We start from the raw sequence: 115,343 nt of genomic DNA, 5'->3' as shown, positions 1-115,343 counted from the left end.
TATCACGTACGGATCCGAAAACTTGATCCTTATTTGAATGTTGATCCAGGAACAATGTCGCCTTATCAACATGGTGAAGTATTTGTTACTGATGACGGTACAGAAGCAGATCTTGATCTTGGCCATTATGAGCGTTTTACTGGCTGTTCTACGAATAGCCAAGATAATATTACGACGGGGCGTATTTATCGCAATATCATTGAACGAGAACGGCGTGGTGATTATTTAGGAGCAACTGTTCAGGTTATTCCACATGTTACAGATGAAATTAAGAAATTCATTACTACGGGTAATGAAGAGTTTGATTTTATCTTGTGTGAAATAGGTGGAACCGTTGGTGATATTGAGGCTATGCCTTTTCTTGAAGCAATTCGTCAGCTGCATAATGAATTGCCAAAGCAAAGCGCTATTTATGTGCATCTTACATTAATGCCTTATATTTCTTCTTCAGGAGAATTAAAGACAAAGCCGACACAACACTCTGTTAAAGAGTTACGAGCAATTGGTATTGCTCCTGACATTCTTTTAGTGCGTACAGATCGACCTATTCCAGAAGCAGAACGGCACAAGTTATCTCTTTTTTGTAATGTTCGTCCAAGTGCGGTTATTCAGGCATTAGACGTTTCAACGATTTATGATGTGCCTATGGCATATCATAAAGAAGGCTTAGATTTGCAAGTTCTTTCTACTTTTGGAATTGATTGTGCTCCTGAACCAAAAATGGATTGTTGGGAAGATATTACATATCGGATTCATCATCCTGAAGGAGAAGTTACAATTGCAATCGTTGGAAAATATATTGGTTTGAAAGATGCTTATAAATCTCTTATCGAGGCGATTGTGCATGGTGGGGCAGCAAATAAAGTAAGGGTTAATGTTGAGTGGATTGAAGCAGAGCTTTTTGAAAAAGAAGATCCTACATCTTATTTAAAAAAAGTTCATGGGATTTTAGTTCCTGGAGCTTTTGGCGCACGTGGTGCAGAGGGTAAAATCGAAGCGATTCGATTCGCACGAGAGAATAAGATTCCCTTTTTAGGTATTTGTTTGGGTATGCAATTAGCCTGTATTGAGGTTGCACGCAATGTCGCAAATATTAAAAATGCTTCATCAAGTGAATTTTGCAAAACAAAAGATGCAGTTGTGGGTTTAATGACCGAATGGTTCAAGGGAGATGTTTTTGAAAAGCGCACTGCATTTGGAAATCTTGGTGGTACAATGCGTCTTGGTTCTTTTGTGGCTGAATTAAAAAAAGGTAGCCATATTTCAAAAATTTATGGCACTACAAAGATTTACGAGCGGCATCGTCACCGTTATGAGGTGAATATTCATTATAAAGATCGACTAGAGCAATGTGGATTAATTTTTTCTGGTATGTCGTTAGATGGCATGTTGCCAGAAACAGTAGAATATCTAGATCATCCATGGTTTATAGGTGTGCAATATCATCCAGAATTAAAATCGCGTCCATTTGATCCTCATCCACTTTTTTCTTCTTTTATTAAAGCTACTATAAAGCAAAGTAAGTTAGGATAGTTTATAAATTTATTTGCCTACTTTTGAGGAATGAAATGTTTAAATCAGACATCACCGTTAAAGTTGGAAATGTTATTTTTTCAAATGAAGCACCGCTTTCTTTAATTGCAGGTCCTTGTCAAATGGAGAGTCGAGATCATGCTTTTGAAATGGCGGGGCGGATTAAAACAATTACTGATCAGTTTGGTATTGGCTTTGTTTATAAATCTAGTTACGATAAAGCCAATAGAACATCTTTAAGTGCGACACGTGGCATTGGTCTTGAGAAAGCAATAGCTATTTTTTCTGATCTTAAAAAGGAATTTGGATGTCCAGTTCTGACTGATGTGCATACAGAAGAGCAATGTATGGCAGTTGCTTCAGTTGTAGATGTTTTGCAAATACCAGCTTTTTTATGTCGTCAAACAGATCTTTTAGTTTCAGCAGCTAGAACGGGACGTGTTATTAATATTAAAAAGGGACAATTTTTAGCTCCTTGGGATATGGAAAATGTCTTAGAAAAGGTGACTAAAAGTGGTAATCCTAACGTTATGCTTTGTGAGCGAGGTACTTCATTTGGTTATAATCGTCTAGTTTCTGATATGCGTTCATTGCCAATTATGCGTTCATTTGGTGTTCCTGTTATTTTTGATGCTACGCATTCTGTGCAGGAGCCAGGTGGTAGAGGGAGTTCATCTGGTGGGCAACGTCAGTTTGTTGAAGTATTAGCACGTGCTGCCGTTTCTATTGGAGTAGCCGGTATTTTTTTGGAAACACATCAAGATCCAGATAATGCACCGTCTGATGGTTTAAATATGATCAAAATTGATAATTTATACAGGTTACTTGAAATTTTGATAGATTTTGATTGTTTAGCAAAAAGAACAAATTAAATATTGAGCATGGGAAGTATTTTAGCACTATGGTATTTGTGGATAAAGTTAATAAAGGTTTTCGTTGAATGAGGGGTTTCGTATGACTGTAATTGTAGGTATTATTGGGCGTGAGGTTCTTGATAGTCGCGGTAATCCAACTGTAGAAGTTGATGTTCATTTAGAAGATGGAGCTTTTGGTCGTGCTATTGTTCCTTCAGGAGCATCGAGGGGTGCACATGAAGCTGTAGAACTTCGTGATGGTGGTCTACGTTATCAAGGTAAAGGTGTTGAAAATGCTGTTGCTGCAGTTAATGGTGAAATTTTTGAGGCCCTTATCGGACAAGATGCAAGAAACCAAAGAGCAATTGATCAAACAATGATTGCTTTAGATGGAACACCTAATAAAGCTCGTCTTGGTGCTAATGCTATTCTTGGTGTTTCATTGGCAGTTGCAAAAGCCGCAGCAGAATCATTAAACTTACCCTTGTATCGTTATATTGGTGGTACGCAAGCGCATGTTCTTCCCACTCCAATGATGAATATTATGAATGGGGGTGTTCATGCTGATAATCCAATCGATTTTCAAGAATTTATGATTATTCCAATTGGCGCTCCTACACTGAAGGAAGCAGTTCGTTATGGTGCTGAAGTTTTTCATATGTTAAAAAAACATTTGCAAAATGCAGGCTATAATACCAATGTTGGTGATGAAGGTGGCTTCGCGCCACATCTTAGGAATGCTAGTCAAGTCATTGACTTTATTGTAGATTCTATAATATCATGTGGATATAAACCGGGTGAACAAATTGCTATTGGTTTAGATTGTGCTTCAACAGAGTTTTATAAAGATGGTTCATATTTTTACATAGGTGAGAGTAAATATCGTAATACACAAGAACAGGTAAAATATTTGACTCAACTTGTTGATACTTATCCTATTATTACAATTGAAGATGGGATGGCTGAAGATGACTGGGAGGGTTGGAAGTTGCTGACCGATTCGATTGGTAAAAAATGTCAGCTGGTTGGTGATGATCTGTTTGTTACAAATTCAGCACGTTTACGCAATGGTATCAAAATGGGTGCGGCTAATTCTATTCTTATTAAAGTGAATCAGATTGGTACTCTAAGTGAGACTCTTGATGCTATAGAAATAGCCCATAAAGCAGGCTATCGTGCTATTATTTCTCATCGTTCGGGTGAGACAGAGGATTCTCTGATTGCGGATCTTGCAGTTGCGACTAACTGTGGACAAATTAAGACAGGTTCATTGGCGCGTTCGGATAGATTGGCGAAATATAATCAACTTATTCGTATTGAAGAAATGCTAGGAACACAGGCTCGTTATGCAGGTAATTTTTATCATTAATGGTTTTTAGCAGAAAGATAGAAAAACATTGTATTTTAAATATAATTTACACTGATAAATTTAAGTATTTATGCATAGCGTTTTAATGTAGCGATTTTCTTTGGGGAGTAAGAATGAGGGGTATAGTTATTAGCCAAGAACAGGACGTTTATCTTATATCAGGTGATGATGGTAAGCGTTATCAATTTGCAATTTGCGATTGGTTAGGAAAAAATCCACCACAAATTGGTGACTATCTTGATTTTGTATGTGAAGATGAAGTTGTTAAGTCTGTATTTCCGATCTTAAAAAAGGAAACAAAGCAATTAAAATTGATGCTCGCACTTATTTGTTGGTTTACTGGTATGTTTGGTACTCATCGCTTTATAGTTGGTAAAGTTGGGACTGGTATTGTAATGCTTGTTCTTTCTTTATCAGTCGTAGGGTTAATAGTTACTGCGGTTTGGGCAATTCTTGATTTTGTCTTTATTTTAGCAGGAAGCTTTACTGACAAAAACGGGAACAAAATTACACATTAGTAGAGCTTTGTTATGGAAAGACAGCTTAAAAATAGCAATAGATTACTTGTATATGGTTGTTTTGGTAATGAGGTGTTAATTAAAGTAATGCATAGTTGAAACAAATATTAAAAAGACTGTGCTGTATGTGGACAAAACAAAAACAGAGATCAATAAAAGCGCGCTTTATATTACCACTGATAACAGTGGGAGTGTTGAGTTATTTTAGTTATCATATTTATCATGGAAAATATGGACTTTATTCACGTAGTAAAATTAATCAACATATCATTGAGTTAAAAGAAGAACTTCGTCAAATAAAAACTGAGCGGATATCTATTGAAAAGCGTATTTCTCTTTTACGTGATGGGCATATTGAGAAGGATATGCTCGATGAGTATGTCCGGAAAAATTTAAACTTTTCCAAGCCGAATGAGCTAACAATTTTAATTTCTCCTACTGATCTGAATGAACTAGAAATGAATTAAGCTGAAAAAGATATTTTAACAGTTACTATAGTATAGTTTGAACTGATTTATAATGCTTGTAACTTTTATTCGTAGAGGTTATTTCTAATAATCATCGAAGGGAGTTTAAGTATGGTAGGACGGGCTAAAAAAAATTCTATGTCGACAGTGTATGCTGCATCATCAGATACCACTAAAACGGCAAAGATAGCTAATTTCACCAAAGAAGAAGAAATTGATGCTTATCGTGAAATGCTTTTGATTCGGCGTTTTGAAGAAAAAGCAGGACAACTGTATGGTATGGGCTTGATTGGTGGCTTTTGTCACCTTTATATCGGACAAGAAGCTGTTGTTACTGGTACATTAAAAGCAACAAAAGTAGGTGATCAAATTATCACATCTTATCGTGATCATGGTCATATGTTAGCTGCTGGTATGAGTCCACGTGGTGTGATGGCCGAATTAACGGGGCGTCAAGGTGGCTTTTCCAAAGGGAAGGGGGGCTCGATGCATATGTTTTCTAAGGAAAAAAATTTTTATGGGGGACATGGTATTGTTGGTGCGCAGGTTCCAATTGGCTCAGGTTTGGCATTTGCGAATCAGTATCTTGGTAAAGATAATGTAACATTAGTTTATTTTGGTGATGGAGCTGCAAATCAAGGACAGGTTTATGAGAGTTTTAACATGGCTTCGCTTTGGAAACTTCCTGTTATTTATATTATTGAGAATAATCAATATGCTATGGGAACATCGGTTTCACGTGCATCTGCAGAAACTGATTTTTCTCGCCGGGGTCTTTCTTTTGAGATTCCAGGCATTGCCGTCGATGGTATGGATGTTCGTGCAGTGAAAGGGGCAGCTGATGAAGCAATTATTTGGGCACGTTCGGGTAAAGGACCAATTATTCTTGATATGCAGACTTATCGCTATCGTGGACATTCTATGTCTGATCCAGCGAAATATCGATCAAAGGAAGAGGTAGAAAAAATAAAATCTGAGCAAGATCCGATTAATCAAGTAAAAAGTCGTTTGATTAAACAAGGCTGGGCAAGTGAGGATGATTTAAAATTTATTGATAAAGAAGTACGTGCAATTGTAGCTGATGCAGCGGATTTTGCACAAAATGATCCAGAGCCAGATTCTTCTGAACTCTATACTGATATTTTAGTTTAAAACAGGGGAAGCAAGTATGCCCATTGATATTTTAATGCCGGCACTTTCGCCAACAATGGAAGAAGGTAAGCTATCTAAATGGCTTAAGAAAGAAGGTGATAAAGTTAGCTCTGGTGATGTGATTGCTGAAATTGAAACGGATAAAGCAACAATGGAAGTGGAAGCTATTGATGAGGGTATTGTTGGTAGAATTTTTGTAGCTGAAGGTACTGAAAATGTTAAAGTTAATACTGTTATTGCAGTATTATTGGAAGAAGGTGAAAGTGCTGAAAATATTTCACAAACTTTAAATAAATCACAAGGAGGAGAGACTGCTACTATGCTATCAGTCCCGGTACAACCTATTTTTGAAATTGCTTCTGATCCTGATATTCCTGTAAACACCGAAATGATTATGATGACAGTGCGTGAAGCGCTTAATCAAGCTATGGCTGAAGAAATGCGGCGCGATGAGACAGTTTTCTTAATGGGAGAAGAAGTAGCACAATATCAGGGTGCCTATAAAGTTAGTCAAGGTTTATTAGAGGAATTTGGTGCACGCCGAGTTGTTGATACACCTATTACAGAGCACGGTTTTGCAGGGTTGGGTGTTGGTGCTGCATTTGGAGGCTTACGTCCTATTGTTGAGTTTATGACATTTAACTTTGCTATGCAGGCGATAGATCAAATTATCAACTCAGCGGCAAAAACTCGTTATATGTCTGGTGGACAAATGTCTACTCCTATGGTTTTCCGTGGTCCCAATGGCGCTGCTGCGCGTGTTGGTGCTCAACATTCGCAGTGTTATGCTGCATGGTATAGTCATGTGCCAGGCCTTAAGGTTATTATGCCTTATAATGCAGCAGATGCTAAGGGTTTGCTTAAGGCCGCTATTCGTGACGACAATCCTGTTATTTTCTTAGAAAACGAAATTCTTTATGGTCATCAGTTTGAAGTTCCAAAGATGGATGATTTTATTTTACCTATTGGCAAAGCGCGGATCCATAAATCTGGTAAGGATGTAACAATTGTTTCTTTTGGAATTGGAATGCATTATGCGGTTCAAGCATTGCCGGAAATTGAAAAGCTTGGCATTGATGCTGAATTAATTGATTTACGCACTATTCGTCCAATGGATTTACCAACAATTATTGCTTCAGTTAAAAATACAGGTCGTTTGGTAACAATTGAAGAAGGTTACCCTCAGTCATCTGTTGGCACTGAAATAGCAACACGTGTTATGCAACAGGCTTTTGATTATCTTGATGCACCAATTGCTACAATTGCTGGAAAGGATGTACCTATGCCTTATGCAGCAAACCTTGAAAAATTGGCTTTGCCAAATATTGCTGAAATTGTCGAAGCCGTTAAGGCTGTAACTTATAAAGCATAATTGAGGAGAACACTATGCCTATTAAGATTACGATGCCTGCGCTTTCTCCTACAATGGAAGAAGGAAATTTATCAAAGTGGAATATCAAAGAAGGTGATAAGGTTGCATGTGGTGATATTATTGCTGAAATTGAAACAGATAAAGCAACAATGGAAGTAGAAGCTATTGATGAAGGAACGGTTGCTAAAATTGTTATACCTGCTGGAACACAGAGAGTTAAAGTCAATAGTCTGATTGTTATTTTAGCAGAAGAGGGTGAGGATCTATTTGAAGCTGCAAAAATTGCAGAAGAAACTTCTTCTGTTGTGGTGAAAGAGCCAGTTATTAAACAATCGGTGGAATCAGTAAGTGTGCAAGCTGCTCATTCATCAACAAATCAGCAATTAGTAGGACAAAATGGGGATAATAGACGTCTTTTTGCATCTCCTTTAGCGAGACGATTGGCAGCTCAGGTGGGGATCGATTTATTACTTATTTCTGGCACTGGTCCTCATGGGCGTATCATTAAACGCGATGTGGAGAAAGCTCTGAATAATGGTATTGCAAGTTCTCATTCACTGCATATCGATCAGTCGATATCTTCAGGCACTTCTGATAGACAGATTTTACAATTGTTTAAAGAGAATGAATATACATTCGCACCCCATGATAATATGCGTAAAACAATTGCTAAGCGTTTAGTTGCATCAAAGCAGATGGTACCACATTTTTACGTAACTATAGATTGCGAATTAGATGCGTTATTGGAATTACGTACGCAATTAAACGCTGTTGTTCCAATGGTTGAGATGCAAGAAGGTATGAAACCTGCTTATAAGCTATCCGTCAATGATATGATTATTAAAGCTGTAGCGCTTTCTTTGAAAGCTGTACCTGATGCTAATGTATCATGGCTTGAGGATGGAATGCTGTATCACAAACACTGTGATGTTGGCGTTGCTGTTTCTGTTCCGAATGGGTTAATGGTACCGATTATTCGCTGTGCAGAAGAGAAATCTTTGGCAATCATTTCTAATGAAATGAAAGATCTTGCAACGCGTGCTCGTGAACGTAAATTGAAAATGGAAGAATACCAAGGAGGGACAACAGCTGTATCAAATATGGGGATGTACGGTATAAAAAATTTTTCTGCTATTATTAATCCGCCGCATGCAACGATTTTTGCAATTGGTTCAGGCGAGAAGCGTGCTATTGTTAAGGATGGTGCATTAGCAATAGCAACAGTTATGTCGGTTACTCTTTCAGTTGATCATCGCGCTATTGATGGAGCACTAGCGGCAGAAGTTGCTCAGACTTTTAAGAAGGTCATTGAAAATCCATTAACGATGTTAATTTAAATTATTTTTAAATATTGTGCTTATGTGCTTAAGAGTGTGGAAGAATGTACTGAAGGAGATGGATCTCAATAATTTGATATGATGGTTTATAATCTCTTTTGATGTAATAAAGTTTTTCTATAGTATTTGAAACGGTATATATGAAAGAAGTTTATCTGTTAATTTTCAGTTTAAAGTTTGGATAATACATATCCATTTTTGCATATATCCATGGAGGGATTATTGTGGCAGGTCTTTATGATGTGATTGTGATTGGTTCAGGACCAGGTGGATATGTAACTGCGATTCGTGCGGCACAATGTGGTTTTAAGACTGCAATTGTTGAACGTGAGCATTTAGGCGGGATCTGCTTAAATTGGGGGTGTATCCCAACAAAAGCACTCTTACGTTCCGCAGAAATAAAACATTTTGCTGAGCATGCAAAAGATTATGGATTAAAGCTTAATGGTTCCATAGAAGTCGATATTAAAGATGTTGTACTACGTTCTCGCGGGGTTTCAGCACGTTTAAATGCTGGTGTTGGTTTTTTATTGAAAAAAAACAAAATTGATATTATTTGGGGTGAAGCGAAACTAACAAAGGCAGCTAAAGGTAATCAGCCTGTAGAAATTATGGTTTCTGCATCATCAAAAAAAGTTATGCAGCCACAAAATCCAGTTCCTAAAGGGGTATTGGGGGAAGGAGCTTATCAAGCAAGGCATGTAATTATTGCTACTGGTGCACGTCCTCGTGTTCTTCCTGATATTAAACCAGATGGAAAACTCATTTGGACTTATTTTGAAGCTATGGTTCCTCCTGTTATGCCAAAGTCTCTTTTAGTGATGGGATCTGGAGCGATAGGTATTGAATTCGCTTCTTTTTATCATGATATGGGTGCTGAGGTAACTGTTGTTGAAATGATGCCTCAAATTATGCCGGTTGAAGATATTGAAATTTCAACATTCGCTCGTAAACAGCTAGAGAAAAAGGGTATACGTATTCTTACTGAAGCAAAAGTGATCAAAGTTGAAAAAACTGCTGATTTTGTTACAACGCATATTGATGTTAAGGGTAAGATAGAAACAGTAATAGTTGATCGATTGATTTCAGCCGTTGGGGTTCAAGGTAATATTGAAAACCTTGGATTAGAAGCATTAGGTATCAAAACTGATCGTGGATGCATTGTTACTGATGAATGGAGTTGGACAGGAGTGAAAGGAATTTACGCTATTGGTGACGTTGCTGGTCCTCCTATGTTGGCCCACAAGGCAGAGGAAGAAGGTGTAATATGTATTGAACATATTGCTGGTTTGAAGAGTGCCCATTCTCTTGATAAAACGAAAATTCCAGGATGCACATATTGTACGCCACAAGTTGCTTCTGTAGGACTTTCAGAAATGACGGCAAAAGAAGCAGGTTATGATATACGTATTGGTCGCTACTTTTTTTCAGCGAATGGTAAGGCAATTGCTTTAGGAGAAGATCAAGGATTAGTTAAAACTATTTTTGATAGAAAAACAGGACAGCTTCTTGGTGCGCATATGGTAGGGGCAGAAGTGACAGAGCTCATTCAAGGTTTTGTTATTGCTATGAATCTTGAGACAACAGAAGAAGAATTAATGCACACTATTTTTCCACATCCGACATTATCAGAAATGATGAAAGAGAGTGTGTTAGATGCTTATGATCAGGTTTTAAATGCTTAATGATTAGGTTATATGCAAATCTGGATTATGTGATTTTTTATCAATGTTTTATATCTAAAAGACAGAGGTCTTGAATGGTTACGGTGCTTGATAAAGTTACGAGTAGGCGTATGCGGCATCCTGAAAAGGCACATCTTCCGGATACAAGTATTCAGAAAAAACCGAGTTGGATTCGTGTAAAAGCACCAGTGTCGCCAATATATAAGGAAACGCATAATGTGGTGCGTACCAATAAATTGGTTACCGTGTGTGAGGAAGCAGGTTGTCCCAATATTGGCGAATGTTGGAGTAAACGACATGCCAGCTTTATGATTTTAGGTGAAATATGTACACGAGCTTGTGCTTTTTGTAATGTTGCAACAGGTATTCCATTTGCAGTTGATAATAATGAGCCAGAACGCGTAGCAGACGCTGTTGTGCAGATGGAATTGAAGCATGTTGTTATTACATCTGTTGATCGTGATGACCTTTCTGATGGTGGTGCACGGCATTTTGCCAAAGTTATTTACGCTATTCGCCAGAAAGCTCCAACGACAACAATTGAAGTATTAACGCCTGATTTTCGTAATAAGGATGGTGCATTGGAAATTGTTGTTGCTGCTAAGCCTGATGTTTTTAATCATAATTTGGAAACAGTGCCATCAAAATATTTGAAGGTACGTCCAGGAGCACGCTATTTTCATTCGATTCGGTTATTACAACGCGTTAAAGAACTTGATCCAACAATCTTCACAAAATCAGGAATTATGGTTGGGCTTGGGGAAGAACGGAATGAAATTCTTCAACTGATGGATGATTTGCGTTCTGCAGATGTTGATTTTATGACGATTGGGCAATATTTGCAGCCTACGCGAAAACATCATCCTATAATTCGTTTTGTAACTCCTGAAGAATTTGAGTCTTTTGCCAAAATTGGCAAAGTAAAGGGTTTTTTACATATGGCTTCTCATCCTTTGACACGTTCATCTCACCATGCGGGAGATGATTTTGAAGCTTTGCAAAAAGCACGTGCTGCAAAATTTTCCCAATAGAGATAATTATGCCGACTTTTACGACACATCGGAAAATTGCTCATACTGCTCATGAAATGTTTGAGCTTGTTGCCGATATTGAATGTTATCCTGAATTTTTACCCATGTGTGAGGCTTTGATTATACGTTCTCGAAAGGAACATGAAGAAAAGATTTTGCTTTTTGCTGATATGACAGTGGGTTATAAGGTGTTTAGAGAAACTTTTACAACTCAAGTGCTTCTTCATCCGAAAGAAAATCTTATTGAAGTGAAATATATTGATGGTCCATTCAAATATCTTGATAATCGTTGGGTCTTTCATGATATTAAAAATAAAGATGCATGTGATATAGAATTTTTTATTGATTATGAGTTTAAGAGTAAAATGCTTGGGTTAGCTATGGGGTCAATGTTTAGTATTGCTTTTAATAAATTTACTGATGCTTTTGAAAAACGTGCACATCAAATTTATGGTTTCCCAACAGTATGATTTTATCAATTATTAAAGGGATATCATTGGAAATATTTAAGAATAAGCTTTAAAGCATTTTCAACAGTTATATGGCGAATAACATTCCGATCAGAATTCCCAAAACGCATTTCTTGATGCATGGTTGCGTGATTTTTATAAGCTGTTGCACAATGGACAAGTCCCACTGGCTTATCTAAATATACTCCTCCAGGTCCGGCAATGCCTGTTACAGCAACTGAAATTGAAGCTCGTGAATATTTCAGTCCACCTTCAGCCATTGCAATAGCAACTTCTTTTGAGACTGATTTATATGTTTTGATAAGTTTAGGGGATACACCAACGAGATTAGTTTTAGATTCGTTTGAATAAACAATAAATCCACAGTCGAATACATCTGATGATCCTGCAATGCTGGTAAGATTTGCAGCAATAAGTCCTCCTGTGCAAGATTCTACAGTGGTTAGAAGCAAATTTCTTTCACGACAAACTTTAAGGACAGCATTCGCTAGTGTTTCACAAAAGTATGTCATTGTGGAATTTCTCCTGGATAAATAACTGTGGTAACTGCAAGAGCTGCAATTCCTTCTTCACGACCGATGAAACCAAGTTTTTCATTGGTTGTTGCTTTAATAGAGATGCGATTGGTTGAAAGTGTGAGTATGTTCATCAAGTTTTCTATCATTATATGACGATAGGCGCTAATTTTAGGTTCTTCAGCAATTAAGGTAATATCCACATTAGCAATACGACCACCTGCTTTCTTAATTATATCAATGGCATAACAAAGAAAAATTTCTGATGATGTATCTTTCCATTGAAGATCAGAAGGAGGAAAATGAGTTCCGATATCTCCTGCTCCTTGAGTTGCTAAAAGAGCATCTGTTAAAGCATGAAGAGCAACATCAGCATCAGAATGTCCACTTAATTTCTTTTTAAAAGGGATTTTTATACCACACAAAGTGAGATAATCACCTTTTTCGAAAGCGTGGACATCATAACCATGTCCAGTACGGATATCAGGGAACATTTGCGTCCTTTTTTTAAAATATGAATAGGCGATTTCAAAATCTTCTGGCCACGTAATTTTTATATTATTAGGATTTCCAGGAATTGTTTGCATAGGGATTCCGAACCATTCAGCAATCGCTGAGTCATCAGTAAAATTTTTTTGGTGAGATTGTATTGCTTTTTCATGAGCTGCTAAAATGAGTTCAAATGGAAAACACTGTGGTGTTTGTGCGGTATACATATTTGTCCGTGGGATTGTATCTACAACATGGTTTGTATTATCTAAACGTTTAAGGGTATCGGAGACAGGAATGACGGGGAGAACACCTTCTCGATGATTAACAATAGTATGTATTTGTTCAAGAAGCTTTTTTTCTACAAAAGGACGTGCACCATCATGAATGTGAATATATTCTGGCTTGATATTTTTGAGTGCATTTAATCCATGTAAAGTAGAAATTTGACGTGTATCACCTCCTTCAACAATGATAAGGTGTTCTTTCAAATCAGCTATAGCATTTTCACATATTTGACGATCATCTGGATGGATAACCAAAACAATAGGTGTAATAGAAGCGTGTTGTAAAAAACAATGTATAGTATGATAAATAACCGGTTTTTGTCCTAAAATCCGGTATTGTTTAGGGCCACTTTCTGGAGAACCTGCTCTTTTGCTGCGTCCGGCAGCTAATATTATGGCTGCAATAGAAATATCGAGTTCCTTTTTGAAATTTTATCTTAGTTAGCTAATTGTCTATTTTTTCCTGCATCAATTTTAAATTGATGTTGAGAGGATAATAATTGCAGATCAGCAATTGATGTCAGTGATAATACATCAAAAAAAGAGTCTAAAGCTTTTTTCAATACAATATTTAAACCACAGAAATTTATTAGTGGACAATTACTTAATTTATTATCGAAGCATTCTGCCATGTAAAAGTTATCTTCTGTTATCTTAATAACATCAGCTACTGAAATTTCTGTTGCAGGTTTAGCTAGTTTAACACCACCATTACGTCCTCTTACTGTTTTCATAAAGCCCGCTTCGACTAGCGGTTGAAGGATTTTGAATAAAAAAAGTTCAGAAACAGCATATGCTCTGGCAATTTCAGGAATACGGCTTAGTGCTCCCTGATTAGCAGCACAATACATGAGCATCCGGAGTGCATAATTTGTTTGTTTGGTTAATCGCATTGCAAGTCCTATGAAATATTACTGAATAATATGTCCTATTTAAAAGCTCCTATTAAAAACATGGAAGCTCTTTCTTAATTTTAGATTAGTTATATTTTAAATCATAGTATTGTCAATTTTTGACATAAGGATTTATATGAGAACAATGAAGTAAGTAACATAAGGTAATTAAGTAACATAAGGTAATTATGAATATAACATCCGTGACGAATCTCCAAAACTTAGATCAAAACATCGGTAAAGATGAGTCGCGACGTTTGAATAGTGTGTATACGTTCTTGGGTATCACAATTATTGTATTAGCTTTGCTGACCGCTTCTATCTCGTTTATTATTCTTATTGGATTAACGCCTGTTGTTCCCAATAGGGCTGTAACATTATTTTTTATAGCTATTAATAGTATTTGGGTTTTGGGACTTATAGCCATTGTTTTGTATGAGGTAATTCCCATTATTTATGCTTGGCGATCAAGGCGTGCTGGTTCGCGTCTTCATGTACGACTTATTTCTTTGTTTGCGCTTGTTGCAACATTGCCAGCTGTTGCTGTAGCCCTTATATCTGGTCCTGCTCTTCATCTAGGCCTTGATCGATGGTTTGATACGACGACTCGACAAATTGTAGGTTCCTCTATTGATCTAGCGAATGCTTACGCAGATGAAATGCTTCAAAATTTGAAGAATTTATCCTATGCTATGGCATTAGCACTGGATGATAAAAGACTTCTAGCACGTAATCCAGCTGAGTATCGAATGCAATTAACACGTCATGCTGTAGGGCGTAATCTTCGAGGGGTTTTTTTATTAAGCTCAAATGGAACTGTTTTTGCATCAAGTGATCTTGGTGATGAGGAACAGCTTCCTATTCCACCACCTCATCTAATTGGTCAAGCAACTAGTGCAAGGCCTTTCTCTTTTCAGCCAGGAGTTCACGATTATTTTGGTATTATTTTGAAATTTAATAATATTTCAAACACATTTTTGTATTTAGTGCGTGATGTTGATCAAAGTGTTTTGTCTGCTTTGCGTTTGACGGAAGTTAACACAGAGCGTTATCGTGATTTGAATGAAAATCGGTTACCAACACAAATTGCATTTGGTATGCTTTATTTGTGCCTTTTTTTAAGTTTATTCTTATCAGCTATTTGGACTGGTATTGCTGTCGCTGATCGTTTGGTGTGTCCTATTCGGCTTCTTATTAGCGCAGCTGATGATGTTGCTGCTGGAAATATGGAAGTTTTTGTACCGGTACGTGCAAGAGATGGGGATATTGGACAATTGTCAAAGACTTTTAATTATATGGTCAGTGAGCTTAAAAGCCGGCGTAATGAGCTGATTGCAGTTCGTGATCAAATTGATGAGAGACGGCGATTTTCTGAAGCTGTTTTATCTGGTGTAACAGCAGGAGTAGCTGGAATTGATGTTAATGGCAATATTACAATTATTAATCGGTCTATTGAAACAATGTTTGGTATTCATTCTGAGCAAGTTATTGGGCGTAATCTTGTATCGTTAAGTTCTGAAATTGGACAGGTTTTTAAGCTTGCTTGTTCATTAGGGCGTAAGAATTATCATGAGCAAGTGACTTTAAAAGTTGCAGGACAAGAGCGTGTTTGTAATGTGCAAATGACAATGGAAGAGAATGATGGACAGGAACAGTCATGGGTGTTAACAATTGATGATATTACGGATCTCGTAGAAGCACAGCGTTCATCAGCATGGGCGGATATTGCGCGTCGTATTGCACATGAGATTAAAAATCCCCTTACGCCTATTCAGTTATCAGCTGAGCGTATTCGTAGGCGTTATAAAAAAATTATCACACAGGATCGAGAAGTTTTTGATCAGTGTATTGATACGATTATTCGGCAGGTGGGAGATATCGGGTGTATGGTCGATGAGTTCTCTTCTTTTGCACGTATGCCCAAACCGCAAATGCGTATTTTAGATATACGGGAATTATTGCATGAAGCGTGTTTCTTGATAGAAGTTACTCGTCGTGATATTCATTTTGAGAAAGATTTAGGAGATATACCATTGATAGGTGCATTTGATAATCGTCTTATTGTTCAGGCTTTTGGAAACGTTATCAAAAATGCGAGTGAAGCAATTGATGCAGTGGCGCGAGAAAAAAGTGTTTGCGGTCATATTCTGATACGCTCTTATCGTCAAGAAGAGTGTTTAATTGTTGAGATTATTGATAACGGTAAAGGATTTCCTAAGGAGCAAAGGCATAAATTATTAGAACCTTATATAACAACGCGGGAGAAGGGAACAGGGCTTGGGTTAGCCATTGTACGTAAAGTTATTGAAGATCATGGTGGTTACATGGAATTGCATGATGCATTAGAAAATTTTTATGAGGGCCGTGGTGCGATGATTCGTATGGTGTTTCCGGTAGATAAAGCAGAGCATAAAAGTGTTACATAGATCACAAATCATGAGATAGGTGAGTAAAGATGGTATCAGATATCTTAATTGTTGATGATGAAGCAGATATTCGTGAACTTGTTGCTGGTATTTTGGATGATGAAGGTTATGAAACGCGTGTTGCATGTAACTCTGATGAAGCGTTAGCACAAATTAGTGAACGTGTTCCAAAGTTAATTTTTTTAGATATTTGGTTACAAGGGAGTCGTCTTGATGGTCTGGCGTTGTTGGATGAAATCAAAGTTCAATATCCTTCTCTTCCGGTCATTATGATTTCCGGTCATGGTAATATTGAAACAGCTGTTTCTGCTATAAAACGGGGAGCGTATGATTTCATTGAAAAGCCTTTTAAAGCTAGTCGACTCCTATTGGTTGCAGAACGGACTCTTGAAAATTCGAAATTAAAGCGTGAGCTTTCAGAATTACGAGAGCGGTCAGTTGAAACACCAGAATTGCTTGGAACGTCTAGTGCTATGAAGCATTTGCGTCAAGTCATAGAAAAAGTAGCTCCTACTAATAGCCGAGTTATGATTGTTGGTCCTTCTGGTGTAGGAAAAGAGATGGTTGCTCGTTCTATTCATGCACTTTCAGCACGTTCTAATGGTCCATTTATTACAATAAATGCTTCAACAATTACCGCCGAAAGAATGGAGATAGAGTTATTTGGTAGTGAATTGGAGGGAAAAGAACGCAAGATTGGTGCATTAGAAGAGGCTCATGGTGGAGTATTGTATATTGATGAAGTCGCTGATATGCCCCGTGAAATTCAAAATAAGATTCTTCAGGTATTAACGAGTCAAACATTTGAAAGAGTTGGTGGGACAAAACGTGTGAAGGTAGATGTTCGTGTCATTTCTTCAACAGCGCAAAATCTTGAGCGTCTCATTGCTAATGGAAAATTTAGAGAAGATCTATTTCATCGTCTTTCGATTGTTCCTATTTTTGTTCCACCACTTTCTGCACGCCGTGAAGATATTCCAGAACTTGTACATCATTTTGTTAAAAAGATGTCGCAGCAAGTTGGTATTAAACCTCGTGAAATTAGCAATGACGTTATAACTATTTTGCAGACACATACTTGGCCAGGTAATGTGCGCCAGTTACGCAACAATATTGAACGTTTATTGATTCTTGTGCGTGACGATGATGGACCAATAACAAAAGAATTACTTCCTGCTGAAGTTAGTGATTCTATCCTGCATATTCAAATGGATACAGATAAAAATATAATGGATTTGCCACTACGTGAAGCACGAGAGTTATTTGAAAAGAGGTATTTGATGACTCAGATTGAACGTTTAGGCGGAAATATATCACGTACTGCTGAATTTATAGGTATGGAGCGTTCAGCTTTGCACCGTAAACTTAAGGTGCTTGGGGTTTCATAAGTTATGCATGTTATTATTTGTGGAGCAGGGCAGGTCGGGTATGGGATAGCAGAACGTCTTGCTGCAGAGAATCATGATATTACTGTTGTTGATACCGAAGCAAAATTAATCGAGAAAATTCGTGATACATTAGATGTTAGATGTATTATTGGCCATGGTTCAAGGCCTGAAGTTCTTTTAGCTGCAGGTGCTGATGAGGCTGATATGTTAATCGCAGTGACTCTATTTGACGAAGTTAATATGGTAGCTTGTCAAGTAGCGCATTCATTGTTTAATATTCCAACTAAGATAGCCCGTATTCGCTCACAATCATATTTAGAACCACGTTATAAGAATCTCTTTGCAAGAGAGAATATTCCTATTGATGTAGTTATTTCTCCAGAAGTTGAAGTTGGAGAAATGGTCTTGCGTCGTATTACTTTGCTTGGAGCTATAGATGTTCTTTATTTTTGTAATGATGCTGTTGTTGCATTAGCTTTAGAATGCATGGAGGATTGCCCGGTTATTAATACGCCTTTACAGCAGTTAACAGAGCTTTTTCCTGATTTGCAAACAACGGTTACTGCTATTAAACGTGGTTCAGAATTATTAATAGCACATTCAGATACACAATTACGTGTTGGTGATATCATTTATCTTGTTGCAGCTCGTGATCAAGTACGTCGTGCACTTAGACTTTTTGGTCATAAAGAACAAGAAGCACATCGTATCATTATTGTAGGTGGTGGTCATATTGGTCTTTATGTTGCTCAAGCTATTGAGAAGCGATTGCATAAACTAAAGTTAAAGATTATAGAGGTAGATAAAGAAAGAGCACTAACTATTGCTGATCAACTAGAAAAAACAACTGTTTTATATGGGAATGTTTTAGATCCTGTTATTCTTCAAGAGGCTGGAATTGGTCAAGCTGATTTAATGATTACATTGACCAATCAAGATCAGGTGAATCTCTTGAGTGCTATTATAGCGAAAAGACTAGGATGCAAGGCCAATATGGTGTTGATTAATAATGTGGCTTATCAAGAGTTTAGTCGTGCCGTTGGTGTAGATGCATATTTTAATCCTCGAAGTGTAACTGTATCAAAAATTTTACAACAAATGCGTCGTGGACGTATTCGCGCTGTGCATTCTGTTTTTAATGGTGCTGCGGAAATTATTGAAGCTGAAGCAATGCAAACATCTTCATTAGTTGGTAAATCGTTGAGAGAGCTTAATTTACCAGAGGGTTTGAGAATTAGCGCTATTTATCGTAATGAAACAGTAATACAGCTTTCAGGAGATACACGTATTTTGCCTGGTGATCGGATAGTAATTTTTGCTCTTGCTGATAGTGTACGTGATGTTGAACAATTATTTCGTGTAAGCTCGGAATATTTTTGATAGATTATCTATGGATATTTGTACTTTTTGGTATGGAAAACAATTGAGACTAGTTGATTGGTTGTGTTTGGCATCGATGGTTAAGGTTGGTCAGCGTGTTAAGCTTTTCAGCTATGAAAAAGTAGAGAACATACCTGTTGGTGTTGAATTGCATGAAGCCGAATCAATTTTGCCACGTTCAGTAATTTATCGCCTTGATCCCAATTTCCCTGACTATGAGCCTGGTCTTACAATTGTTCAATTTTCAGATCTTTTTCGCATTATGTTGATGAAATATGAAAAGGGAGTTTGGTTAGATACGGATGTGTATCTTGTTAAACAGTTTCGTCCAGAAGTAAGTCGGGTTTGGTTAGCAAAAGAAAATGCTGCAAGAGTAGGAGTCTCTGCACTTTATTTACCACCTGATAACCCTATTATAAAAGCATTTGAGGATTATTTGGCAAATGCAGAGATTATTCCTGATTGGTTAGGTTTTAAACGTCGTGTTTGGATGCCATTTTGGCTGAGGAGAAGAAAATTGCCGGTTTTACCAGGAAGGATTGGAATTACTATATTTGGTAATGATGGTATTTCGCGGTTAGCTAAAAAGAATGGTTTTTTTCATGAAGCAAAGGAGAAAAACACTTTTTATTATTGGACAGGACGAAAAGCTGAAAGGATTTTTGATCCAGCTTTTGGTGTTGAACCAATGAAAGATCCACATTTTATAGGGTTTCATATTCACAGAAAGGAAAAAACAATCCAGAAGCCTCAGAAAGGAAGCTTTTATCATTGGGCAGTATCACGTATTTCTGGTGCTCAGAATTTATTTGATTAGGTATTATTATTGTCATTTTAACCATTAATATTTTAATCTTACTGAAACATAATTGATTGTGGCTTGCGTAAGAGAGTATTGTTAGCTTATGGATAAGCTATTGAAAATGTAAATGGCGATTCTTAATTATTAATGGAAGTGAAGATATGAGCGATCCAACAAAAAAAGTCTTAAGTTTAGTTCCTATGGTTATTGAACAGACTAATCGTGGTGAGCGAGCCTATGATATTTTTTCTCGTCTCTTAAAGGAGCGGATTATTTTCATTAATGGTCCTGTTGAAGATAATATGGCAATGCTTGTTTGTGCACAATTGCTTTTTTTAGAAGCAGAGAATCCTAAAAAAGAAATTAATCTTTATATCAATTCTCCAGGTGGTATGGTGACATCTGGTATGGCAATTTATGATACTATGCAATTTATTCGTCCTTCTGTTTCTACTTTGTGTATGGGACAAGCTGCGTCTATGGGATCATTACTCTTGACAGCTGGAGCAAAAGGTCGCCGTTTTGCCTTACCAAATGCACGTATCATGGTGCATCAACCTTCTGGTGGTTTTCAAGGACAAGCCTCGGATATTGAACGGCATGCGCAAGATATTATAAAGATGAAACGACGTTTGAATGAAATTTATGTTCAACATACAGGGCAGAATTATGAAGTCATTGAAAAAACTCTTGATCGCGATCATTTTATGACAGCAGAAGAAGCTAAACAGTTTGGTTTGATTGATGATGTTATACAATATCGTGCAGAAACTGAAAAAGAAGAAAAAGATTAAGAGTTTTTATAGAAAAGGTAGTTATTTGTGAAGTGTATAAGAATTGCCATTAAAATAGCTATTTTTAAAAATACGATCTCGTAAAAATAATAAAGAAAATTACCTAAAGATATTATGTATGTTTTTAATTGTAGTTAAGAAAAATTATTTTTAAATAAAAAAATATTCATATATCGCAGTGAAAGGAAAGTGAAATGAGCAAAACTAGCAATAGCGAGAGCGAATCGAAGAATACTCTCTATTGCTCATTCTGTGGCAAAAGCCAGCATGAAGTGCGTAAGCTTATTGCAGGACCTACCGTATTTATCTGCGATGAGTGTGTAGAGCTGTGTATGGATATTATTCGTGAGGAAAATAAATCTTCTGGAATTAAGGCGCGTGATGGTGTTCCTACTCCGCAGGAAATTCTGACAGTTCTTGATGACTATGTTATTGGCCAGCGTCATGCAAAACGTGTTCTTTCTGTTGCTGTTCATAATCATTATAAACGCCTCGCTCATCAATCTAAAAGCAATGATGTTGAGTTAGCAAAATCAAATATTCTTCTTGTTGGGCCGACAGGATGTGGTAAGACATATTTAGCACAAACATTGGCACGTATTATTGATGTGCCTTTTACTATGGCAGATGCAACGACTTTAACTGAAGCGGGCTATGTTGGTGAAGATGTTGAAAATATTATTTTGAAGCTACTTCAATCTGCTGATTATAATGTTGAACGTGCGCAACGTGGTATCGTATATATTGACGAAGTTGATAAAATTTCTCGTAAAGCTGATAATCCTTCAATTACAAGGGATGTTTCTGGTGAGGGTGTTCAGCAAGCACTGTTAAAAATTATGGAAGGGACAATAGCATCTGTTCCTCCGCAAGGAGGGCGTAAGCATCCACAACAAGAATTTCTTCAGGTTGATACAACAAATATTTTGTTTATTTGTGGAGGCGCTTTTGCTGGCTTAGAGAGAATTATTTCAGGACGTGGTGAAAAAACTTCAATTGGTTTTTCCGCTGCTGTTAAGGCTCCTGATGAGCGTCGTGTTGGTGAGATTTTCCGTGATTTAGAACCTGAAGACCTTATAAAATTTGGTTTAATACCAGAGTTTATTGGTCGTCTTCCTGTTATAGCTACTTTGGAAGACTTAGATATTTGCGCGCTTGTTCAAATTTTATCACAACCAAAAAATGCATTAGTTAAACAGTATCAACGTCTTTTTGAGATGGAAAATGTTCAGTTAGTTTTTCATGAAGATGCTTTACGTGTTATTGCTAAAAAGGCTATTGAACGTAAAACTGGTGCACGTGGCTTACGCTCTATTATGGAAAGAATACTTCTTGATACTATGTTTGAATTACCAGCTCTTGTAGGTGTTCAAGAAGTGGTGATTTCTAGTGATGTAGTTGAAGGTAAGGCTTGTCCTCTCTACATTTATTCAGATCATGTAGAAAATAAAGAAAATGTATCAGCGTGATCTATATTATAAATTCAGTTATAGTATTATTTTGGTGTAGATATTTTGAACATGACAGCGTAATGACTTGATTTATTGGTCCATAGTTATCACTTCATTTATTGTAGAGAGTTGGCTTTTTAAAGGGTGACTTGTATTGTAAACGAGTTAGAGGCTCTAGAAAGGAAAAATATGCAATATATTGATGAAAAGACAGGCAAGGAAATAGAAGAGTTTTATGCTGTTTTGCCACTTCGTGATATTGTTGTCTTCCCGCATATCATTGTTCCGCTTTTTGTAGGCCGAGAAAAGTCAATTTGTGCTCTTGAAAAGACAATGGTAATGGATAAACAAATATTACTGGTGACGCAAAAAAATGCTGCTGATGATGATCCAACTTCGGAAGATATTTATGATGTTGGTACTATCGCTAAAATTCTTCAACTTTTAAAGCTTCCTGATGGAACTGTAAAGGTTTTGGTTGAGGGTACTGCACGTGCAAAAATTAATCAATTTATTGAGAACGATGATTATCTTCAAGCTTATGTAACTATTACAGAGGAAACTAAGGATGATGATATTGAAATCAAGGCGCTTTCTCGATCGGTAATTTCTTATTTTGAAAATTATGTAAAACTAAATAAGAAAATTTCTCCTGAAATTGTCAGTGCTATTAGTCAGATTGATGATCCTTCTAAACTTGCTGATACTATTGCATCTCATTTAGTTATTAAACTTGCAGAAAAACAAGAAATATTGACATTATTGCCTATACGTAATCGTCTTGAGCGTGTACTTTCTTTCATGGAAGCAGAGATTTCTGTTTTACAAGTCGAAAAGCGTATTCGTTCACATGTCAAACGGCAGATGGAAAAGAATCAACGAGAATATTATCTTAATGAACAGTTAAAGGCTATTCAGAAAGAATTAGGGGCAGGTGATGAGGGCCAAGATGAACTATCTGAACTAGAAGAGCGTATTAGAAAAACTAAGCTTTCGAAAGAAGCACGAGAAAAAGCTGGGTCAGAACTCAAAAAATTACGTAATATGTCTCCCATGTCTGCAGAGGCAACAGTTGTGCGTAATTATCTTGATTGGCTTTTAGCTATTCCTTGGAGCAAAAAATCAAAAATTAAAAATGACCTTAGTTTTGCTGAAAAAACTATGGATAATGAGCACTTTGGTCTTGAAAAAGTCAAAGAGCGAATCATTGAATATTTAGCAGTGCAAAGCAGATCATCAAAAATACGAGGTCCTATTATTTGTTTGTTAGGCCCTCCTGGTGTTGGAAAGACATCACTTGCACGTTCTATTGCAAAAGCAACAGGTCGAGAATATGTTCGTATCTCATTAGGAGGTGTTCGCGACGAAGCTGAAATTCGTGGACATCGTCGGACTTATATTGGTTCTATGCCTGGAAAAATTATTCAGTCTATGAAAAAAGCTAAAAAATCTAATCCGCTTTTTTTGCTTGATGAAATTGATAAAATGGGGCAAGATTTTCGTGGAGATCCCTCATCAGCTTTACTAGAAGTTCTTGATCCTGAACAAAATGGTACATTTATTGATCATTATTTAGAAGTAGAATATGATCTTTCTGATGTTATGTTTATTACAACTTCCAATACATTGAATATTCCAGGGCCATTAATGGATAGGATGGAAATCATTCGCATTGCTGGTTATACTGAGTGTGAAAAAATGGAGATTGTTAAACGGCATCTTTTGCCAAAAGCATTAAAGGATCATGCTCTTTCTAAAAAAGAATTAAGTATTTCTGATGATGCAATAAGATCAATTATTCAATTTTATACGCGTGAGGCTGGTGTTCGAAATCTTGAGCGTGAGTTGATGAAAATAGCGCGTAAATCAGTTACAAAAATTCTTAAAACTAATCAAAAGTTTATAGAAATTAGAAAAGACAATATTAATGATTTTCTAGGTGTTAAGCGTTATCGCTTTGGACAAGTTGATGGTGAAAATCAGATTGGTGTCGTTACAGGGCTTGCTTGGACTGAAGTGGGTGGGGAGCTGCTGACTATTGAAGGTGTTATGATGTCAGGTAAAGGTAAGATGACTGTGACTGGTAATTTGCGCGATATTATGAAGGAATCAATTTCTGCAGCAGCATCTTATGTGCGTTTTCGTGCTGTTGATTTTGGTATTGAACCTCCATTTTTTGATAAACGTGATATTCATGTTCACGTTCCGGAAGGTGCTACACCTAAAGATGGTCCATCAGCTGGAATTGCAATGGTAACAGCAATTGTTTCAGTGTTAACAGGAATACCTGTTTATAAGGATGTTGCTATGACTGGTGAAATTACCTTGCGTGGATGTGTGTTACCGATTGGTGGATTAAAAGAAAAATTGCTTGCGGCTCTTCGAGGGGGAATCAAGAAAGTACTTATTCCTGAAGAAAACGCGAAAGATCTAGTTGATATTCCCGATGATGTCAAAAATAATATGGAGATTATTCCGGTAACTCATATAAGTGAAGTTCTTAGACACGCTTTGATTCGTTTTCCTGAGGCTATAGAATGGACAGAGCCTTCTACAATATCTGAAACTGTTAAAACAGAAAGCGATAATGAGGGAATCTTAGTTGCGCACTGATTCACATTATGAGCTATAATTATGCTGTAAAAAGCACATGAGAACCATTTTGGGAGTTATAATTTTATCTATTTTAGAGAAATAATAAAAAAATTCCGTGAATAACTGCGATTATTTCTAAAAAAACAATGTGTTGAAGAAAAATAGCACTTCTGTTTCCTGTACTTTTCAATAAAATCAATCGTAGTCGGTTAAATTTTATTATTCGGCAATATAGGGAAAGGAAATGTTAAATGAATAAAAGTGAATTGGTTAATTCAGTTGCTGAAAAAGCAGGTATCTCGAAAGCTCAAGCTGGTTCTTCTGTGGATGCTTTTATCGCTTCTGTTACAGAAGCTTTAGCTTCAGGAGGTGATGTTCGTCTTCCAGGTTTTGGTTCTTTTGAAGTTTCTCATCGTGCTGCTACAAAAGGACGAAATCCTTCAACAGGTGCTGAAATTACTATTCCTGCACGTTCTGTACCTAAATTTTCTGCAGGAAAAAGTCTTAAAGAAGCTGTTAATAACAAATAATTCACACTACTTTTTAAAGAACCGGTTTATAAATAAGCCGGTTCTTTAGGGATGCCTAAAAGTAGTTAGCACATGTTTGTGAGATATATTATTTTAGCTTTATAGATGAAAATGTAAGAGCTGTAAATGTTGGCCTACATAGCGGGAATTCAAGCAATGACTCGAGTATTTATATTAAAAAGTAACTGAGATATATCTATTTTATTATTTTTTATTATAATCATTCAAGCATAGTCATAGCTGTTTTTAGTTCATTGAGATAATGCACCCCTTAGATTTTTTGTGTAAAAAAGCATAGATACTCTTACTTACATCTTAATATTGGTTAGTGTATCTAACTGACAAATAGTACCTTTTCATTTATTATATTAATAATATTTAGATAAATTATTGTTAAATAATATTTAATAGCGTAGGAACATTTATAAATATAGCAATAAAAAAGTAAGTTTTTATCATAATAGAAATGTATTGTTGAGACTATTAATATCTATATAATCGCAATGTTCTCTTCTTATTATAGCAGAAAATAATACACACGTTAATAAAGTGAATAATCTTAAACTATTTTTTAGCAATAATCCAAATTATTTAATAACTCAAAAATCGGATTAGCAAGTATTATGTTATAACCAAATACAAAGATTCAGTTAAAAGCTATTTTTTAACCATTGAATACAATCGTTTAAAGCTCGTTCAATTATAGCTTGTTTTTTTTCTTTATGTGGTAAACGTTTTTCTAAAGGATTGGTGGAAATAATAGGCGGAAAAAGACCAAAATTGATATTCATTGGTTGGAAGGATCTTTTTCCTGTTTCGTTAGTAGCAATATGACCACCAGTAATATGATTCAAAAGAGCTCCAAATGCTGTAGTTTTTGGTGGTAGAGAAGGGCAAGTACGATTATATTCAGCAGCAGCAAAACGTCCAGCGAGCAGTCCTATCGCTGCTGATTCTATGTAACCTTCACAGCCTGTAATTTGTCCAGCAAAACGCAGTTGTGGTTTTTGTTTTAAACGAAGACTCTCATCAAGAAGAATTGGTGAATTGAGATATGTATTGCGGTGAAGACCACCAAGGCGTGCAAATTCTGCTTTTTCAAGACCAGGAATCATTCTAAAAATACGTGTCTGCTCACTATATTTCAGTTTTGTTTGAAAACCGACCATATTGTAAAGCGTACCTAGCTTGTTATCTTGACGTAATTGTATAACAGCATAAGGTTTGATTTTGGGGTGATGAGTATTAGTGAGTCCCATAGGTTTCATAGGGCCATATCTTAGAGTTTCAAGCCCACGTTCAGCCATAACTTCAACTGGTAAGCATCCATCGAAATAGGATATGTTTTCAAATTCACGAAATTCTACTTTTTCTCCATTTATCAATGCTTGAACAAAAATTTTATATTGTTCTTGATTAAGAGGACAATTAAGATAATCTTTTCCCGTTCCTTCAGGACCAATTTTGTCATATCGAGATTGGTACCAACAAATATTCATATTAATACTTTCAGTATAAATAATAGGCGCAAGAGCATCAAAAAAAGAAAGCGCTTCTGTTCCAGTTATTGCTTGTATCGCTTGAGCAAATTTGGGTGAGGTAAGAGGACCAGTAGCAATAATAACATTATGCCAGTCTTCAGGAATCTCGTGAATTTCTCGGCGTTGTATAGTTATAAGGGGATGTTTTTCAAGTGTTTCTGTAATAGTTTTTGAGAATTCATCACGGTCAACAGCAAGTGCACCTCCAGCTGGCACTTTATTACTATCTGCAGCTTTCATAATTAAGGATTTGGCTAATCGCATTTCGGCATGTAAAAGTCCTACAGCATTTTTTGATGCATCATCTGAACGAAATGAATTTGAACAGACGAGCTCTGCAAGTTTATCTGTTTTATGAGCATCAGATTTTCTTTTTGGGCGCATTTCATGCAAGACAACAGGAATTCCTAATTGAGCAATTTGCCAACTTGCTTCACTACCTGCAAGACCACCGCCGATAATATGGATTGGAGTTTTCAATTTATTTAACATGATTTACTTGTAGCGGAAGGAGTGCTTTCTGAAAAGGATGAATTTTATCTCTATAATTTTGTGAAAAGAATTGTTTATTGAGTTAATAAAGGATATTCATTTGCTTTTTTTCTTTAATTGCTTGGAATTGAATGCTATAAAAATGCCGCTTACATGAATTTTTGGTTTATAAGTTTGAGCGGATGTGGCGAAATTGGTAGACGCACCAGATTTAGGTTCTGGCGGGAGACCGTGGGGGTTCGAGTCCCTCCATCCGCACCAAAGTAATAGCTTTAAACGCTACGGATGTCTGTATATACAAGGTCCGTTTATCTAGATCTAACATTAAGTGTTAGTATTATGATTGTTATCCGGAGTAGGTTTATCCATCTCCTCAGAGAAATAAAGGTTGTTCGATGCAGGTTACCGAGACGCTTAATGAAGGACTGAAGCGCGAAATTAAGATTGTGGTTCCGGTGAAAGATCTGGAAGAAAAATTAAATGAACGGTTGGATGATAGCAAAGGTAAGATAAAACTTAAGGGATTCCGTCCTGGTAAGGTTCCATCTGATCATCTCCGAAAAATGTACGGTAAATCTTTTATGGCTGAAATTCTTAATGAGATCATTAACAATGCTCCGCGTTCTATTTTAGCAGAACGTAATGAATATTCAGCAACGCAACCGCAAATTGATATAAATGAAGATACAAAAGTTATAGATGGTAAGGCTGATTTTGTTTTTAGTTTGAAGTACGAGGTTTTGCCAAAATTTGAGGTTAAAGACTTCAAAAATATTAAAATCATTCGTGAAATTGCTGATGTACCTGAACAAGAAGTTGATGAGCAAATAACGCGCATTCTTTCTTCTACTCGTAGTTATTCGCAAAAAAATGGTCCTTCAAAAGAAGATGACCGCATAACAATTGATTATTTGGGGAAAATTGATGGCGTTCCGTTTGATGGTGGTACTGATAATAATGCACAATTGATTCTTGGTTCGAAACAATTTATACCCGGTTTTGAAGAGCAATTAATTGGTCTAAAAGCGGGCGATGTAAAAACAATTTCTGTTAAATTTCCTGATGATTATAGTGCTACGCATTTAGCTGGCAAAAATGCAGAGTTTGATATCACTGTTAAAACTGTTTCTAAACCGGATGAATTGAAGATTGATGATGAAGCAGCAAAAAAACTTGGTTTAGAATCTCTTGATCGCTTACGTGAAGTCGTTCGTGGACAGGTTGAAAGTCGATATGGTTCTATGACACGTCAAAAAATTAAGCGACAAATCCTTGATGCTTTAGATGCAGATTATAGTTTTGATATTCCTGAACAGCTTTTAGAAATTGAATTTAATAACATATGGAATCAGATTAATGAAGATTTAAAAAGGATGGGCAAAAGTTTTGAAGATGAGAATATCACAGAGGAACAAGCGCGAGAAGAATATCGCATGCTTGCGCAGCGTCGTGTTCGGCTTGGTTTAGTGCTTTCTGAAATTGGTACAAAAGTTGGAATTCAAGTAAGTGAAGATGAATTAAAGGCTGCAGTTTTTGAACAGGTTCGCCAATATCCTGGACGAGAAAAAGAAATGATGGATTTTTTTCGCCGTACACCAGAAGCTGTTGCTAATCTACGTGCGCCAATCTTTGAAGAAAAAGTTATTGATTATTTGCTTACACAGATAAAAATAACGGATAAAAAAGTGACAATCGAAGAGCTAATGAGAGAATATGATGAATCAGATTTAACTGATAAAACTTCTGCCAAGAAACAATCAGCAGTAAAAGAAAAAGGTACAAAAAAGGCTTCAATTAAAAAGAAAATCCCTAAAACAAGTTAAAATTTATACCAATAAAATAATTCTGATAAATCATTTTTATATGTATTCTAGACTTGCTCTGGCAATCGTTTTAGGTTAGCCATTGGATGTATTCTGAAATGTTGATAGTGAATTGATAATGAAAATCGTTGATACTCGTCTTCCTGATCCTAAGCGTTTTATTTCTGGAGTTACAGGCGACTGGGAAGTTATTATTGGCATGGAGGTTCATGCACAAGTCATATCAAATTCAAAACTTTTTTCAGGCGCATCGACTAAGTTTGGTGCTGAGCCGAATAATCACGTATCGCTTATTGATGCAGCGATGCCTGGTATGTTGCCTGTTATTAATCAAGTATGTATTCACCAAGCTGTTCGAACTGGTTTAGGATTAAAAGCTAAAATTAATTTAAAATCTGTTTTTGATCGTAAAAACTATTTTTATCCAGATTTACCACAGGGATATCAGATTTCACAATTTCAGTATCCTATCGTAGGTGAAGGGAAAGTAGTTATATCTATTGGACCAGATTCGAATGGTCAGTTTGAGGATATTGAAATTGGGATTGAAAGGTTGCACCTCGAGCAAGATGCAGGAAAGTCTATGCATGATCAGCATCCAACAATGTCTTTTGTAGATCTTAATCGCTCAGGTGTAGCTCTTATGGAAATTGTTTCTAAACCAGATATGCGATCATCAGAAGAAGCAAAAGCCTATATGACAAAATTGCGTACGATTGTTCGTTATTTGGGTACTTGTGATGGTAATATGGATGAAGGCTCTATGCGCGCAGATGTAAATATATCTGTGCGCCGTCCTGGTGAGCCTTTTGGAACACGCTGTGAAGTTAAAAACGTTAACTCAATTCGTTTTATTGGCCAAGCAATTGAATATGAGGCACGTCGCCAAATTGCAATTTTAGAGGATGGAGGTATAATAGATCAGGAAACTCGGCTTTTTGATGCAATAAAAGGTGAAACACGATCTATGCGTTCAAAAGAGGAAGCATATGACTATCGTTATTTTCCTGATCCCGATCTTTTACCATTAGAGCTTGATCAGGAATTTGTAGACACTTTAGCTTTAGAGTTACCTGAATTACCAGATGATATAAGGGTGCGTTTTATCAATGAGATGGGGTTAACTGCATATGATGCTTCTATTCTTGTAACAGAAAAAGCAATTGCAGATTATTTCGAAGAAGTGGCACATGGGCGCGATGGAAAAATGGTTGCTAATTGGGTGATCAATGACCTTTTAGGCGCTTTAAATAAAGATAATCGTGATATTGAAGATACTCCAATTACAGCAAACCAATTGGGAGCAATTATTGATCTTATCAAAGACGGAACTATTTCTGGAAAAATTGCAAAAGATCTATTTGAAATTGTTTGGAATGAAGGTGGAGATCCACATCAGATTGTAGAAAAGCGTGGTATGAAGCAGGTAACGGATGCAGGAGTTATTGAAAGAGCTGTTAATGAAATTGTCATCAATAACCCTGACAAAGTTTCTCAAGCACGAGAGAAGCCTGCTTTGGTTGGGTGGTTTGTTGGACAGGTAATGAAAGCAACAGAGGGGAAGGCAAATCCTCAAACCGTTAATAAATTGGTTAAAATTAAGCTTGGAATAGATTAATATATTCGGGATGGAAATTCTGTAAATATGATATTAACTTGTGATATAATTTATATGAGTTGACAGCTGGTTATTTAGTTCAACTGCAATTAGAATCTCTGATAAATTTCTTGCTTTTGATACTTTCAAGTACCATAATAAATTTATTCTTGATAGAGTTATCTTATGGGTTTCCAAAGAAGTAGGAGAAGAAATGTCTGGTTTTTTCAAGCAAATTTTTACGTGGTGGAATGGTAATACTATTAATACACGCTTTTTTACGTGGCGCCATGGTAAACGTATAGGAGAAGACCAGTTTGGTAATATTTATTATGAAGGCAGTCGCCATAAGGATGGTTATTTACGTCGCTGGGTGATTTATAAAGATTACTCTGAGGCTTCTAGTATTCCTCCAGGTTGGCATGGATGGATTCACCATCGTTGTGATATACCACCTACGGAAGAAAATTATCAATCATATAGTTGGGAGAAATCGCATATTTTAAATATGACGGGCACAAGCGAAGCTTACCGACCAAAAGGATCTATTGCTTATAATAATGGGTATTTTTATGCTCGTGAGGATTATGATGCATGGTTACCTGAGGAGTAATCGGTGTATTGTCTCCTTTGTTATGTTTGTAATGATTTTTGTTAGCTGTGATTAATTTGATATTATGAAGTTTTTACGATCAAAATCTAAGTATTTTTTTTATACTTATTTATTAGTAGGGATAGCAGTTTTATTTACAGTTAGCTGTGTGCAAGCAGAACGTATTAGCAATGAAATTGTTATTTTTACAGGTCTTGATAAGATTACTGGTCAAGTTACTAGTTTTGAAGTCCATATCGGTCAGGTTTATCAATATGGTGCTTTGCAAGTAATGCCCCGAGTGTGTTATACAAGTTCTAAAAATGAGCCAGCTCGTACTATTGGTTTTATCGAAGTTAATGAAATGACATTGGAGAAAAAGACACGGCGCATTTTTACAGGATGGATGTTTGCAGATAGTCCTGGCTTAAATGCTGTTGAGCATCCTATCTATGATGTATGGCTAAAAGATTGCAAAAAAAGTTCTGATACTCTTATACATTAATGATTGTTATCACTTTGCTGTATCATTCAAAAAATATGTGGTTATTTTTGTGGTTAGCGAATAAGTGATTTACTTGTATTGTGAAGTGTTAATTATCAAGCCAAAAAAGTCATTTAAGCATAATAGTTATATGCAAGTAATAGAAATTCGTTTTCCGGATCCAGCGTCGAATCCATATTTTGCGTTTTCAGCACTTATTATGGCTGGTCTTGATGGTATAAAGAATAAGATTCATCCTGGCCCAGCTATGGATAAAGATCTTTATGATCTTCCGCCCAAAGAGCTCAAAAACATTCCTACAGTTTCCAGAAGCCTACGTGAAGCACTTGAATTTCTTGATAAAGACCGTGATTTTCTTAAATCTGGAGATGTATTTGACGATGACCAAATTAATTCCTTTATTGAATTAAAACTGAAAGAAGTTCTGCGTTATGAAACCACCCCTCATCCTGTTGAATTTGACATGTATTATTCTGTTTAATGTATGAATAAAAGTTTTTGTTTGATTTTCATGGAATGCTGCGTCAACTATAATTAGGCGATTATTCTTCTATCAAATAGATTTTTATAGGATGTGTTTATTAGGAAGCAAGTAATATAGATCATTTTGAGATTGGTGGTGAGAAGATTATTATTACGAGCTTAGGCGATTTTTTTGGAAATTATGGTTGGGTTATTTTTGTATTTTGAAGTTTAATAAGACATTTCTTCTATATTTTGTTTTGCTTCAGACATGAATTCATGGTGATTATCGAAAGGATTATAGGTTCCATACTTTTTCTGCCACTGTATAGGATCAATAAAATTGCTGGACCAAAGGCCGATTTTATTGTTATACGCGTTTTGTTCAGCACTTAGATATGTTGTTGGGATTGGGTATTTATTGTTTTTTGATATTATCAACATACCTTCTGCAAGTCCTATTTCTGCTAAATCGATTCCTTGCACAAAACACTGAGCATAGAGGGTTTCTTTTTCTATAGCAGTTTGCTTACAAGATAAGTTATGTCCTAGAGTTTTGGTCACCAGCCACGCTGTTGTGACAGCTCCACATGGCCATTCTTGGTTATTTAATTTTGCTTTTTGACGGGGTGCACATGTATTTACACCATATAAGTGAATATTTCGGATGATAGGTTTATGTTTAGACTTTTCAGGAGGGGTTATTAATTTGAATGTGACACCGCTGGTAACAGATGCTATACCATTAAACATATCTTCATAATTGTTTGGAGCACTATTAATCCAATTGAGATCTAGTTTATTATTTAATTTTTTTTGAATACTCGCTTCATAGTGCTTATTTTGTTCGAGATACATATTCATTGTATCTTGGTTTTCTTGCATTTTTAATGCCTCGAGAATATCTAAATTTGTTTGGTTTTGATTTTGGCTTATTATCCATATTCCTATAGAACAAATAATGTAGACAATAATAATCGGTTTAAATCGCATTCGCCCAATCCTGATTGTTTTTATACCCCATAAATTTTTTATACATCTCTGCTTTTCTCCTAATTTTCAAGAGAGAGTTTCAATAGTACTTGTTGTAAATTAAACACATTTTGCAAAGAAAAATATTATTTTTGTATTTTTAATATTGTCATTTTGATAAAATAACAATACTTGTGCTTGCCTCTTCTGATTATTTCTGTCTTTGGTTCTAAAAAGATTTTTTGATAGCTTGATAGAATACTTACGATTAAAGAAGCTTAAAGTTGTGAACCTGAGTATTATTTGTAGAAATAAAAGGATATCAATGTGTAATCAATCTTCTTTTGAAGAGAGGCCAAATGATAAACAATGTATCTAAGAATATTTACTATATCGCCTTTACACTCCTTTTAACCATGTTCGTTGTATTAAGTCCTGCTTATGCTAATGCTACTGCTGGCGGCATGGGGAATCTTGATACGGTTTTGCGGAATATTGTTACTATGATGACAGGTACAACAGCGAAGCTCATTGCGACCATATGTGTTGCAGCTGTGGGTATTGGTTGGATGTATGGTGTTATTGATTTACGCAAAGCGGCATATTGTGTTCTTGGTATTGGTATTGTTTTTGGTGCTTCGGCTCTTGTTAATTTATTAATGGGTGGTACATCATAAATGAACGAAGACACTCTTTTTCTTGCCTGTACACGACCAGCCATGTTTGCGGGTGTTACTGTAGAAGCAATGGCATTAAATGTCATAGCAACGTCTACTCTTTTTATCATTACAAGTAGCTTTTCAATGATCGGTCTTGGTGTTGGTTTGCACTTTATCTTACGTGAAATCACGAAACGCGACCATAACCAATTTCGTGTTCTATTTGCTTGGCTCAATACTCGAGGCAAACAAAAGAACCTGACGAGATGGGGGGGAGGATCTACATCTCCTTTACGTCTCATCCGTACTTACAAGGAGCTACAATAAAGGAGATAAATGCAGTGATGAAGCGGGAATCGAAGCGGGAAACTTTACCCGAAGAATACATTCCCTATGTCCGTCATGTCAATCAACATGTGATTGCATTGGCTTCACGTTGCTTAATGACAGTAATTACTGTTGAAGGCATAAATTTTGATACTGCAGATATCAGCCAATTAAATTCTTTACATACCCAATTAAACACGCTTTTGAAAAATATAGCAGATGAACGTGTTGCTTTATATTCTCACGTTATCCGTCGACGTGAAACGATTTATCCAGAAAGCCAATTTTCTTCATCTTTTGCAACAATCTTAGATCAACAATACAAACAAAAAATGATTTCGCAAGATCTTTATCGAAATGATCTATTTCTTTCGGTTCTCTGGAATCCTGCAGCAGATAAAACTGAACAGCTAGCTTCTTTTTTTCATCGTTTAACACAAGCAAAAAAGATGCAATCGGAACCAGACTTTGAATCTGTTCGGAAAATCGAAGAGTTAAGTCAAGATCTTATACAAGGTCTGGAATGCTATGAAGCACGACTTTTATCTACTTACGAATACAATGACATTTTATTTTCTGAGCAAAGTGAATTTCTTCATCAATTGGTGGGAGGAAGGCGTGAACGCATACCCCTTACCTTTGGGACTATTGCCTCAACGATTTATTCAGATCGTATTATCTTCGGCAAAGAAATTATCGAAATTCGTCATGAAAGCAATGAACGCTTTGTCGGTATGTTTGGCTGGAAAGAATATCCTTCTAGAACACGTCCTGGCATGACCGATGGCTTGTTGACAGCACCCTTTGAATTTATTTTAACGCAATCCTTTGTTTTTAAAAGTAAAGCAGTTGCAAGTGCTATTATGAGCCGTAAACAAAATCAAATGATTAATGTAGCGGATCGTGCCAGCTCGCAAATTGGAGCTCTTGATGAGGCACTTGATGATTTAGAGTCCAATCGTTTTGTTTTGGGAGAACATCATCTCTCTTTAGCCGTTTTTGCTGATCGTCCACAAGAATTGGCAGAACATCTCTCCAAAGCGCGTTCATATCTTACTAATGGTGGTGCAGTTATAGCGAGAGAAGATCTAGGATTAGAAGCAGCATGGTGGGCACAACTTCCTGGCAACTTTAGCTATCGAGCACGCTCTGGAGCTATTAGCAGCAGAAATTTTGCAGCATTATCCCCCTTTCATTCATTCCCCATTGGCAAACTAAAGGGTAATGTTTGGGGCTCTGCTGTCGCTTTATTACAAACGCAAGCTGGCTCTCCTTATTATTTTAATTTTCATTTTGGTGATGTTGGGAATACCTTTATTTGCGGTCCGTCAGGATCTGGAAAAACAGTCATTGTTAATTTTCTTCTTGCACAATCGCAAAAACACAACCCAACAATAGTCTTTTTTGATAAAGACCAAGGAGCAGAGATTTTTGTTCGTGCTGGAGGTGGCAAATATAAGCCTTTGAAAAATGGTAAACCTACCGGTATTGCACCATTAAAAGGCATAGAATACACAGAAAAAAACAAACTCTTTCTTCAGCATTGGGTTTTAAAGTTGGTTACTACGGACGGCCAAACAGTGACAGAACAAGAGCGACAAGATGTCGCTAGAGCGATCGATTCCTTAGAAAGTCTTCCTCTAGAACAACGCTCACTCGGTGCACTTCAACTGTTTTTTGATAATACCTCCACAGAAGGTATTGCGATACGTTTAAAACGTTGGATCAAAGGCAATCCTTTAGGGTGGGTCTTTGATAATGATCACGATGACCTCAATTTAGATGCTCAATTCATAGGTTATGATATGACCGATTTCTTAGATAATGAAGAAATTCGTCGCCCTTTGATGATGTATCTGTTTAACCGCATTCTCGATCTTATTGATGGTCGGCGTATCATTATTGTTATTGATGAATTCTGGAAAGCCCTTGAAGATGATTCATTTAAAGCTTTTACTCAAGATCGTCTTAAAACAATTCGTAAACAAAATGGCATGATGCTCTTTGCAACACAAAGCCCCAGAGATGCTTTGAATTCAACAATCGCTCATACAATCATTGAACAATGCCCCACTCAAATGTTTTTTCCAAATCAAAAAGCCAATTACAACGATTATGTTGAAAACTTTAAATTAACTGAACGTGAATTTGAACTAATCCAATCAGAATTAAGCAGAGAATCTCGTCGCTTTCTCATTAAACAAGGTCACAATTCTGTTGTTGCAGAACTCAACTTACGTGGAATGGATAATGAAATCGCTGTCTTAAGCGGAACAACCAGAAATATCGAACTCGTGAATCAAATTATAAGTGAACACGGAACAAATCCCAATGTATGGCTACCTATATTTTATCAAAGGAGACAAGCTCAATGAAACCATTGTATCTGATTACGCTTTTATCATTATGCTCTACCTCTCTTTTATCATTATGTTCTATCTCTTATGCAGTATCGCAAACAGATACTGAGACATATTATCAAAATGCCATACAAGCTTCATCAGGATCAGAAATCTCAGATTTAGAAACAGCTAAATCTGTTTATGCTTCGGCAGTTGCAAATCAAGAAAAGATTAAAGAAATCAATAATAAATTATCACAGAATCTTACGCCAGAACAAAAAGCAGCTCTTCAAACGGAGTTGGCTATTCTTCAAGCTAATCTTCAAGCGGATATTCTAAAACTTCAGGCTTCTGCTATTATAAAATCGGAAAGTGCTCAATCAAAAGAACAAGAACGTGAACAAGAGCAACAGAAAAACCAGGAAGCTGTTCAACAAACACTTCAAGAACAGTTGGAGCAAGCTAAAACTAAGCTCAAGTTATAAACTTACTCCAGTTAGTAAAAAAGAAGAAAGGGAAAGCTCTTCAAATACAGTTGGCTAGTTTTCAAATAAATTCTCTCATTCAGGCTCCTTCTATAATTCAATGGAAATACTCAATCATAAGAAGGGCGTGAAGAGGTGCAAGAAAAATCATAAATTCATATTTATCGAACATTACAGGCAAAATTAGAATAAGATAAAACTGATGTCAGATTTTAAATTTACTCCGTTTGAAACTGTTTCTTCGTATATTTTAGCACCACTCAACGATGTAGTGGATACAACAGTCAGTAGCTTGTCTTCTGCTATTGCAGCACCCTTAAATCTTGCTGCAATCATTTTTATCTTTTTATATGGCTATAATGTTATGACTGGCCACGTCGCCCTTTCAATGCATAGTCTCCTTAATAATGTCATTAAAATCGTTGTTGTGACAACAATGGCAACAAATGCAGATGTATTTAATACTTACATCAAAGATATATTTTTCGGTAATTTAGCCAATGCTATTGGGAATGCGTTCAATAGCAGTCCCGTCGACTCTAATGTTTTCGATTATCTCTTGTTAATTACGAATACGCGCTATCAAGATTTTGTAGGTAGGGCTGGTTTTTTTGAAAAGATTATGGTGGGATTGATTGGTGGTATAATGTTTTTGGCGGTTATCTTTTTTTGTACAGTTGGTTTTATTATCCAAATGTTTGCAAAAATTACATTAATCATGGTGATAGGTCTTGGTCCTCTTTTCATTAGTTTATATTTATTCAATGTAACTCGCAGATACGCCGATGCATGGATTTCAACATTAGTTAATTTTACAGTTTTGCAAGTTCTTGTGATGATGCTTGGAACAATGATGTGTAAAATTATGCTGTATGTTTTCGATAGCTCATATACTTCAATCTATTTCTTGCTGCCTCCTGTCCTTGTAGTCTCAATAGTGGGAATTGTTCTCTTCCAATCACTTCCTACCATTGCTTCTGCACTCTCTAGTGGAGGACCATATCATCATGCTGGTGTCTCATCAGGATCACAAATAATCTCAATGGCTTCTGGCGCCTTTAACCTCGCTGGAAGAGGCTTTACAGTCGGTAGCAGTGCAGCAAGAGGTGCATCTGTAGGAGGTTCTCGTGCTGCGCAGCAAGCTGCACAAGCTGCGGAAATGATGCGTGGAGGTGGTCGTGGCGCATTCTAATATCAACTGTCTCTCCAATACGGCTATAGTCAGACCCTTAACCCAAAAGGTATTAACCGTACGCACAGCCGATGAAAAGCTCTCTTCGCTTTTTCAAAAAATCAGTTCTCATGTTTTGGAAAAATTACGCACTGCAAAATCCCAATATTTTATTTTTCAAAATATTTGCGAGTTCAGATAATGAAACTAAAAATAACTATCATTTTAATTCTTTTGATAGCACTTACGGGTTGCGCTTCTTTTAAAAGTGGCCCCAAAAAACTTCCACGCTGTAGCGGACAGAATATCCGTATGCTCAATCAAGGAAAATGGAACTGGAACAATAATAGCACCTTCCTTCACAATACGGCAATCAAGCCAATCACAACTCCTATTATCCTCAACACACAAGAAAATGAAGCACCAAAAGCTCATGTCGAACTCCCTGCACCTCCTGTGAATACAATAAACCATCAAACTCCCTCTTATACGAATGCGGAGATCACACATGAAAAGTGATGAATTTAAAGAATATATAAGAGAAGCGCGGTCATTCGATATTGATCGTATGTGTAGTACGCGACTGCAAATGAAAATGGCTATAGCTTTGACCGTGCTTTTTGGGTTGATAACAATCGCTTTGGCTTTAGCCGTGGTAACCTTAACACCCTTAAAAACCGTAGAGCCTTTTGTTATCCGCGTAGATAATTCTACAGGTATTGTCGATGTCGTGAGTGTTCTAAAAGATGAACCTCAAAATTATGATGAAGCAATAACACGCTACTTCGCGAGCAAATATATTCGTGCACGCGAAAGTTTCCAATTATCAGAAACAGAAAATAACTTTCGTATCACTTCTCTTTTATCTTCCGTAGAAGAACAAAATCGCTTTGCCAAATGGTATTCGGGAAATAATCCAAATAGTCCGCAAAATATCTATAAAAATATGTCCGTGACAGTCACAATAAAATCCATTTCTTTTTTAAGTAAAGATCTCATTCAAGTGCGTTACTATAAAACGATTAGAGACACTAATGGAAAAGAAGATATTTTCCATTGGGTTTCGGTCTTAAATTTTTCCTACGTTAATACACGCATTTCAGTAGAAAATCGCTTAATTAATCCGCTTGGTTTCCAAGTGTCAGAATATAGATCTGATCCAGAGGTAGTTCAATGATTAGAGTAGTAAAAATATTCTTTTTAACTCTCATCGTTGCAATAAGCTGTGATGCATCTTTATCATGGGCAGAAATTTCTCCCGTGGGTGCCCAAAAAGATAATCGGATCAGATTTATTAATTATGACCCATATAATGTCACAAAAATCATTGGATCTATTCGCTCTTCAGTGCAGATTGAATTCGCTAGCGATGAAAATATTTCCTATATTGGAATTGGCAATTCCGTTGCTTGGCAAGTCGCACCAGCCGGTCACTTTGTCTTCCTCAAACCCCGTGAAGTTCAGCCTATCACCAATCTACAAATTGTCACAACTCGCCAAGATGGGACAAAACGATCTTATCAATTTGAACTTCAAGTGCGTGAAGGCGATGTTTCTATCGGTAATGACACATATTTCCTTGTAAAGTTTCGTTATCCAGAAGATGAAGCTTTGCGTAAACAATTAGCTCAAGAAGCTAAAGCACAAAAGGATGAAGAAGAATATGCCGATAATATCCTCAATATGCATGAACATTTTGGACCGCGCAATTGGGCTTATATTGCTCAAGGTTCCCCCCTCATTGAACCAAGCTCAGTCTATGATAACGGTAGAACAACAACATTTACCTTTTTAGGAAATAATGAAATCCCTGCCATTTATCTTGTCTCGCTTGATGGACAGGAAACTATCGTTCCAAAATCAATTAAAGGAAACCAGGTCATTGTTCATGCCATAGCCATGCAATTCACTTTGCGACGTGGTAACGAAGTTCTGTGTATCTTTAACAAAGGTTTTATCCCAAGAGGAATTAATCCCGGAACCGGGACAACATCACCTTCTGTCCAACGTGAAATAAACGTAGAGAAACAGCCATGAATAATGATGAAGTGGATGAAATAAATCTTAATAAGTATGACGCGATAAAGGATCGTGATACAATAGAGGATGGTCAAGAAAAAAAAGAGGGCTTTAATTTAGGAAAAGGCCTTGCTCTTCTTATTCTCTTTAGTGTCTGTATTTATTTAATATATATAATCCTTTCATCTTCAAAAGATACAAAAAAACAGCCCATAGAATTACCTAAAGAAGCAAGCAGCAGACAAACAGAACTGTTCCAATCGATAAAACCCACGATGGCTCCTCTAGAGCTAGCTGATAAAAATAATCCCCTGTTGCCTAAGGTCGAATTACCAACACCAACAATCAATCAGCCAAAATTTGATCATAAATTATTAGAAGCAGCACAACGTGCTCCCGTTTTAGCCTATGTTAATCCAAATCAGCAACAAGTTACTTCAGAAAATAATAATAATACCGTTTCTCTTGACCAAAATAACAATCGCTCAAATAAAACAGCACAATCCTTTAATCACCTCCTCGAAGCAACAAAGTTAGACGGTGTTCATGCATCAACACTCGGTAACCGAAATTACATCATTGCAATGGGAGCCTCTATTCCATGTATCTTAGAAACAGCAATCAGCAGTGAACAACAAGGTTTTGTTAGCTGTATCGTTTCCAGAGATATCTTGTCAGACAATGGTCGTATCGTTTTGCTCGATAAAGGAACACAAATCATCGGTGAATATCGTAGCGGTTTAAAAAAAGGCCAATCGCGTCTCTTCATATTATGGAATAGAGCTAAAACACCAGAGGGTATCATTATAACATTGTCCTCACCAGCAACAGATTCCTTAGGCCGATCAGGTGTTGATGGTGATATTGATAATCATTGGTTTGAACGACTTGGTTCTGCACTTCTTGTTTCAATCGTCAGAGATGCAACAAATTACGCAAATAACCGGCTAAATTTACTCAAAACACCAACACAACAAGAACAAACAATAGACACCTTGTCTTCAGGAACACATAGCCTTTATGCAGGAACAGATATGGCAAAAATTATCGCAGAAAATTACGTCCATATCCCTCCAACCTTGACCAAAAATCAAGGTGAAATGGTTAATGTTTTTGTTGCCCGCGACCTAGATTTCTCAACTGTATATAAATTGAAAATTATCGAAAATAACAAAAAGGTTATTCATCGCGCCTTTTCGGGAGACTTTCATAAAAACTCTACGGGGACATTGAAATGAAACAAAACTTCCAAAATATAAATGATGAAACCATTGCTATCGTTTTAACAAAACTCAAACCAATTCATAATTTTCTTAAAGATGAAAGTCTTTTTGAAATCGTTATTAACCGTCCTTATCAGGTCATGATCGAAGGAACTACAGGATGGAAAACAATAGAAGTACCAGAGCTCTCTTTTAATGAACTTATGGGTATGGCTAAAGTGATCGCTGCTTATTCTAAGCAAAGTATTTCCGATAAAAATCCAATACTATCGGCTACCTTGCCAAATAATGAGCGTATTCAAATCGTCATTCCTCCAGCTGTAGAAAAAAACACTATTAGTATGACAATTCGTAAACCATCATCCCAAAGTTATTTACTGGAAGATCTAGCCGATGAGGGTCTCTTTTCAATATGTGAACAGGTTTCGTTCACTCCATTGCATGACTATCAATCGCGTTTTAATGAACTCAAAAACATCGATCATGAATTAGCAATCGATTATTATAATAAAAATTTTGTTTCTTTTTTAAATCAAGCTGTGAAACTGCAAAAAAATATTCTTATTTCAGGGAAAACAGGATCTGGTAAAACAACACTGTCAAAAGCATTGATCACTAAAATTCCTGATGATGAGCGTATTATAACTATTGAAGATACACCAGAATTAGTCGTGCCGCATCCTAATCATGTCTCTATGATCTATGCAAAAGATGGGCATGGTTTAGCTTCTATTGGGCCAAAAGAATTACTAGAATCTGCCTTACGAATGCGTCCTGATCGCATTCTTCTACAAGAATTGCGAGATGGTACTGCCTTTTATTATATTCGCAATGTTAATTCAGGACATCCAGGTTCAATTACTACAGTTCATGCATCAACAGCACTCGCTGCATTTGAGCAAATGACTCTATTGGTTAAAGAAAGCGAAGGAGGAGGAGATTTAGAGCGCGATGATATTCGTGGGTTATTAATTTCAATGATCGATATTATCATTCAATGCAAACGGATTGAAGGAAAATTTAAAGTGACAGAAATTTATTATGATCCTTTTAAACAACGAAATATCTTTGGAGGGAACTAAATAAAAAAGTATAATAAAAAATTTCACACTTCAAGATCAATATCTATACTAAAACGTTTGAAATTTTACAAGAACGCATGTGCAAAAGTCATATTTATTAAAAATAATATTTGTGTAAACGATCATGAGAAAAACAAATTTAAAATCTCTAAAAAAAACTTTTAGGCCTTTAACAAAAAAGATAAAATCATTAAACTTATTTTCTTGTGATTATACTTATCCTGACAATAATACATTAATAAATAAATATGGGATAAAAGATGCTCAGTCTCTTGATAAGAAATGTGCGCGTGATTCAGAAAAAGCAGCTGTTTATTTGCGTCAAGAAACACTGCCAGAGAAGTTTGATTCCTCCTATTTAAAATATCTGCATAAACGCTTATTTACGAAGACGTTTGAATGGGCCGGATGTACTCGCGATCTTACATTTAAATTTGAAAATGGTATAACTGCCAACATCTCAAAGATGCAAATACCAAATTCAGATGCTTTTTTCAAAGATAGTAAAAAAGTATCAAAAAGCTTACATAAATTTGATCAAATACTTGCTGAAAAAAATAATTTGCAAGGTTTATCTCGTGAAGATTTTATTGAGGAAGCAGTAAAGCTTTTTTCCTTTCTCAACTATATACATCCGTTCAGAGATGGCAATGGGCGTACACAACAAATGTTTTTTGAAAAACTCGGAGAAGCTGCAGGCCATAAGCTCGATTTTTCAGTTGTAACAAAAAAACGCATGATACATGCCTGTAATAGTACAATACCCATAAAAAGTAATGTAAATTATGAAGCAATGCAACATTTGTTCGAAGATATCTCCAATCCAGAAAAAACGCGCGTTTTAAAGGACTATGTATATTCTGCATCTCGGCATAGACGTAAGTTTTTGAATGAACAAATTATTATAACACCACGTGAAAATATAGAGTATACGGGTATTTATAAGAATAGTAATGCGGATTCTATTATAATTGAAACAGTAGACTTATATATCGTGTGCTGTAAAGATTATTTTGCACCAGAACAACTTAAGGCATTGAAACTTGGTGATAAGATTACCTTTAAAATTCCAATAAATAAAAATTTAAATCAAATTCTTATCCCAGCAGAAAAACTCACTTCTTTGACGTTAGAAGAAATGCTTAAAAAGGTTAAAGACACTGCTGTGCTTACAGAAGATTGGAAAGAAATCAAGTGTTTATCAAAAATTGTTTATGGAAGTTCAAAAGTATTAGATCAAAGTCTCGATATGATTAATCAAGAGCAAGGGGCGAGTGAAAAAATTGCTCAACAAATTTTAAAATATCCTCAATCTATTTCTAAGCTCGCTGGCTTTAAAATATGGTTTATAAAGAGTCCCAAACGCATAAGGGCTGAAAGAAAGCTTTCATTACTGAGTCGAAAAATTAAAGAGTACGGGTATGGTGTAGGGCTTGTTAAAAATATGATTATTCGAAATCATGAAATAGAAAAAAAACGCCTTGCACAAGAAATAAAGTTGCCTGGTGAAGCAGTGCAAAATATTCTTAACATGTCTCCAAGTGAGAGAGAAAAAGTTTTCAACGGAGAAGATTGTGTTGAGATCCAAAAAGAGCTCTTCGACTTTTTATTGAAAATCGAGTCTCGTCTTTCAATAGATGAGACTAAAGCGCTCAAAATAGGTGATCATAAAAAACTCGCCCAAAGTATTAATATGTCAGAACATAAAGCAAAAATACTTATAAAAACTGTTCGTGAAACAAAAAAAGTGTATCGAGAATCTCAACAATTCACAGTGAATAAGTTAAGACGGATGGCTGTAGCAGTCTAACATACAAGATTTTTATGATAAATTTATAAATTATTTCCATGAGGAAAAAATTGTTCTTAAAAACAAAAAAAATAATATCAAAATAAAAGTATAACAAAGTAAAAACATATTTCTATTTTATAAATGAAAAAAAATAGGAAGAGTTATGCCAGTGGAAGCACATAATTTAACATCCCTGGTGTTAAATGTGATTATAAAAAACGCAACTAACTTGATGAAATAGTTAACTTTTTTAAGACTTAAGGTAGATAATGGTAGCACTTTTTGATACATCTTTAGCGCGTAATTATATTTATCCTCACACGCAAACGTTAAAAAATAAATATGGTATAATGGACCATAAAAAACTTGAAAAGCAATGCAAGCATGATGCGAAAAAAATAGTCGATAGTTTACGTAACGAAGCGCTACCAGAAAAATTTGATTCTTCTTATTTAAAATATCTTCATAGACGCGTGTTCGAGAGTGCATTCGAATGGGCTGGATATACCCGTGATCTTTCATTTGCATTTGATGATGGTACTATTGCTCAAATGTTAATGATGAAAATTCCGGCATCAGATATTTATTTTGCACATGGTAATCAAATTCAAGAAAACTTAAAGAAATTTGATGAAATGCTTGCCTCGAAGAATAATTTGCAAGGTTTATCGCGTGAAGATTTTATTGAGGAAGCAGTAAGGCTTTTTTCTTTTCTCAACTATATACATCCTTTTAGAGCTGGTAATGAACCTATACAGCGAATATTTTTTGAAAAACTTGCTCAAGCTGCAGGCCATAATCTTGATTTCTCAGTTGCAACAGAGAAACGTATAATGCGTGCCTGTCATGATTCGATGATTCTAAAGGGCGATGCAGCTTATAAAGCAATCAAATGCCTGTTTGAAGATATCTCTGATCCAGAAAAAGTAATTATTTTAAGGGATTTTTTTCAATCCATACCTAAAGTTGAGCTCCAACGTTTGGATAATGAATATGTTATAATGCCACAGGAAGGTACAACTTATACAGGTACTTATCAAGTAGGTGCTACAGATTCTATTATAATCAAAACGGCGGATTCTCACATCCTATGTCTGAAAGATTATTTTGCGCCAGAACAACTCAAGACATTAAAACCTGGTGGTGAGCTTACCTTTACAGTTCCGATGAAAAAAAACTTAGATCAAATTCTCATTCCAGGAGAAAAATTAGCTCCTTTAAAGGAAGAAGAAATAATCAAACGGACTAGAAAGGTTGATTGTATTCGAGAACACCAAAAAGAAATTGATCGTTGCTTAGAGGTTATTTATAAAGACAGAATGATATTAGATGAACATATGATGTGTATTCATAAACATCCTGAAACAGGTATACAGCTTGCCGAACAGATTAGAAAATCTCCTCAATCTATTTCTAAGCTTGCTGGCTTTAAAATATGGTTTATAAAGAGTCCAAGACGCAAAATGGCGGAAAATAGTATTTTGGAACTCACTCAAAAAATTGAAAAACATGTGCAAATGGTGAAATCTGTTAGAGATGAGATTTGTATAGAGCATAAAAGAGAACAAAAACGTGTTGAATACGTAGTAAAAAAACCTAGCAAAGAAATACAAGATATTCTTAATTTGCCAAAAGATGAGCAAAAAAAGGTCTTAGAATCCTCTCCTTCACTTTATAAAGATTTCTGTCGTTTTCTAGATGAAGTAAATTCTCGTCTTTCAGTAAACGAGCAAGAGTATATCGTTCATAAACAGGATAAAAAACTTTCTTGCAGTGTTGGCGTATCAGAAAATCAAGCAAAGATGATTGTAGACATAATTAATAAAAGCGTAAAATTACACAACCAAATTAAAAAAATCCAACCTGATCGTTCGCAAGTAATGGCTATGGCCATTTGAAAATACGAATTTTTGTTTTTATTCTTGTGTGGATGGGTGAAGATTATGTGATAATAACTATCTCATAAAGAAGGGGAAATTGTTTCTGAGTAGCTACATAACGTCAAAAGAATATAACAAATCAAAAATATGTTTTTTATAAAAGTTAATAAAAAAGAGAAATTATGTATTCTGGTTATTATTATCCTGATAGTAAAGTATTAAAAAATAAATATAACATAATAGATAAAAAAGAATTAAAAAAGCGATGTGCTTATGATACAAAAAGAATAATGATTGATCTGTATCAGGAGCGACCACCAAAAGAATTTAATTCTTCTTATCTAAAATATCTTCATAAACGCTTATTTGAGAGATCATTCGAATGGGCAGGATGTATTCGGGGTCGTCTGTTTCAATTTGCAGATGCTACAACTGCCAAAATGTTGGTAATGCGAACACCAGATTTTCAACATGAGTTTTTAGTTGGTCATAAAATCGAAAAAAGCTTACATCAATTTGATCAAATCCTTTCTGAAAAAAATAATTTGCAAAATTTATCGCGCAAAGAATTTGTCGATGAAGTAGTAGAGCTTTTTTCCTTTCTCAACTATATACATCCATTCAGAGATGGCAATGGGCGTGCACAACGAATATTTTTTGAAAAACTTGCTGAAGCTGCAGGTCATAAGCTCGATTTTTCAGTTGTAACAAAAAAACGCATGATACATGCCTGTAGTAATACGATGCTTAAGCGTGCAAATTATGAAGCGATGCAGCATTTGTTCGAAGATATCTCTAATCCAGAAAAAGTATATATTTTACAAAAGGCTATCTACTACGACTCTAAGATTAAGAGAAAAAATCTGAATGATGAAATTGTTATGGTAGCACGTGAAGGTATTACCTATAGCGGTATTTATAAAGAAAGTAATTTTGATTCTATTATGGTCGAAACAATGGGTTCTTGTATCCTATGCTGTAAAGATTATTTTCCACCAGAACAACTCAAAGCACTAAAATCCGGTAATGAGATTACCTTTACAATTCCAATAAATAGAAGAAACTTAGATCAAATTCTCATTCCAAATGAACAATTAGCTCCTTTAAAGGAAGAGGAAATAATTAAAAAGATTAAAAATGATTTTCGTGTTCAAGAAAGCATAAAAAAAATCAAAGAGTTATCAGAATTTATTTACGGTAAGTCTGAAATAGTGGGAAAAAGTATAAGTCTTATTAATGCAAATCCTAGAATAGCCGGAGAGATTTCTCAACGTATTGTAAATATTCCTCAATCGATTCATAAGATAAAGGGTAAAAAAGTTTTGGGCATAAAAACATCAAGATACAAAACCTCTGAAAGTAATAGTAAAATACTTGGTACTGAAATTTTAAATTATGCAGATATAGTATCAGAGATTAGACATACAGCTATTAGAACACATAAAGCAAAAGAAAAACGCGTTGCACAAGTAGTAAAGATGCCTAGTTCAAAATTACAAAATGTACTTAATTTGTCCAAAAGATTGCAACTAACTGCTATAAATGACTCTCCTGAAATTTATGCAGAAATGAATGGACTCATACGTTCAATTACCTTGCGTTTATCAACAAAAGAAAATAACGAGATGCGAAATGCTAATTATAAAGCGCTTTCTGAAAGCATTGGAATATCAGAAAATAAAGCAAAAGTGATTACAGAAACTGTTAAGAAAATCAATGCAGTTTTGGACATAGTGCAACCTAAGCGCCCGAAAATGCAATATATGAGCCTCTAAAATTAAGGCTTTATATTTCATTTAACATTCATGAATAAGAGTTATTTGTAATAATATTATGACTTTTAGCAAATGTCACTTACATTATACATTCTGCTAATAAAGTGTGATTTTATGGCATGATAAAAGCAAAAGTAGGTCGTAATGAAATATACTAAAACACAATTATTTCTTATTTTAACGCCAATAATTTTAGGTAGTTTAATAATATTCCTTGTTCCTTATGTGTTATTATTTCTAATAAACGGATTACAAGATTATGAAAAATATTGGTATATTCGTTCAGAACCATTATTAGCGCAACTACTCGTTGTTGCTGTATCATTTATTTACACTATATCGCAAAAGCTATATCTACGCAGAGCAATTACAATTGTTACAGCATTTTTTTTTACTGGTGTCTCTCTTTACTATCTTAACTGCGAAATTAAACGCTTAAGCCCTTATATTGGCCAACAAGGAATAACATGGAGCTACGCTTTGCAGTTTATTGATGTCATGGTTATCTTTGGCATAATTGGCGGTATTCTTCTTTTAATAGCTCAATTCTTAACAACTACTTCGCTTAAAAATACAAAAGGCGTGAAGCGTGCCAAAAAAGGAGTTTTTGGTGATGCATCATGGATGAATTTAAGTGAGGCAAAAAAAATTTTTCCTGCGAACGGTCAAATTGTTGTTGGTGAAAGATACCGTGTTGACAAAGATAGTGTGCGTAATATCCCCTTTGCACCCGGAGATAAGGCAACATGGGGAAAAGGAGGAACGTCACCCTTATTAACCTTTAATCTTGACTTTGGTTCAACTCATATGATTTTTTTTGCTGGTTCTGGCGGATATAAAACAACAAGTACAGTGATTCCAGTATGTTTAAAATATCCAGGCTCTATTATTTGTCTTGATCCTTCAACAGAAGTTGCACCAATGGTTCAATTGGCGCGTAAAAAGATGGAGAATAGAAATGTTATTGTTCTTGATCCAACTTCAATATCAACCAAAACTTTCAATGTTCTCGATTGGCTTTTAGATGATAGCGTACCTCGCACACAACGTGAAGCGAATATCGTGGGTTTTTCTAAACTGCTACTTACTGACAAAAAATCAGAAAATTCTTCAGCAGAATACTTTTCAACACAAGCCCATAATCTTTTAACTGCTCTTCTTGCACATGTCATATTTTCTGATGAATACGATGACAGTGAGCGTAATCTAAAAACATTGCGCAAAATTCTTTCTCAATCAGAAACGGTTGTTGTTAACCAATTGCGCAATATTCAAGATACATCACCTTCTCCTTTTATTCGTGAAATGGTTGGTATTTTCACAGAAATGGCAGATCAAACTTTTTCAGGTGTTTATACAACTGCCTCGAAAGATACTCAGTGGCTTTCTTTATCTAATTACGCAGATCTTGTTTGTGGTGATGATTTCCTGTCCTCAGATATAGCAGATGGGAATACAGATATTTTTCTTAATCTTCCTGCAAGTATTTTAAATAGTTATCCAGGGATTGGACGTGTGATTATTGGTGCTTTTTTAAATGCAATGGTTACAGCTGATGGGAACTATAAAAAGCGTGTTTTGTTTGTTTTGGATGAGGTTGATTTGCTTGGCTATATGAACATTTTAGAAGAAGCGCGTGACCGTGGACGTAAATATGGTATATCTTTAATGTTATTTTATCAATCCTCTGGTCAGTTAGTAAATCACTTTGGAAAATCAGGAGCGCAATCATGGTTTGAGAGTTGTTCGTTTGTGAGTTATGCCGCTATTAAAGATTTACAAACAGCTAAAGATATTTCAGAACGTTGTGGTCAAATGACTATTGAAGTGACTGGAGAAAGTAAATCTAAAGGACAATTTTTAAAAGGCTCTAAAAATATAAATTATCAACAAAGAGCGCTGATTTTACCTCATGAAATTATTCAAGAAATGCGACAAGATGAACAAATCATTCTTATGCAAGGACAACCGCCTTTACGCTGTGGACGAGCAATTTACTTCAGAAGAAAAGAGATGTTAGCTGCTACTGAAAAGAATCGCTTTGCTCCAAAAGGAAAGAAAAACTGATTAGAGATGATAATAGGCACACATAACAAAAATTTTTGAAAAATTCGCTGAAATTGCAGATCAATAACTGAATTTTTTAGTTATTATAGCAGAACACATGGTGACTTTCCAATATGGTTATCTGTGACGAATATAGAACGCATGTGCAAAAGTCATATTTATTAAAAATAATATTTGTGTAAACGATCATGAGAAAAACAAATTTAAAATCTCTAAAAAAAACTTTTAGGCCTTTAACAAAAAAGATAAAATCATTAAACTTATTTTCTTGTGATTATACTTATCCTGACAATAATACATTAATAAATAAATATGGGATAAAAGATGCTCAGTCTCTTGATAAGAAATGTGCGCGTGATTCAGAAAAAGCAGCTGTTTATTTGCGTCAAGAAACACTGCCAGAGAAGTTTGATTCCTCCTATTTAAAATATCTGCATAAACGCTTATTTACGAAGACGTTTGAATGGGCCGGATGTACTCGCGATCTTACATTTAAATTTGAAAATGGTATAACTGCCAACATCTCAAAGATGCAAATACCAAATTCAGATGCTTTTTTCAAAGATAGTAAAAAAGTATCAAAAAGCTTACATAAATTTGATCAAATACTTGCTGAAAAAAATAATTTGCAAGGTTTATCTCGTGAAGATTTTATTGAGGAAGCAGTAAAGCTTTTTTCCTTTCTCAACTATATACATCCGTTCAGAGATGGCAATGGGCGTACACAACAAATGTTTTTTGAAAAACTCGGAGAAGCTGCAGGCCATAAGCTCGATTTTTCAGTTGTAACAAAAAAACGCATGATACATGCCTGTAATAGTACAATACCCATAAAAAGTAATGTAAATTATGAAGCAATGCAACATTTGTTCGAAGATATCTCCAATCCAGAAAAAACGCGCGTTTTAAAGGACTATGTATATTCTGCATCTCGGCATAGACGTAAGTTTTTGAATGAACAAATTATTATAACACCACGTGAAAATATAGAGTATACGGGTATTTATAAGAATAGTAATGCGGATTCTATTATAATTGAAACAGTAGACTTATATATCGTGTGCTGTAAAGATTATTTTGCACCAGAACAACTTAAGGCATTGAAACTTGGTGATAAGATTACCTTTAAAATTCCAATAAATAAAAATTTAAATCAAATTCTTATCCCAGCAGAAAAACTCACTTCTTTGACGTTAGAAGAAATGCTTAAAAAGGTTAAAGACACTGCTGTGCTTACAGAAGATTGGAAAGAAATCAAGTGTTTATCAAAAATTGTTTATGGAAGTTCAAAAGTATTAGATCAAAGTCTCGATATGATTAATCAAGAGCAAGGGGCGAGTGAAAAAATTGCTCAACAAATTTTAAAATATCCTCAATCTATTTCTAAGCTCGCTGGCTTTAAAATATGGTTTATAAAGAGTCCCAAACGCATAAGGGCTGAAAGAAAGCTTTCATTACTGAGTCGAAAAATTAAAGAGTACGGGTATGGTGTAGGGCTTGTTAAAAATATGATTATTCGAAATCATGAAATAGAAAAAAAACGCCTTGCACAAGAAATAAAGTTGCCTGGTGAAGCAGTGCAAAATATTCTTAACATGTCTCCAAGTGAGAGAGAAAAAGTTTTCAACGGAGAAGATTGTGTTGAGATCCAAAAAGAGCTCTTCGACTTTTTATTGAAAATCGAGTCTCGTCTTTCAATAGATGAGACTAAAGCGCTCAAAATAGGTGATCATAAAAAACTCGCCCAAAGTATTAATATGTCAGAACATAAAGCAAAAATACTTATAAAAACTGTTCGTGAAACAAAAAAAGTGTATCGAGAATCTCAACAATTCACAGTGAATAAGTTAAGACGGATGGCTGTAGCAGTCTAACATACAAGATTTTTATGATAAATTTATAAATTATTTCCATGAGGAAAAAATTGTTCTTAAAAACAAAAAAATAATATCAAAATAAAAGTATAACAAAGTAAAAACATATTTCTATTTTATAAATTTCTATTTTATAAATGAAAAAAAATAGGAAGAGTTATGCCAGTGGAAGCACATAATTTAACATCCGTATCAGTCAAAGAACTTCAAAAGCGTCGCCGAATTGCTGATTCAGTGATTCATACTCATACTATTGAAAGTATCGCTTTGCATTCTCATACAATTACAATTTTAGGACAATACGCAAGGGGAAACTATTCATTGAGTGAATTTAATGTTATCATGGATAGTTTTGGAAAAATTATTCTGGATGATGTGAAAAGCGTGCAAGTGGAAGAACCTGTGCTAGAACCTGTGCTACCATTTGACTCTAACCTCCCGTCATCTCACAATTATAATTATCCTCAGACCACTGTACTAAAAAATAAATATGGAATAACAGACATAAAAGCTCTGAACGCAATGAGCGGACATTACACAGTAAAAGCAATGGTTAATTTATACCATGAACCGCTACCAGAGAAATTTGATTCTTCTTATTTAAAATATATTCATAAACGCTTGTTCGAGAATACATTTGAATGGGCTGGATACACCCGTGACTTTCCATTTGTATTTGAGGATGGTACTATTGCCATTATGCCAACAATGCAAAAGGTAAACTCGGGAAGCACTTTTGCAGAAAGTGAAAAAATTTTTAACTATCTAAATAATATGGATAAAACACTTGCACAGCATAATAATTTGCAAGGTTTATCGCATAAAGGTTATATTAATAAAGCAGCGGGTATGTTTGCTTTTCTTAATTATATACATCCTTTTAGAGATGGGAATGGTCGCACGCAACGAATATTTTTTGAAAAACTTGCTGAAGCTGCGGGTTATCAATTAGATTTCTCAATTGTTACAGCAAAACGTATGATAGTTTGCAGTAGGCTTTCTATGATGAATGCTGATACTCCGAGCAATATAAGTGTTGTCAGAGATATCTTTGAAGATATTTCAAATCCGAAAACAGTAGAAATTATGAAGGAGTTCATAAACTCCATGAGCAATATCGAGTATATAGATGCTCAAAAAAAGATTATTTTAATGCCAAAGAAAAGGGATACCTATGTAGGCGTTTATGAAAGTGATAGCCCGGAATCTATTCTACTCAAAATAGATCGTGATTATATGGTAGAACCAGTTTATGTGATATTCAAAAAAGATTATTTGTTACCAGAGCAAATTAAGGCATTAAAATCTGGTAATGCATTACATTTTGAATTTTCAATAAAAGAAGATATAAAAGACGTTCTTATTCCAAAAGAAATATTAGCTCCTTTAACATCAGATCAAATTAGTGAAAGGGTTATGAATCATCATGCTGTTCAATTAAAGCAAAGACAAGTTAATATTTATGCAAAACGTGTTTATAAAAAGCTAGAAACATTCAGCGAAAAGATGGATCTCATTCCTGAAAGTGGAAATTTTGATAAAATGCTTATAAAGCAAATAACTGATTCTCCTGCATCTATTTCTAAATTAGCAGGTAAAAAGATATTATGCTTTAAAAATTCAAAATACAAAACAGCTGAACAAAATATTGGAACACTTACGCAACAGATTAGTGGCTATGGCAGTATTGTAAGAAATGTGAGATATGAAATTGTTCGACAGCATCTAGTAAAACAACAACGTCTGATGACAGTAGTGAAAATGCCCAGCAAAGAATTACAGGATGTTTTCAATTTGTCAAAGGATATGCAGAAAGAAGCTTTAAGTTCCTCTCCTTCATTGCAAAAAGAACTCAGTACTTTTGTAGAAAAAGTTCGTTTCCGTCTTACACCAAGCGAGCACAAATGGCTATGTGATGCTAATTATCAATTGCTAGCCGAAAGCATTGGTATATCAGAAAGTAAAGCGAAGATAATTCAAAAGCTTTTTGCGCAAGGTGAGCAATTACAGAACTTGTTAAAAAGAGTTAAGAGTAATGATTTAAAAGTAATAAATATAGCTAGTTAAAAATGTGAGGATTTATAATTCATTTAATATTTGTAGGTGGCACAATTGTTGTAAGGACATTCCGTTCATAAAAAAGCAGAAATATTTTACATAAGTTATTTAAGACCTAACAAATAAACATGCCTTTATTTTATAAAAATAAGTAAAGAAAAGGAAGATTTTATGAAAAAGAAATCAACTGATTATTCTACATCTTTGACACCAGAAGAATTACAAAAACGCCGTGAAGCGGTTGATGCAGCTATCAGCACACATGCAATTGAAGGGATCACTCTTCATTCTAAGACGCTTGAAATTTTAGAGGGATATGCTAAGGGAGAGTATTCATTAGAAGAGTTTAATACTCTTATGGACAATGCAACGCTATAAAGAGCTAATCATAGACAATAGATGTTGAAATAAACAACTAATAATATTTTGTTGTCTTTAGCTTACGGTTATATTTATTTTGGCAGCAATATATTAAGAAATAGACATGGCATAAAAAAAATCTCAGTATTTTAATGAGAAGTGTGCGTATGATCGGAATACGCAGTTGTTTATTTGTATCAAGAAATACTGTCAGAAAAGTTTGATTTTTCCTATTTACAATATCTTCATAAATGCTTACTTGAGAACATATTCGAATAGATTAGATGTATTGGAATTTTAGATTTAAATTTGAAAATAACATAATCAAACAACATCTCGAAGATGCAAATATAAAACTCAGGTGTTTTTCATTAAGATCTATATTATTTTATGAGTAAAATCAATTTACGCTTCTCATCAAGAGAACATAGTACACTCAATGATTATATAAAAATTCGCTAAATGCTCCTTAATCATTATAAATATTTTATCATCATTTTTTGATTAATTTATTTTGAACTTCGAAAATCTAAAGTATATTTTTGAAGTTTTATCAAAAATTTCTGCAATTGTCCTCGTTGTACTTTCTGATATGCTAATACTTTCAGAGAATACTTTATAAGCGATATCACATGAAAGAAAAATTTTGATATTTTAGTTTGCGACAATAAACTGTTTTTCAAGGTTAAATGCTACTTTTTGTATTTGTTGGAATACTTCTTTAGCTTCTTGAGCAACTTTGATGATTGTTGTTGCTTTATTTTCTGATATGCCAAGACTTTTAGCGAATTGTTGATGATCACTTTCACAGATATTTCTGCGCTCTTTTGGTGAAAGACGAGTATTGAGTGCATGCATAAATTCATCCAGTTCTCTGGCAATCGAAGAAGATAACTTTTCCTCTGATAACAATTCCTTTCGCTTTTCTTCTGGTAAGTTAAGAATGTTTTGCAATATTGAGCTGGGTAGTTTTACTGTTGTTTGACAGCGTTTTTGTTCTGATTTGTGCTGTTGAACTATTGTTGCCTTAACATTGTTTACAATAGATGCATAAGTGTCAATCGAGTTAGCGAGTTTGATAGCATGATCTTCAGCTTTTTTACGCACCGAGTTTTTCATACCCAATATTTCAAAGCCTGAAAGATTAGCAACAGAGTTGGGAGAAGACAGAATTTGTGAGGAAAGCTGTTTGCTTAGCTTTGGATTCTTATTAATCATCTTTATCTGTTCATCTAATATTTTAGCGCTACCATATACAAGTTTTGATAAACGTTTGATTTCTTTTTGTTTGTTTTGAATGTCAGTATTGTTTTGAATTTTTTTTAATATTTGTTTTGATGTCAAAGGAGCTAATATTTCTTTTGGAATTAAAACATTTTCTTTATTTTGAGTGGTTGGAATTGTAAAAGTGATGGTATCATCAAATTTTAATGCCTTAATTTGCTCTGGTGTAAAACTATCTTTGCTACAGATTGTATAGATATTATTCGTTTTGATTACAATACTATCTGGGCTTTCACCTTTATAAGTTCCTGTATAGGTTACACCTTCATCTGCTGCTACAATAATACAATTATTAATATTCTCTTGATCAATATTTTGTGTATTGCTTATGAATTCCTTTAAAATAGCGGTTTTTTGGGGGTCGGAGATATCATCAAAAAGCTTTTTCATAGGTTCTAGATTGTTGTCTTGTGCTGCTGCAATACTGACCTCAGACATACGTTCTGAGGTCACAATTGAAAAGTCAAGATTATAATTTGCAGCTTGAGCAAGCTTTTCGCAAAATATCCGTTGTGTACGTCCATTGCCTTCTCTGAAAGGATGCGTATAGTTGAGGGAAGCAAATATTTGTGCTATATGATGAATAAATTCTTGGCGCGGTAAGTCTTGTAAATTATTTTTTTCAATGAGCATTTTATCTATACTTTTTAAACCATCTTGCACTTTATTACCGGTTGCAAAAATGATTGGTTGGTCTGTTTTCCAATTTGATCTTATCATTTCTGGCATAACAGCAACTGTACCATCTTTAAATGAGAAAGGGATATCGCGAGTACAGCCAGCCCATTCAAATGTATTCTCGAACAAGCGTTTATGAATATATTTTAAATAAGAAGAATCAAACTTCTCTGGCAATGCTTCTTGACGCAAATTAATAGCTGCTTTTGCTGAATCATGCGCACATTTATCCGTAAACTCTTTATGGTCTATTATTCCATATTTATTCTTTAGTGTAAGACTATTGGGATAGTTATAATTCTTAGGTAAAGGCAAGCTGGATGATGGTTCTGTTACTATTGCTTCATTTGAGACTGTTTCTGTCATGATTATCCTTTCATAAGGTAATTTTTTTCTATAGAATGTTTAATCAATGTTTTTCTACAGCTGGAGGAATGACGATTTGAATACGCTCATTATTTGGCAAGGTAGCCGATAGTATTGGATTTTTATCGGAAATACTTTGCTTAGAATAAGCAGCGATCACTTTAGCCATACCCATAAGTTCATTAAAAGAGAGCTCTGGTACTTCTATTGTTTTCCATCCTGTAGTTCCTTCGATCATGACCTGATAAGGACGGTTAATAACGATTTCAAAAAGACTTTCATCTTTAAGAAAATTATGAATTGGTTTGAGTTTTGTTAAAACGATAGCAATGGTTTCATCATTTATATTTTGGAAGTTTTGTTTCATTTCAATGTCCCCGTAGAGTTTTTATGAAAGTCTCCCGAAAAGGCGCGATGAATAACCTTTTTGTTATTTTCGATAATTTTCAATTTATATACAGTTGAGAAATCTAGGTCGCGGGCAACAAAAACATTAACCATTTCACCTTGATTTTTGGTCAAGGTTGGAGGGATATGGACGTAATTTTCTGCGATAATTTTTGCCATATCTGTTCCTGCATAAAGGCTATGTGTTCCTGAAGACAAGGTGTCTATTGTTTGTTCTTGTTGTGTTGGTGTTTTGAGTAAATTTAGCCGGTTATTTGCGTAATTTGTTGCATCTCTGACGATTGAAACAAGAAGTGCAGAACCAAGTCGTTCAAACCAATGATTATCAATATCACCATCAACACCTGATCGGCCTAAGGAATCTGTTGCTGGTGAGGACAATGTTATAATGATACCCTCTGGTGTTTTAGCTCTATTCCATAATATGAAGAGACGCGATTGGCCTTTTTTTAAACCGCTACGATATTCACCGATGATTTGTGTTCCTTTATCGAGCAAAACGATACGACCATTGTCTGACAAGATATCTCTGGAAACGATACAGCTAACAAAACCTTGTTGTTCACTGCTGATTGCTGTTTCTAAGATACATGGAATAGAGGCTCCCATTGCAATGATGTAATTTCGGTTACCGAGTGTTGATGCATGAACACCGTCTAACTTTGTTGCTTCGAGGAGGTGATTAAAGGATTGTGCTGTTTTATTTGAGCGATTGTTATTTTGGTCAAGAGAAACGGTATTATTATTATTTTCTGAAGTAACTTGTTGCTGATTTGGATTAACATAGGCTAAAACGGGAGCACGTTGTGCTGCTTCTAATAATTTATGATCAAATTTTGGCTGATTGATTGTTGGTGTTGGTAATTCGACCTTAGGCAACAGGGGATTATTTTTATCAGCTAGCTCTAGAGGAGCCATCGTGGGTTTTATCGATTGGAACAGTTCTGTTTGTCTGCTGCTTGCTTCTTTAGGTAATTCTATGGGCTGTTTTTTTGTATCTTTTGAAGATGAAAGGATTATATATATTAAATAAATACAGACACTAAAGAGAATAAGAAGAGCAAGGCCTTTTCCTAAATTAAAGCCCTCTTTTTTTTCTTGACCATCCTCTATTGTATCACGATCCTTTATCGCGTCATACTTATTAAGATTTATTTCATCCACTTCATCATTATTCATGGCTGTTTCTCTACGTTTATTTCACGTTGGACAGAAGGTGATGTTGTCCCGGTTCCGGGATTAATTCCTCTTGGGATAAAACCTTTGTTAAAGATACACAGAACTTCGTTACCACGTCGCAAAGTGAATTGCATGGCTATGGCATGAACAATGACCTGGTTTCCTTTAATTGATTTTGGAACGATAGTTTCCTGTCCATCAAGCGAGACAAGATAAATGGCAGGGATTTCATTATTTCCTAAAAAGGTAAATGTTGTTGTTCTACCGTTATCATAGACTGAGCTTGGTTCAATGAGGGGGGAACCTTGAGCAATATAAGCCCAATTGCGCGGTCCAAAATGTTCATGCATATTGAGGATATTATCGGCATATTCTTCTTCATCCTTTTGTGCTTTAGCTTCTTGAGCTAATTGTTTACGCAAAGCTTCATCTTCTGGATAACGAAACTTTACAAGGAAATATGTGTCATTACCGATAGAAACATCGCCTTCACGCACTTGAAGTTCAAATTGATAAGATCGTTTTGTCCCATCTTGGCGAGTTGTGACAATTTGTAGATTGGTGATAGGCTGAACTTCACGGGGTTTGAGGAAGACAAAGTGACCGGCTGGTGCGACTTGCCAAGCAACGGAATTGCCAATTCCAATATAGGAAATATTTTCATCGCTAGCGAATTCAATCTGCACTGAAGAGCGAATAGATCCAATGATTTTTGTGACATTATATGGGTCATAATTAATAAATCTGATCCGATTATCTTTTTGGGCACCCACGGGAGAAATTTCTGCCCATGATAAAGATGCATCACAGCTTATTGCAACGATGAGAGTTAAAAAGAATATTTTTACTACTCTAATCATTGAACTACCTCTGGATCAGATCTATATTCTGACACTTGGAAACCAAGCGGATTAATTAAGCGATTTTCTACTGAAATGCGTGTATTAACGTAGGAAAAATTTAAGACCGAAACCCAATGGAAAATATCTTCTTTTCCATTAGTGTCTCTAATCGTTTTATAGTAACGCACTTGAATGAGATCTTTACTTAAAAAAGAAATGGATTTTATTGTGACTGTCACGGACATATTTTTATAGATATTTTGCGGACTATTTGGATTATTTCCCGAATACCATTTGGCAAAGCGATTTTGTTCTTCTACGGAAGATAAAAGAGAAGTGATACGAAAGTTATTTTCTGTTTCTGATAATTGGAAACTTTCGCGTGCACGAATATATTTGCTCGCGAAGTAGCGTGTTATTGCTTCATCATAATTTTGAGGTTCATCTTTTAGAACACTCACGACATCGACAATACCTGTAGAATTATCTACGCGGATAACAAAAGGCTCTACGGTTTTTAAGGGTGTTAAGGTTACCACGGCTAAAGCCAAAGCGATTGTTATCAACCCAAAAAGCACGGTCAAAGCTATAGCCATTTTCATTTGCAGTCGCGTACTACACATACGATCAATATCGAATGACCGCGCTTCTCTTATATATTCTTTAAATTCATCACTTTTCATGTGTGATCTCCGCATTCGTATAAGAGGGAGTTTGATGGTTTATTGTATTCACAGGAGGTGCAGGGAGTTCGACATGAGCTTTTGGTGCTTCATTTTCTTGTGTGTTGAGGATAATAGGAGTTGTGATTGGCTTGATTGCCGTATTGTGAAGGAAGGTGCTATTATTGTTCCAGTTCCATTTTCCTTGATTGAGCATACGGATATTCTGTCCGCTACAGCGTGGAAGTTTTTTGGGGCCACTTTTAAAAGAAGCGCAACCCGTAAGTGCTATCAAAAGAATTAAAATGATAGTTATTTTTAGTTTCATTATCTGAACTCGCAAATATTTTGAAAAATAAAATATTGGGATTTTGCAGTGCGTAATTTTTCCAAAACATGAGAACTGATTTTTTGAAAAAGCGAAGAGAGCTTTTCATCGGCTGTGCGTACGGTTAATACCTTTTGGGTTAAGGGTCTGACTATAGCCGTATTGGAGAGACAGTTGATATTAGAATGCGCCACGACCACCTCCACGCATCATTTCCGCAGCTTGTGCAGCTTGCTGCGCAGCACGAGAACCTCCTACAGATGCACCTCTTGCTGCACTGCTACCGACTGTAAAGCCTCTTCCAGCGAGGTTAAAGGCGCCAGAAGCCATTGAGATTATTTGTGATCCTGATGAGACACCAGCATGATGATATGGTCCTCCACTAGAGAGTGCAGAAGCAATGGTAGGAAGTGATTGGAAGAGAACAATTCCCACTATTGAGACTACAAGGACAGGAGGCAGCAAGAAATAGATTGAAGTATATGAGCTATCGAAAACATACAGCATAATTTTACACATCATTGTTCCAAGCATCATCACAAGAACTTGCAAAACTGTAAAATTAACTAATGTTGAAATCCATGCATCGGCGTATCTGCGAGTTACATTGAATAAATATAAACTAATGAAAAGAGGACCAAGACCTATCACCATGATTAATGTAATTTTTGCAAACATTTGGATAATAAAACCAACTGTACAAAAAAAGATAACCGCCAAAAACATTATACCACCAATCAATCCCACCATAATCTTTTCAAAAAAACCAGCCCTACCTACAAAATCTTGATAGCGCGTATTCGTAATTAACAAGAGATAATCGAAAACATTAGAGTCGACGGGACTGCTATTGAACGCATTCCCAATAGCATTGGCTAAATTACCGAAAAATATATCTTTGATGTAAGTATTAAATACATCTGCATTTGTTGCCATTGTTGTCACAACAACGATTTTAATGACATTATTAAGGAGACTATGCATTGAAAGGGCGACGTGGCCAGTCATAACATTATAGCCATATAAAAAGATAAAAATGATTGCAGCAAGATTTAAGGGTGCTGCAATAGCAGAAGACAAGCTACTGACTGTTGTATCCACTACATCGTTGAGTGGTGCTAAAATATACGAAGAAACAGTTTCAAACGGAGTAAATTTAAAATCTGACATCAGTTTTATCTTATTCTAATTTTGCCTGTAATGTTCGATAAATATGAATTTATGATTTTTCTTGCACCTCTTCACGCCCTTCTTATGATTGAGTATTTCCATTGAATTATAGAAGGAGCCTGAATGAGAGAATTTATTTGAAAACTAGCCAACTGTATTTGAAGAGCTTTCCCTTTCTTCTTTTTTACTAACTGGAGTAAGTTTATAACTTGAGCTTAGTTTTAGCTTGCTCCAACTGTTCTTGAAGTGTTTGTTGAACAGCTTCCTGGTTTTTCTGTTGCTCTTGTTCACGTTCTTGTTCTTTTGATTGAGCACTTTCCGATTTTATAATAGCAGAAGCCTGAAGTTTTAGAATATCCGCTTGAAGATTAGCTTGAAGAATAGCCAACTCCGTTTGAAGAGCTGCTTTTTGTTCTGGCGTAAGATTCTGTGATAATTTATTATTGATTTCTTTAATCTTTTCTTGATTTGCAACTGCCGAAGCATAAACAGATTTAGCTGTTTCTAAATCTGAGATTTCTGATCCTGATGAAGCTTGTATGGCATTTTGATAATATGTCTCAGTATCTGTTTGCGATACTGCATAAGAGATAGAACATAATGATAAAAGAGAGGTAGAGCATAATGATAAAAGCGTAATCAGATACAATGGTTTCATTGAGCTTGTCTCCTTTGATAAAATATAGGTAGCCATACATTGGGATTTGTTCCGTGTTCACTTATAATTTGATTCACGAGTTCGATATTTCTGGTTGTTCCGCTTAAGACAGCGATTTCATTATCCATTCCACGTAAGTTGAGTTCTGCAACAACAGAATTGTGACCTTGTTTAATGAGAAAGCGACGAGATTCTCTGCTTAATTCTGATTGGATTAGTTCAAATTCACGTTCAGTTAATTTAAAGTTTTCAACATAATCGTTGTAATTGGCTTTTTGATTTGGAAAAAACATTTGAGTGGGGCATTGTTCAATGATTGTATGAGCGATTGTTGAATTCAAAGCATCTCTGGGGCTTTGTGTTGCAAAGAGCATCATGCCATTTTGTTTACGAATTGTTTTAAGACGATCTTGAGTAAAAGCTTTAAATGAATCATCTTCAAGGGCTTTCCAGAATTCATCAATAACAATAATGATACGCCGACCATCAATAAGATCGAGAATGCGGTTAAACAGATACATCATCAAAGGGCGACGAATTTCTTCATTATCTAAGAAATCGGTCATATCATAACCTATGAATTGAGCATCTAAATTGAGGTCATCGTGATCATTATCAAAGACCCACCCTAAAGGATTGCCTTTGATCCAACGTTTTAAACGTATCGCAATACCTTCTGTGGAGGTATTATCAAAAAACAGTTGAAGTGCACCGAGTGAGCGTTGTTCTAGAGGAAGACTTTCTAAGGAATCGATCGCTCTAGCGACATCTTGTCGCTCTTGTTCTGTCACTGTTTGGCCGTCCGTAGTAACCAACTTTAAAACCCAATGCTGAAGAAAGAGTTTGTTTTTTTCTGTGTATTCTATGCCTTTTAATGGTGCAATACCGGTAGGTTTACCATTTTTCAAAGGCTTATATTTGCCACCTCCAGCACGAACAAAAATCTCTGCTCCTTGGTCTTTATCAAAAAAGACTATTGTTGGGTTGTGTTTTTGCGATTGTGCAAGAAGAAAATTAACAATGACTGTTTTTCCAGATCCTGACGGACCGCAAATAAAGGTATTCCCAACATCACCAAAATGAAAATTAAAATAATAAGGAGAGCCAGCTTGCGTTTGTAATAAAGCGACAGCAGAGCCCCAAACATTACCCTTTAGTTTGCCAATGGGGAATGAATGAAAGGGGGATAATGCTGCAAAATTTCTGCTGCTAATAGCTCCAGAGCGTGCTCGATAGCTAAAGTTGCCAGGAAGTTGTGCCCACCATGCTGCTTCTAATCCTAGATCTTCTCTCGCTATAACTGCACCACCATTAGTAAGATATGAACGCGCTTTGGAGAGATGTTCTGCCAATTCTTGTGGACGATCAGCAAAAACGGCTAAAGAGAGATGATGTTCTCCCAAAACAAAACGATTGGACTCTAAATCATCAAGTGCCTCATCAAGAGCTCCAATTTGCGAGCTGGCACGATCCGCTACATTAATCATTTGATTTTGTTTACGGCTCATAATAGCACTTGCAACTGCTTTACTTTTAAAAACAAAGGATTGCGTTAAAATAAATTCAAAGGGTGCTGTCAACAAGCCATCGGTCATGCCAGGACGTGTTCTAGAAGGATATTCTTTCCAGCCAAACATACCGACAAAGCGTTCATTGCTTTCATGACGAATTTCGATAATTTCTTTGCCGAAGATAATACGATCTGAATAAATCGTTGAGGCAATAGTCCCAAAGGTAAGGGGTATGCGTTCACGCCTTCCTCCCACCAATTGATGAAGAAATTCACTTTGCTCAGAAAATAAAATGTCATTGTATTCGTAAGTAGATAAAAGTCGTGCTTCATAGCATTCCAGACCTTGTATAAGATCTTGACTTAACTCTTCGATTTTCCGAACAGATTCAAAGTCTGGTTCCGATTGCATCTTTTTTGCTTGTGTTAAACGATGAAAAAAAGAAGCTAGCTGTTCAGTTTTATCTGCTGCAGGATTCCAGAGAACCGAAAGAAATAGATCATTTCGATAAAGATCTTGCGAAATCATTTTTTGTTTGTATTGTTGATCTAAGATTGTTGCAAAAGATGAAGAAAATTGGCTTTCTGGATAAATCGTTTCACGTCGACGGATAACGTGAGAATATAAAGCAACACGTTCATCTGCTATATTTTTCAAAAGCGTGTTTAATTGGGTATGTAAAGAATTTAATTGGCTGATATCTGCAGTATCAAAATTTATGCCTTCAACAGTAATTACTGTCATTAAGCAACGTGAAGCCAATGCAATCACATGTTGATTGACATGACGGACATAGGGAATGTATTCTTCGGGTAAAGTTTCCCGCTTCGATTCCCGCTTCATCACTGCATTTATCTCCTTTATTGTAGCTCCTTGTAAGTACGGATGAGACGTAAAGGAGATGTAGATCCTCCCCCCCATCTCGTCAGGTTCTTTTGTTTGCCTCGAGTATTGAGCCAAGCAAATAGAACACGAAATTGGTTATGGTCGCGTTTCGTGATTTCACGTAAGATAAAGTGCAAACCAACACCAAGACCGATCATTGAAAAGCTACTTGTAATGATAAAAAGAGTAGACGTTGCTATGACATTTAATGCCATTGCTTCTACAGTAACACCCGCAAACATGGCTGGTCGTGTACAGGCAAGAAAAAGAGTGTCTTCGTTCATTTATGATGTACCACCCATTAATAAATTAACAAGAGCCGAAGCACCAAAAACAATACCAATACCAAGAACACAATATGCCGCTTTGCGTAAATCAATAACACCATACATCCAACCAATACCCACAGCTGCAACACATATGGTCGCAATGAGCTTCGCTGTTGTACCTGTCATCATAGTAACAATATTCCGCAAAACCGTATCAAGATTCCCCATGCCGCCAGCAGTAGCATTAGCATAAGCAGGACTTAATACAACGAACATGGTTAAAAGGAGTGTAAAGGCGATATAGTAAATATTCTTAGATACATTGTTTATCATTTGGCCTCTCTTCAAAAGAAGATTGATTACACATTGATATCCTTTTATTTCTACAAATAATACTCAGGTTCACAACTTTAAGCTTCTTTAATCGTAAGTATTCTATCAAGCTATCAAAAAATCTTTTTAGAACCAAAGACAGAAATAATCAGAAGAGGCAAGCACAAGTATTGTTATTTTATCAAAATGACAATATTAAAAATACAAAAATAATATTTTTCTTTGCAAAATGTGTTTAATTTACAACAAGTACTATTGAAACTCTCTCTTGAAAATTAGGAGAAAAGCAGAGATGTATAAAAAATTTATGGGGTATAAAAACAATCAGGATTGGGCGAATGCGATTTAAACCGATTATTATTGTCTACATTATTTGTTCTATAGGAATATGGATAATAAGCCAAAATCAAAACCAAACAAATTTAGATATTCTCGAGGCATTAAAAATGCAAGAAAACCAAGATACAATGAATATGTATCTCGAACAAAATAAGCACTATGAAGCGAGTATTCAAAAAAAATTAAATAATAAACTAGATCTCAATTGGATTAATAGTGCTCCAAACAATTATGAAGATATGTTTAATGGTATAGCATCTGTTACCAGCGGTGTCACATTCAAATTAATAACCCCTCCTGAAAAGTCTAAACATAAACCTATCATCCGAAATATTCACTTATATGGTGTAAATACATGTGCACCCCGTCAAAAAGCAAAATTAAATAACCAAGAATGGCCATGTGGAGCTGTCACAACAGCGTGGCTGGTGACCAAAACTCTAGGACATAACTTATCTTGTAAGCAAACTGCTATAGAAAAAGAAACCCTCTATGCTCAGTGTTTTGTGCAAGGAATCGATTTAGCAGAAATAGGACTTGCAGAAGGTATGTTGATAATATCAAAAAACAATAAATACCCAATCCCAACAACATATCTAAGTGCTGAACAAAACGCGTATAACAATAAAATCGGCCTTTGGTCCAGCAATTTTATTGATCCTATACAGTGGCAGAAAAAGTATGGAACCTATAATCCTTTCGATAATCACCATGAATTCATGTCTGAAGCAAAACAAAATATAGAAGAAATGTCTTATTAAACTTCAAAATACAAAAATAACCCAACCATAATTTCCAAAAAAATCGCCTAAGCTCGTAATAATAATCTTCTCACCACCAATCTCAAAATGATCTATATTACTTGCTTCCTAATAAACACATCCTATAAAAATCTATTTGATAGAAGAATAATCGCCTAATTATAGTTGACGCAGCATTCCATGAAAATCAAACAAAAACTTTTATTCATACATTAAACAGAATAATACATGTCAAATTCAACAGGATGAGGGGTGGTTTCATAACGCAGAACTTCTTTCAGTTTTAATTCAATAAAGGAATTAATTTGGTCATCGTCAAATACATCTCCAGATTTAAGAAAATCACGGTCTTTATCAAGAAATTCAAGTGCTTCACGTAGGCTTCTGGAAACTGTAGGAATGTTTTTGAGCTCTTTGGGCGGAAGATCATAAAGATCTTTATCCATAGCTGGGCCAGGATGAATCTTATTCTTTATACCATCAAGACCAGCCATAATAAGTGCTGAAAACGCAAAATATGGATTCGACGCTGGATCCGGAAAACGAATTTCTACACGTTTTGAATGTGGCGAAGTACCAAATGGAATACGGCATGCTGCAGAACGATTACGTGCAGAATAGGCAAGAAGAACAGGTGCTTCATACCCAGGAACTAAGCGTTTGTAAGAATTAGTTGATGGATTTGTGAAGGCATTGAGTGCTTTTGCATGCTTGATAATACCACCAATAAAAAATAAACAAGTTTCTGATAGCCCAGCATACTCATCACCTGCAAATATTGGTTGTTTATCTTTCCAAATTGATATGTGAACATGCATACCTGAACCATTATCTCCTAGAATTGGTTTTGGCATAAAGGTTGCTGTTTTTCCATAACTATTAGCAATTTGATGCACAGCATATTTAAAAATTTGCATTTTATCAGCTTCACGAACCAGTGTATCAAACCGAATACCTAATTCATGCTGAGCTGCTGCTACTTCATGATGATGTTTTTCAACATGTACCCCCATATTTTTTAATGCAGTAAGCATTTCAGAACGTATATCTTGGCAAGAATCGATAGGAGGTACTGGAAAATAACCACCTCCCATACGTGGGCGATGACCAAGATTGCCCATTTCATATTCAGTATCATCATTTGATGGATTTTCACTTGAGTCGAGTTTGAAACCTGTATTATAAGGATCAGTTTTATAGCGTACGTCATCAAAGATAAAAAATTCCGCCTCTGGTCCTACATAGATTGTATCACCGATTCCTAAAGATTTCATATAAGCTTCAGCTCTTTTAGCAATAGAACGTGGATCTCTATGATAGAACTCTCCTGAAACAGGATCAAGTATATCACATAGTATGGTCAAAGTTGATTGAGCAAAAAAAGGATCAATATAAGCTGTTTCTGCATCGGGCATTAAGACCATGTCCGATTCATTGATTGTTTTCCAACCAGCAATTGAAGAACCATCAAACATAATACCATCGATGAATGTATCTTCGCAAATTTCAGCAATATCCATTGTAACATGATGCAATTTGCCTTTTGGATCGGTAAAACGTAAATCAACGAAGCGTATGTCATTATCTATAATTTGTTTAAGAACGTCTGAAGCGGTAGTCATATTCAATTTCCTTATTGGATTGAGGTGAATAGAAAAGATAAAAATTTATAGATATTTAAAGAGCGTCAATACCGGTTTCACCAGTGCGAATACGAATAACATCATCGATAGGTAAAACAAATATTTTTCCATCTCCTATTTGTTTTGTTTGAGCTGCTTTACGAATTGCTTCAATTGCTTTCTCTAGGATTTCATCAGTAACAACAACTTCAACTTTGACTTTAGGTAAAAAATCAATAACATATTTTGCACCACGGTAAAGCTCTGTCTGTTCTTTTTGGCAACCAAAACCTTTTGCCTCTGTTATTGTGATACCTTGTAGACCAATTTCTTGAAGCGCTTCTTTTACTGCATCAAGCTTAAAAGGTTTTATGATGGCTTCAATTTTTTTCATATTGAAATTATCTCCAACGATTTTATTTTATAAGTTTATATACCATTATACTATTTACGATTACGATAATAAGATGTTTTAAAAAAGCATTTTCTTCACGAAAAAATTAAAAATAATGCAATATAGAATATAGCACTATTATTTTATAGGATAAAAAATTATAAAATTTATAAAAGGCAATAATGATATAAATTAAGGCGTTATTTTTTATAGTGCTTTATTAGATATTTGTGATTTATTTTAAGATTTTAAATTATGTAAAGGTCGACGTAGCAAGAGCTCTTTTAAAAATTTACCAGTATAAGAGGAGGGGACATTAATAATGTCTTCAGGGCGACCGACAGCAACAATTTCACCACCATTATCTCCACCTTCCGGTCCCAGATCAATAATCCAGTCAGCTGTTTTTATGACTTCAAGATTATGTTCAATGACGATAACTGTATTACCTTGTTCGACCAGTTCATGGAGCACTTCAAGAAGCTTGGAAATATCGTGAAAGTGTAAACCGGTTGTTGGTTCATCTAAAATGTAAAGTGTACGACCAGTCGTTTTGCGTGAAAGTTCTTTAGCGAGTTTTACACGCTGAGCTTCACCACCAGAAAGTGTTGTAGCTTGTTGCCCGATTTTAATATAACCAAGACCAGCTTTAACGAGGATTCCTATTTTGTTATGAATAGTAGGAATAGCTTGAAAAAATTCTTCTGCTTTTTCAACTGTCATATCAAGTATATCAGCAATAGACTTGCCTTTAAATTTCACTTCGAGTGTTTCTCTATTATAACGTTTTCCTTGGCATACATCACAAGTAACATAGACATCAGGTAAGAAATGCATTTCGATTTTGATAACACCATCTCCTTGACATGCTTCACAACGTCCTCCTTTAACATTAAATGAGAAACGTCCAGCTTGATAACCGCGAGCTTTTGATTCTGGGAGTTCTGCGAACCAATCTCGGATTTGGGTGAAAATGCCAGTATAAGTTGCTGGATTCGAACGTGGGGTACGTCCAATAGGTGATTGGTTGATATCAATCACCTTATCAAGAAACTCTAATCCTTCAATTTTATCGTAGCTTGCTGGAATTTGATGGCTTCCCATGATATGACGCGATACAGCTTTGAAGAGGGTTTCAATAAGAAATGTTGATTTTCCTCCACCAGAAACACCAGTTATGCAAGTAAAAGTTCCAAGAGGAATATTTACAGTGATATTTTTCAAATTATTACCTCTGGCTCCAATTACTTTAAGTGTTTTTGATTTTGATATTTTGCGTCGTTGAGTAGGAAAATTAATTGTTATTTTTCCGGAGAGATATTGACCTGTAAGTGAAGATGGATTGTCCATAATTTTTTGTGGTGCTCCTTGAGCTATGATTTGTCCACCATGAACGCCTGCAGCAGGACCGATATCGACAATATAGTCTGCAGTGAGAATAGCATCTTCGTCATGCTCAACCACAATAATTGTATTTCCAAGATCACGTAGATGACATAACGTCTTTAAAAGACGTTCATTATCACGTTGATGTAAACCAATGGATGGTTCATCTAATACGTATAAGACTCCTGTGAGACCAGAGCCAATTTGCGATGCTAGTCGAATACGCTGACTTTCTCCACCTGAAAGTGTACTTGAAGCTCTGGATAAGGTAAGATATTCGAGTCCCACACGATTTAAAAATGTTAAGCGCTCGCAGATTTCTTTTAAAATTCGTGCTGATATATTACGCTGTTTTTCATTGAGATGTTGATGAACATTGGAAAACCAATGACTTGCTTTTAAAATGGAAAGTTCTGATACTTGCCCGATATGCATTCCATGAATTTTGATAGCAAGTGCTTCTGGTTTTAAACGGTAACCATTACAGGTTGGGCAGAGTGAAGAAGACATGTAAGGTTCAATCTCTTCACGAAAACGTGTAGAATCTGTTTCTTTCCATCGTCGCTCCATGCTTGGAATAACACCTTCAAAGGCTTTTTTTGTAGTGTAAGAGTGTGCACCATCTTTATAGAAAAAGGAGATCTCTTTTTTTGTTCCATATAAAATAGCGTTTTGTGCTTCATTTGAGAGCGTATGCCATTTATCTGTGAGCTTAAACCCATAAACTTTTCCTAATGCTTCTAAAGTTTGATGATGATAAGATAAGGATGATTTGGACCAAGGAGCAATAGCTCCAGCTTTTAAAGTAAGATTTTCATTTGGTATGATTCTTACCGGATCAATTACTTTTTTTGTACCAAGTCCATCACAAGTAGGGCAAGCTCCAAAAGGATTGTTGAATGAAAACAAGCGTGGTTCAATTTCAGGGATTGAGAAACCAGATATAGGACAAGCAAACTTTTCTGAAAAAATGAGTCGTTTGTGGGTTTCATTTGTTGATGTATTAAAAGATCCTTTTATAGTTTCCTTTTTTGTTAAAGGCTGATCTGTCATTTCAGCAATTACAAGTCCATCTGCTAGTTGTAAGCAAGTTTCTATACTATTAGCTAGTCGAGCAGTGATATCATTACGTACGATAATGCGGTCTACTACTACATCTATATCATGTTTATATTTTTTATTAAGAGGAGGAACATCAGCTATTTCATAAAATTTCCCATCAACTTTTGCACGTTGAAATCCTTTTTTTAAAAGTTCTGTTAGTTCTTGTTTATATTCGCCTTTTCTTCCTCTAACTAAAGGTGCCATAATAAAAATTCGAGTACCTTCTGGAAGTGTCATAATTTGGTCAACTATTTGACTCACTGTTTGGCTCTCAATTGGGAGACCCGTAACAGGCGAATAAGGAGTACCAATACGAGCAAAGAGTAGACGCATATAATCGTAGATTTCAGTGACAGTACCAACTGTTGAACGAGGAGTGCGGATGGTTGTTTTCTGCTCAATGGAGATAGCAGGGGAAAGTCCATCTATTTGATCGACATCTGGTTTATGCATCATTTCCAAAAATTGGCGTGCATAAGCGGAAAGGCTTTCAACATAACGACGTTGACCTTCAGCATAAATTGTATCAAAAGCTAAAGATGATTTTCCTGAACCAGAAAGACCCGTTATGACGATGAGTTTATCACGTGGGAGATCAAGATCAATATTTTTTAGGTTATGTTCACGTGCGCCGCGAATAGAGATATATTTTTGGTGAGACATGTCAACCCTCAGCGTATATGAACAAAAATTAAGCCATGAATATGAAATAAGATTATTTTTTAAAAATTACAATGTGTTCAATTGCTGCATCTAAGAAAGAATGCAAATTCGGTTAAATGATAAAGTTAAGATAGTGGTTTTTTATTTTTTATGTGAAATAAACTATACGTTATTATTAGCTTTTGTTATAATGGAAATGATTTAAATTTGTGGAGTTTATACAATGGCTGGGAGCCTTAATAAAGTTATTTTGATTGGTAATCTTGGTGCGGACCCTGAAATTCGCCGGTTAAATTTTGGTGATCAGGTGGCAAATTTACGTATTGCTACTTCAGAGAGTTGGCGGGATCGCAATACAAATGAGCGTAAAGAGCGAACAGAATGGCACAATATCGTTATTTTTAATGAAAATCTGATTAAAGTTGTTGAGCAATATTTAAAAAAAGGAAGTAAAATTTATATTGAAGGTCAGCTGCAGACACGTAAATGGCAAGATCAAAACGGAAATGATCGTTATACAACAGAGATCGTTTTACAAAAATACCGTGGTGAATTACAAATGCTTGATAGCCGTGGGGTAGGAAGTGGAGAGCAAGTATCCAATGCAAATCAGTCCAGCGGTAGTTTTGATCAAAAAGATGATTTTGATCAGAAGAATAATCAATTAAAAGGGAATTTTTCACAGCAATTGGACGATGATATTCCTTTTTGATAATCTTATAGCGATATTCTATTTCGGAAATATTCGTTTATTTTATCATTGAGATAATGCTTAAAATAATGCAGAGGATGTATCTACTTAGCTATTTATTTTACTTTTTATTGAGGAGAGAACGCTCTATCCATTTCATATACGATTACGATTTTTAATAAAAGCAAATAACATATTGAAAATTATCGTTAAATTTTTACTCTTTGTAAAGAGGGAGATTAGCATTTTGCAATTTTTTTCGATATAAAAGATCAAAGTGATTCTTTTTTGAAAGTATTGAAGTTGTGACCGATCTTACTACACAATCAGAACATGATGTGCTGACCGGTATTGAGCCAGTTAGTATTATTGAAGAAATGCAACGCTCTTATCTCGATTATGCGATGAGCGTTATTGTATCGCGTGCATTACCTGATGTGCGCGATGGTCTTAAACCTGTTCATCGACGTATTCTTCATGCGATGAATGAAATGGGTCTTTCTTTTAATAAATCTTATCGTAAATCAGCAGGTGTTGTTGGGGAAGTTATGGGGAAGTTTCATCCTCATGGTGATGCTTCAATTTATGATGCATTGGTGCGTATGGCACAGGATTTTTCCTTACGAAATCCATTGATTGATGGACAGGGAAATTTCGGATCGGTTGATGGCGATCCTCCTGCAGCAATGCGTTATACAGAGTGTCGTTTAGAAAAAGTTGCGGAAGAACTTTTAGCTGATATCGATAAAGAGACAGTTGATTTTCAAGATAATTACGATGGACGTGAGCGTGAACCTATGGTTTTACCGGCACGTTTTCCTAATCTTTTAGTTAATGGATCAGGTGGGATTGCTGTAGGAATGGCCACCAATATTCCTCCACATAATCTTGGTGAAGTTATTGATGGATGTATTGCTTTAATTGACAATCCTACTATAACGCTTGATGAAATAATTGAAATTATTCCTGGTCCGGATTTTCCTACGGGTGGTATTATTCTCGGTCGTTCAGGTATTCGCTCAGCTTATGAAACAGGACGTGGTTCAATTATTATGCGTGCTAAGGTTGATATTGAAGAAATTCGCAATAACCGGCAGGCAATTATTGTAAGCGAAATCCCTTATCAGATTAATAAAGCAACGATGATTGAGAAGATAGCTGAATTAGTACGTGATAAGCGCATCGAAGGAATCTCTGATCTACGTGATGAGTCTGACCGTGATGGGTATCGGGTTGTTATTGAACTTAAGAGGGAAGCTGTTGCAGATATTGTTTTGAATCAACTGTACCGCTATACGCCATTACAAACTTCTTTTGGTTGTAATATGGTGGCGTTGAATGGGGGAAAGCCTGAGCAAATGACGTTGCTTGATATGCTTCGTGCTTTTGTTTCTTTTCGCGAAGAGGTGGTCAGTCGGCGCACAAAATATCTTTTGCGTAAGGCACGTGAACGTGCGCATGTTTTAGTTGGTCTTGCTATTGCTGTTACCAATATTGATGAAATTATAGCATTAATTCGCACGGCACCTGATCCTCAGACAGCCCGTATACAGTTAATGGAGCGGCGTTGGTTGGCCGCTGATGTGGCATCTTTAATTAAGCTTATTGATGATCCTCGTCATATTATCCATGAGGATAACACATATAATTTATCTGAAGAACAAGCTAGAGCTATTCTGGAGTTACGTTTACAGAGGCTCACTGCACTTGGACGTGATGAAATTGCTGATGAATTAAATAAAATTGGGGTAGATATTACAGATTATCTTCATGTCTTGGCATCACGCTTGCGGATTATGGGCATTGTTAAGGATGAACTAAGCACTCTTCGCGAGGAATTTGTAACTCCCCGGCGTACTATCTTTGGTTTTGGTAATGCTGAGATGGACAATGAAGATCTGATTGTGCCGGAGGATATGGTGGTAACGGTTAGTCATAGTGGTTATATTAAACGCGTACCTCTCAATACATATCGTGCTCAGCGTCGTGGAGGTAAAGGGCGTTCTGGTATGTCCACAAAGGACGAGGATTTTGTAACCCGTTTGTTTGTAAGTAATACACATACATCTGTTCTTTTCTTTTCATCACGTGGGATTGTTTATAAAGAAAAAGTTTGGCGTTTACCTATTGGTACACCCCAGTCGCGTGGGCGCGCTTTAGTCAATATGCTTCCTTTACAGGAGAAAGAGCGTATAACAACAATTATGCCATTGCCAGAAGATGAAGCAAGTTGGAGTAAATTAGATGTTATGTTTGCAACAACTCGTGGAACAGTACGCCGCAATAAATTATCGGATTTTATTCAAGTAAATCGTAATGGTAAAATTGCTATGAAACTTGATGACGAAGATGAAATTTTATCTGTAGAAACTTGTACAGAGCATGATGACGTTGTTCTGACAACAGCCAATGGACAATGTATTCGTTTTCCGGTCATTGATGTTCGTGTTTTTATGGGGCGTAATTCGGTAGGGGTACGTGGTATCAATATGGTTGATGGTGATAAGGTTATTTCTATGACTATCTTAGAGCATGTTGAGGCAACATCGGTCGAGCGTTCTGCTTATATTAAACGTGCAATTAATGAGCGACGTGCTGCTGGTGCAGATGCGGAAGATGTTGTAATTGTTGATGAAGATGAAGAGGAAATAGAAACAGAACTAACAGATGAGCGTTATGCAGAGCTTGCTGCTCGTGAGCAAATGCTTTTAACAGTTAGTGAGTTTGGATATGGAAAACGATCTTCTTCTTATGAATTTCGTATTTCAGGGCGTGGTGGAAAAGGAATTCGCGCAACTGATCCAACTAAAGCTACTGAAATTGGCAAGTTAGTAGCAGCTTTTCCAGTCAAAGCGCAAGATCAAATTATGTTGGTTTCAGATGGAGGACAACTTATTCGAGTTCCCATTGAGGGTATTCGTATAGCCGGTCGTTCTACAAAAGGGGTAACAATTTTCAATACAGCAAAGGGTGAAAAAGTTGTATCGGTTGAGCGTATTTCTGATCCTGAGGATGATGCAAACAAACTAGATGATGACAGTGAAAAGCATTCTGGTATGGTTGATGTTAATTAAGATAAATAACTCTGGGATTATCGGAAAAAATAGATGAAAATTGCTCTTTATGCAGGATCTTTTGATCCTATTACAAATGGTCACCTTGATATTTTGCGAAGTAGTTTAGTTTTTACTGATAAAGTGGTGGTGGCTATTGGTATACAAGCTACAAAAGAGCCATTTTTTAGTTTTGAAGAACGTGTTGCTTTAATTACACAAGTGAGAAAAGATTTATTGAATATAGGTTCTGATCGATTACAAGTTATTTCATTTGATAATCTCATCATTGAGAAAGCGCGTGAAATTGGTGCTTCGTTTCTTATTCGTGGATTGCGTGATGGTACTGATTTTGATTATGAAATGCAGATGGCGGGAATGAATGAAGTAATGGCTCCTGACTTGCAAACAATTTTTTTACCAACAAGTATTTCTAGCCGTATGATAAGCTCTACATTGGTGCGTCAAATTGCTACTATGGGGGGAGATGTTACGCCTTTTGTTCCTCAAAACGTTGCACAAGCTTTGTACTCAAAATTTAAATCTTAAAGGGAAGAATGATTGTGTTTTTTAGAATTTTTACTGTTTTAACATGTATTTTTTACTTATTTTCATTTAGTGCTGTTGCAGATGATCATAATATTCTTGTTTTATCTCTTAAAAATGGTGATGTGATTATTCAATTGCGTCCAGATCTTGCACCAAAACATGTTGCTCGAATTAAGAAATTAACAGAAGAAGGTGCTTATAATAATGTTGTATTTCATCGCGTTATTCCTGGTTTTATGGCACAGACTGGTGATGTGAAATTTGGAAAAAAAGATAGTGTTGATTTTGATCTCAAAAATGTTGGTAAGGGTGGTTCAAACTATTCTAATTTACCAGCAGAATTTTCAAAACAACCTTTTAAGCGTGGTACTGTTGGTATGGCTCGTTCACAAGATCTACATTCAGCAAATTCTCAATTTTTTATTTGTTTTGATGATGCTACTTTCTTAAACAGTCAGTACACTGTTGTTGGAGAAGTTGTAAAAGGAATGGAAATTGTTGATAAAATTAAAAAAGGAACTGTAGATAATAATGGGTCTGTAATAGATCCCGATGTTATTAATGCTGCCTATTTGCAAGTTGAGAAAAAAGTGAAAGTAGAAATAAAGGAATAACACTATGATCGAGCACAAAGATCCCGAAAATACTTTAATTCTTGAAACAACAAAAGGAAAAGTAGTAATTGAGCTTTTTGCTGATTTAGCTCCTGCTCATGTTATACGTATCAAAGAACTTGTGCGTGAGGGCGCATACGATGATGTTGTCTTCCATCGTGTTATTGACGATTTCATGGCTCAAACTGGTGATGTGCAGTTTGGCAAAAAAAATGCTGAAAAATTTAATTTATCACGTGTTGGTATGGGTGGTTCAGATAAACCCGACTTAAAAGCAGAGTTTTCAAATCTTCCTCATAAACGTGGTACAGTTTCTATGGCACGTAGCCAGAATCCAAATTCCGCTAATTCGCAGTTTTTTATTTGTCTTGCAGATGCTCCTTGGCTTGATCGTCAATATTCCATATGGGGACAGGTGCTTAAAGGGATGGAAAATATTGATAAAATCAAACGCGGTGAACCTGTCGTGGATCCAGATGCAATTATTAAAGCTACAATTGTTGCAGATGCTAAATAATAGAGATGTTACGTAACATTTTTTGCAATTTTACAGCGTGAGAGCTGCATATAAATGGTGTATTTTCATGCAGAAAGAGTTTTGAATGTTGAGATTTCAAAATAAAAGATTGCACTGAAGATTAGCTTATCTACGTGAAAATACATTTTTCATAAAATTTGCGATTAAAAGAAAGCACATTGGCTAGCATCATAAAATGTTAGATATTTTTTTTGTATTAAATAATTGTTTTTATTTTGTTGATCATTTAAGAGCAGATTTTCTTTAATTTTTTTGACTAATTTTAGTATTAGTGAATAAAAGAGAGCCGTAATTTATAACTGCGGTAAAAAGGCGATTGCTTTTATTTTAGTAGTAATATGGGTTTCTGAGATCAAAAAGATAAAATAATGATAAAAGGATTTCACTATAAAAAAAATTCTCAAGATGGATACGCTCGTCAAGGTGAAATTATAACGGGACGAGGGCGTATTCGCACACCTGCATTTATGCCAGTTGGGACGGCTGGAACCGTTAAGGCTATGTATATGGACCAGTTGCATGCTCTTGGTGCAGATATTATTTTGGGCAATACTTATCATTTAATGTTACGACCAGGAGCTGAGCGTGTTGCCCGTTTAGGGGGGTTACACGAATTTGTTCGTTGGTCTGGACCTATTTTAACGGATTCTGGTGGTTTTCAGGTTATGTCTCTTTCAGGGATATGTAAGATTACGGAGCAGGGTGTTATTTTCCGCTCTCATATTAATGGGGCATATTATGAAATGAGTCCAGAGCGTTCTATCGAAATCCAAGGGCTTCTTGATTCTGATATTCAAATGCAACTTGACCAGTGTATTGCATTACCGGCATCAGAGAGAGAAATAGAAGCTGCTATGGAACTTTCATTGCGTTGGGCAGAGCGTTGTAAAAAAGTTTTTGGTACTCAACCAGAAAAAGCAATTTTTGGTATTGTTCAAGGTGGAGATAATATGAAATTGCGTGAACGCTCTGCTCAAGCATTAAAAGAAATGGATTTGAAAGGCTATGCCATTGGAGGTCTTGCGGTTGGCGAACCTCAGGATGTTATGACAGCTGTCCTAGATGTTACTTGTTCAATTTTACCGGAGGACAAGCCGCGCTATCTCATGGGAGTAGGGACACCAGATGATATCTTAAAAAGTGTAGCTCGAGGAGTAGACATGTTTGATTGTGTTATGCCAACTCGTGCAGGGCGCCATGGTTTAGCTTTTACTCGTTTTGGAAAAATTAATTTGCGAAATGCACGTTATGCAGAAGATCCAAATCCTCTTGATTCACAATCACCTTGCTCTGCTGCACGCGATTATAGTTGTGCTTATTTGCATCATTTAATCAAATCTGGTGAATCTCTTGGAGGCATGTTATTAACTTGGAATAATCTTTTTTATTATCAGCAGCTAATGCAAGGTATCCGTGACGCTATTAAAGCAGGATGTTATGCTGACTTTTGCTCTGATACCGCAGCTTTGTGGATGCAAGGGCGATAAATGATTGTAAAGAAAATTTTGTTAATACAGAAAAAATGTTCAGATAGCTCTTTCAAGGAATATAAATGTGCTGCTCTAAGTAGATATACGGATGATGTTATTTATTTCTTTATGGTATTACCTATTGAACAAAAAATATTGCTCCGGTACGCACTACCTGATCCGGAGAGAAGCAGCTTATTTCTGTTTCTAATAACTATCTAAATTAACAATGTTAATTCTAAGTTAGTAAATCCTTAAAGAAGTATGAAAATTATCTTTTTAAGATGCTTTGTGTTTATCTTTATAAAATATCATAAAAGTAAAACGTGAAAGCTGTATATCTTTTTTTTAAAGAAATTGCTTTTTGATATTAAAAACGTATTATTTGCTCATTTTACAGCGCATTTAATAGACTAACATTCAAAATATAAAAATAATAAGATATGGATTTTCTAAGGATAAAATTCTTTAATGTCTTTTAGAATTGATTTTAAAACCAAGCATTTGGGCATTTTAGCTCTTGCAGTAGGAAGCTTTGCTATTGGTACTGCTGAGTTTGTTGCAATGGGTTTACAACCGGAGATGGCGAATAGCTCACATATTAGTATTGCTATAGCGGGACAATATATTTCTTCTTATGCTTTAGGAGTTGTGATTGGAGCACCTATTTTAGCTGTTGTAACAGCTAAGCTGCCACATAAGGCTGTTTTGATAGGATTGATGTTTTGTTATGCTTTGGCGAATATTGTTAGCGCATTTTTTTCTGATTTTAATGTATTGGTGATCTTGCGATTTATTAGCGGTCTTCCACATGGCATTTATTTTGGTATTGCGACTATGGTTGCATCTTGTATGGTAGAAAGAAATGAACGGTCAAAAGCTGTTGGCAGTGTTATGCTTGGTTTGACAATTGCAACAGTTATTGGAGCACCAAGTGCAACTTGGATCGGCCAATTTATTGGGTGGCAGGTTGCATTTTTTCTTGTAGGTATTGTTTCTTTTGTGTGTTGTTTTCTTATTTGGAAATTTTTACCTTCTGTTTCTAATTTTGCTAAAACAAGCATTTTAAACGAGTTAAGTGCATTAAAGAAAAAGGAAGTATGGTTCCTTTTAGCTATGGTGTCAATTGGTGCATCAGGATTATTTTCTGTTTTTACATATATTAAGTCAACATTGCTTTATGTTTCTAATGTTTCTCTTGAATGGGTACCATTTATTATGCCGTTGATGGGATTGGGGATGGTTGTGGGTAATATTTTAGGTCCTGAATTCGCGGTTAAGATTGGTTCTTCAGCAACGATATTTTTTACTATGCTTTGGAGCACATTTATTTTTTTTCTTTTTTTCCTTTTATCATATACTCCGCTAACAGCAGCATTAGGATGTTTTCTTATTGGGACTTCTTTTGCATCTATGCCTTCTATACAAACAAAAATCATGGATATTGCCGTACCTGCACAGATATTAGCAAGCGCTTTAATGCAATCTGCTTTTAACATTGCTAATGCTCTTGGTGCCGAATTGGGAGCATGTGTTTTGAAATTAGGCTATAGTTATGAATATACAGCTATCCTTGGAGGTATTTTAACTTTGTGTGGATTGTTGATTTTCTGTTTTTTATGGTACATGGAAAAATATAATCAATATTTTTCTGAGTAAGTAAAGCTATTTTAGTCTTTTATAAAGCGTAAGAATAATTAAAAGAGAGCAGCATAGTGGTGACCTCGATAGAAAATAATACAACAAATATAATAAAAAGTGTTTTTATACATATAAAAAGAGACTTTTATCAGAGCGAGTCATAAAATGTGTATTTTAACTATTTATAGAAGAAAACTCAAAGCTTTCTAAATAGAAAGCTTTGAATTCGGAATGATATTAATGAGTCATTTCTTTTTTTAGGTTTTCATCAATTTTATCAAGAAATCCTGTTGTAGACAGCCATTTTTTTTCGGGACCGATTAAAATAGCAAGATCTTTTGTCATGAAACCTTCTTCAACAGTATGAATACAGACTCTTTCCAATATAGTAGCAAAATTTTTTAATTTTTCATTATTATCAAGCTTGGCACGATGCGTTAATCCACGTGTCCAAGCAAAAATGGACGCAATAGAATTTGTTGATGTTTCTTGATTTTTTTGATGCTGACGGTAATGACGAGTTACTGTGCCATGTGCAGCTTCTGCTTCAACAATTTTACCATCTGGTGTCATGAGAACAGAAGTCATAAGACCGAGAGAACCAAATCCTTGAGCAACGATATCTGATTGAACATCACCATCATAATTTTTACATGCCCAAACATAACCACCTGACCATTTAAGTGCAGAAGCTACCATGTCATCGATAAGACGATGCTCATAATATAATTTACGATTTTCAAATTCGGCTTTAAATTCTGTGTCAAATATTTCTTGAAAGATATCTTTAAAACGACCATCATAGGCTTTTAAAATGGTATTTTTTGTCGAAAGGTAGACAGGGACATTGCGTTGAAGCCCGTAATGAAAGGATGCGCGGGCAAAGTCGCGGATTGATTCATCAAGATTGTACATCGCCATTACAACTCCTGCACTTGGAGCATTAAAGACATCATGTTCGATAATTTGACCATCATCACCAACAAACTTAATACTTAATTTTCCTTTACTCGGAAATTTGAAATCCGTTGCTTTATATTGATCGCCAAAGGCATGACGTCCGACAATAATTGGTTTTGTCCAACCTGGAACGAGACGTGGAATATTTTTACAGATAATAGGTTCACGAAAAATAACACCTCCTAAAATATTGCGAATTGTTCCATTTGGAGATTTCCACATTTTTGTTAAGTTAAATTCTTTAACGCGTGCTTCATCAGGAGTAATGGTTGCACATTTTACACCAACCCCATATTGTTTGATAGCATGAGCAGAATCAATTGTTATTTGATCGCTGGTTGCTTCTCTATTTTTAATGGAAAGATCGTAATATTTAAGATCAATATCAAGATAGGGATGAATGAGCTTATCCTTAATATATTTCCAGATAATACGAGTCATTTCATCGCCGTCAATTTCGACAATGGGATTTGTCACTTTAATCTTTGCCATTAGGAATCCTTTTTTTATTTAAACAATATTTTTTGCTTATAGCATTTTCAGATTCATGATGGAAATTAAAAACAGAAATCGAGAAAAAGCTTTTTGCATATATAACTAAGTTTTTATTTTAAAGTTTTTTTATCTGTGTTATATTAAGCACAATGTAAGGTATTAGGGTGTACCATTTAAATGGGGGAAGATAATGGTTTCTGTTGGCTCATTTCAGGTAAGTCCGAGAATTGATGGTTACCAAAAACATAGCTCACATAAAGAGCAGAATTTCAATGAGGTGCTTAAGGGTACTATTCAGGTGCCATCTGTGCACATTAGTAGTAAAAATATTATTCCTTCGATTTTGTATGATACATTATCATCTTTTCAAGAGTTTTCTGATAATTCTGATAGTAAAGTTCAATTTACAGAAATCTTACCTTCTTTAATTGGTAGTACTCATTCTCTTTCTTTATGGGATACTTTAATTGAAGCTGATGCATCACAATTTCAAGATTATGATGGCGTTCCAAGTGGTCGTTTTCAGGTTTATGTTCCTTTGGTAATGGATGGTAATCAATTGAGAGATCTTGTACATTCTTTAGCAAGAGAAGGGAAATTGCTTGGAGGACCACAAGCTTTGTTTACAGCTCTAGAACGTGATACTGCTAGAATATATAATCAATCAGATATAGAAAATCTTATTGGAAAATCAGTTAATTGGAAACAAGGTAATATGTTTGGAACAATGTGGGATCGCCGTGTGATTGATGAGCAATTAATTCAAAAATTTCAACAGGAAGGTAAGCAAATATTTACTGGAGCCATAGGATCTCTTCGTTTTTCTATTATTTATTAAATAAAGTAAGAAAATTTATTTATATCAATTTCTTTGTTTTATTATTAGAGATTGCATTAGCCAAACTAAAATTTTTAAATTTGGTTATTATACAATTAGAGACTCTTTGTAGTAGTATAAATATGAACTATTACGAGCATTATGTTTACCTTCTGGTATCTAACACAAGACACATTAGGAATGTTGATCGTTATCACGACTGAAATTTTCAGATAACAAGTTTGGTTATAAAAAATTTACAAAGAGTGTTAATCTATACTCAAGATAAAAAAACAATAAAATAAATATCTCGTTGTCAAAATTGTCAAAGTTAGAATTTTATAGTTTATTGGTTTTGTTTATGTTTTTTCTTCACTATTCTTGATCATTTTGTGGCTTTTTTATCGTTTAACTTTCATCTCAATATTTTATAGAAGTAATAACCATTAACAATGTTAGTTACTAAATATATAATAATATTTTTATCATAAAAAAAACATATTGATAATAATATAATATACATATTAGAATTTTATATTTTTTTAGCTGTTAAAAATGATTAGTATTATTTATCAAAGCTTATTGAAATTAAAGAAATACACACAAAAGAAATCAACTCGTAATTTTACATCTTCTTTATTAAAGGAAGAACAAAAGTCAAATGAAATGGTTGATATAGACAATGTTTCCGGTGCAGAATCGACACATATAGACATTTTTCGAAAAGCACCAGAAGAGCTTCTTAGAGTGATTGATATAACCATCAATATGTATATGGTTCATGGGCTTGATATCTCTCCTGAAAAACTCGCAACTGTAAGAAAAGATGCTGCTAATGATTTTTTACGCAGATATTCTTCATCTAAATCTAATGATTTTAGACTTAGGGATTTTTTCCTCAGAGATTTATTCCTTAGGGATTTGTCTTCTATAGATTCTTCACTGAAGAAGTCTAAGATTCCAATGGATGACGTTTTACTAAATAGTTATGCCTATTTAAATGGTTATACTTATTCTGATAGTTTAACATTAAAAAATAAATATGAATTGCGTGGTATAGATTTTCAGGAAAGATGTGCGCGTGATATAATACAAGCGAGTGTTAATCTGAAAGAAGAGCCACTGCCAGAAAAATTTGATTCCTCTTATCTAAAATATCTTCATAAGCGCTTGTTTGAAAATACATTTGAATGGGCTGGTTGTACCCGAGAGCTTCCATTTACATTTTCAGATGGTACAGTTGAGATGAATTCAACATTAAAAATACCTGACCTGAAGTACTCTATAAGCAGTGATAAAGTTAAAAGCGGTTTAGAAGAAATTGATCGAATACTTGCCGAGAAAAATAGTTTGAAAGGTTTATCACGTGAAGAATTTGTTCGTGAAGCATCAACAATATTTTCTCACTTTTATAATATATATCCTTTCCGGAGTGGAAATGGATGTGTACAACGTATATTTTTTGAAAAAATGGCAGAGGCCGCAGGGCATAGACTTGATTTCTCAGTTATAACAAACCAACGTTGGAAATATGTCCGCCATGCTGCATTATCATTTGATAAAAATGATGTAACCACTATACACAATCTTTTTGAAGATATCTCTAATCCAGAAAAAGTAAATATTTTAAAGGAATTCATACAACATAAAAATGATATCAAAGATTTCGAGATTGGAAATAAGCTTATTGCAGTAGCAAAAGAAGGCTCTACCTATATGGGCCTCTATAAAGGTTGTAGCCGAGATTCTATTATGCTCTTGGTAAATGATCAGTATGTTTTATGCAAAAAAGATTATCTTGCACCAGAAACAGTAAAGACATTGCGGCTTGGTGATAGAATTACTTTTACAGTTCCAACGTCCAAAAAAATTGTTGAAAATGTTCTCATCCCAGACGAAAGAGTAGCCTCTTTGACGGAAGAAGAAATTATTTCAAAAATTGCAGAAAATGGCTCCGTCCAAAGGGCTATGCAAAGAATCAGAAGTTTATCAAAATGTGTCTATGGAAGCCCGGAAATGTTGGATAAGGATATAAATCTGATTCATGTAGATTCAGGTCTCGGTGAACAGCATATCGAGCAGCATGTGAGTCTTTTTAAATATAAGTTTGCAGGTATGACAATATTAGGTGTCGACAGTCCAGCGCGCAAACGAGCTAGGATAAATTACTGTAAGCTCGAGCAAGCACTGGATGATTATATAAGTACTGTAATTTTTACTAGAGAAAGAATTCTTCAAAGACATCAAGAAAAACACGAACGTTGCCAGCGAAAGATAAAAATGCCTAGTCAAGTGCGAAATATCCTTTCTTTATCTGAAGAAGATCAAATCAAGGCCTTAAATGCCAATTCTTCTCTTCACGAAGAGATCAAAGATCTTACGAATCAAGTCAGAGAGCGTCTTACACCATGGGAGTATCAAGCACTTGATAAGGAACAGTATGATAAGCTTGCTGACAGTATAGGCATATCAGTAAGTAGAGCACGGGAAGTTACAGCAATTATTAAGCAAGCTCACAAAGTATGTCAGTTAACCAGAAACAGAGTTCATGACTCGAAGACGATGAGTATAGTCTATTAAAAATATAAAAGCTTTTACTTTTTTATATTCATGGATAACTTCTTTTTATAAAGTAACCCATGTAAGGTACTCATACCTGTTTCTATTATAATAATTTAAGGTGCAATAATCTTTTAAAGAAACTTTGATTTATAGTGGTTATTAAAGGAAAATGTAAAGCCCTATTTCTTTGCCTGTAAAAAAAGATCAATAACTATCTAAAAAAAGCATCTGGTACGCCCAAGGGGAATTGAACCCCTGTTTCCGCCGTGAAAGGGCGATGTCCTAACCGCTAGACGATGGGCGCAGTCCAATTATGAGGCTTATAGAGAGGATCCTTTTACTTCGCAAGTCCTGTAAGTGATTTTTTTTAAAAAAAATGCATTTTTTTGAATTATTTTTTGAAATATACTTGGGATTATATAACTCAGATCATTTGATAAAATTACAAATGATCCAATATTTTATAAAAATCGATAATATGTTTTAGTATGCAAAATAGTGATACTTTCATTTTTTTTGATAAAAAAATAGATGAAGATGATTAATCCAGGAATTTTATAATGAGTATCACTCACTTTATTTTTTATCATAGGATTGATGCATAGTAAAAGCATTACTTAACATAAAAAAAATTACTCCCTAAAAATCATTATCTGCATTTAATAAATAAATTACAAGCCACAGTTTATTTGATGCAATTGAGCTGGGAGAAATATGCATCGCGAAACTGAAATATTGTATGATAAGGTGAGAAAGGATCATTAAAGCAGATAAAATATTTACAAGATGCAATACTATATAAAGCTTTTTGATTTAGTTAATGAACATTTAAGGGGAATGAGATTATAGTTTTCTCTTGTAAAAATCTTTCATCTTTATAAAAGCTGTATTATTGATATTTAGGAATAAAATGCTAATGTCGTTTTATGAATACTAATCCGGTAGGACTTTTTATATGACGCAATCAACTCAAAAGATCTTAAATGGACTCGATCGTATTTTAACTCTCGAGTTAGTCCGTGTGACTGAGTATGCCGCTGTTGCAGCTGCACATTGGCGAGGACGTGGTGATGAAAAAGCAGCCGATCAAGCTGCTGTGGATGCGATGCGTCGAGAACTTAATTGTTTACCTATTGATGGTATGATTGTAATTGGTGAGGGAGAGCGTGATGAAGCTCCTATGCTTTATATCGGAGAGAAAGTAGGACTTCAAAATGGAGTAGCTGTTGATATTGCACTTGATCCACTTGAGGGAACGACTATTTGCGCAAAAAATCTTGTTAATTCACTTTCCGTGATTGCGATTGCTCAAAAAGGGAATTTACTTTATGCTCCTGATGTTTACATGGAAAAAATTGCCATTGGTCCTGGTTACCCAAGGGGAGTGGTTGATATAGATGCTGAGCCTGCTGATAATATTCATGCTCTTGCAAAAGCTAAAGGGGTAGATGCTAATCAAATTACTGTCTGCATTATGGATCGGCCTCGTCATGCAGAATTGATTAATAAAGTGCGTATGACTGGCGCATCAATTCGTCTAATTGGTGATGGAGATATTGCTGCTGTTATTCATACAACTGATCCAGATGCAACAGGTATTGATATTTATATGGGCATTGGTGGAGCACCAGAAGGTGTATTAGCTGCGGCAGCTTTACGTTGTACTGGTGGACAAATACAAGGGCGTTTACAGCTTAATACAGAAGAGCAAATTGCCCGTGCTGCTAAGATGGGCATTAAGAATCCTAATAAGGTTTATACAATGGAAGAAATGGCTAAGGGTGATGTTCTATTTGCAGCAACAGGTGTAACTGATGGTAACATGTTATCTGGCGTTAAATTTACTCGTGATTATATCCAAACAGATAGTCTTGTGATGCGTTCACATACTAGGACAATTCGGAATATTAAAGCACAACACAGAAATCAATTGAAATTTGGCTGATGATTTTTTAGCCGATATTGTGACAATATAAGGGTGCACTACTCAGAGAAATATATCTTTATAAATTTTTGAAGATGTTTTTAGTTTCTTATATAGATATTATGATAGTCGAACAGAGTGTACCCAACCGTTTTTATCTTCTATATTTCCTTTTTGTATATCGATAAGTTGTGTGCGCAATTTTTCTGTAATCTCACCACATGTTTCATTTGCAATGATACATTCTCCATCTTTATATTTAATACGTCCGATTGCTGTTATAACAGCAGCTGTGCCACACGCAAAAACTTCCTTAAGGTGACCATTTTTCACATCTTCTTTAAGTTCCTCAAAAGAATAAGGCCGCTCTTCTATTGTTAAACCCATTTGTTGTGCTAACTTCAAAATTGAATGACGAGTTATTCCTGCAAGAATAGTGCCGTTGAGTGCAGGTGTTACAAGTATATTATTTGCCATAATAAAACAAATGTTCATTCCACCGAGTTCTTCAATCCATTTATGTTCAACCATATCAAGAAAGAGTACTTGACTACAATTGTTTTGAGTTGCATTTTTTTGCGCGATTAGGCTTGCTGCGTAGTTTCCACCACATTTAGCAGCTCCTGTGCCGCCAGGACCGGCACGACTGTAGTCTGTTTCAAGCCATACGCTAATAGTCGTTTTTTGTCCTGTAAAATATGATTCAGCTGGAGATGCTATGATACAAAAAATATATTCTCGAGAAGGATGAACCTTCAATAGGTTATCGTTGCCAAACATAAAAGGGCGTAAATAGAGGCTAGCATTTGGATGATCAGAAACCCATTTTTGATCAATTTTTACTAATTGCTTCACTGCATTCAAAAAGATATCCTTTGGTAATTCAGGCATAGCTAACCGTTTCGCTGATTCCACAAAACGCTGTGCATTAGCCTCAGGGCGGAATAATAAAATACGTCCATCTTTTGCACGATATGCTTTTAAACCTTCAAAAATTCCCTGCGCATAATGCAAAATGACACTCGCTGGACTGATTTCTAAAGGTTTGTACTGAGAAATAATAGCATCATACCAGCCTTTATCTTCAGTCCATTTAATAATGACCATATGGTCTGTAAAAAATTGACCAAAACCAGGACTTTTCAGAATTTTTTCACGCTTTTTATCTGATAAAGGTGATGGATGCTTATTTATTTTAAACAGAAATGGCGATTTAGGAAAATTCATAAGTTAAACTTTCTGAAACAAGATTTTATTTCTATGTTTTTGGGCAAGATAACAAAACGTTTCTATAATAATATTATGATTAGCAACTTCTGTATGTCAACATTCTCTCACATGAGCTAGATTCTAGCAACTATTAATAGGTATATGATGTTAAAATTTTTGTTCATAATTCTTATAGAGGAGTTTGGAACTTTTATAGATACATAGCGTTTTCTGAGATACCGTAAATGTTTATATTATTGAATTATGATTAACAAATAAAGGAATTGAGAAAAGGAATTCGCTATGATTGAAAAAAAATATCCAATACATGATCAGCAGGAAATTGTAGAAAAAAGAAATTGTCAATGGTCTAATTCAATTGGCAAAAGTATTTTTACTATTGTTCTTTCTCTTCTCATTATTTGGCTTATTGTAGCTTTTTTAGGGTCTTTTTGGAACAAATCACCAAAACACATGCCTGATAATAATACAACAGGAGTAAATCCAACAACAATGAGTCCAAAACAAAACCCAACAGTGCCTTCAATACCTTAAAAGAAAGGTTTTTTATCATTTCATGAAGTAGATTCTATGTAGATAAAAAGATGAAACTGTGCACAAGTAAAGAAAAATAAGCATCATAAAAGATAATTTATACATAAGTATAATCTCTAGAAAAAGAGAAGAGAACGAATAAAATATAATGACAGTTGCCTAGACTGTCATTACACTTCTTTAATTTGTGATAAAACAGCTTCCCCCAGATTGTTTGATATCTTCACAAAGGCTTACAGCTTCATTACGATTTTGTGTTTGAATTCGGACACGATAGTAGGTGCCTTTCCCTGATATAAGGGCAGATTGAATATTTAATGGCCGAGGACCAATAATAGACCCAAATTTAGATTTTATTTTTCTCAAAGAATTTTGTGCTAATTCATGAGTGGGTTGGGATGAAAGCTGTACATAATATTTTTCCTCATTTTGCACTGTTGTTTGTTTTAAAGGATTTGAATGAGAAGAAGTAGGCATTGGAATCTTTGAATTCAACTGGGCAGATGAAGGAATTGGTATAGATGAATTTCGAGTTTTTTCTTGAACAGCAGAAATAGCATTGCTTTCTGTGATAATGTGATCAACATCAGTTATAAGAGTATGTTGCGTTTTTTCGCTATTCGAAAAGCTATGTTTTTTTTCATTGTTCTTTACATCGGATGATTGTGAAGAAACAGATGATTGCTTTTGAGATTGTTCAGGTTCTGATTTATTAGTTATTTCAGATTGAGCAAAAGGCTCTTCATTTGTATAGTGAACTGGAGCTAATACAGTTCTGCCATCTGGTTTTACAACAACAGTTTTAACTTCATGTGTTGGAACAGTATGATTAAGCGCTGCAGTGATTGCATCTTCAACATAAGCTTTATTAAGAGAAGAAGATGTAGGATTTTCAGTTGCTTGTTTATTTTTTTCAGCTTTTTGTTGATTTAAGGCTGTTAAATCTTCAGGCGCTTCAGACTTATCAAAAAGAAATTGCTGCGCATTTTCTTGCTTCTCATTTTTTTCGGTTATCTGTTTGTAAAGGTCTAAATTATGAGTAATATTATCTTCAGATTCAGTTATTTCTGGTTTGACTTTAAAAGGTGTATTATCAGCACGAATAATATTTGGACTTTCGTTCGTATCTGATAACATAAAAAAGTGAACATAGCTGAAAAGACCAATTGCAGCTAAGATAAGAAAAGCAAGGCTTTTAGAGAGTATGCCTCCAATAGTAAAACCTTTGAGGGAAGAATTTGCTAACGTATTGGCAGGTATCTCGTGTGCATACCCATATTGTGAATCTTTAGGAAAGGAAGAAGAATGATGTGTGCCATTGTCAGGAAAAGAATAGCTGGTATTTTGTTCTTGAGTATTTATGTGTAAATCTGCTGTTAGATTTTTTGTATCAGAATAAAAAGCTTCACTTTGCTGTTTTTGAGAAAAATTCTTTGTTATATTGCTACCTAAGCCGAATACATCAGTAAATTCTTTTTCTAAGCCGTCATTAGGTACATCGTATTTTGGTTCTTCATACGCAACATCTGAAACCATAATTGGCTCAGTTCGTTCTACTATTTCCTCTGCAAATTTATAGGTATCAACATTAGGAGGAGAATTATAGCTATATGGAGGATTTCCTACAGGAAAACTATCAGTTTGTGCAATATTCAAGGTCTCTAACGAGGTGTGTGTATAATTCGAATTGTTTTGGTTATATTGCTCCCTTTGTTTATTATTTTTAGAGTCGTTTTTAGTATATTGGATTTGAACATTATTATATAATGAAGATTTTGTTATATTATCTTCTTTTGAAGTTTCTGTTTCATGATGATTAATGATATGTTCTTCTTGTGAAAAATCTTCTAAACTGACGGATTTATCAGTTCCTGACGAAACCATAGTAGATGCGACATTAGTTGATTCATCCATTGTAACGCTGTTTATATTTGAAATCGCATTAGCAGATGAAGATAATGCACCTGTATCCGTGGAAGAAATTGGTATATCAGCATCATGATTTTTAACAAATTTTTGTTGAGCAGTCGGCATTTCATATGAGTAGTTTATAGATGTATTATAAGTATTTTTCTGGTAAGCATACTTTGGTTTTAAATTATAAATATCCGGCTGTTGCTCATTTGTCTGTAAAGGAGTCTTAGTTTCTTTATACAGAGCTGCATTAGATGTATATCCACTTTGTGCACTTACCTCATCAGGAAAAGAATTTTGTGTTTGTGTATTGAAATTATTGGTTTCAAAAGAAGAATTAACATTAGCAGACTCTGATCTATCTCCTGTTGCCTGAGTGTTTGGGATAGGTAATGGGGAAAGTGTATCTAAAATTTTTTCTTCATGATTATCAGTATGAAGAGGGTGTTCTACCACATTTGTATGATTTTGGTTATTGACATTTAATTGTGGAGACCATTGTTCACTATCATCAAATGGTAATTCGCCGGCTGAATTACTTTCAGTAATATCTTCCATAAAAGGTAAATCAAAACTATTAGTTGAAGAAGAAACATCAGAAGTTTGAGGTGCCAAATTTTCAGATTTTAATGAAGATTGGGTATGTTGAAAATTTTTTTGTTTATCTTCTAGGTTTGAATTGAAAATTTGCGTAAGTCTTTCCAATGGATCATAATGCTCATGATCTTGTTTCATTTCTTCTGGATTTTTGCGATCATTATCGCTCATAGGTTTTCTCGCATGAAAATCTGTATCTCTTTATGTACAGCTATTATTTCCAATTTTATTGTATACTAAACTAATTTACTGTATATTAAATTTAGGTCTTTATAAATTAAAGAATATACAAAAAATATTAAATTAAATATTCATTTTATACATTTATAGAACTTTTTCAACGCATTTCTGTTGGTGCTTTTACCCCAATAATTGTGAGACCCGATGATAAAATATTAAGAATAGCTTGAATCAAGCCAAGTCTGGCTAATGATAATTCTTTATTATCAGGTATAATAAAACGTAAATTAGGGTTGTCATTGCCTTTATTCCAATGTCCGTGGAAGTATGAGGCAAGATCATACAGATAAAATGCTAATCGATGTGGTTCTTTATGAGTGACAGCTTGTTCAATGATCCGTGGATATTCGGCGAGTTTGCGTATTAATAATATTTCACTCTCATCTATTAATCTGTCAAGATGTGCGATCATTGTATTGTTTGAAGGGTTTCCATTAAGAAAGACTTCTTGGGCTTGACGAAAGATTGAATGACAACGTGCATGCGCGTATTGTACATAAAAAATCGGGTTATCTTTCGATTGTTCTGTCACTTTTGCAAAATCAAAATCAAGAGGTACTTCACATTTACGATAAAGCATCATAAAACGAACTGGATCGTGGCCAACTTCTTCGACAACATCACGAAGAGTGACGAATGATCCAGCTCTTTTAGACATTCGTACGGGTCGACCATGGCGAAAAAGTTTTACTAATTGACACAAAAGAACCGTTAGTTTGGCTTTATTCCCAGAAATTGCTTTTGCTACAGCTTCTAATCGCTTTACATAACCAGTGTGATCTGCACCTAGAATATAAATCATTTCATCAAAGTGGCGATTAAATTTATCACGAAAATAAGCAACATCAGTGGCAAAATAAGTATAAGAGCCATCTGATTTAATTAAGGAACGATCTTGGTCGTCACCAATATCAGTTGAACGGAATAGAGTTTGTTCGCGTGGTTCCCAATCCTCTAAGTTTTGTCCTTTTGGTGGTGGTAGTGTACCCTTATAGATATAACCACTTAAAGTAAGATCATTAATAGTACTACGGATGGCTTGAGCATTATTTTTGTAAAGCGTGCGTTCAGAGAAAAAGACATCATGATAAATATTAAGAGCAGCTAAATCTTTGCGAATCATTCCCATCATTGAATCAATTGCATGTTCTTCCACTATAGATAAAGCTTCTTTTTGATCCATAATTAATAATTTATCACTGAATTTTTTAGCAAGAGATTGGCCTAATGGTATTAGATATTCACCTGGATAAAGTCCTTCTGGAATTTCACTGATTTTTTGTCCAAGTGCTTCACGATAACGCAACATTACAGAACGAGCGAGTACTTTTATTTGTTCACCAGCATCATTGATGTAATACTCTTTAGTAACTTCATAACCAGTAAATTGAAGCAAATTAGCAAGAACATCTCCAATAACAGCACCACGGCAATGCCCAACATGCATAGGTCCGGTTGGATTCGCAGAGACATATTCAATATTAACTTTTTTTCCTTGTCCTATTTGAATTTGGCCATAGGATGTCCCTTTTTCAATCATTGATTGTAAGGCGTTTTGCCAAAATGATTGTGTAAATTTAATATTAATGAAGCCAGGACCAGCGACATCGATGTGATTAATGTTGTCAAAAGATTGATCACTATTGATAAGGTTTATAATTTTTTCGGCCAAAGCACGTGGATTTAGTCCAACAGATTTAGCAAGTACCATAGCAGCGTTTGTCGATAAATCGCCATGTAAAGAATCACGTGGAGGATCAGTGACGATTTTTGATAAATCTAAAATTTCTCCATTTTTTCCTTTTATATCAGATAATTCGATTAATTTTTTAATTTTATTTTCGAAATTATTAAAAACATTCATATTCAAATTCCATGTTGTATTCGAAATAGTGAATCGAAATCATCTTTATGATTAAATAACCGATGATATTCACGCAAGGCATAATGATCGGTCATACCTGACAAAAAATCAGCAATAAATCGCGCTAGTTCTTGATCGGTTAAATTAGTTATTTTAATGTACCAATCTTCAGGCAATAAGCTTGGATTTTTATAATAACAGTCGAACAATCTTTGTACAATGCATTTTGCTGTATTGCGACGTATAAGCACTTTATCGTGGTAATAAAGATTTTGAAAGAGAAAATCCTTTAATTGTTTTTCTTGAATAGTCATTCTTGGAGAAAAGGTAACAATGGTTTGCTTCGCTTGATAAATATCGTTTATGCTCTTTGGTTTGATGAGTGCTAAATTTTTTTGTGATTGTTTAATAACATCTTCAACCATGAGTGTTATTTGTCGACGTACCAATTCATATCCGCGACGAGTTTGATCAAGTTGTGGATATTTTTTTTCGATATCTTTTAATAATGAAGCGGTCAAAGAAACTTGCTCTAACTGATTAATTGTTAAAAAGTGCGAACGTAGACCATCATCAATATCATGAGCGTTGTAAGCAATATCATCAGCAATAGCTGCACATTGCGCTTCTAATCCAGCAAAGCAATTAAGCTCAAGATTCTGTTGTGCATTATAGTGCAAAATATCGATAAAAACATTTTTATTGTTAGAATAGGGACCTAAAAGAGGCCCATTATGTTTCACAAGTCCTTCAAGTGTTTCCCAGGTAAGGTTTAATCCATCAAAATCCGCATAACGTTGTTCTAGTTTTGTAACAATTCGTAGCGCTTGTGCGTTATGATCAAAACCGCCATAAGGTGCCATTGCTTCATTCAGAGCATCTTCTCCTGCATGTCCAAAAGGCGTGTGCCCAAAATCATGAACAAGGGCAATTGCTTCTGCGAGATCTTCATCAAGGTTTAGTGCACGGGCTAATGTGCGTGCAATTTGAGAAACTTCGATTGAATGAGTAAGCCGTGTTCGATAATGATCACTTTCATCAGCAATAAAAACTTGAGTTTTATGTTTAAGACGTCGAAATGCATTGGAGTGAATAATACGATCACGATCACGTTGAAAAGGTGTGCGCCTAGTGTTTTCTTTCTCATAAAATAGTCTACCACGACTTTTTTGAGGATTCGTGCTATATACCGCCCGAGATTGATAATTGTAATTGATATTTTTTATATCCATTGCAAGTTATCCATTCTCATCTTATCTTAAACTTAGAATCGGTCATTATTAACAAAATTCTATGTATTTTGGATACTCTTTCTTTACAATTGGCTTCATTAATTCAAGGATTCAGTAACGCATGAGTGTAAATATTTCAGATGTTGCTGCCAAACAAATTGCACAGATACTTGCAGAACAACCCGGAAAAACAGCTTTACGTATTTCTGTTGAAGGGGGCGGATGTTCGGGCTTTTCTTATAAATATGATTTGGTCTCTGAAAATAAAGAAGATGATCTTATTATTAAAAAAGATGGAGCGGTTGTATTTATTGATTCAATATCTCTTCCTTTTATGGAAGGAGCCGAGATTGATTTTGTCGATGATCTTATGGGGCAATCTTTTCAAATTCGTAATCCTAATGCTACTTCATCATGTGGTTGTGGTATTAGCTTTTCAATTTAGAATAATTACTTTTCCGTATTACATCTTGAAAAGATTATCAATTTGATCAACAATATAAAAATGAGAGTTTTTGTAAAAAAATCATATCAGATTTTGTGGTTGATAATAACGTGTATCTTATTGATTTGGAGTAATTTCACATTTTCTGAAGAAGGAAAATTTCAAAAGAATCAACGAGAAAGATTAGCTACTTCTAATATAGATTCTCATGATCATGAAAAGGATAATTCATACTCGCAACTTACATTACACGCTCAACTAACAAGTAAGAGCGAACATATTATGAGCGGATTAGTGTGGCGTGTTTATGCACCTATTTTAGGGAGTGATAATAAATTGCCGTTGGTTGCGATTTATAAGGGTGGTACTGCCCGTTTTGATTTAAAACCAGGGAGCTATCTTGTTCATGTTTCATTTGGTCATGCAAGTGCTGTGCAACGTATAAGTTTAGAAAATGGACAACACCTTGTTAAAAATTTTAATCTTGATGCTGGTGGTATTATTTTCAATAGCACATTATTTAACGGTACAATCAATGAAAAAGAATTGCGTTTTACTATATATGAAGATGAAAAAGAAAATGATGATACGGGTATAATCTTAACAAATGTTAAGCCACAATCAATTGTACGTTTAAAATCTGGTCACTATCGTGTTGTTTCTCATTATGGTTCAGTTAATGCCATTATACGTGCAGATATTCAGGTAGAAGCCGGTAAAATTACTGAAGTGACTCTTGAGCATCAAGCTGCTCAAATCATTTTAAAGTTAGTACGTCAAGAAGGAGGAGAAGCACTGGCAGATACAAGTTGGTCTATCACTAATGATTCTGGTGATATTATTTATGAAACAGTTGGTGCTTATGTTTTGCTTGTGTTAGTAGAGGGTGATTATATTGCTATTGCTAAAAATAAAGACAAAATTTATCAAAAGGTTTTTTCAGTAGTTTCTGGCCAGGATAAAGATGTGAATGTTATAGCAAATTCACAAAATATACAGCAATTTGATGAAACAATAGATTAATTTATTATTTTAAATGTAAACTGTAATTATAAAGGAGATATTTAAAGTTTTGGCTATAGAATTTTCAACATTTAGTGTCTTTTTTGCTGGTGCATTATCTTTTTTATCACCATGTGTTTTACCACTAGTTCCTCCTTATTTGTGTTATATGGCAGGTGTTAGCATTGATGATTTTCGATCAGAAAAACAAGATAAAGCAGCATCTGTACGCTTAGTACTTTTGTCCTCTGTTATTGCTTTCATTCTTGGGTTTACAACTGTTTTTGTTCTATTGGGTGCAAGTGCAAGTACACTTGGCAAATTCATCGGTTACTATCGTGATTGGTTTGCTATTGCTTCTGGAATTATCATTATTATTTTTGGTTTAAATTTTTTAGGTCTTTTCAAGATTGGTTTATTATTGCGTGAGGTGCGCTTTCAAACACGAAAAACGCCTGCTGGACCTTTAGGTGCTTATATTATTGGATTAGCTTTTGCATTTGGTTGGACACCATGTATTGGTCCAATTTTGGGGCCTATTATAACACTTGCAGGAACGAAAGAAACTGTAAGTGAAGGCGCTATACTTTTGAGCATTTATGCATTAGGTCTTGGAGTGCCTTTTCTGTTAGCAGCTTTATTTTCGAGTAGTTTCATGGAATTTTTAGGGGCTTTTCGTGTTCATTTAGGTAAAGTTGAAAAAATTATAGGTATTTTTCTAATTATTACAGGTATTTTATTTTTGACAGGTTCTATGCAAAACTTGTCTTTTTGGCTTTTAGAAAATTATCCTTTGTTGAGTAATATTGAAACGATTAGTTGGGATGATATTGTAAGTTTATTTGGATTTTTCCATTAATTAATTATATGTGCTTTTATGGTTAGAAGTTGTCTTTCTATTGTTCTTGCTGCAGGTGAGGGGACGCGTATGAAATCGTCTCTTCCTAAGGTGCTTCATAAAGTAGCTGGATTGCCACTTGTGTGTCACGTGATAAGACAAATAAAATTATTAGGTTCTACACAATTAGCGGTAGTTGTAGGAGTTGGTGCAGAAGATGTTACTAAAGTTGTCCAATCATTTGTAGAAAATGCAATGATTTTTGAACAAAAAGAGCGTTTAGGTACTGCTCATGCTGTTTTATCTGCGCGATTTGCTTTGCAAGAAGAAGTGGATGATGTTCTCATTGTTTTTGGAGATACTCCTTTAATTGAGCAAAATACATTGGTCAAAATTCGTGAACAACTTGCTAAAGGAGCAGATGTTGTCGTCACTGGTTTTTATACTTCTAATCCAACAGGTTATGGTCGTCTTCTCAATAAAGATGGTAAGATTATTGCGATTGTAGAAGAACAAGATGCAAGCGATGAAGAGAAAAAAATTTCTTTTTGTAATGGTGGGATAATGGCCATTAATGGGAAGTATGTTCTTTCTCTTTTAGATAAAGTTAATAATAACAATTTGAAAAAAGAATATTATCTGACGGATATTGTTTCTATTGCAGCGTGTGAGGGTTTAAATATTCAGGTTGTTGAAGTTTCTTTTGATAAGGTTGTAGGAATTAATAACTGTTTTGAACTTTTTGAAGTTGATGTTTTATGGCAAAAACGTAAAGCGCGCGATCTCATGTTATCTGGTGTTCGAATATTAAAACCAGAAAGTGTTTATTTTTCTTATGACACAGAAGTTGAAGCAGATGTTGTGATCGAGCCAAATGTTTATTTCGGATTAGGGGTAAAAGTGCAATCTGGTGCAGTTATTCATGCATTTAGTTATTTAGAAGGTGTTGTTATTGGTACGAATGCGCAGATTGGACCTTATGCACGTTTGCGGCCTGGCACAGAGTTAGAACGATCAGTTAAGATCGGGAATTTTTGTGAAATTAAGCAAGCAAAAATAGGAGAGTTTTCCAAGATTAACCATTTGAGTTATATTGGGGATGCAGAAATTGGGATGCATACTAATATTGGAGCTGGTACAATTACTTGTAATTATGATGGTTTTAACAAACATAAAATTGTGATTGAAGACAATGCCTTTATTGGTTCTAATTCAGCACTTGTTTCTCCTTTGATCATAGGGGAAGGAGCCTATATCGCTTCAGGAAGTGTTATCACTGAAAATGTGCCTGCTGATAGTATGGCTTTTGGTCGTGCGCAGCAGGTTATAAAAGAAGGTCGTGCAAAAAAATTACGTACGCATTTATCAGCAAATAAAAAAAAGAATTAATTGTTTTTATTTATCTCTCAGTTTTAATAGTGATCTAATAATTATGAAAAGACTTGTTCTTAGTTATGACCATGCCATATCAATTTATATGGCTGTTTAAAATCTAGAATGCAGATCGTTTGATTATTTTATAGTATTTATTATAAATTTGGGATGTAAATTGGAGCTTTTGAATGTGTGGAATTATTGGAATTCTTGGAAATAAATCTGTTGCATCCCATTTGATTGATGGTTTGAAACGTCTTGAGTATAGAGGATATGATTCATCTGGTTTAGCCACAGTGCACAATGGGCATCTTCATCGTGTTCGAGCTGAAGGTAAATTGATTCATTTAGAGGAAAAGTTAGGAAAAATACCTTTAAAAGGTAATTTAGGGATTGGTCATACCCGTTGGGCTACACATGGAATTGCTGTAGAGCGAAATGCTCATCCTCATATGACTGAGCGACTTGCAGTTGTTCATAATGGTATTATTGAAAATTTTGTAGAACTACAAAAGGAACTCGTTGAAGACGGTTATATCTTCGAAACAGAAACGGATACGGAGGTTATTGCTCATCTGATTACGCGCGAATTAAAAAACGGTCTTTCTCCACAGGAAGCAACATATATAGGTTGGAAAAGACTCCAGGGTGCTTTTGCTTTTGCTCTTATTTTTGAAGGTGAAGATAATCTTATGATTGCTGTTCGCTCTGGTCCACCGTTAGTAATTGGCTACGGCAAAGATGAGTTTTTTGTAGGATCTGATGCGATTGCTTTAGCTCCATTTACGAATCGTATCAGCTATCTGGAAGATGGAGATTATGCAGTTATCAAGCGTGAAGGAATAAAAATTTACGATACAGATAATCGGCAAGTAGAACACCCTATTACGACCTTATTTGAAGGATCTTTGCTGGTTTCTAAAGGTCATCACCGTCATTTTATGCGTAAAGAAATGTTTGAGCAGCCTGAAGTTATTTCACATAATTTGACGCACTATCTTGATTTGAGACAATATACTGTGCTTGAAAGTTTGATTGATTGGAGCAAGATTAATCGAATATTATTTGCTAGTTGTGGAACAGCTTATTATTCGACTTTAGTTGCACGTTATTGGTTTGAAAAATTTGCTGCTTTAAGTATTGATAATGATGTAGCTTCTGAATTCCGTTATCGTGAACCACCGATAGCATCTGATGTGTTATCAGTATTTGTTTCCCAGTCTGGTGAAACGGCTGATACTTTAGCATCTTTGCGCTACTGCCGAAATCTTGGTGTAAAAACAGCAACAGTTGTGAATGTTATGCAGTCAACGATGGCAAGAGAAGCTGATTTTGTTTTACCGACATTTGCAGGTCCAGAAATTGGTGTTGCTTCAACAAAAGCTTTTACTTGTCAATTATCTACTCTTGCAGTAATGGCACTTAGCGCGGCTAAACAGCGTGGATATCTTTCAAAAACAGCAGAACAGCAATTAGTTCAGCAATTAGCAGAATTACCTCGGATTTTAAATGAAGTTTTAAAGCTGGATGAAAAAATTGAACAATTATGTCGCGGTTTAGTAAACGCAAAAGGTGTACTCTATCTTGGACGAGGCACTTCTTATCCAATTGCTTTAGAGGGAGCACTCAAACTGAAAGAGCTTTCGTATATTCATGCTGAAGGTTATGCTGCTGGTGAATTAAAACATGGGCCGATTGCGCTGATTGATGAAACAATACCGGTTATTGTTGTGGCGCCTTATGATAGATGGTTTGAAAAAATATTTTCTAATATGCAAGAGGTGGCTGCGCGCAATGGTCGTATTATTTTGATAACAGATAAAAGGGGGAAGGGAGCAGAAACTCATTTTACCTCCTTATCAACTATTATTTTACCGGAGGTTCCAGAATTTATTGCTCCTATTATTTATGCTTTGCCTATTCAATTAATAGCTTATCATACAGCTGTTTTGTTGGGAACAGACGTTGATCAGCCACGTAATTTGGCAAAGTCAGTTACTGTCGAGTAAAAAATGATTTATTTAAAATAACTATAGAAATTATAAATGAGCATCTAAAATAGATATATACAACATTTTATTTGATTGGAACTACTTTAAATTAAATATATCGTAAATTTAAATTTTTTCAGAGGATAATTCATTCCTTTACGCTTATTGCAATGTATTAGAGTCTTGGCTAGCAAATGATTTGATTGACAAAATTATTAAAAAATTAACCTGCGCGTAATAGCTGAAGAGCGTCATCGCGTCCAAAAAGATAAAGAAGTAATCGTATAGCGTGTCCTTGTTCTGAAGAAAGATTAGGATCACGTTGTAAAAATAAATGTGCATTCTTCTTTGCTATAAGTAAAAGCTCACGATGGACTGCAAGGTTTGCCATATAAAATTCAGGTATACCAGATTGTCGTGTTCCTAATAGTTCGCCTTCACCTCGTAGACGCAAATCCTCTTCAGCAATTTTAAAGCCATCTTCTGTATTGCGCATAATGTTGAGACGTGCTTCAGCTGCTTTTGTAAGCGGAGCTTTATATAGCAAAATACAAGAAGATTTTTTATCTCCTCGTCCAACACGTCCACGTAATTGGTGGAGTTGTGCAAGACCAAAATGTTCGGCATGTTCGATAACAATGATTGAGGCATCAGGAATATCTACACCTACTTCAATGACTGTTGTTGCAACTAAAATATATATATTTGCATTTTTAAAAGATGTCATCGCTGCTTCTTTTTTATCAGTAGACATTTTTCCATGTATCATACCGACACAACTTCCAAATCGTTTTTGCAAGCTAGCAAAACGACTTTCAATGGAAGTAAGCTCGAGATTTGTAGATTCTTCTACAAGGGGACAGATCCAATAAATTTTTTCTTTTTTTTGTAACGCAGTAGCAATTCGTTCTATAAGCTCATTTATCCGCTCTGAAGAAATTGTTGCAGTTTTAATTGGTTGCCGTCCAGTTGGTTTGTCTGTAATTTGTGAGACGTCCATGTCACCATAAGATGTTAATACCAACGTACGAGGGATAGGGGTCGCTGTCATAACAAGTATGTCAGGTTTATTGCCTTTTTCTGTAAGGGTAAGACGTTGCTGTACACCAAAACGATGTTGCTCATCGATAATAGCTAAGGCAAGATTATTATAGGTAACATTTTCCTGTATTAGAGCGTGAGTGCCAATAATGATAGAAGCTTCTCCTGATAAAATAGTATCAAGGATATTTGCACGTACTTTCCCTTTTTCTCGTCCAGTTAATAAGACTGTTTGTAAACCGATTTTCTCGGCAAGGGGGGTGATTGTAGCAAAGTGTTGTCTAGCAAGAACTTCTGTTGGGACCATTAAGGCTGATTGTCCTGAATTTTCAGCGATTTGAGCTATTGCCATCAGTGCCACTATAGTTTTTCCTGCTCCTACATCGCCTTGAAGAAGTCTTAACATGGGGGTAGGTGAAGCTAAATCATTTGCAATATCTTTTATTGATTTTATTTGTCCACTTGTAAGCTGAAAGGGTAGGGCTTCAAGCAGTTTTTTAGTATAAAAACCTGTTGGTGGACGAGATGTACCTGAAAATAATTTAGTTTTTAATCTTACAAGACCAAGAGCTATTTGATTAGCGAAAAATTCATCATAAGCAAGGCGTTTACGTGCTGTACTTTCTAAAGCGAGGTCATCAGGATTGATAGGAGCATGAATACGGCGTAAAGAAACAGGAAAAGAAGAAAAATTATGCTCCTTTTTTATACTTTCTTCTATCCATTCTGGTAAGGAAGGAATATATTCAAGAGCTTTTTGCATTGCGCGTCTTAGTGTTTTTGTAGAAAGCCCTGCAGTAGAAGGATAGATCGGTTCAATGAATGGCATCTGATCTAATTGCTCATGGAAAACTATATGATCAGGATGAATCATTGAGAGCTGTCCTTTAAACCTTTCTACTTTACCTGATATGATTACTTTTTTTCCTTCTGGTAATTGTTTTTCTAACCAAGAGCGTTGGGCATGAAAAAATATCAAATTTATTGTACTCGTTTGATCATGGCCAATAACACGGTAAGGCGATTTGTTATGATTTGTTGGTGGTTTATGCTGGTCGATAGTGACCTCGAGAGTAACAATGCTTCCTTCTTGTGCGAAGGCAATACCAGGTTGCTTTCTGCGATCTATAACAGAATGAGGCATCAATCGGAGAAGATCAATAAGAGTAGGTTCACGTTGCGTAAGATTAATATTTAAAACTTTAGCAAGTAAAGAACATATTCTTGTATTGATTCCCGGGAGGGTACTAATAGGGGTAAAAAGAGGATTTAGAAGGCTTGAATGCATAGAAAAATTTAGCTTTCTTTCTTCGTTTTTTCTAGTATTTAGAAAGAATTTTTTGAGGATAAATCACTCAATATTATGAGAAGTCGTTGCATTATTGTTTCCTTAAGACTTGGATCACGAAATTAAATAGAAAGTGAGAATATGATAAAAAGGTAATCAACATTAGTTATTTTATATGATATTCTATTTTATATTTATATGAGTTTTTTATTATGGCTATAGTCTTTATGATGGTCATTGTATGAATATCAATGAAATTAGTGCGTCTTCTAGATATGCTAGAGTGCTAGAATTGTGACTTTGATATAAGTCAAAGGTCATTCTTTACAAGAATAAAATTGCAATTTGGCATCTATTTTTAATGGGCAATAGTGCAAATGTCAGGAAAAAAAAGAAAAACACTAAATAATAAAGATTCCTTCCCTCGCTTTATTCACTTGAGAGTGCATTCTGCTTATTCACTTCTTGAAGGTGCTTTAAAAATAAAACAAATCATTCAGCATGCAATTTCTGATAATATGCCGGCAATAGCTATTACAGATACAAATAATTTATTTGGTGCTTTAGAATTTTCACAGTCCTGTTTTATTGATGGTATTCAACCCATTATTGGTTGTCAGCTTGCCATTGATTTTGGTGATGAAAATTGCAATTCGTCTTTGGCTAAGTTGCGTCATTCTTCTGATTTTTCTTCCATCGTATTGTTTGCTGCTAGTGAAATAGGTTATGCAAATTTGGTTCAACTTGTGAGTCGGGCTTATCTTGATAAGAGCGATGTTGATTGCCCCCATATTAAAGCTGATTGGCTCTTGACTCATCATAAAGGAATTATCGCTTTAACTGGTGGTCCGAGTGGTCCGATTAATTTAGCTTTAGCTGAAGATAGAAAAGAACGGGCTGTTAAGCGTTTAACTTATTTGAAAAAAATTTTTAGTGATCGTCTTTATGTTGAATTACAACGGTATAGTTCTTATGATCAGAAAGTGGAAGCTGCACTCGTTGAATTGGCTTACACATACGAGCTTCCTCTTGTTGCTACTAATGAGGCTTTTTTTCTCAATAAAGAAGGATATGAAGCTCATGATGCACTCATGGCAGTTGCAGAAGGGCAAGTTGTTTCTAATCCAGATCGTAAGCGTGTGACACCTGATCATTATTTAAAGTCGCAAGATGAAATGGTTTCATTGTTTTCTGATCTTCCAGAAGCTTTGGAAAATAGCGTTGAAATTGCTTTGCGATGTCATGCTTATGCACCAATTAGAAAACCAATTTTGCCCCGTTTTATAGAAAGCTCTGCAGATTTGTCTTCTGTTTTAGAAGCAGAAGCAAAAGAATTATTAGATCAAGCTGAATCAGGTTTAAAAATGCGTCTTGAGACAATTGGCTTAGCAGAAGGCTATACAATTGCAGATTATGAGCAGCGGCTTAATTATGAAATTTCAATTATTACACGGATGCAATTTTCTGGCTATTTTCTTATTGTTTCGGATTTTATCAAATGGGCAAAAGCTCATGATATTCCTGTTGGGCCGGGGCGTGGTTCTGGTGCTGGATCGCTTGTTGCTTACGCATTGACTATTACCGATGTTGATCCATTGCGTTTTTCTCTCTTATTTGAACGTTTCCTTAATCCAGATCGTATTTCTATGCCAGATTTTGATATCGATTTTTGTCAAGAACGGCGTGAAGAGGTTATTCGTTATGTCCAGGAAAAATATGGCTGTAATCAAGTAGCACAAATTATTACATTTGGTAAATTGCAAGCACGTGCAGTGTTGCGTGATGTTGGTCGTGTTTTAGAAGTACCTTATCGTCAGGTAGACTATCTGACAAAATTGGTTCCTGCTACTCCTGGCAGTAATGTTGAGTTAGCAAAGGCTATTATCGATGAGCCGAAATTTGAAGAAGAAAAGAAAAAAGATCCTGTTATTGGGCGGATGTTGGATATAGCGCTTCAGCTAGAAGGACTTTATCGTCATGCTTCCACTCATGCTGCAGGAATTGTTATTGGTGATCGTCCATTATCAGAGCTTGTGCCAATGTATCGTGATCCGCGCTCTGATATGCCTGTAACTCAATTTAATATGAAGTATGTTGAACAATCTGGGTTGGTAAAATTTGATTTTTTAGGTTTAAAAACACTCACTGTTTTGAAGATGGCTGTGGATTTTGTTGCACGAAAAGGTATAAAGATAAATCTATCATGTATTCCCCTTAATGATGAAGTAACTTATGCTATGATGTCACGCGGTGAGACAGTTGGCGTGTTTCAAGTTGAAAGTGCTGGTATGCGTAAAGCACTTATTGGGATGAAACCAGATTGTATTGAGGATATTATTGCACTTGTAGCGCTTTATCGTCCTGGTCCAATGGAAAATATCGCAACATATAATATACGTAAGCATAAAGAAGAAGAAATCACTTCTATTCACCCTAAAATAGATCATTTGGTTAAAGAAACGCAAGGTGTTATTGTTTATCAAGAACAGGTAATGCAGATTGCTCAGGTGCTTGCTGGTTATTCACTTGGAGAAGCAGATTTATTGCGTAGAGCTATGGGTAAAAAAATCCATAAGGAAATGCAAGAACAGCGTACGCGTTTTGTAAGTGGAGCTGTTGATGGTGGCATTGATAAAGACCAAGCTAATGTAATCTTTGATCTTTTAGCAAAATTTGCAGATTACGGGTTTAATAAATCTCACGCTACTGCTTATGCGATTGTTTCTTATCAGACAGCTTATATGAAAGCGCACCATCCCGTAGAGTTTTTGGCTGCATCTATGACATATGATATGACAAATACGGATAAGCTAAATGATTTTCGACGTGAGGCATTAAGGCTGGGAATTGAAGTTATTGCGCCTTGTGTGCAAACATCACACCGCATTTTTGAAGTTGGTAAGAATTGTATTTATTATTCTCTTTCTGCTGTTAAAGGGGTGGGAGATATGGTCGTTGATCATATTGTAGCTCGTCGTGGGGATAAACCTTTTAGGGATTTAGAAGATTTTTGTGAACGTATTGATCCTCGTATTGTGAATAAACGTGCTATGGAAAGTTTGATTTATGCTGGTGCTTTTGATTGTTTTAATATTGCACGTGAAGTTCTATTGGCAAGCCTTGCAACTCTTAATGCGCGTGCTCTTCGTATTCTTGATAATAATTCTAGTGGTCAAATCGATATATTTGGGATGATAGGCGGATTAAAAGAGCCTTTAATTTTATCTCAAGTATCGCCTTGGTCTTCAGCTGAGAAGTTGTATCATGAATTTCAGACAATAGGTTTTTATTTTTCTGCTCATCCTTTGAGTGAGTATCAAGATGTTCTTATTAAAAAACGTGTTCAGACTTGGAACGATTTTGCTACCTCAGTTAAAGGAGGAGCAACCGCTGCCCGACTTGCTGGAACAGTTGTAGCAAAACAAATTCGTAAAACAAGATCTGGCAAGAAAATGGGTATTATTCAGTTTTCTGATACGAGTGGGCAGTATGAAGCAGTTATATTTTCTGAAGGACTTTCTGTGTATGGAGATATGCTGGAGCCTGGAAAGTCATTTATTATTACAGTCACTGCAGAGGATCGTTCTGAAGGAATTAATTTGCGTATTGAGACAATTCAATCTTTAGATGAAGATGCACTTCAGTATCATAAAATGATGCGTCTCTTTATAAAAACGACAGATATGCTTTCTCAAATTGAGCAAAATTTAGATTCTAAAGGCAATGGAGAAATAGCGATTATTCTAATTCAAGAGGATGGATTTCGAGAAGTTGAGATAGCTCTACCAAAAAGATATAAAGTGGATACACGTGTCGTAAATGCTATGAAAGCGCTTCCTGGTGTTATCGATGTTGAATTAAGCTAAATCAGAGAGTATAATAATTATTTATTTGGTATTTCGAAAATTACATTTTTGGTTAGTTTAAAATATTAAAATAGACTAGTATTTTAAAATTTATATTTGCAAAATAAACACTCTATTTTTTCTACAAATTTTGTCATTTTTTTCAAAAGCTTTTTAGCTCCACTATGAAAAATAAATTAGAACTTTTTTAGCTTAAAGTGATCTAGCTGTAACTTTTATAAACTTTTTACTATATCTTTTTTAATATTATTCTTTGTCTGATTCATCGCATCATAAGTATATAGCCAATCAAGACGGGACATAATATTTTCTGGTGTATGAATTTTCATATAGAAATTACGAGCAATTGCTGTAGGTCCAGTTGCATGATAGACAAATCTATTAAAATCTCCGCGTTTTTTTACAGCTTTAACGCGCGGTTTGCGTATTTTTTCATAAAGTGTAGTGGCTTCAGCAAGTGAGAGATCATTCAGAGAGAGTACTTCTGCTAATGTGGCGGCATCCTCTATTGCCATAGAAGCGCCTTGTGCTGCAAAGGGTAAAAATGCGTGCGCACAATCCCCCACAAAAACTTGCTGTTGTAAACCTAAAAAACGATTATGTTTCATTCGAAATAGTGGCCAATAGCTCCACTCATCAATGTGATTAAAAATTTGAAGAATTTTTGGATTCCAATCATTAAAAAGAGATTTAAGTTTCTCTTTATTTCCTGTTTGTTTCCATTTTTTTCCTGGATTTTCTCCATGAGTGATGGCTACAAAATTGAATGTTTTTATTGACTGAATGGGATAGGCAACAAGGTGATTTTTAGGTCCCATCCAAGCAGTAATTGTTTTTATATTTTGTAATAAAGAACAAAATTTTGGAGAGAGACTTTCAAATGATTTTGTTGCTCGCCACGCGATAAAGTTACTGAAACTAGCTTTTTCATGAAAGGGGGGAAATTGTCGTAATGTTGACCAAACACCATCACATCCAATAAGAAGTGGCGTTGAATAAAATTGATATCGTTGTATTCCAGTTTTTTCTTCTATTGTGATTGTTTTTATTTTAATAGTATCGGTTGTAGATTGAGTAGATGATACGATCTTTTCTCCCATTTTGTATTTGATAAGAGGATTCTTAATAACAGCATTGTATAAAACGTTCTGTAAATCAGCTCGGTGAATTGTAATATAAGGAGATTTCCAGCGTTTTTCAGATAATTCAATAAGATCTGCACGTAAATGCGTTTTCAAAGATATACCATCTTTTAATTCAAGGAAATTCGGTTTAATACCTAATTTAATAAGTGTGTTAAGAACTCCCCAACGAGCAAGAATCCGTGTTGCATTTGGAGTAAGTTGAATACCAGAGCCAATACTATCAAGCTGCGCACGCTTTTCAATAATAGTACTTGCGATTCCTTTATGAGCAAGCGCTAAAGCAGAGCTTAGCCCTGCAATACCTGCTCCAATGATAATTGGAGATTGATCTTTCAGTTGTTTCATATCAAAGAAACAGAGAATATTTTATAGAGAATCTTTGAGATGATATATGCATCCTGTAGGATTTGTCTGATTATATGCTAATGTATGATTATAGCGATAAAGCGTTGAACAATAGGGGCAAATTTTTTCATCAGCTGCTCCCATTTCAATAAAAATATGAGGATGATCAAATGGTTGTGTGGCGCCTATACACATAAACTCTTTTACACCAATTTCGATTATTTTGTATCCATTATCATTTTGGAAATACGGAATATTGTGATCAGCCATAATGCATAAACTCCAGATAAATTATCCTAATAAGGTATGATTTAAATCATGTATTTTATTATTAATTTGTAATACGATATACTATAATGCAAGATCCTTTTTCAGATAATTTATAAATGAAGATAGATTCAATTATTTTAAAGTATTTATATAGTTGTATGGAGAGAGTTAGCCATTATATTATAATTTATGGTTGAGCTAAAACTTTTTGAAATTTTTATAGTTTACAAAATTTGATAAAAAATAGATAAAATTAAAATCTTATTTCCATAAGAGCGGGATTTTTATTTTGTAAAGTTTTTTATAAAATATAAAGCAGCTTAATTGAATATATGACACAAATGCTGGCAGATCAAATTACTATGCAGGATATAACGATGGATAATCCAGCGCGATTTGTTAATCGTGAATTTTCATGGTTACAATTTAATAATCGTGTTTTAATGGAATCTGCAAATTCGAAGAATCCTTTATTGGAACGGGTACAATTTCTTTCGATTTCAGCAACTAATCTTGATGAGTTCTTTATGGTTCGCGTTGCTGGCCTTGTTGCTCAAATTCGTGCTGGGATTATAGAACGTAGTGCAGATGGGCGTACACCGCAGGAACAACTTGATTTTATATTAACTGAGATTGCATATTTGCAAGCTAATCAGCAACAAGAATTACGTACCTTATGTTATGAGTTAAAACAGAACAATATTGAAATTATTTGTTCTGACAAGCTTTCAGAAGTTGAAAAATTATGGCTTGAAAGGTATTTTTTAAAAGAAATTTTTCCTGTTTTAACACCTTCTCTTATTGATTCTAAACATCCTTTTCCCTTTGTTCCTAATTTAGGTCTTTCTATTGCGTTTCAATTATTACGGCGCGTTGATCAGCATCCTATAATGGTGTTGTTACCTGTGCCTAATACTTTGAGGCGTTTTATTCTTCTTCCTCAAGAGGGAAATAGTTTTCGTTTTATTTCATTTGAAGATCTTGTTTGCCTTTTTATTGATCGTTTATTTCCTGGCTATGACAATAATGGGGCAGGAACATTTAGAATTATCCGCGATAGCGATATTGAAGTAGAAGAAGAAGCAGAAGATCTTGTTCATTTTTTTGAAACTGCGCTTAAAAAACGTCGTCGTGGAGAAGTTATTCGAATTGAGTTTAATATTAAAATGCCTGAAAATTTACGGCAATTGATAACGCGTGCCCTTAGAGTGCCTAGTAATTGTGTTAGTGTTATCAATGGTTTATTAGCACTGAATATGATTTCAGAAATTGTTTCTATTCCGCGCAATGATTTAAAATTTATTCCTCATAGTTCTCGTGTTCCCGAATGTATTCGTGAGCATGGTGGTGATTGTTTTGCAGCTATTCGTGAAAGAGATATTATTATTCATCATCCTTACGAAACATTTGATGTTGTTATACAATTTTTACGTCAAGCTGCTGATGACCCTAATGTGATTGAAATCAAGCAAACTCTTTATCGCACATCAAATGATAGCCCGATTGTTAGGGCTCTTATTAATGCTGCTGAACGAGGTAAGTCGGTTACAGCTTTGGTAGAATTAAAAGCGCGTTTTGATGAAGAGGCTAATATTCGCTGGGCACGTGATCTTGAATGTGCAGGAGTTCAAGTGGTTTTTGGTTTTATTGAATTAAAAACACATGCTAAGATGTCTTTAGTGGTAAGACATGAAGAGAACTGTCGTCGTTTTTATGTTCATCTTGGAACTGGGAATTATCATCCAATCACCGCTAAAATGTATACCGATCTTTCCTTTTTTACAACTGATGATGATATTGGTCATGATGTTGGACTGCTTTTTAATTATCTTACCGAATATGCGCAGCCAAATGAATCAATGAAAATAGCTTTTTCACCATTAACATTGCGTAGTCGTATTCTTGAACATATCAAAGAGGAAATGACTAATGCACAACAAGGGCGAGTAGCAGCTATTTGGATGAAGGTAAATTCATTGGTTGATCCTGAAATCATTGATGCTTTATACCGCGCTAGTCAAATGGGAGTACAGATTGATCTGATTGTACGTGGTATATGTTGTTTACGTCCTGGTATTTTAGGGATTTCAGATAATATTCGTGTGAAATCGATTGTAGGCCGATTTCTTGAGCATAGTCGCATTTTCTGTTTTGCTAATGGTGAGAATTTGCCAAATAAAAATGCTATTGTTTATTTGGGATCAGCTGATATGATGCCTCGTAATCTTGATCATCGTGTTGAAATATTGGTTCCAGTTTTAAATAAAATAGTTCATCAACAAATTCTTTCACAAATTATGTTGGCCAATATTATTGATAACCAACAAAGCTTTGATATATTGGCCGATGGAACATCAAGACGTAGAACACCGCAAAAAGATGAAAAGCTATTTAACGCGCAGGAATATTTTATGACCAATGTGCTTTTTTTTGAGTATGAAAATTTTTTTCAGACTTCTACTTCACATTTGATTGAATTGCTTCAACAGCAGATGAAAACACGTAAAGACTGAAATATCTAATGACACATATAAATATTCAAAGTCGGCTGAAAGGGTATAAACCCATTGCAGTTATCGATATTGGTTCGAATTCTGTTCGACTTGTTATTTATGAAGGGCTTGTACGTTCACCAGCAGTTTTATTTAATGAAAAAGTTTTTTGTGCTCTTGGTCAAGGTGTTGCAAAGACTGGAATTTTGGAAGAAAAATCAATCGAGATGGTGCTGCGAACACTGAAACGATTTTATGCTGTTTGTCAACAGGTTGGTGCAGATGCGATCTATACTTTAGCAACAGCAGCAGTACGAGAAGCAAAAAATGGATTGGCGTTTATTCAAAGCGCTGAAAGTATTTTACAAAATAAAATATATGTCCTTTCGGGAAGTGAAGAAGCCATTTATTCAGCTTACGGAGTTATTTCTACCTTTTATCGGCCAAATGGTATTTCTGGTGATCTTGGTGGTGGAAGCCTTGAACTTATTGATATTCATGATTCTAATGTAGGTGAAGGGATCACATTGCCATTAGGCAGTTTACGACTACAATATATGTCAAATAATGATTTTGTTTTGGCAAAAAAAATTGTTCATGAGCACCTTTGTAAATCTTCTATTGTTATGCATAAAGATACAGATCGTTGTTTTTATGCGGTAGGAGGAACTTGGCGTAATCTTGCAAAACTATATATGGTAATCAAAAATTATCGATTACCTGTTATGCATGGCTATGAAGTTGATGCACAGGAGATGGAGGAATTCTTGCTTCTTGTTATCAATGGTGGTATTGATAAAATAAAAGAAATTTCAGTTATTCCCAAAAACCGTCGTCAGCTTTTAGCATATGGAGCGATTGTTCTTATTGAGTTGATTCAATTCATAAGTTTAAAAAGAATAGTTTTTTCTGGAGCAGGAGTTCGCGAAGGTTTTCTTTATTCGAAATTACCGCGAGAAGATCGTATTTCTGATCCATTAATTACAGCATGCTTAGAAATGGCTATCTTAAGAGCACGCTCACCAAAGCAAGCAAGTGAACTTATTGATTTTACCACAGGTGCGTTTGAGGCTTTTGGAATTTTAGAAACTGAAAATGCATGTCGTTATCGTAAAGCTGCTTGTCTTCTTTCTGATATCGGTTGGCGTATACATCCAGATCATCGGGGTAATGAAGCAGCCAATCAGATAGCGTTAGGATCTTATCCAGGAATTTCACATAAGGGGCGTATTTATGCTGCATTAGCTGTTTTTTTCCGTAATACAGGTTTATCGCTTGATAAGGAAGCTCCTGAGATTCTCAAATTAGCAACTAGCGATATTGTTGAAAAAGCAAGAATCCTTGGTGGAATTATGCGTATTGCTAATCTTTTTAGTGCTTCTACTGCAGGGATTTTACCTAATTTATCATGGCAAAAGAAGCAAAATAATAATATCGCATTGCATGTTCCAGTACGCTATGCAAATTTAATAGGGGAACGGCCTTATAAACGCTTACAGCAATTATCAAAAATAACTCAATTTTCCTTAGCTTTTGAAGTTTTTTAATTCTTTTGCAAGATAGAACATCAAAATGTATATTATAACATTTTCATATTTATAAATTAAAGTTTTTTGATCGTTACTTCTCCATTGTTATAATAAAATGCTATTTGACCTTTTAGCATTTGTTCTGCTTTTTGACCAAAAATTTCATAACGCCAACCATTCATAGCAGAAATATTATGCATTATATTGCCATTAGAAAGTTTTTCTAAATCACTAGAGGTTGCAATAATTTTAGGTGTAATATTATTCTCATTTGCAACAAGCTTTAATAATACTTTAAGAAGATCGATTGTAACAGCTTTTTTCTCATCAATAGTACTATGCTTGGGAAGGGTAGGTAAAGTAGCAAGATCGACTTTTAAGCCTTGATGTATGGCTTCAATTAATGTACGCATAGCTGATAGATCATTCCAGCTTTTGTTAATGCTACGTAAGCGCTTTAGAGCAGCTTCATCTTTTGGTTGTTGGATTGCGATTTCAATAAGACATTCATCTTTCATTATATGGCGACGAGGGATATTATATTTGTGTGCTTCACGCTCACGCCAAGCTGCTATTTTTTGCAACACAGCAAGTTCACGTCTTTTTGTGATTTTTCCCTTTACTTTTTTCCACGCTTCATTTTCTGGTATATCATAGGTTGTCGGTGTTAAGAGGATTGCCATTTCATCATTCATCCAATGGGTACGTTTTTTTTCCTCTAATTGTTTTTTTAATACAAGATAGACGTCTCTTAGATAAGTAACATCAGCGAGTGCATAGAGCAGTTGCTTTTCAGAAAGGGGGCGACAGCTCCAATCTGTAAAACGAGATGATTTATCAAGATGATGTCCAGTGCAACGTTGTACAATTTGATCATAGGAAATAGAATCACCAAATCCACAGATTGATCCTGCTACTTGTGTATCAAAGAGGGGAGAAGGAATAACTCCTCCAAGATGATAAATAATTTCGATATCTTGGCGCGCAGCGTGAAAAACTTTGACAATTTTTTTATCGATCATTAGATCAAAAAATGATTGTAAATTAATATCTTGCGCCATTGGATCAATAAGTGTTGTAATATCTGGCGATGCAACTTGAATCAGGCATAACTGAGGCCAGAAGGTTGTTTCACGTATAAATTCAGTGTCTACTGTTACAAAATTAGACTTGCGCAAAGCGGCAATAGCAATTTCAAGATCTATAGTATTTGTAATAAGTTTCATTATTTTATTATAGCTAAGTAGATTAAATTTGTCTTTTATTGTATTTTTTTTTAGTCTTTGTAATCATACCTTGACAAGTGATTGTTAAAAAGCGTTTGTAATGTATGTGAGATAAATTACAACCAAAGGAAAAAATATGCACCGTTACCGCAGTCATAATTGCGCTGCTCTTCGTAAATGTGATATGGGGAGGCAGGTTCGTCTTTCTGGATGGGTTCATCGTGTTCGTGATCATGGTGGAATTCTTTTTATTGATTTACGAGATCATTTTGGGATCACACAAATTGTTGTTGATCCTAATTCACCAGCTTTTACAATTATAGAAAAGGTGCGTTCTGAATGGGTTATTCGTGTAGATGGAGAAGTACGTGCCCGTGCTGATGAAGTTATCAATACAGCTCTTCCAACGGGTGAAATTGAAATTTTTGCAAAAGAGGTTGAAATTCTTTCAAAAGCTGATGAACTTCCTTTACCAGTTTTTGGCGAACCTGATTATCCGGAAGATATTCGATTGAAGTATCGTTTTCTTGATTTACGTCGAGAAACCATGCACAAAAATATAATGCGTCGTACTGAAATTATTGCTTCCATAAGGCGGCATATGCAAAATTGTGCTTTTACAGAATTTACTACACCAATTTTAACAGCGTCATCTCCAGAGGGAGCACGTGATTTTTTGGTTCCTAGCCGCATTCATCAGGGACAGTTTTATGCATTACCTCAGGCGCCTCAGCAGTATAAGCAATTGTTAATGATGTCTGGTTTTGATCGTTATTTTCAAATAGCTCCATGTTTTAGAGATGAAGATCCACGAGCAGATCGCTTGCCAGGTGAGTTTTATCAATTAGATATCGAAATGAGTTTTGTTGAGCAGGAAGATATTTTCGTGACGATAGAGCCCATTATACGTTCTATTTTTGAAGAATTTGCAGATGGAAAATCTGTGACGCAAAATTTCCCTCGTATTTCATATGATGAAGCAATGCAGAAGTATGGTTCAGATAAACCTGATTTGCGTAATCCAATTATTATGGAAGATGTTTCTAAGCATTTTCAGAATTCTGGTTTTAAAGTTTTTTCTCAGATTTTAGCAAGCGATCAGAATGCATGTGTTTGGGCTATTCCTGCAAAGAACGGTGGTAGTCGTGCTTTTTGTGATCGCATGAATGTGTGGGCTCAGGGTGAGGGGCAACCAGGTCTTGGTTATATTTTTTGGCGTGAGGAAAATGGAAATTTTGAAGGAGCTGGTCCTATCGCTAAAAACATTGGTGAACAAAGAACTGAAGCTATTCGTATGCAACTTGGACTTGAAAGTGGTGATGCTTGTTTTTTTGTCGCAGGAGATCCAAAGAAATTTGCATCTTTTTCTGGTGCAGCACGTACGCGGATAGGAGAGGAATTAGGACTAATTGATCGAGATTGTTTTTCTTTTGCTTGGATTGTTGATTTCCCATTTTTTGAATGGAATGAAGAAGAAAAAAAGCTTGATTTTGCGCATAATCCTTTTTCAATGCCTCAAGGGGGAGAAAATGCTCTTGATCTTCAAGATCCTCTTTCTCTTAAAGCTTTTCAGTATGATCTTGTTTGTAATGGTTATGAAATTGCATCAGGTGGAATCCGTAATCATTCACCGGAAATGATGCTGAAAGTTTTTAAGCTTGTGGGTTTTTCTAAAGAAGTGGTAGAAGAACGCTTTGGTGGTCTTTATCGTGCATTTCATTATGGAGCTCCACCACATGGTGGTATGGCAGCTGGTATTGATCGCATTGTTATGCTTTTGCAAGGTGTAAAAAATTTGCGTGAGGTTTCTTTATTCCCGATGAATCAGCAAGCACTTGATCTTTTGATGAGCGCTCCTTCCAATGTTTCTGCTATGCAGTTATCTGATTTAGGAATTCGGGTTGCTCCAGTGGTAAAAAATCGTTGATGAAAATTGATTATGCTGTTTATGTATAAAACTTTGGATCAAGATTTCCTATATTAGCTAAAATTAGATAAATTACAAATTGTAATTGATACAGTTTTTATTAGCTTACAATTTAATCTAGTTGTAAAACAATAAAACACATGTAATCTGATATAATCAGAAGAATTATCGGTTATATTATGATTTTATTATGATATTAGGTTGTGAGAAAGTAACTTTGTAAAATCATACTGTTTATTTTATGTCATATAGTTTCGAATAAAAGAGTTTCTTATTCTTATTAAGAAGGTCATATTTGAGCTCTTTTTATAGCAGGCTTGTTCCTTATTTTTAAAATTGCTACCTTATATTATGTCTGATGA

At 35.2% G+C, this 115,343-nt stretch carries 89 protein-coding genes, 2 tRNA genes and 2 pseudogenes (2 of these 93 cut by a window edge); 64 read left to right on the top strand and 29 right to left on the bottom strand.

What is annotated here, in order from left to right; genetic code table 11:
• From ACJTDF_RS03910 to ACJTDF_RS03860, 11 genes are all read left to right on the top strand, one after another.
• Positions 1–1,533 carry the 3' portion of a CTP synthase gene (locus ACJTDF_RS03910; protein WP_407965036.1) on the top strand. 96 nt of this gene lie to the left of the window's left edge, so the window shows 1,533 of its 1,629 coding nt (coding positions 97–1,629); its start codon lies beyond the left edge, outside the window; its stop codon occupies positions 1,531–1,533.
• A gap of 35 nt (positions 1,534–1,568) precedes the next feature.
• Positions 1,569–2,405: a 3-deoxy-8-phosphooctulonate synthase gene (kdsA, locus tag ACJTDF_RS03905; RefSeq protein WP_407965035.1), complete on the top strand. Its 837-nt coding sequence runs from the start codon at positions 1,569–1,571 to the stop codon at positions 2,403–2,405.
• Positions 2,406–2,487: 82 nt separating this feature from the next.
• Entirely contained in the window at positions 2,488–3,756 is a 1,269-nt protein-coding gene (eno, locus tag ACJTDF_RS03900; RefSeq protein ID WP_407965034.1) for a phosphopyruvate hydratase, read from the top strand.
• A gap of 113 nt (positions 3,757–3,869) precedes the next feature.
• Positions 3,870–4,274: a TM2 domain-containing protein gene (locus tag ACJTDF_RS03895; protein ID WP_407965033.1), complete on the top strand. Its 405-nt coding sequence runs from the start codon at positions 3,870–3,872 to the stop codon at positions 4,272–4,274.
• 125 nt (positions 4,275–4,399) lie between these two features.
• Positions 4,400–4,741 (top strand): FtsB family cell division protein, encoded by a 342-nt coding sequence (locus ACJTDF_RS03890; protein ID WP_407965032.1) that lies wholly within the window; start codon positions 4,400–4,402, stop codon positions 4,739–4,741.
• A 111-nt stretch (positions 4,742–4,852) separates the two neighbouring features.
• Complete coding sequence (gene pdhA / locus ACJTDF_RS03885) at positions 4,853–5,893, top strand: pyruvate dehydrogenase (acetyl-transferring) E1 component subunit alpha (RefSeq protein ID WP_078680384.1); 1,041 nt, start codon at positions 4,853–4,855, stop codon at positions 5,891–5,893.
• Between the two features lie 16 nt (positions 5,894–5,909).
• Complete coding sequence (locus ACJTDF_RS03880) at positions 5,910–7,265, top strand: pyruvate dehydrogenase complex E1 component subunit beta (RefSeq protein WP_407965031.1); 1,356 nt, start codon at positions 5,910–5,912, stop codon at positions 7,263–7,265.
• Positions 7,266–7,279: 14 nt separating this feature from the next.
• Positions 7,280–8,602 carry a pyruvate dehydrogenase complex dihydrolipoamide acetyltransferase gene (locus tag ACJTDF_RS03875; protein WP_407965030.1) on the top strand — a complete coding sequence of 441 codons (1,323 nt, stop codon included), beginning with the start codon at positions 7,280–7,282 and terminating at the stop codon, positions 8,600–8,602.
• Positions 8,603–8,826: 224 nt separating this feature from the next.
• Complete coding sequence (gene lpdA / locus ACJTDF_RS03870; RefSeq protein WP_407965029.1) at positions 8,827–10,287, top strand: dihydrolipoyl dehydrogenase; 1,461 nt, start codon at positions 8,827–8,829, stop codon at positions 10,285–10,287.
• Between the two features lie 74 nt (positions 10,288–10,361).
• Entirely contained in the window at positions 10,362–11,318 is a 957-nt protein-coding gene (gene lipA, locus ACJTDF_RS03865; protein WP_407965028.1) for a lipoyl synthase, read from the top strand.
• Between the two features lie 8 nt (positions 11,319–11,326).
• Entirely contained in the window at positions 11,327–11,788 is a 462-nt protein-coding gene (locus ACJTDF_RS03860) for a type II toxin-antitoxin system RatA family toxin (protein ID WP_407965027.1), read from the top strand.
• A 23-nt stretch (positions 11,789–11,811) separates the two neighbouring features.
• On the opposite strand, the gene ACJTDF_RS03855 is transcribed toward ACJTDF_RS03860, so the two are convergent.
• From ACJTDF_RS03855 to rirA, 3 genes are read right to left on the bottom strand one after another with little or no spacing between them, the layout of a single operon-like run.
• Complete coding sequence (locus ACJTDF_RS03855) at positions 11,812–12,300, bottom strand: CinA family protein (RefSeq protein WP_407965026.1); 489 nt, start codon at positions 12,298–12,300, stop codon at positions 11,812–11,814.
• Positions 12,297–13,490 carry a bifunctional 2-C-methyl-D-erythritol 4-phosphate cytidylyltransferase/2-C-methyl-D-erythritol 2,4-cyclodiphosphate synthase gene (locus ACJTDF_RS03850; RefSeq protein WP_407966216.1) on the bottom strand — a complete coding sequence of 398 codons (1,194 nt, stop codon included), beginning with the start codon at positions 13,488–13,490 and terminating at the stop codon, positions 12,297–12,299. The genes ACJTDF_RS03855 and ACJTDF_RS03850 overlap by 4 nt, the downstream gene beginning before the upstream one ends.
• A gap of 26 nt (positions 13,491–13,516) precedes the next feature.
• On the bottom strand, positions 13,517–13,972 hold the full coding sequence (gene rirA / locus ACJTDF_RS03845) for an iron-responsive transcriptional regulator RirA (RefSeq protein ID WP_407965025.1): 456 nt from the start codon (positions 13,970–13,972) through the stop codon (positions 13,517–13,519).
• Between the two features lie 188 nt (positions 13,973–14,160).
• Here rirA and ACJTDF_RS03840 point away from each other — a divergent pair, with 188 nt between their 5' ends.
• From ACJTDF_RS03840 to ACJTDF_RS03805, 8 genes are all read left to right on the top strand, one after another.
• Positions 14,161–16,398 (top strand): ATP-binding protein, encoded by a 2,238-nt coding sequence (locus ACJTDF_RS03840; protein WP_407965024.1) that lies wholly within the window; start codon positions 14,161–14,163, stop codon positions 16,396–16,398.
• Positions 16,399–16,427: 29 nt separating this feature from the next.
• Positions 16,428–17,786: a sigma-54-dependent transcriptional regulator gene (locus ACJTDF_RS03835; RefSeq protein ID WP_407965023.1), complete on the top strand. Its 1,359-nt coding sequence runs from the start codon at positions 16,428–16,430 to the stop codon at positions 17,784–17,786.
• 3 nt (positions 17,787–17,789) lie between these two features.
• The gene (gene trkA, locus ACJTDF_RS03830) at positions 17,790–19,166 is read left to right on the top strand and encodes a Trk system potassium transporter TrkA (protein WP_407965022.1); all 1,377 of its coding nucleotides are present in this window, start codon (positions 17,790–17,792) and stop codon (positions 19,164–19,166) included.
• Positions 19,167–19,176: 10 nt separating this feature from the next.
• A complete protein-coding gene (locus tag ACJTDF_RS03825; RefSeq protein WP_407965021.1) occupies positions 19,177–19,983 on the top strand; it encodes a hypothetical protein in 807 nt (268 codons plus the stop codon).
• Between the two features lie 146 nt (positions 19,984–20,129).
• Positions 20,130–20,762, top strand: coding sequence for an ATP-dependent Clp endopeptidase proteolytic subunit ClpP (clpP, locus tag ACJTDF_RS03820; RefSeq protein ID WP_407965020.1), 633 nt, complete (start codon positions 20,130–20,132; stop codon positions 20,760–20,762).
• Between the two features lie 194 nt (positions 20,763–20,956).
• A complete protein-coding gene (clpX, locus tag ACJTDF_RS03815; protein ID WP_249676028.1) occupies positions 20,957–22,231 on the top strand; it encodes an ATP-dependent Clp protease ATP-binding subunit ClpX in 1,275 nt (424 codons plus the stop codon).
• Positions 22,232–22,402: 171 nt separating this feature from the next.
• Positions 22,403–24,826 (top strand): endopeptidase La, encoded by a 2,424-nt coding sequence (gene lon / locus ACJTDF_RS03810; protein WP_407965019.1) that lies wholly within the window; start codon positions 22,403–22,405, stop codon positions 24,824–24,826.
• A gap of 233 nt (positions 24,827–25,059) precedes the next feature.
• Positions 25,060–25,338, top strand: a complete 279-nt coding sequence (locus ACJTDF_RS03805) for an HU family DNA-binding protein (protein ID WP_249676035.1) — start codon at positions 25,060–25,062, stop codon at positions 25,336–25,338.
• 650 nt (positions 25,339–25,988) lie between these two features.
• On the opposite strand, the gene trmFO is transcribed toward ACJTDF_RS03805, so the two are convergent.
• Positions 25,989–27,371 carry a methylenetetrahydrofolate--tRNA-(uracil(54)-C(5))-methyltransferase (FADH(2)-oxidizing) TrmFO gene (gene trmFO, locus ACJTDF_RS03800; RefSeq protein WP_407965018.1) on the bottom strand — a complete coding sequence of 461 codons (1,383 nt, stop codon included), beginning with the start codon at positions 27,369–27,371 and terminating at the stop codon, positions 25,989–25,991.
• Between the two features lie 178 nt (positions 27,372–27,549).
• On the opposite strand from trmFO, the gene ACJTDF_RS03795 reads away from it, so the two are divergent.
• The 6 genes and pseudogenes from ACJTDF_RS03795 to glnA (ACJTDF_RS03770) all read left to right on the top strand — a co-directional run.
• Positions 27,550–27,632 (top strand) — tRNA-Leu (locus tag ACJTDF_RS03795).
• Positions 27,633–27,766: 134 nt separating this feature from the next.
• Entirely contained in the window at positions 27,767–29,194 is a 1,428-nt protein-coding gene (gene tig / locus ACJTDF_RS03790) for a trigger factor (protein ID WP_407965017.1), read from the top strand.
• Positions 29,195–29,312: 118 nt separating this feature from the next.
• Positions 29,313–30,812 carry an Asp-tRNA(Asn)/Glu-tRNA(Gln) amidotransferase subunit GatB gene (gatB, locus tag ACJTDF_RS03785; RefSeq protein WP_407965016.1) on the top strand — a complete coding sequence of 500 codons (1,500 nt, stop codon included), beginning with the start codon at positions 29,313–29,315 and terminating at the stop codon, positions 30,810–30,812.
• Positions 30,813–31,005: 193 nt separating this feature from the next.
• Complete coding sequence (locus tag ACJTDF_RS03780; RefSeq protein ID WP_407965015.1) at positions 31,006–31,404, top strand: NADH:ubiquinone oxidoreductase subunit NDUFA12; 399 nt, start codon at positions 31,006–31,008, stop codon at positions 31,402–31,404.
• A gap of 64 nt (positions 31,405–31,468) precedes the next feature.
• Positions 31,469–31,888 (top strand): DUF2155 domain-containing protein, encoded by a 420-nt coding sequence (locus ACJTDF_RS03775; RefSeq protein ID WP_407965014.1) that lies wholly within the window; start codon positions 31,469–31,471, stop codon positions 31,886–31,888.
• 139 nt (positions 31,889–32,027) lie between these two features.
• Positions 32,028–32,369, top strand: a pseudogene (gene glnA, locus ACJTDF_RS03770) (glutamine synthetase); the annotation flags it as partial.
• A gap of 212 nt (positions 32,370–32,581) precedes the next feature.
• Here the strand turns inward: glnA (ACJTDF_RS03770) and ACJTDF_RS03765 are convergent.
• On the bottom strand, positions 32,582–33,343 hold the full coding sequence (locus tag ACJTDF_RS03765) for a hypothetical protein (RefSeq protein ID WP_407965013.1): 762 nt from the start codon (positions 33,341–33,343) through the stop codon (positions 32,582–32,584).
• A 338-nt stretch (positions 33,344–33,681) separates the two neighbouring features.
• Between ACJTDF_RS03765 and ACJTDF_RS03760 the strand changes: the two genes are divergently transcribed.
• The 17 genes from ACJTDF_RS03760 to ACJTDF_RS03680 all read left to right on the top strand — a co-directional run bounded on the left by ACJTDF_RS03760 (position 33,682) and on the right by ACJTDF_RS03680 (position 54,454).
• Positions 33,682–33,999: a TrbC/VirB2 family protein gene (locus ACJTDF_RS03760; RefSeq protein WP_407965012.1), complete on the top strand. Its 318-nt coding sequence runs from the start codon at positions 33,682–33,684 to the stop codon at positions 33,997–33,999.
• Positions 34,000–34,308, top strand: a complete 309-nt coding sequence (locus tag ACJTDF_RS03755) for a type IV secretion system protein VirB3 (RefSeq protein ID WP_078680347.1) — start codon at positions 34,000–34,002, stop codon at positions 34,306–34,308.
• Positions 34,309–34,325: 17 nt separating this feature from the next.
• A complete protein-coding gene (locus tag ACJTDF_RS03750) occupies positions 34,326–36,683 on the top strand; it encodes a VirB4 family type IV secretion/conjugal transfer ATPase (RefSeq protein WP_407966215.1) in 2,358 nt (785 codons plus the stop codon).
• Entirely contained in the window at positions 36,680–37,135 is a 456-nt protein-coding gene (locus ACJTDF_RS03745) for a hypothetical protein (RefSeq protein ID WP_407965011.1), read from the top strand. The genes ACJTDF_RS03750 and ACJTDF_RS03745 overlap by 4 nt, the downstream gene beginning before the upstream one ends.
• Positions 37,136–37,337: 202 nt before the next feature.
• Complete coding sequence (locus tag ACJTDF_RS03740) at positions 37,338–38,327, top strand: type IV secretion system protein (protein WP_407965010.1); 990 nt, start codon at positions 37,338–37,340, stop codon at positions 38,325–38,327.
• 180 nt (positions 38,328–38,507) lie between these two features.
• Positions 38,508–38,825: a conjugal transfer protein TraJ gene (locus tag ACJTDF_RS03735; RefSeq protein ID WP_407965009.1), complete on the top strand. Its 318-nt coding sequence runs from the start codon at positions 38,508–38,510 to the stop codon at positions 38,823–38,825.
• Positions 38,815–39,483, top strand: a complete 669-nt coding sequence (locus ACJTDF_RS03730; RefSeq protein ID WP_407965008.1) for a virB8 family protein — start codon at positions 38,815–38,817, stop codon at positions 39,481–39,483. Before ACJTDF_RS03735 ends, ACJTDF_RS03730 begins: the two co-directional genes overlap by 11 nt.
• Positions 39,480–40,343 carry a P-type conjugative transfer protein VirB9 gene (virB9, locus tag ACJTDF_RS03725; protein ID WP_407965007.1) on the top strand — a complete coding sequence of 288 codons (864 nt, stop codon included), beginning with the start codon at positions 39,480–39,482 and terminating at the stop codon, positions 40,341–40,343. The genes ACJTDF_RS03730 and virB9 (ACJTDF_RS03725) overlap by 4 nt, the downstream gene beginning before the upstream one ends.
• Positions 40,340–41,563, top strand: a complete 1,224-nt coding sequence (gene virB10 / locus ACJTDF_RS03720; RefSeq protein ID WP_407965006.1) for a type IV secretion system protein VirB10 — start codon at positions 40,340–40,342, stop codon at positions 41,561–41,563. Before virB9 (ACJTDF_RS03725) ends, virB10 (ACJTDF_RS03720) begins: the two co-directional genes overlap by 4 nt.
• On the top strand, positions 41,560–42,630 hold the full coding sequence (gene virB11, locus ACJTDF_RS03715) for a P-type DNA transfer ATPase VirB11 (protein ID WP_407965005.1): 1,071 nt from the start codon (positions 41,560–41,562) through the stop codon (positions 42,628–42,630). Before virB10 (ACJTDF_RS03720) ends, virB11 begins: the two co-directional genes overlap by 4 nt.
• Positions 42,631–42,754: 124 nt before the next feature.
• A complete protein-coding gene (locus tag ACJTDF_RS03710) occupies positions 42,755–44,440 on the top strand; it encodes a BID domain-containing T4SS effector (RefSeq protein WP_407965004.1) in 1,686 nt (561 codons plus the stop codon).
• Between the two features lie 251 nt (positions 44,441–44,691).
• A complete protein-coding gene (locus tag ACJTDF_RS03705; protein ID WP_407965003.1) occupies positions 44,692–46,320 on the top strand; it encodes a BID domain-containing T4SS effector in 1,629 nt (542 codons plus the stop codon).
• Positions 46,321–46,484: 164 nt separating this feature from the next.
• Positions 46,485–48,077 (top strand): BID domain-containing T4SS effector, encoded by a 1,593-nt coding sequence (locus ACJTDF_RS03700; protein ID WP_407965002.1) that lies wholly within the window; start codon positions 46,485–46,487, stop codon positions 48,075–48,077.
• A gap of 144 nt (positions 48,078–48,221) precedes the next feature.
• A complete protein-coding gene (traG, locus tag ACJTDF_RS03695) occupies positions 48,222–50,144 on the top strand; it encodes a Ti-type conjugative transfer system protein TraG (protein ID WP_407965001.1) in 1,923 nt (640 codons plus the stop codon).
• A 188-nt stretch (positions 50,145–50,332) separates the two neighbouring features.
• Complete coding sequence (locus tag ACJTDF_RS03690) at positions 50,333–52,018, top strand: BID domain-containing T4SS effector (RefSeq protein WP_407965004.1); 1,686 nt, start codon at positions 50,333–50,335, stop codon at positions 52,016–52,018.
• Positions 52,019–52,177: 159 nt separating this feature from the next.
• Positions 52,178–54,085: a BID domain-containing T4SS effector gene (locus ACJTDF_RS03685; RefSeq protein ID WP_407966190.1), complete on the top strand. Its 1,908-nt coding sequence runs from the start codon at positions 52,178–52,180 to the stop codon at positions 54,083–54,085.
• 162 nt (positions 54,086–54,247) lie between these two features.
• Complete coding sequence (locus ACJTDF_RS03680; RefSeq protein ID WP_407966189.1) at positions 54,248–54,454, top strand: antitoxin VbhA family protein; 207 nt, start codon at positions 54,248–54,250, stop codon at positions 54,452–54,454.
• Positions 54,455–55,090: 636 nt separating this feature from the next.
• Here the strand turns inward: ACJTDF_RS03680 and ACJTDF_RS03675 are convergent.
• From ACJTDF_RS03675 to ACJTDF_RS03625, 11 genes and pseudogenes are all read right to left on the bottom strand, one after another.
• On the bottom strand, positions 55,091–56,764 hold the full coding sequence (locus tag ACJTDF_RS03675) for a BID domain-containing T4SS effector (protein WP_407965550.1): 1,674 nt from the start codon (positions 56,762–56,764) through the stop codon (positions 55,091–55,093).
• 49 nt (positions 56,765–56,813) lie between these two features.
• Positions 56,814–57,131, bottom strand: a pseudogene (locus ACJTDF_RS03670) (ATPase, T2SS/T4P/T4SS family); the annotation flags it as partial.
• On the bottom strand, positions 57,128–58,351 hold the full coding sequence (virB10, locus tag ACJTDF_RS03665) for a type IV secretion system protein VirB10 (RefSeq protein WP_407965006.1): 1,224 nt from the start codon (positions 58,349–58,351) through the stop codon (positions 57,128–57,130). The gene virB10 (ACJTDF_RS03665) and the pseudogene ACJTDF_RS03670, both read right to left, overlap by 4 nt.
• A complete protein-coding gene (virB9, locus tag ACJTDF_RS03660) occupies positions 58,348–59,211 on the bottom strand; it encodes a P-type conjugative transfer protein VirB9 (RefSeq protein WP_407965007.1) in 864 nt (287 codons plus the stop codon). Before virB9 (ACJTDF_RS03660) ends, virB10 (ACJTDF_RS03665) begins: the two co-directional genes overlap by 4 nt.
• Positions 59,208–59,876, bottom strand: coding sequence for a virB8 family protein (locus tag ACJTDF_RS03655; protein ID WP_407965008.1), 669 nt, complete (start codon positions 59,874–59,876; stop codon positions 59,208–59,210). The genes virB9 (ACJTDF_RS03660) and ACJTDF_RS03655 overlap by 4 nt, the downstream gene beginning before the upstream one ends.
• Entirely contained in the window at positions 59,866–60,183 is a 318-nt protein-coding gene (locus ACJTDF_RS03650) for a conjugal transfer protein TraJ (RefSeq protein ID WP_407965009.1), read from the bottom strand. Before ACJTDF_RS03650 ends, ACJTDF_RS03655 begins: the two co-directional genes overlap by 11 nt.
• A gap of 180 nt (positions 60,184–60,363) precedes the next feature.
• Complete coding sequence (locus ACJTDF_RS03645) at positions 60,364–61,353, bottom strand: type IV secretion system protein (protein WP_407965010.1); 990 nt, start codon at positions 61,351–61,353, stop codon at positions 60,364–60,366.
• Positions 61,354–61,555: 202 nt separating this feature from the next.
• Complete coding sequence (locus ACJTDF_RS03640; RefSeq protein ID WP_407965011.1) at positions 61,556–62,011, bottom strand: hypothetical protein; 456 nt, start codon at positions 62,009–62,011, stop codon at positions 61,556–61,558.
• Complete coding sequence (locus tag ACJTDF_RS03635) at positions 62,008–64,365, bottom strand: VirB4 family type IV secretion/conjugal transfer ATPase (RefSeq protein ID WP_407966215.1); 2,358 nt, start codon at positions 64,363–64,365, stop codon at positions 62,008–62,010. Before ACJTDF_RS03635 ends, ACJTDF_RS03640 begins: the two co-directional genes overlap by 4 nt.
• A 17-nt stretch (positions 64,366–64,382) precedes the next feature.
• On the bottom strand, positions 64,383–64,691 hold the full coding sequence (locus ACJTDF_RS03630) for a type IV secretion system protein VirB3 (protein WP_078680347.1): 309 nt from the start codon (positions 64,689–64,691) through the stop codon (positions 64,383–64,385).
• A complete protein-coding gene (locus tag ACJTDF_RS03625; RefSeq protein ID WP_407965012.1) occupies positions 64,692–65,009 on the bottom strand; it encodes a TrbC/VirB2 family protein in 318 nt (105 codons plus the stop codon).
• 338 nt (positions 65,010–65,347) lie between these two features.
• On the opposite strand from ACJTDF_RS03625, the gene ACJTDF_RS03620 reads away from it, so the two are divergent.
• Entirely contained in the window at positions 65,348–66,109 is a 762-nt protein-coding gene (locus ACJTDF_RS03620) for a hypothetical protein (RefSeq protein WP_407965013.1), read from the top strand.
• 212 nt (positions 66,110–66,321) lie between these two features.
• Here ACJTDF_RS03620 and glnA (ACJTDF_RS03615) read toward each other — a convergent pair whose 3' ends face one another.
• From glnA (ACJTDF_RS03615) to uvrA, 3 genes are all read right to left on the bottom strand, one after another.
• On the bottom strand, positions 66,322–67,731 hold the full coding sequence (gene glnA, locus ACJTDF_RS03615) for a type I glutamate--ammonia ligase (protein WP_407966188.1): 1,410 nt from the start codon (positions 67,729–67,731) through the stop codon (positions 66,322–66,324).
• 55 nt (positions 67,732–67,786) lie between these two features.
• A complete protein-coding gene (locus ACJTDF_RS03610) occupies positions 67,787–68,125 on the bottom strand; it encodes a P-II family nitrogen regulator (RefSeq protein ID WP_407966187.1) in 339 nt (112 codons plus the stop codon).
• Between the two features lie 240 nt (positions 68,126–68,365).
• Complete coding sequence (uvrA, locus tag ACJTDF_RS03605) at positions 68,366–71,278, bottom strand: excinuclease ABC subunit UvrA (RefSeq protein WP_407966186.1); 2,913 nt, start codon at positions 71,276–71,278, stop codon at positions 68,366–68,368.
• A 223-nt stretch (positions 71,279–71,501) separates the two neighbouring features.
• Between uvrA and ssb the strand changes: the two genes are divergently transcribed.
• The 7 genes from ssb to ACJTDF_RS03570 all read left to right on the top strand — a co-directional run bounded on the left by ssb (position 71,502) and on the right by ACJTDF_RS03570 (position 79,851).
• Positions 71,502–71,990, top strand: a complete 489-nt coding sequence (gene ssb, locus ACJTDF_RS03600; RefSeq protein ID WP_407966185.1) for a single-stranded DNA-binding protein — start codon at positions 71,502–71,504, stop codon at positions 71,988–71,990.
• 284 nt (positions 71,991–72,274) lie between these two features.
• Positions 72,275–75,043, top strand: a complete 2,769-nt coding sequence (gene gyrA, locus ACJTDF_RS03595; RefSeq protein WP_407966184.1) for a DNA gyrase subunit A — start codon at positions 72,275–72,277, stop codon at positions 75,041–75,043.
• Positions 75,044–75,076: 33 nt separating this feature from the next.
• Positions 75,077–75,571, top strand: coding sequence for a pantetheine-phosphate adenylyltransferase (gene coaD, locus ACJTDF_RS03590; protein ID WP_407966183.1), 495 nt, complete (start codon positions 75,077–75,079; stop codon positions 75,569–75,571).
• Between the two features lie 8 nt (positions 75,572–75,579).
• Positions 75,580–76,185, top strand: a complete 606-nt coding sequence (locus ACJTDF_RS03585) for a peptidylprolyl isomerase (RefSeq protein WP_407966182.1) — start codon at positions 75,580–75,582, stop codon at positions 76,183–76,185.
• A 4-nt stretch (positions 76,186–76,189) separates the two neighbouring features.
• A complete protein-coding gene (locus tag ACJTDF_RS03580) occupies positions 76,190–76,702 on the top strand; it encodes a peptidylprolyl isomerase (protein WP_407966181.1) in 513 nt (170 codons plus the stop codon).
• Positions 76,703–77,091: 389 nt separating this feature from the next.
• Entirely contained in the window at positions 77,092–78,210 is a 1,119-nt protein-coding gene (gene tgt / locus ACJTDF_RS03575) for a tRNA guanosine(34) transglycosylase Tgt (RefSeq protein WP_407966180.1), read from the top strand.
• A gap of 453 nt (positions 78,211–78,663) precedes the next feature.
• Positions 78,664–79,851 (top strand): MFS transporter, encoded by a 1,188-nt coding sequence (locus ACJTDF_RS03570; protein WP_407966179.1) that lies wholly within the window; start codon positions 78,664–78,666, stop codon positions 79,849–79,851.
• A 219-nt stretch (positions 79,852–80,070) separates the two neighbouring features.
• Here the strand turns inward: ACJTDF_RS03570 and ACJTDF_RS03565 are convergent, their stop codons facing one another.
• Positions 80,071–81,285: an NADP-dependent isocitrate dehydrogenase gene (locus ACJTDF_RS03565; protein ID WP_407966178.1), complete on the bottom strand. Its 1,215-nt coding sequence runs from the start codon at positions 81,283–81,285 to the stop codon at positions 80,071–80,073.
• A gap of 193 nt (positions 81,286–81,478) precedes the next feature.
• Between ACJTDF_RS03565 and ACJTDF_RS03560 the strand changes: the two genes are divergently transcribed.
• Positions 81,479–82,126 (top strand): hypothetical protein, encoded by a 648-nt coding sequence (locus ACJTDF_RS03560; protein ID WP_407966177.1) that lies wholly within the window; start codon positions 81,479–81,481, stop codon positions 82,124–82,126.
• 534 nt (positions 82,127–82,660) lie between these two features.
• Entirely contained in the window at positions 82,661–84,685 is a 2,025-nt protein-coding gene (locus tag ACJTDF_RS03555; RefSeq protein WP_407966176.1) for a BID domain-containing T4SS effector, read from the top strand.
• Positions 84,686–84,896: 211 nt separating this feature from the next.
• Here ACJTDF_RS03555 and ACJTDF_RS03550 read toward each other — a convergent pair.
• Positions 84,897–84,971, bottom strand: a tRNA-Glu gene (locus ACJTDF_RS03550).
• Positions 84,972–85,622: 651 nt separating this feature from the next.
• Here ACJTDF_RS03550 and glpX point away from each other — a divergent pair.
• A complete protein-coding gene (gene glpX, locus ACJTDF_RS03545; protein ID WP_407966175.1) occupies positions 85,623–86,612 on the top strand; it encodes a class II fructose-bisphosphatase in 990 nt (329 codons plus the stop codon).
• A 99-nt stretch (positions 86,613–86,711) separates the two neighbouring features.
• Here glpX and ACJTDF_RS03540 read toward each other — a convergent pair whose 3' ends face one another.
• The gene (locus ACJTDF_RS03540) at positions 86,712–87,818 is read right to left on the bottom strand and encodes a branched-chain amino acid aminotransferase (protein WP_407966174.1); all 1,107 of its coding nucleotides are present in this window, start codon (positions 87,816–87,818) and stop codon (positions 86,712–86,714) included.
• Positions 87,819–88,103: 285 nt separating this feature from the next.
• Here ACJTDF_RS03540 and ACJTDF_RS03535 point away from each other — a divergent pair, with 285 nt between their 5' ends.
• The gene (locus tag ACJTDF_RS03535; RefSeq protein WP_407966173.1) at positions 88,104–88,355 is read left to right on the top strand and encodes a hypothetical protein; all 252 of its coding nucleotides are present in this window, start codon (positions 88,104–88,106) and stop codon (positions 88,353–88,355) included.
• Between the two features lie 180 nt (positions 88,356–88,535).
• Here ACJTDF_RS03535 and ACJTDF_RS03530 read toward each other — a convergent pair whose 3' ends face one another.
• The 3 genes from ACJTDF_RS03530 to ACJTDF_RS03520 form a co-directional block, all read right to left on the bottom strand.
• Entirely contained in the window at positions 88,536–91,037 is a 2,502-nt protein-coding gene (locus ACJTDF_RS03530) for an SPOR domain-containing protein (RefSeq protein WP_407966172.1), read from the bottom strand.
• A gap of 166 nt (positions 91,038–91,203) precedes the next feature.
• Positions 91,204–92,970: an arginine--tRNA ligase gene (gene argS / locus ACJTDF_RS03525; protein ID WP_407966171.1), complete on the bottom strand. Its 1,767-nt coding sequence runs from the start codon at positions 92,968–92,970 to the stop codon at positions 91,204–91,206.
• A gap of 2 nt (positions 92,971–92,972) precedes the next feature.
• Entirely contained in the window at positions 92,973–94,202 is a 1,230-nt protein-coding gene (locus tag ACJTDF_RS03520) for a deoxyguanosinetriphosphate triphosphohydrolase (RefSeq protein ID WP_407966170.1), read from the bottom strand.
• A 121-nt stretch (positions 94,203–94,323) separates the two neighbouring features.
• Here ACJTDF_RS03520 and ACJTDF_RS03515 point away from each other — a divergent pair, with 121 nt between their 5' ends.
• The 5 genes from ACJTDF_RS03515 to glmS all read left to right on the top strand — a co-directional run bounded on the left by ACJTDF_RS03515 (position 94,324) and on the right by glmS (position 99,870).
• The gene (locus tag ACJTDF_RS03515; protein WP_407966169.1) at positions 94,324–94,647 is read left to right on the top strand and encodes a HesB/IscA family protein; all 324 of its coding nucleotides are present in this window, start codon (positions 94,324–94,326) and stop codon (positions 94,645–94,647) included.
• Between the two features lie 60 nt (positions 94,648–94,707).
• The gene (locus ACJTDF_RS03510) at positions 94,708–95,670 is read left to right on the top strand and encodes a carboxypeptidase regulatory-like domain-containing protein (protein ID WP_407966168.1); all 963 of its coding nucleotides are present in this window, start codon (positions 94,708–94,710) and stop codon (positions 95,668–95,670) included.
• A 49-nt stretch (positions 95,671–95,719) separates the two neighbouring features.
• On the top strand, positions 95,720–96,508 hold the full coding sequence (locus tag ACJTDF_RS03505; protein ID WP_407966167.1) for a cytochrome c biogenesis CcdA family protein: 789 nt from the start codon (positions 95,720–95,722) through the stop codon (positions 96,506–96,508).
• Positions 96,509–96,526: 18 nt separating this feature from the next.
• Positions 96,527–97,876: a bifunctional UDP-N-acetylglucosamine diphosphorylase/glucosamine-1-phosphate N-acetyltransferase GlmU gene (gene glmU, locus ACJTDF_RS03500; protein ID WP_407966166.1), complete on the top strand. Its 1,350-nt coding sequence runs from the start codon at positions 96,527–96,529 to the stop codon at positions 97,874–97,876.
• A 173-nt stretch (positions 97,877–98,049) separates the two neighbouring features.
• Complete coding sequence (gene glmS, locus ACJTDF_RS03495; RefSeq protein WP_407966165.1) at positions 98,050–99,870, top strand: glutamine--fructose-6-phosphate transaminase (isomerizing); 1,821 nt, start codon at positions 98,050–98,052, stop codon at positions 99,868–99,870.
• Between the two features lie 205 nt (positions 99,871–100,075).
• Here glmS and recG read toward each other — a convergent pair whose 3' ends face one another.
• Complete coding sequence (gene recG, locus ACJTDF_RS03490; protein ID WP_407966164.1) at positions 100,076–102,181, bottom strand: ATP-dependent DNA helicase RecG; 2,106 nt, start codon at positions 102,179–102,181, stop codon at positions 100,076–100,078.
• Positions 102,182–102,558: 377 nt separating this feature from the next.
• On the opposite strand from recG, the gene dnaE reads away from it, so the two are divergent.
• A complete protein-coding gene (gene dnaE / locus ACJTDF_RS03485; RefSeq protein WP_407966163.1) occupies positions 102,559–106,047 on the top strand; it encodes a DNA polymerase III subunit alpha in 3,489 nt (1,162 codons plus the stop codon).
• Between the two features lie 215 nt (positions 106,048–106,262).
• On the opposite strand, the gene ACJTDF_RS03480 is transcribed toward dnaE, so the two are convergent.
• Together ACJTDF_RS03480 and ACJTDF_RS03475 are read right to left on the bottom strand one after the other, a co-directional pair.
• Entirely contained in the window at positions 106,263–107,537 is a 1,275-nt protein-coding gene (locus ACJTDF_RS03480; protein ID WP_407966162.1) for an FAD-binding protein, read from the bottom strand.
• A gap of 21 nt (positions 107,538–107,558) precedes the next feature.
• Positions 107,559–107,807 carry a zinc-finger domain-containing protein gene (locus ACJTDF_RS03475; RefSeq protein WP_407966161.1) on the bottom strand — a complete coding sequence of 83 codons (249 nt, stop codon included), beginning with the start codon at positions 107,805–107,807 and terminating at the stop codon, positions 107,559–107,561.
• A 332-nt stretch (positions 107,808–108,139) separates the two neighbouring features.
• On the opposite strand from ACJTDF_RS03475, the gene ACJTDF_RS03470 reads away from it, so the two are divergent.
• Together ACJTDF_RS03470 and ACJTDF_RS03465 are read left to right on the top strand one after the other, a co-directional pair.
• Positions 108,140–110,320, top strand: coding sequence for an RNA degradosome polyphosphate kinase (locus ACJTDF_RS03470; protein ID WP_407966160.1), 2,181 nt, complete (start codon positions 108,140–108,142; stop codon positions 110,318–110,320).
• Between the two features lie 8 nt (positions 110,321–110,328).
• Positions 110,329–111,846 (top strand): Ppx/GppA family phosphatase, encoded by a 1,518-nt coding sequence (locus ACJTDF_RS03465; protein ID WP_407966159.1) that lies wholly within the window; start codon positions 110,329–110,331, stop codon positions 111,844–111,846.
• Between the two features lie 56 nt (positions 111,847–111,902).
• On the opposite strand, the gene rnd is transcribed toward ACJTDF_RS03465, so the two are convergent.
• Positions 111,903–113,057, bottom strand: coding sequence for a ribonuclease D (rnd, locus tag ACJTDF_RS03460; protein WP_407966214.1), 1,155 nt, complete (start codon positions 113,055–113,057; stop codon positions 111,903–111,905).
• Between the two features lie 133 nt (positions 113,058–113,190).
• Between rnd and aspS the strand changes: the two genes are divergently transcribed.
• Entirely contained in the window at positions 113,191–114,981 is a 1,791-nt protein-coding gene (gene aspS, locus ACJTDF_RS03455) for an aspartate--tRNA ligase (protein WP_407966158.1), read from the top strand.
• A 351-nt stretch (positions 114,982–115,332) separates the two neighbouring features.
• On the top strand, positions 115,333–115,343 hold the 5' end (the start) of the coding sequence (gene parC / locus ACJTDF_RS03450; RefSeq protein WP_407966157.1) for a DNA topoisomerase IV subunit A. The gene runs 2,239 nt beyond the window's last position; only the first 11 of its 2,250 coding nucleotides appear in the window; it begins with the start codon at positions 115,333–115,335; its stop codon lies beyond the right edge, outside the window.

This window comes from Bartonella bennetti (assembly GCF_045945445.1).
In the GTDB taxonomy this organism is placed as follows: domain Bacteria; phylum Pseudomonadota; class Alphaproteobacteria; order Rhizobiales; family Rhizobiaceae; genus Bartonella.
The sequence above is the reverse complement of the archived record's forward strand: the minus strand, read 5'-3'. Positions and strand labels throughout refer to the sequence as shown.

Coding starts and splice junctions, on each gene's coding strand:
- kdsA (WP_407965035.1), top strand. CDS start 1,569: ATGTTTAAATCAGACATCACCGTTAAAGTTGGAAATGTTATTTTTTCA.
- eno (WP_407965034.1), top strand. CDS start 2,488: ATGACTGTAATTGTAGGTATTATTGGGCGTGAGGTTCTTGATAGTCGC.
- ACJTDF_RS03895 (WP_407965033.1), top strand. CDS start 3,870: ATGAGGGGTATAGTTATTAGCCAAGAACAGGACGTTTATCTTATATCA.
- ACJTDF_RS03890 (WP_407965032.1), top strand. CDS start 4,400: ATGTGGACAAAACAAAAACAGAGATCAATAAAAGCGCGCTTTATATTA.
- pdhA (WP_078680384.1), top strand. CDS start 4,853: ATGGTAGGACGGGCTAAAAAAAATTCTATGTCGACAGTGTATGCTGCA.
- ACJTDF_RS03880 (WP_407965031.1), top strand. CDS start 5,910: ATGCCCATTGATATTTTAATGCCGGCACTTTCGCCAACAATGGAAGAA.
- ACJTDF_RS03875 (WP_407965030.1), top strand. CDS start 7,280: ATGCCTATTAAGATTACGATGCCTGCGCTTTCTCCTACAATGGAAGAA.
- lipA (WP_407965028.1), top strand. CDS start 10,362: ATGGTTACGGTGCTTGATAAAGTTACGAGTAGGCGTATGCGGCATCCT.
- ACJTDF_RS03860 (WP_407965027.1), top strand. CDS start 11,327: ATGCCGACTTTTACGACACATCGGAAAATTGCTCATACTGCTCATGAA.
- ACJTDF_RS03855 (WP_407965026.1), bottom strand. CDS start 12,300: ATGACATACTTTTGTGAAACACTAGCGAATGCTGTCCTTAAAGTTTGT.
- rirA (WP_407965025.1), bottom strand. CDS start 13,972: ATGCGATTAACCAAACAAACAAATTATGCACTCCGGATGCTCATGTAT.
- ACJTDF_RS03840 (WP_407965024.1), top strand. CDS start 14,161: ATGAATATAACATCCGTGACGAATCTCCAAAACTTAGATCAAAACATC.
- ACJTDF_RS03835 (WP_407965023.1), top strand. CDS start 16,428: ATGGTATCAGATATCTTAATTGTTGATGATGAAGCAGATATTCGTGAA.
- trkA (WP_407965022.1), top strand. CDS start 17,790: ATGCATGTTATTATTTGTGGAGCAGGGCAGGTCGGGTATGGGATAGCA.
- ACJTDF_RS03825 (WP_407965021.1), top strand. CDS start 19,177: ATGGATATTTGTACTTTTTGGTATGGAAAACAATTGAGACTAGTTGAT.
- clpP (WP_407965020.1), top strand. CDS start 20,130: ATGAGCGATCCAACAAAAAAAGTCTTAAGTTTAGTTCCTATGGTTATT.
- clpX (WP_249676028.1), top strand. CDS start 20,957: ATGAGCAAAACTAGCAATAGCGAGAGCGAATCGAAGAATACTCTCTAT.
- lon (WP_407965019.1), top strand. CDS start 22,403: ATGCAATATATTGATGAAAAGACAGGCAAGGAAATAGAAGAGTTTTAT.
- ACJTDF_RS03805 (WP_249676035.1), top strand. CDS start 25,060: ATGAATAAAAGTGAATTGGTTAATTCAGTTGCTGAAAAAGCAGGTATC.
- trmFO (WP_407965018.1), bottom strand. CDS start 27,371: ATGTTAAATAAATTGAAAACTCCAATCCATATTATCGGCGGTGGTCTT.
- tig (WP_407965017.1), top strand. CDS start 27,767: ATGCAGGTTACCGAGACGCTTAATGAAGGACTGAAGCGCGAAATTAAG.
- gatB (WP_407965016.1), top strand. CDS start 29,313: ATGAAAATCGTTGATACTCGTCTTCCTGATCCTAAGCGTTTTATTTCT.
- ACJTDF_RS03780 (WP_407965015.1), top strand. CDS start 31,006: ATGTCTGGTTTTTTCAAGCAAATTTTTACGTGGTGGAATGGTAATACT.
- ACJTDF_RS03775 (WP_407965014.1), top strand. CDS start 31,469: ATGAAGTTTTTACGATCAAAATCTAAGTATTTTTTTTATACTTATTTA.
- ACJTDF_RS03765 (WP_407965013.1), bottom strand. CDS start 33,343: ATGCGATTTAAACCGATTATTATTGTCTACATTATTTGTTCTATAGGA.
- ACJTDF_RS03760 (WP_407965012.1), top strand. CDS start 33,682: ATGATAAACAATGTATCTAAGAATATTTACTATATCGCCTTTACACTC.
- ACJTDF_RS03755 (WP_078680347.1), top strand. CDS start 34,000: ATGAACGAAGACACTCTTTTTCTTGCCTGTACACGACCAGCCATGTTT.
- ACJTDF_RS03750 (WP_407966215.1), top strand. CDS start 34,326: ATGAAGCGGGAATCGAAGCGGGAAACTTTACCCGAAGAATACATTCCC.
- ACJTDF_RS03745 (WP_407965011.1), top strand. CDS start 36,680: ATGAAACCATTGTATCTGATTACGCTTTTATCATTATGCTCTACCTCT.
- ACJTDF_RS03740 (WP_407965010.1), top strand. CDS start 37,338: ATGTCAGATTTTAAATTTACTCCGTTTGAAACTGTTTCTTCGTATATT.
- ACJTDF_RS03735 (WP_407965009.1), top strand. CDS start 38,508: ATGAAACTAAAAATAACTATCATTTTAATTCTTTTGATAGCACTTACG.
- ACJTDF_RS03730 (WP_407965008.1), top strand. CDS start 38,815: ATGAAAAGTGATGAATTTAAAGAATATATAAGAGAAGCGCGGTCATTC.
- virB9 (WP_407965007.1), top strand. CDS start 39,480: ATGATTAGAGTAGTAAAAATATTCTTTTTAACTCTCATCGTTGCAATA.
- virB10 (WP_407965006.1), top strand. CDS start 40,340: ATGAATAATGATGAAGTGGATGAAATAAATCTTAATAAGTATGACGCG.
- virB11 (WP_407965005.1), top strand. CDS start 41,560: ATGAAACAAAACTTCCAAAATATAAATGATGAAACCATTGCTATCGTT.
- ACJTDF_RS03710 (WP_407965004.1), top strand. CDS start 42,755: ATGAGAAAAACAAATTTAAAATCTCTAAAAAAAACTTTTAGGCCTTTA.
- ACJTDF_RS03705 (WP_407965003.1), top strand. CDS start 44,692: ATGGTAGCACTTTTTGATACATCTTTAGCGCGTAATTATATTTATCCT.
- ACJTDF_RS03700 (WP_407965002.1), top strand. CDS start 46,485: ATGTATTCTGGTTATTATTATCCTGATAGTAAAGTATTAAAAAATAAA.
- traG (WP_407965001.1), top strand. CDS start 48,222: ATGAAATATACTAAAACACAATTATTTCTTATTTTAACGCCAATAATT.
- ACJTDF_RS03690 (WP_407965004.1), top strand. CDS start 50,333: ATGAGAAAAACAAATTTAAAATCTCTAAAAAAAACTTTTAGGCCTTTA.
- ACJTDF_RS03685 (WP_407966190.1), top strand. CDS start 52,178: ATGCCAGTGGAAGCACATAATTTAACATCCGTATCAGTCAAAGAACTT.
- ACJTDF_RS03680 (WP_407966189.1), top strand. CDS start 54,248: ATGAAAAAGAAATCAACTGATTATTCTACATCTTTGACACCAGAAGAA.
- ACJTDF_RS03675 (WP_407965550.1), bottom strand. CDS start 56,764: ATGACAGAAACAGTCTCAAATGAAGCAATAGTAACAGAACCATCATCC.
- virB10 (WP_407965006.1), bottom strand. CDS start 58,351: ATGAATAATGATGAAGTGGATGAAATAAATCTTAATAAGTATGACGCG.
- virB9 (WP_407965007.1), bottom strand. CDS start 59,211: ATGATTAGAGTAGTAAAAATATTCTTTTTAACTCTCATCGTTGCAATA.
- ACJTDF_RS03655 (WP_407965008.1), bottom strand. CDS start 59,876: ATGAAAAGTGATGAATTTAAAGAATATATAAGAGAAGCGCGGTCATTC.
- ACJTDF_RS03650 (WP_407965009.1), bottom strand. CDS start 60,183: ATGAAACTAAAAATAACTATCATTTTAATTCTTTTGATAGCACTTACG.
- ACJTDF_RS03645 (WP_407965010.1), bottom strand. CDS start 61,353: ATGTCAGATTTTAAATTTACTCCGTTTGAAACTGTTTCTTCGTATATT.
- ACJTDF_RS03640 (WP_407965011.1), bottom strand. CDS start 62,011: ATGAAACCATTGTATCTGATTACGCTTTTATCATTATGCTCTACCTCT.
- ACJTDF_RS03635 (WP_407966215.1), bottom strand. CDS start 64,365: ATGAAGCGGGAATCGAAGCGGGAAACTTTACCCGAAGAATACATTCCC.
- ACJTDF_RS03630 (WP_078680347.1), bottom strand. CDS start 64,691: ATGAACGAAGACACTCTTTTTCTTGCCTGTACACGACCAGCCATGTTT.
- ACJTDF_RS03625 (WP_407965012.1), bottom strand. CDS start 65,009: ATGATAAACAATGTATCTAAGAATATTTACTATATCGCCTTTACACTC.
- ACJTDF_RS03620 (WP_407965013.1), top strand. CDS start 65,348: ATGCGATTTAAACCGATTATTATTGTCTACATTATTTGTTCTATAGGA.
- glnA (WP_407966188.1), bottom strand. CDS start 67,731: ATGACTACCGCTTCAGACGTTCTTAAACAAATTATAGATAATGACATA.
- ACJTDF_RS03610 (WP_407966187.1), bottom strand. CDS start 68,125: ATGAAAAAAATTGAAGCCATCATAAAACCTTTTAAGCTTGATGCAGTA.
- uvrA (WP_407966186.1), bottom strand. CDS start 71,278: ATGTCTCACCAAAAATATATCTCTATTCGCGGCGCACGTGAACATAAC.
- ssb (WP_407966185.1), top strand. CDS start 71,502: ATGGCTGGGAGCCTTAATAAAGTTATTTTGATTGGTAATCTTGGTGCG.
- coaD (WP_407966183.1), top strand. CDS start 75,077: ATGAAAATTGCTCTTTATGCAGGATCTTTTGATCCTATTACAAATGGT.
- ACJTDF_RS03585 (WP_407966182.1), top strand. CDS start 75,580: ATGATTGTGTTTTTTAGAATTTTTACTGTTTTAACATGTATTTTTTAC.
- ACJTDF_RS03580 (WP_407966181.1), top strand. CDS start 76,190: ATGATCGAGCACAAAGATCCCGAAAATACTTTAATTCTTGAAACAACA.
- tgt (WP_407966180.1), top strand. CDS start 77,092: ATGATAAAAGGATTTCACTATAAAAAAAATTCTCAAGATGGATACGCT.
- ACJTDF_RS03570 (WP_407966179.1), top strand. CDS start 78,664: ATGTCTTTTAGAATTGATTTTAAAACCAAGCATTTGGGCATTTTAGCT.
- ACJTDF_RS03565 (WP_407966178.1), bottom strand. CDS start 81,285: ATGGCAAAGATTAAAGTGACAAATCCCATTGTCGAAATTGACGGCGAT.
- ACJTDF_RS03560 (WP_407966177.1), top strand. CDS start 81,479: ATGGTTTCTGTTGGCTCATTTCAGGTAAGTCCGAGAATTGATGGTTAC.
- ACJTDF_RS03555 (WP_407966176.1), top strand. CDS start 82,661: ATGATTAGTATTATTTATCAAAGCTTATTGAAATTAAAGAAATACACA.
- glpX (WP_407966175.1), top strand. CDS start 85,623: ATGACGCAATCAACTCAAAAGATCTTAAATGGACTCGATCGTATTTTA.
- ACJTDF_RS03540 (WP_407966174.1), bottom strand. CDS start 87,818: ATGAATTTTCCTAAATCGCCATTTCTGTTTAAAATAAATAAGCATCCA.
- ACJTDF_RS03535 (WP_407966173.1), top strand. CDS start 88,104: ATGATTGAAAAAAAATATCCAATACATGATCAGCAGGAAATTGTAGAA.
- ACJTDF_RS03530 (WP_407966172.1), bottom strand. CDS start 91,037: ATGAGCGATAATGATCGCAAAAATCCAGAAGAAATGAAACAAGATCAT.
- argS (WP_407966171.1), bottom strand. CDS start 92,970: ATGAATGTTTTTAATAATTTCGAAAATAAAATTAAAAAATTAATCGAA.
- ACJTDF_RS03520 (WP_407966170.1), bottom strand. CDS start 94,202: ATGGATATAAAAAATATCAATTACAATTATCAATCTCGGGCGGTATAT.
- ACJTDF_RS03515 (WP_407966169.1), top strand. CDS start 94,324: ATGAGTGTAAATATTTCAGATGTTGCTGCCAAACAAATTGCACAGATA.
- ACJTDF_RS03510 (WP_407966168.1), top strand. CDS start 94,708: ATGAGAGTTTTTGTAAAAAAATCATATCAGATTTTGTGGTTGATAATA.
- glmU (WP_407966166.1), top strand. CDS start 96,527: ATGGTTAGAAGTTGTCTTTCTATTGTTCTTGCTGCAGGTGAGGGGACG.
- glmS (WP_407966165.1), top strand. CDS start 98,050: ATGTGTGGAATTATTGGAATTCTTGGAAATAAATCTGTTGCATCCCAT.
- recG (WP_407966164.1), bottom strand. CDS start 102,181: ATGCATTCAAGCCTTCTAAATCCTCTTTTTACCCCTATTAGTACCCTC.
- dnaE (WP_407966163.1), top strand. CDS start 102,559: ATGTCAGGAAAAAAAAGAAAAACACTAAATAATAAAGATTCCTTCCCT.
- ACJTDF_RS03480 (WP_407966162.1), bottom strand. CDS start 107,537: ATGAAACAACTGAAAGATCAATCTCCAATTATCATTGGAGCAGGTATT.
- ACJTDF_RS03475 (WP_407966161.1), bottom strand. CDS start 107,807: ATGGCTGATCACAATATTCCGTATTTCCAAAATGATAATGGATACAAA.
- ACJTDF_RS03470 (WP_407966160.1), top strand. CDS start 108,140: ATGACACAAATGCTGGCAGATCAAATTACTATGCAGGATATAACGATG.
- ACJTDF_RS03465 (WP_407966159.1), top strand. CDS start 110,329: ATGACACATATAAATATTCAAAGTCGGCTGAAAGGGTATAAACCCATT.
- aspS (WP_407966158.1), top strand. CDS start 113,191: ATGCACCGTTACCGCAGTCATAATTGCGCTGCTCTTCGTAAATGTGAT.